At 65.6% G+C, this 115343-nt stretch carries 105 protein-coding genes, 1 pseudogene and 1 riboswitch (2 of these 107 running past the window's edge); of the genes and pseudogenes, 40 read left to right on the top strand and 66 right to left on the bottom strand.

Annotation, left to right across the window (positions count from 1 at the left end; genetic code table 11):
• Both ACQPZ2_RS26045 and ACQPZ2_RS26040 read left to right on the top strand, forming a co-directional pair.
• Positions 1 to 214, top strand: partial view of an SDR family oxidoreductase gene (locus ACQPZ2_RS26045; RefSeq protein ID WP_433520843.1) — the end only. The gene continues 581 nt to the left of window position 1, outside the view; only the last 214 of its 795 coding nucleotides appear in the window; its start codon lies off the left edge, out of view; it ends in the stop codon at positions 212 to 214.
• Positions 211 to 1284 (top strand): NAD(P)H-dependent amine dehydrogenase family protein, encoded by a 1074-nt coding sequence (locus tag ACQPZ2_RS26040; protein ID WP_433520842.1) that lies wholly within the window; start codon positions 211 to 213, stop codon positions 1282 to 1284. Before ACQPZ2_RS26045 ends, ACQPZ2_RS26040 begins: the two co-directional genes overlap by 4 nt.
• 74 nt (positions 1285 to 1358) lie before the next feature.
• Here the strand turns inward: ACQPZ2_RS26040 and ACQPZ2_RS26035 are convergent, their stop codons facing one another.
• The 3 genes from ACQPZ2_RS26035 to ACQPZ2_RS26025 form a co-directional block, all read right to left on the bottom strand.
• Complete coding sequence (locus tag ACQPZ2_RS26035; RefSeq protein ID WP_433520841.1) at positions 1359 to 2405, bottom strand: aminotransferase class V-fold PLP-dependent enzyme; 1047 nt, start codon at positions 2403 to 2405, stop codon at positions 1359 to 1361.
• Positions 2406 to 2483: 78 nt separating this feature from the next.
• Positions 2484 to 2960, bottom strand: coding sequence for a nuclear transport factor 2 family protein (locus ACQPZ2_RS26030; RefSeq protein WP_364472488.1), 477 nt, complete (start codon positions 2958 to 2960; stop codon positions 2484 to 2486).
• A gap of 44 nt (positions 2961 to 3004) precedes the next feature.
• Positions 3005 to 3337, bottom strand: a complete 333-nt coding sequence (locus tag ACQPZ2_RS26025) for a hypothetical protein (RefSeq protein ID WP_433520840.1) — start codon at positions 3335 to 3337, stop codon at positions 3005 to 3007.
• A 240-nt stretch (positions 3338 to 3577) separates the two neighbouring features.
• Here ACQPZ2_RS26025 and ACQPZ2_RS26020 point away from each other — a divergent pair, with 240 nt between their 5' ends.
• Positions 3578 to 3829 carry a three-helix bundle dimerization domain-containing protein gene (locus ACQPZ2_RS26020; protein ID WP_433520839.1) on the top strand — a complete coding sequence of 84 codons (252 nt, stop codon included), beginning with the start codon at positions 3578 to 3580 and terminating at the stop codon, positions 3827 to 3829.
• Here ACQPZ2_RS26020 and ACQPZ2_RS26015 read toward each other — a convergent pair.
• From ACQPZ2_RS26015 to ACQPZ2_RS25990, 6 genes are all read right to left on the bottom strand, one after another.
• Entirely contained in the window at positions 3826 to 4788 is a 963-nt protein-coding gene (locus ACQPZ2_RS26015) for an NAD(P)H-dependent flavin oxidoreductase (RefSeq protein ID WP_433520838.1), read from the bottom strand. The genes ACQPZ2_RS26020 and ACQPZ2_RS26015 overlap by 4 nt on opposite strands.
• Positions 4789 to 4860: 72 nt before the next feature.
• On the bottom strand, positions 4861 to 5748 hold the full coding sequence (locus ACQPZ2_RS26010; RefSeq protein WP_433520837.1) for a VOC family protein: 888 nt from the start codon (positions 5746 to 5748) through the stop codon (positions 4861 to 4863).
• A gap of 7 nt (positions 5749 to 5755) precedes the next feature.
• Positions 5756 to 6760 (bottom strand): 2Fe-2S iron-sulfur cluster-binding protein, encoded by a 1005-nt coding sequence (locus ACQPZ2_RS26005; protein WP_433520836.1) that lies wholly within the window; start codon positions 6758 to 6760, stop codon positions 5756 to 5758.
• Positions 6757 to 6984: a hypothetical protein gene (locus ACQPZ2_RS26000; protein WP_433520835.1), complete on the bottom strand. Its 228-nt coding sequence runs from the start codon at positions 6982 to 6984 to the stop codon at positions 6757 to 6759. The genes ACQPZ2_RS26005 and ACQPZ2_RS26000 overlap by 4 nt, the downstream gene beginning before the upstream one ends.
• 11 nt (positions 6985 to 6995) lie before the next feature.
• A complete protein-coding gene (locus tag ACQPZ2_RS25995) occupies positions 6996 to 8129 on the bottom strand; it encodes a Rieske 2Fe-2S domain-containing protein (protein ID WP_433520834.1) in 1134 nt (377 codons plus the stop codon).
• A gap of 89 nt (positions 8130 to 8218) precedes the next feature.
• Positions 8219 to 8695: a flavin reductase family protein gene (locus tag ACQPZ2_RS25990; RefSeq protein WP_433520833.1), complete on the bottom strand. Its 477-nt coding sequence runs from the start codon at positions 8693 to 8695 to the stop codon at positions 8219 to 8221.
• A gap of 241 nt (positions 8696 to 8936) precedes the next feature.
• On the opposite strand from ACQPZ2_RS25990, the gene ACQPZ2_RS25985 reads away from it, so the two are divergent.
• Together ACQPZ2_RS25985 and ACQPZ2_RS25980 are read left to right on the top strand one after the other, a co-directional pair.
• Positions 8937 to 9779: an IclR family transcriptional regulator gene (locus ACQPZ2_RS25985; protein WP_063037530.1), complete on the top strand. Its 843-nt coding sequence runs from the start codon at positions 8937 to 8939 to the stop codon at positions 9777 to 9779.
• Between the two features lie 137 nt (positions 9780 to 9916).
• Positions 9917 to 11062: an acyl-CoA dehydrogenase family protein gene (locus ACQPZ2_RS25980; protein WP_433520832.1), complete on the top strand. Its 1146-nt coding sequence runs from the start codon at positions 9917 to 9919 to the stop codon at positions 11060 to 11062.
• Positions 11063 to 11077: 15 nt separating this feature from the next.
• Here ACQPZ2_RS25980 and hemC read toward each other — a convergent pair whose 3' ends face one another.
• The gene (gene hemC, locus ACQPZ2_RS25975) at positions 11078 to 12007 is read right to left on the bottom strand and encodes a hydroxymethylbilane synthase (RefSeq protein ID WP_433520831.1); all 930 of its coding nucleotides are present in this window, start codon (positions 12005 to 12007) and stop codon (positions 11078 to 11080) included.
• A gap of 100 nt (positions 12008 to 12107) precedes the next feature.
• Here hemC and ACQPZ2_RS25970 point away from each other — a divergent pair, with 100 nt between their 5' ends.
• From ACQPZ2_RS25970 to ACQPZ2_RS25960, 3 genes are all read left to right on the top strand, one after another.
• Entirely contained in the window at positions 12108 to 12740 is a 633-nt protein-coding gene (locus tag ACQPZ2_RS25970) for a PadR family transcriptional regulator (protein WP_433520830.1), read from the top strand.
• 60 nt (positions 12741 to 12800) lie between these two features.
• Positions 12801 to 14054, top strand: coding sequence for a bifunctional 3,4-dihydroxy-2-butanone-4-phosphate synthase/GTP cyclohydrolase II (locus ACQPZ2_RS25965; protein WP_433520829.1), 1254 nt, complete (start codon positions 12801 to 12803; stop codon positions 14052 to 14054).
• Positions 14055 to 14212: 158 nt separating this feature from the next.
• Complete coding sequence (locus ACQPZ2_RS25960; RefSeq protein ID WP_433520828.1) at positions 14213 to 15148, top strand: expansin EXLX1 family cellulose-binding protein; 936 nt, start codon at positions 14213 to 14215, stop codon at positions 15146 to 15148.
• Here the strand turns inward: ACQPZ2_RS25960 and ACQPZ2_RS25955 are convergent.
• The gene (locus tag ACQPZ2_RS25955; RefSeq protein ID WP_433520827.1) at positions 15145 to 16836 is read right to left on the bottom strand and encodes an FAD-binding dehydrogenase; all 1692 of its coding nucleotides are present in this window, start codon (positions 16834 to 16836) and stop codon (positions 15145 to 15147) included. The two genes, ACQPZ2_RS25960 and ACQPZ2_RS25955, sit on opposite strands and share 4 nt — an antisense overlap.
• Positions 16833 to 17444 carry a TetR/AcrR family transcriptional regulator gene (locus tag ACQPZ2_RS25950; protein ID WP_433527527.1) on the bottom strand — a complete coding sequence of 204 codons (612 nt, stop codon included), beginning with the start codon at positions 17442 to 17444 and terminating at the stop codon, positions 16833 to 16835. Before ACQPZ2_RS25950 ends, ACQPZ2_RS25955 begins: the two co-directional genes overlap by 4 nt.
• Positions 17445 to 17638: 194 nt before the next feature.
• Between ACQPZ2_RS25950 and ACQPZ2_RS25945 the strand changes: the two genes are divergently transcribed.
• The 5 genes from ACQPZ2_RS25945 to ACQPZ2_RS25925 all read left to right on the top strand — a co-directional run bounded on the left by ACQPZ2_RS25945 (position 17639) and on the right by ACQPZ2_RS25925 (position 24619).
• Entirely contained in the window at positions 17639 to 18688 is a 1050-nt protein-coding gene (locus ACQPZ2_RS25945) for a zinc-binding alcohol dehydrogenase family protein (protein WP_433520826.1), read from the top strand.
• Positions 18689 to 18871: 183 nt separating this feature from the next.
• Positions 18872 to 19531, top strand: a complete 660-nt coding sequence (locus tag ACQPZ2_RS25940) for a cutinase family protein (protein ID WP_433520825.1) — start codon at positions 18872 to 18874, stop codon at positions 19529 to 19531.
• 123 nt (positions 19532 to 19654) lie between these two features.
• On the top strand, positions 19655 to 21331 hold the full coding sequence (locus ACQPZ2_RS25935) for a bifunctional metallophosphatase/5'-nucleotidase (RefSeq protein ID WP_433520824.1): 1677 nt from the start codon (positions 19655 to 19657) through the stop codon (positions 21329 to 21331).
• A 305-nt stretch (positions 21332 to 21636) separates the two neighbouring features.
• On the top strand, positions 21637 to 23670 hold the full coding sequence (locus tag ACQPZ2_RS25930) for an SDR family oxidoreductase (protein ID WP_433520823.1): 2034 nt from the start codon (positions 21637 to 21639) through the stop codon (positions 23668 to 23670).
• A 307-nt stretch (positions 23671 to 23977) separates the two neighbouring features.
• A complete protein-coding gene (locus ACQPZ2_RS25925) occupies positions 23978 to 24619 on the top strand; it encodes a GAF and ANTAR domain-containing protein (RefSeq protein ID WP_433520822.1) in 642 nt (213 codons plus the stop codon).
• Position 24620: 1 nt separating this feature from the next.
• Here ACQPZ2_RS25925 and ACQPZ2_RS25920 read toward each other — a convergent pair whose 3' ends face one another.
• Positions 24621 to 25382 (bottom strand): ANTAR domain-containing protein, encoded by a 762-nt coding sequence (locus tag ACQPZ2_RS25920; protein WP_433520821.1) that lies wholly within the window; start codon positions 25380 to 25382, stop codon positions 24621 to 24623.
• 329 nt (positions 25383 to 25711) lie between these two features.
• Here ACQPZ2_RS25920 and ACQPZ2_RS25915 point away from each other — a divergent pair, with 329 nt between their 5' ends.
• On the top strand, positions 25712 to 26431 hold the full coding sequence (locus ACQPZ2_RS25915) for a GAF and ANTAR domain-containing protein (protein WP_433520820.1): 720 nt from the start codon (positions 25712 to 25714) through the stop codon (positions 26429 to 26431).
• A 329-nt stretch (positions 26432 to 26760) separates the two neighbouring features.
• Positions 26761 to 27291, top strand: a complete 531-nt coding sequence (locus tag ACQPZ2_RS25910) for a sigma-70 family RNA polymerase sigma factor (protein WP_433520819.1) — start codon at positions 26761 to 26763, stop codon at positions 27289 to 27291.
• 153 nt (positions 27292 to 27444) lie between these two features.
• On the opposite strand, the gene ACQPZ2_RS25905 is transcribed toward ACQPZ2_RS25910, so the two are convergent.
• From ACQPZ2_RS25905 to ACQPZ2_RS25855, 11 genes and pseudogenes are all read right to left on the bottom strand, one after another.
• The gene (locus ACQPZ2_RS25905; protein WP_433520818.1) at positions 27445 to 28581 is read right to left on the bottom strand and encodes a glycosyltransferase; all 1137 of its coding nucleotides are present in this window, start codon (positions 28579 to 28581) and stop codon (positions 27445 to 27447) included.
• The gene (locus ACQPZ2_RS25900) at positions 28578 to 29966 is read right to left on the bottom strand and encodes a glutamate-1-semialdehyde 2,1-aminomutase (RefSeq protein ID WP_433520817.1); all 1389 of its coding nucleotides are present in this window, start codon (positions 29964 to 29966) and stop codon (positions 28578 to 28580) included. The genes ACQPZ2_RS25905 and ACQPZ2_RS25900 overlap by 4 nt, the downstream gene beginning before the upstream one ends.
• A 122-nt stretch (positions 29967 to 30088) precedes the next feature.
• Positions 30089 to 31414: a GNAT family N-acetyltransferase gene (locus tag ACQPZ2_RS25895; protein ID WP_433520816.1), complete on the bottom strand. Its 1326-nt coding sequence runs from the start codon at positions 31412 to 31414 to the stop codon at positions 30089 to 30091.
• A 2-nt stretch (positions 31415 to 31416) separates the two neighbouring features.
• Complete coding sequence (locus ACQPZ2_RS25890) at positions 31417 to 32772, bottom strand: glycosyl hydrolase family 28-related protein (RefSeq protein WP_433520815.1); 1356 nt, start codon at positions 32770 to 32772, stop codon at positions 31417 to 31419.
• Positions 32769 to 34088: a Wzz/FepE/Etk N-terminal domain-containing protein gene (locus ACQPZ2_RS25885; RefSeq protein ID WP_433520814.1), complete on the bottom strand. Its 1320-nt coding sequence runs from the start codon at positions 34086 to 34088 to the stop codon at positions 32769 to 32771. Before ACQPZ2_RS25885 ends, ACQPZ2_RS25890 begins: the two co-directional genes overlap by 4 nt.
• A complete protein-coding gene (locus tag ACQPZ2_RS25880; protein ID WP_433520813.1) occupies positions 34079 to 35461 on the bottom strand; it encodes a hypothetical protein in 1383 nt (460 codons plus the stop codon). The genes ACQPZ2_RS25885 and ACQPZ2_RS25880 overlap by 10 nt, the downstream gene beginning before the upstream one ends.
• Positions 35458 to 36471: a CgeB family protein gene (locus ACQPZ2_RS25875; RefSeq protein WP_433520812.1), complete on the bottom strand. Its 1014-nt coding sequence runs from the start codon at positions 36469 to 36471 to the stop codon at positions 35458 to 35460. Before ACQPZ2_RS25875 ends, ACQPZ2_RS25880 begins: the two co-directional genes overlap by 4 nt.
• The gene (locus ACQPZ2_RS25870) at positions 36468 to 37880 is read right to left on the bottom strand and encodes a lipopolysaccharide biosynthesis protein (protein ID WP_433520811.1); all 1413 of its coding nucleotides are present in this window, start codon (positions 37878 to 37880) and stop codon (positions 36468 to 36470) included. The genes ACQPZ2_RS25875 and ACQPZ2_RS25870 overlap by 4 nt, the downstream gene beginning before the upstream one ends.
• A gap of 106 nt (positions 37881 to 37986) precedes the next feature.
• Positions 37987 to 39147 (bottom strand): annotated as a pseudogene (locus ACQPZ2_RS25865) (glycosyltransferase family 4 protein); the annotation flags it as partial.
• Positions 39144 to 40220: a glycosyltransferase family 4 protein gene (locus tag ACQPZ2_RS25860; RefSeq protein ID WP_433527526.1), complete on the bottom strand. Its 1077-nt coding sequence runs from the start codon at positions 40218 to 40220 to the stop codon at positions 39144 to 39146. The gene ACQPZ2_RS25860 and the pseudogene ACQPZ2_RS25865, both read right to left, overlap by 4 nt.
• 173 nt (positions 40221 to 40393) lie before the next feature.
• A complete protein-coding gene (locus ACQPZ2_RS25855; RefSeq protein ID WP_433520810.1) occupies positions 40394 to 42202 on the bottom strand; it encodes a hydroxysqualene dehydroxylase in 1809 nt (602 codons plus the stop codon).
• 75 nt (positions 42203 to 42277) lie between these two features.
• Between ACQPZ2_RS25855 and ACQPZ2_RS25850 the strand changes: the two genes are divergently transcribed.
• The 5 genes from ACQPZ2_RS25850 to ACQPZ2_RS25830 all read left to right on the top strand — a co-directional run bounded on the left by ACQPZ2_RS25850 (position 42278) and on the right by ACQPZ2_RS25830 (position 47842).
• Positions 42278 to 42937 (top strand): TetR/AcrR family transcriptional regulator, encoded by a 660-nt coding sequence (locus ACQPZ2_RS25850; protein WP_433520809.1) that lies wholly within the window; start codon positions 42278 to 42280, stop codon positions 42935 to 42937.
• A 115-nt stretch (positions 42938 to 43052) separates the two neighbouring features.
• Positions 43053 to 44405 carry a polysaccharide pyruvyl transferase family protein gene (locus ACQPZ2_RS25845; RefSeq protein ID WP_433520808.1) on the top strand — a complete coding sequence of 451 codons (1353 nt, stop codon included), beginning with the start codon at positions 43053 to 43055 and terminating at the stop codon, positions 44403 to 44405.
• Between the two features lie 2 nt (positions 44406 to 44407).
• A complete protein-coding gene (locus ACQPZ2_RS25840) occupies positions 44408 to 45247 on the top strand; it encodes a glycosyltransferase family 2 protein (RefSeq protein WP_433520807.1) in 840 nt (279 codons plus the stop codon).
• 154 nt (positions 45248 to 45401) lie between these two features.
• Positions 45402 to 46637, top strand: coding sequence for a tryptophan synthase subunit beta (gene trpB, locus ACQPZ2_RS25835; protein ID WP_433520806.1), 1236 nt, complete (start codon positions 45402 to 45404; stop codon positions 46635 to 46637).
• 32 nt (positions 46638 to 46669) lie between these two features.
• Positions 46670 to 47842: a hypothetical protein gene (locus ACQPZ2_RS25830; RefSeq protein ID WP_433520805.1), complete on the top strand. Its 1173-nt coding sequence runs from the start codon at positions 46670 to 46672 to the stop codon at positions 47840 to 47842.
• Here ACQPZ2_RS25830 and ACQPZ2_RS25825 read toward each other — a convergent pair.
• The 5 genes from ACQPZ2_RS25825 to ACQPZ2_RS25805 all read right to left on the bottom strand — a co-directional run bounded on the left by ACQPZ2_RS25825 (position 47801) and on the right by ACQPZ2_RS25805 (position 56033).
• Positions 47801 to 52054, bottom strand: coding sequence for a type I polyketide synthase (locus ACQPZ2_RS25825; RefSeq protein WP_433520804.1), 4254 nt, complete (start codon positions 52052 to 52054; stop codon positions 47801 to 47803). The two genes, ACQPZ2_RS25830 and ACQPZ2_RS25825, sit on opposite strands and share 42 nt — an antisense overlap.
• Positions 52051 to 52320: an acyl carrier protein gene (locus tag ACQPZ2_RS25820; protein ID WP_433520803.1), complete on the bottom strand. Its 270-nt coding sequence runs from the start codon at positions 52318 to 52320 to the stop codon at positions 52051 to 52053. Before ACQPZ2_RS25820 ends, ACQPZ2_RS25825 begins: the two co-directional genes overlap by 4 nt.
• Before the next feature lie 14 nt (positions 52321 to 52334).
• Positions 52335 to 54002, bottom strand: coding sequence for a fatty acyl-AMP ligase (locus ACQPZ2_RS25815; RefSeq protein ID WP_433520802.1), 1668 nt, complete (start codon positions 54000 to 54002; stop codon positions 52335 to 52337).
• Between the two features lie 184 nt (positions 54003 to 54186).
• On the bottom strand, positions 54187 to 54822 hold the full coding sequence (locus ACQPZ2_RS25810; protein WP_433520801.1) for an MspA family porin: 636 nt from the start codon (positions 54820 to 54822) through the stop codon (positions 54187 to 54189).
• A gap of 101 nt (positions 54823 to 54923) precedes the next feature.
• Complete coding sequence (locus ACQPZ2_RS25805; RefSeq protein WP_433520800.1) at positions 54924 to 56033, bottom strand: class I SAM-dependent methyltransferase; 1110 nt, start codon at positions 56031 to 56033, stop codon at positions 54924 to 54926.
• Between the two features lie 14 nt (positions 56034 to 56047).
• Between ACQPZ2_RS25805 and rfbC the strand changes: the two genes are divergently transcribed.
• Positions 56048 to 56605, top strand: coding sequence for a dTDP-4-dehydrorhamnose 3,5-epimerase (gene rfbC / locus ACQPZ2_RS25800; RefSeq protein WP_433520799.1), 558 nt, complete (start codon positions 56048 to 56050; stop codon positions 56603 to 56605).
• A gap of 61 nt (positions 56606 to 56666) precedes the next feature.
• Here the strand turns inward: rfbC and ACQPZ2_RS25795 are convergent, their stop codons facing one another.
• Genes ACQPZ2_RS25795 through ACQPZ2_RS25780 form a run of 4 tightly spaced genes read right to left on the bottom strand, consistent with a single transcriptional unit; the run spans position 56667 to position 60431 of the window.
• Positions 56667 to 57704, bottom strand: a complete 1038-nt coding sequence (locus ACQPZ2_RS25795; protein ID WP_433527525.1) for an NAD-dependent epimerase/dehydratase family protein — start codon at positions 57702 to 57704, stop codon at positions 56667 to 56669.
• A gap of 35 nt (positions 57705 to 57739) precedes the next feature.
• The gene (locus ACQPZ2_RS25790) at positions 57740 to 58390 is read right to left on the bottom strand and encodes a PIG-L deacetylase family protein (RefSeq protein WP_433520798.1); all 651 of its coding nucleotides are present in this window, start codon (positions 58388 to 58390) and stop codon (positions 57740 to 57742) included.
• Complete coding sequence (locus tag ACQPZ2_RS25785; protein ID WP_433520797.1) at positions 58387 to 59166, bottom strand: glucose-1-phosphate cytidylyltransferase; 780 nt, start codon at positions 59164 to 59166, stop codon at positions 58387 to 58389. The genes ACQPZ2_RS25790 and ACQPZ2_RS25785 overlap by 4 nt, the downstream gene beginning before the upstream one ends.
• On the bottom strand, positions 59163 to 60431 hold the full coding sequence (locus ACQPZ2_RS25780) for a methyltransferase domain-containing protein (protein ID WP_433520796.1): 1269 nt from the start codon (positions 60429 to 60431) through the stop codon (positions 59163 to 59165). The genes ACQPZ2_RS25785 and ACQPZ2_RS25780 overlap by 4 nt, the downstream gene beginning before the upstream one ends.
• A 490-nt stretch (positions 60432 to 60921) precedes the next feature.
• Between ACQPZ2_RS25780 and ACQPZ2_RS25775 the strand changes: the two genes are divergently transcribed.
• Complete coding sequence (locus ACQPZ2_RS25775; protein ID WP_433520795.1) at positions 60922 to 62436, top strand: sugar transferase; 1515 nt, start codon at positions 60922 to 60924, stop codon at positions 62434 to 62436.
• Positions 62437 to 62438: 2 nt separating this feature from the next.
• Here the strand turns inward: ACQPZ2_RS25775 and ACQPZ2_RS25770 are convergent, their stop codons facing one another.
• Complete coding sequence (locus ACQPZ2_RS25770) at positions 62439 to 63101, bottom strand: heme oxygenase (biliverdin-producing) (protein ID WP_433520794.1); 663 nt, start codon at positions 63099 to 63101, stop codon at positions 62439 to 62441.
• Positions 63102 to 63197: 96 nt separating this feature from the next.
• Positions 63198 to 64742, bottom strand: coding sequence for a threonine/serine ThrE exporter family protein (locus ACQPZ2_RS25765; protein WP_433520793.1), 1545 nt, complete (start codon positions 64740 to 64742; stop codon positions 63198 to 63200).
• A gap of 146 nt (positions 64743 to 64888) precedes the next feature.
• Here ACQPZ2_RS25765 and ACQPZ2_RS25760 point away from each other — a divergent pair, with 146 nt between their 5' ends.
• Positions 64889 to 65743, top strand: coding sequence for a TIGR03619 family F420-dependent LLM class oxidoreductase (locus ACQPZ2_RS25760; protein ID WP_433520792.1), 855 nt, complete (start codon positions 64889 to 64891; stop codon positions 65741 to 65743).
• 27 nt (positions 65744 to 65770) lie between these two features.
• On the opposite strand, the gene ACQPZ2_RS25755 is transcribed toward ACQPZ2_RS25760, so the two are convergent.
• The gene (locus ACQPZ2_RS25755; protein ID WP_433520791.1) at positions 65771 to 67693 is read right to left on the bottom strand and encodes a VWA domain-containing protein; all 1923 of its coding nucleotides are present in this window, start codon (positions 67691 to 67693) and stop codon (positions 65771 to 65773) included.
• Positions 67694 to 67805: 112 nt separating this feature from the next.
• A complete protein-coding gene (locus ACQPZ2_RS25750; protein ID WP_433520790.1) occupies positions 67806 to 68057 on the bottom strand; it encodes a hypothetical protein in 252 nt (83 codons plus the stop codon).
• Between the two features lie 69 nt (positions 68058 to 68126).
• Here ACQPZ2_RS25750 and ACQPZ2_RS25745 point away from each other — a divergent pair, with 69 nt between their 5' ends.
• A complete protein-coding gene (locus ACQPZ2_RS25745; protein ID WP_433520789.1) occupies positions 68127 to 68339 on the top strand; it encodes a helix-turn-helix domain-containing protein in 213 nt (70 codons plus the stop codon).
• A 30-nt stretch (positions 68340 to 68369) separates the two neighbouring features.
• Here the strand turns inward: ACQPZ2_RS25745 and ACQPZ2_RS25740 are convergent, their stop codons facing one another.
• The 3 genes from ACQPZ2_RS25740 to ACQPZ2_RS25730 are packed head-to-tail and all read right to left on the bottom strand — an operon-like array spanning position 68370 to position 71571.
• Positions 68370 to 70007, bottom strand: coding sequence for an ABC transporter permease (locus ACQPZ2_RS25740; protein WP_433520788.1), 1638 nt, complete (start codon positions 70005 to 70007; stop codon positions 68370 to 68372).
• Complete coding sequence (locus ACQPZ2_RS25735) at positions 70004 to 70936, bottom strand: ABC transporter ATP-binding protein (protein WP_387292740.1); 933 nt, start codon at positions 70934 to 70936, stop codon at positions 70004 to 70006. Before ACQPZ2_RS25735 ends, ACQPZ2_RS25740 begins: the two co-directional genes overlap by 4 nt.
• Positions 70936 to 71571: a TetR family transcriptional regulator gene (locus ACQPZ2_RS25730; protein WP_433520787.1), complete on the bottom strand. Its 636-nt coding sequence runs from the start codon at positions 71569 to 71571 to the stop codon at positions 70936 to 70938. Before ACQPZ2_RS25730 ends, ACQPZ2_RS25735 begins: the two co-directional genes overlap by 1 nt.
• A gap of 229 nt (positions 71572 to 71800) precedes the next feature.
• Here ACQPZ2_RS25730 and ACQPZ2_RS25725 point away from each other — a divergent pair, with 229 nt between their 5' ends.
• Complete coding sequence (locus tag ACQPZ2_RS25725; RefSeq protein ID WP_433520786.1) at positions 71801 to 73753, top strand: acyl-CoA dehydrogenase family protein; 1953 nt, start codon at positions 71801 to 71803, stop codon at positions 73751 to 73753.
• A 30-nt stretch (positions 73754 to 73783) separates the two neighbouring features.
• Here ACQPZ2_RS25725 and ACQPZ2_RS25720 read toward each other — a convergent pair whose 3' ends face one another.
• Both ACQPZ2_RS25720 and ACQPZ2_RS25715 read right to left on the bottom strand, forming a co-directional pair.
• Positions 73784 to 74677 (bottom strand): IS982 family transposase, encoded by an 894-nt coding sequence (locus ACQPZ2_RS25720; RefSeq protein ID WP_433520785.1) that lies wholly within the window; start codon positions 74675 to 74677, stop codon positions 73784 to 73786.
• A 62-nt stretch (positions 74678 to 74739) separates the two neighbouring features.
• A complete protein-coding gene (locus ACQPZ2_RS25715) occupies positions 74740 to 75378 on the bottom strand; it encodes a phosphatase PAP2 family protein (protein WP_433520784.1) in 639 nt (212 codons plus the stop codon).
• A gap of 47 nt (positions 75379 to 75425) precedes the next feature.
• Here ACQPZ2_RS25715 and ACQPZ2_RS25710 point away from each other — a divergent pair, with 47 nt between their 5' ends.
• Positions 75426 to 75698 carry a hypothetical protein gene (locus ACQPZ2_RS25710; RefSeq protein WP_433520783.1) on the top strand — a complete coding sequence of 91 codons (273 nt, stop codon included), beginning with the start codon at positions 75426 to 75428 and terminating at the stop codon, positions 75696 to 75698.
• Here the strand turns inward: ACQPZ2_RS25710 and ACQPZ2_RS25705 are convergent.
• From ACQPZ2_RS25705 to ACQPZ2_RS25695, 3 genes are all read right to left on the bottom strand, one after another.
• The gene (locus tag ACQPZ2_RS25705; RefSeq protein WP_433520782.1) at positions 75667 to 76569 is read right to left on the bottom strand and encodes a nuclease-related domain-containing protein; all 903 of its coding nucleotides are present in this window, start codon (positions 76567 to 76569) and stop codon (positions 75667 to 75669) included. The two genes, ACQPZ2_RS25710 and ACQPZ2_RS25705, sit on opposite strands and share 32 nt — an antisense overlap.
• A gap of 90 nt (positions 76570 to 76659) precedes the next feature.
• Entirely contained in the window at positions 76660 to 78060 is a 1401-nt protein-coding gene (locus tag ACQPZ2_RS25700; protein WP_433520781.1) for a DUF2252 domain-containing protein, read from the bottom strand.
• 149 nt (positions 78061 to 78209) lie between these two features.
• A complete protein-coding gene (locus ACQPZ2_RS25695) occupies positions 78210 to 79904 on the bottom strand; it encodes a GMC oxidoreductase (protein WP_433520780.1) in 1695 nt (564 codons plus the stop codon).
• Positions 79905 to 80174: 270 nt separating this feature from the next.
• Between ACQPZ2_RS25695 and ACQPZ2_RS25690 the strand changes: the two genes are divergently transcribed.
• From ACQPZ2_RS25690 to gcvP, 7 genes are all read left to right on the top strand, one after another.
• Positions 80175 to 80744, top strand: a complete 570-nt coding sequence (locus ACQPZ2_RS25690; RefSeq protein ID WP_063037448.1) for a CDP-alcohol phosphatidyltransferase family protein — start codon at positions 80175 to 80177, stop codon at positions 80742 to 80744.
• A 77-nt stretch (positions 80745 to 80821) separates the two neighbouring features.
• On the top strand, positions 80822 to 81220 hold the full coding sequence (gene gcvH / locus ACQPZ2_RS25685; RefSeq protein ID WP_433520779.1) for a glycine cleavage system protein GcvH: 399 nt from the start codon (positions 80822 to 80824) through the stop codon (positions 81218 to 81220).
• A gap of 170 nt (positions 81221 to 81390) precedes the next feature.
• Positions 81391 to 81876 (top strand): glycogen accumulation regulator GarA, encoded by a 486-nt coding sequence (gene garA, locus ACQPZ2_RS25680; RefSeq protein WP_040689879.1) that lies wholly within the window; start codon positions 81391 to 81393, stop codon positions 81874 to 81876.
• Positions 81877 to 81949: 73 nt separating this feature from the next.
• Positions 81950 to 82786, top strand: coding sequence for a transcriptional regulator FtsR (gene ftsR, locus ACQPZ2_RS25675; protein ID WP_433520778.1), 837 nt, complete (start codon positions 81950 to 81952; stop codon positions 82784 to 82786).
• Positions 82787 to 82952: 166 nt separating this feature from the next.
• Entirely contained in the window at positions 82953 to 83426 is a 474-nt protein-coding gene (locus ACQPZ2_RS25670) for a bifunctional nuclease family protein (protein ID WP_063037414.1), read from the top strand.
• A gap of 195 nt (positions 83427 to 83621) precedes the next feature.
• Positions 83622 to 84221: a MerR family transcriptional regulator gene (locus ACQPZ2_RS25665; protein WP_040689886.1), complete on the top strand. Its 600-nt coding sequence runs from the start codon at positions 83622 to 83624 to the stop codon at positions 84219 to 84221.
• A gap of 130 nt (positions 84222 to 84351) precedes the next feature.
• A riboswitch (glycine riboswitch) is annotated at positions 84352 to 84451 on the top strand.
• 188 nt (positions 84452 to 84639) lie between these two features.
• Complete coding sequence (gene gcvP / locus ACQPZ2_RS25660; protein ID WP_433520777.1) at positions 84640 to 87459, top strand: aminomethyl-transferring glycine dehydrogenase; 2820 nt, start codon at positions 84640 to 84642, stop codon at positions 87457 to 87459.
• Positions 87460 to 87534: 75 nt separating this feature from the next.
• On the opposite strand, the gene ACQPZ2_RS25655 is transcribed toward gcvP, so the two are convergent.
• From ACQPZ2_RS25655 to tnpB, 7 genes are all read right to left on the bottom strand, one after another.
• Entirely contained in the window at positions 87535 to 88215 is a 681-nt protein-coding gene (locus ACQPZ2_RS25655; RefSeq protein WP_433520776.1) for a hypothetical protein, read from the bottom strand.
• Between the two features lie 186 nt (positions 88216 to 88401).
• Positions 88402 to 90006: a VWA domain-containing protein gene (locus ACQPZ2_RS25650; protein ID WP_433520775.1), complete on the bottom strand. Its 1605-nt coding sequence runs from the start codon at positions 90004 to 90006 to the stop codon at positions 88402 to 88404.
• Positions 90007 to 90150: 144 nt separating this feature from the next.
• On the bottom strand, positions 90151 to 90420 hold the full coding sequence (locus ACQPZ2_RS25645; RefSeq protein ID WP_063037408.1) for a WhiB family transcriptional regulator: 270 nt from the start codon (positions 90418 to 90420) through the stop codon (positions 90151 to 90153).
• 27 nt (positions 90421 to 90447) lie between these two features.
• Positions 90448 to 90990: an HNH endonuclease gene (locus ACQPZ2_RS25640; protein ID WP_433527524.1), complete on the bottom strand. Its 543-nt coding sequence runs from the start codon at positions 90988 to 90990 to the stop codon at positions 90448 to 90450.
• Between the two features lie 54 nt (positions 90991 to 91044).
• On the bottom strand, positions 91045 to 91191 hold the full coding sequence (locus ACQPZ2_RS25635) for a hypothetical protein (protein ID WP_387292773.1): 147 nt from the start codon (positions 91189 to 91191) through the stop codon (positions 91045 to 91047).
• A 36-nt stretch (positions 91192 to 91227) separates the two neighbouring features.
• Positions 91228 to 92127: a cutinase family protein gene (locus ACQPZ2_RS25630; protein WP_433527523.1), complete on the bottom strand. Its 900-nt coding sequence runs from the start codon at positions 92125 to 92127 to the stop codon at positions 91228 to 91230.
• Positions 92128 to 92506: 379 nt separating this feature from the next.
• Positions 92507 to 93886, bottom strand: a complete 1380-nt coding sequence (gene tnpB / locus ACQPZ2_RS25625; RefSeq protein ID WP_433520774.1) for an IS607 family element RNA-guided endonuclease TnpB — start codon at positions 93884 to 93886, stop codon at positions 92507 to 92509.
• Here tnpB and ACQPZ2_RS25620 point away from each other — a divergent pair.
• Positions 93793 to 94473: a winged helix-turn-helix transcriptional regulator gene (locus ACQPZ2_RS25620; RefSeq protein ID WP_433520773.1), complete on the top strand. Its 681-nt coding sequence runs from the start codon at positions 93793 to 93795 to the stop codon at positions 94471 to 94473. The two genes, tnpB and ACQPZ2_RS25620, sit on opposite strands and share 94 nt — an antisense overlap.
• Positions 94474 to 94476: 3 nt before the next feature.
• On the opposite strand, the gene ACQPZ2_RS25615 is transcribed toward ACQPZ2_RS25620, so the two are convergent.
• On the bottom strand, positions 94477 to 94707 hold the full coding sequence (locus ACQPZ2_RS25615) for a hypothetical protein (protein WP_433520772.1): 231 nt from the start codon (positions 94705 to 94707) through the stop codon (positions 94477 to 94479).
• Between the two features lie 198 nt (positions 94708 to 94905).
• Between ACQPZ2_RS25615 and ACQPZ2_RS25610 the strand changes: the two genes are divergently transcribed.
• Entirely contained in the window at positions 94906 to 95535 is a 630-nt protein-coding gene (locus tag ACQPZ2_RS25610; protein WP_433520771.1) for a DUF4232 domain-containing protein, read from the top strand.
• 5 nt (positions 95536 to 95540) lie between these two features.
• Here ACQPZ2_RS25610 and ACQPZ2_RS25605 read toward each other — a convergent pair whose 3' ends face one another.
• From ACQPZ2_RS25605 to ACQPZ2_RS25590, 4 genes are read right to left on the bottom strand one after another with little or no spacing between them, the layout of a single operon-like run.
• Entirely contained in the window at positions 95541 to 96830 is a 1290-nt protein-coding gene (locus ACQPZ2_RS25605) for an acyl-CoA dehydrogenase family protein (protein WP_433520770.1), read from the bottom strand.
• A gap of 2 nt (positions 96831 to 96832) precedes the next feature.
• On the bottom strand, positions 96833 to 97516 hold the full coding sequence (locus tag ACQPZ2_RS25600; RefSeq protein WP_433520769.1) for a TetR/AcrR family transcriptional regulator: 684 nt from the start codon (positions 97514 to 97516) through the stop codon (positions 96833 to 96835).
• Positions 97513 to 98562 carry an alcohol dehydrogenase catalytic domain-containing protein gene (locus tag ACQPZ2_RS25595; RefSeq protein WP_433520768.1) on the bottom strand — a complete coding sequence of 350 codons (1050 nt, stop codon included), beginning with the start codon at positions 98560 to 98562 and terminating at the stop codon, positions 97513 to 97515. The genes ACQPZ2_RS25600 and ACQPZ2_RS25595 overlap by 4 nt, the downstream gene beginning before the upstream one ends.
• Complete coding sequence (locus ACQPZ2_RS25590) at positions 98559 to 99308, bottom strand: SDR family NAD(P)-dependent oxidoreductase (RefSeq protein WP_433520767.1); 750 nt, start codon at positions 99306 to 99308, stop codon at positions 98559 to 98561. Before ACQPZ2_RS25590 ends, ACQPZ2_RS25595 begins: the two co-directional genes overlap by 4 nt.
• Positions 99309 to 99464: 156 nt before the next feature.
• Between ACQPZ2_RS25590 and ACQPZ2_RS25585 the strand changes: the two genes are divergently transcribed.
• Both ACQPZ2_RS25585 and ACQPZ2_RS25580 read left to right on the top strand, forming a co-directional pair.
• Complete coding sequence (locus ACQPZ2_RS25585) at positions 99465 to 101648, top strand: malate synthase G (RefSeq protein WP_433520766.1); 2184 nt, start codon at positions 99465 to 99467, stop codon at positions 101646 to 101648.
• A gap of 422 nt (positions 101649 to 102070) precedes the next feature.
• Entirely contained in the window at positions 102071 to 102628 is a 558-nt protein-coding gene (locus tag ACQPZ2_RS25580; RefSeq protein ID WP_433520765.1) for a hypothetical protein, read from the top strand.
• A 34-nt stretch (positions 102629 to 102662) separates the two neighbouring features.
• On the opposite strand, the gene ACQPZ2_RS25575 is transcribed toward ACQPZ2_RS25580, so the two are convergent.
• Complete coding sequence (locus ACQPZ2_RS25575; RefSeq protein ID WP_433520764.1) at positions 102663 to 103148, bottom strand: hypothetical protein; 486 nt, start codon at positions 103146 to 103148, stop codon at positions 102663 to 102665.
• 43 nt (positions 103149 to 103191) lie between these two features.
• Complete coding sequence (locus ACQPZ2_RS25570) at positions 103192 to 103860, bottom strand: hypothetical protein (RefSeq protein ID WP_433520763.1); 669 nt, start codon at positions 103858 to 103860, stop codon at positions 103192 to 103194.
• 209 nt (positions 103861 to 104069) lie between these two features.
• Here ACQPZ2_RS25570 and ACQPZ2_RS25565 point away from each other — a divergent pair, with 209 nt between their 5' ends.
• The 3 genes from ACQPZ2_RS25565 to ACQPZ2_RS25555 are packed head-to-tail and all read left to right on the top strand — an operon-like array spanning position 104070 to position 106989.
• Positions 104070 to 104630 carry a hypothetical protein gene (locus tag ACQPZ2_RS25565; protein ID WP_433520762.1) on the top strand — a complete coding sequence of 187 codons (561 nt, stop codon included), beginning with the start codon at positions 104070 to 104072 and terminating at the stop codon, positions 104628 to 104630.
• A gap of 11 nt (positions 104631 to 104641) precedes the next feature.
• On the top strand, positions 104642 to 105976 hold the full coding sequence (locus tag ACQPZ2_RS25560; protein WP_433520761.1) for a Dyp-type peroxidase: 1335 nt from the start codon (positions 104642 to 104644) through the stop codon (positions 105974 to 105976).
• Positions 105973 to 106989 (top strand): hypothetical protein, encoded by a 1017-nt coding sequence (locus tag ACQPZ2_RS25555; RefSeq protein ID WP_433520760.1) that lies wholly within the window; start codon positions 105973 to 105975, stop codon positions 106987 to 106989. The genes ACQPZ2_RS25560 and ACQPZ2_RS25555 overlap by 4 nt, the downstream gene beginning before the upstream one ends.
• Positions 106990 to 106997: 8 nt before the next feature.
• On the opposite strand, the gene ACQPZ2_RS25550 is transcribed toward ACQPZ2_RS25555, so the two are convergent.
• The 7 genes from ACQPZ2_RS25550 to ACQPZ2_RS25520 all read right to left on the bottom strand — a co-directional run.
• Positions 106998 to 107714 carry a hypothetical protein gene (locus ACQPZ2_RS25550; RefSeq protein WP_433520759.1) on the bottom strand — a complete coding sequence of 239 codons (717 nt, stop codon included), beginning with the start codon at positions 107712 to 107714 and terminating at the stop codon, positions 106998 to 107000.
• A 135-nt stretch (positions 107715 to 107849) separates the two neighbouring features.
• The gene (locus tag ACQPZ2_RS25545; RefSeq protein ID WP_433520758.1) at positions 107850 to 108491 is read right to left on the bottom strand and encodes a DUF305 domain-containing protein; all 642 of its coding nucleotides are present in this window, start codon (positions 108489 to 108491) and stop codon (positions 107850 to 107852) included.
• Between the two features lie 2 nt (positions 108492 to 108493).
• Positions 108494 to 110068, bottom strand: coding sequence for an LVIVD repeat-containing protein (locus ACQPZ2_RS25540; RefSeq protein WP_433527522.1), 1575 nt, complete (start codon positions 110066 to 110068; stop codon positions 108494 to 108496).
• A 145-nt stretch (positions 110069 to 110213) separates the two neighbouring features.
• Positions 110214 to 111104, bottom strand: a complete 891-nt coding sequence (locus tag ACQPZ2_RS25535; RefSeq protein WP_433520757.1) for a 3-methyladenine DNA glycosylase — start codon at positions 111102 to 111104, stop codon at positions 110214 to 110216.
• Complete coding sequence (locus ACQPZ2_RS25530; RefSeq protein WP_433520756.1) at positions 111101 to 112165, bottom strand: hemolysin family protein; 1065 nt, start codon at positions 112163 to 112165, stop codon at positions 111101 to 111103. The genes ACQPZ2_RS25535 and ACQPZ2_RS25530 overlap by 4 nt, the downstream gene beginning before the upstream one ends.
• Positions 112158 to 113531, bottom strand: coding sequence for a hemolysin family protein (locus ACQPZ2_RS25525; protein ID WP_433520755.1), 1374 nt, complete (start codon positions 113529 to 113531; stop codon positions 112158 to 112160). The genes ACQPZ2_RS25530 and ACQPZ2_RS25525 overlap by 8 nt, the downstream gene beginning before the upstream one ends.
• A gap of 425 nt (positions 113532 to 113956) precedes the next feature.
• On the bottom strand, positions 113957 to 115343 hold the 3' portion of the coding sequence (locus ACQPZ2_RS25520) for a GuaB1 family IMP dehydrogenase-related protein (protein ID WP_433520754.1). The gene runs 50 nt beyond the window's last position; 1387 of the gene's 1437 nt are visible here — the last part of the coding sequence; the start codon falls outside the window, past its right edge; the stop codon is at positions 113957 to 113959.

The following is a 115343-nucleotide window of genomic DNA, read 5'->3' as shown; positions in this document are numbered from 1 at the left end:
CTCGGCGCTGGAGATCGTGGCGGGCAATGATGCGATGCGCACCGAGCTGGAGGCCAAGACGCCGCTGCACCGCATCGGCGAGCCCGAGGATATCGCCGCCGCCGCACTGTATCTGGTGTCGCCCGCCGGAAAGTACGTCACGGGCAAGGTGCTCGAACCCGACGGCGGCCTGATCGCACCGAATCTCGACCTCCCGCTTCCGGATGTGTCATGAGCTACCGCGTAGTCCAATGGGGCACCGGGAATGTCGGTGCGCATGCGCTGGCGGGTGTGATCGCGAATCCGGATCTCGAGCTGGTCGGGGTATGGGTGTCGGGTCCGAAGAAGGACGGGCTCGATGCGGGAACCATTGCCGGACTCGATGATCCGGTCGGTGTGACCGCGACGACGGATACCGAGGCGATCCTGGCCGCGAAACCCGACTGTGTCGTCTACTGCTCGATGACCGACAATCGGCTGCTGGAGGCCGTCGAGGATCTGCGCAGATTGCTCAGCGCGGGCATCAATGTGGTGGCGTGCGCGCCGGTGTTCTTCCAGTATCCGTACGGCGTGCTCCCCGACGAATTACTGAAGCCGATCCAAGAGGCTGCGGCACAGGGCAATTCGTCGCTGTGGGTGAACGGCATCGATCCCGGGTTCGCCAATGATCTGCTGCCGCTCGCGCTCGCGGGCACCTGCCTGCGCATCGACCAACTGCGGTGTCTGGAGATCGTCGATTACGCCAGTTACGACAATCGCGAGGTCATGTTCGACATCATGGGGTTCGGCAAACCGCTGGACGAGATCCCGATGTTGTTGCAGCCCGGGGTGTTATCGCTCGCGTGGGGCGGCACCGTGCGCCAGCTGGCGGCGGGCATCGGTGTCACCCTCGACGCGGTTACCCAGACCTACGAGCGCATCCCCGCTCCCGAATCCTTCGATATCGCCACCGGCCATATCGCCGAAGGTACGGCCGCGGCACTGCGTTTCGAGGTTCGCGGGATGGTCGGAGACGAGCCCGTGACGGTTCTGGAGCACGTCACGCGCCTGCGTCCCGATCTGTGCCCCGATTGGCCGCAGCCCGCTCACCGCGAGGGCTCCTATCGCGTCGAGATCACCGGCGAGCCGAGTTACGCCATGGATCTGGTCACCTCGAGCCGCAATGGCGACCACAACCACGCCACCCTGCTGGCGACTGCCATGCGCATCGTCAACGCCGTCCCGGCCGTGGTGCAGGCACCCCCGGGCATCCTGACGGCCCTCGACCTTCCACTCATCACCGCACCCGCTACTCGCCCGGCGTAGCTACCCGGGAATCGCGTCGCCTTACCTCCGCACAGTCGCCCCGGGAGGGGGCGAAACTCGACAGGGTGCCGTCGCTACTGGGCAAGGGCTGCGAGCGCTCGGTCCACGTCGGCGGCGCTGTTGTAGAGGTGGAACGAGAATCGAAGGCCGCCGCCCCGGGCGGAGGTGAGCACGCCTGCCTCCTCCAAACGGGGTGCCGCATCGCCCGCGCCCGACACGGCGACGATCGCCGAATCCGCTGGCACCGACTGGAACCCCAACTCCACCAACCCGTTTCGGAATCGGGTGGCGAGTTCGCGGTTGTGCGCGCCGATCTTGTCGACGGTCAGCTCTTCGATCAAGGTCAGTGCGGACAGTGCGGCGATGACGCCGAGCCAGTCCGGTGTCGAATCGAAACGCCGGGCGGTGGTCGGCAGCGCGATCGGTTCGTACAGCTCGGCCCAGCGATCGGCCGCCGCATACCAGCCGGGGCTGATCGGGCGCAGCTGTGCGGCCGCTTCCGGCGGCGCGGCGAAGAAGGCCACGCTGCGGGCACCGATCAGCCACTTGAAGGTCGCGCACACCCAGTAATCGGCATCGACGAAACGCAGCGGCACCCAACCGGCGGCCTGGGTGGCATCGGCGAGCAGTCGAGCGTTGTGCGCCAGAGTTGCCGCGCGCAGTGTCGGCAGATCGACGGTTCGACCGTCCTTCGACTGGACGACGCTGACCGCGACCAACGCGGTCTCGGGCCGGACCTCGTCGGCGATGCGCTCCAACGGCACGAACCGGACATTCAGGTCGCCGCGGTGTACGAAAGGCATGGAGACGGAGGAGAATTCGCCTTCCGCGAGCAGTACCTCCGCCCCCGGCGGCAGCGCGGCGACCACCGGCGCCATCAACCCGGCGACGGTGGCGCCCAGCGCGATATCGTCGGCCGAAGCGCCCGCCAGCAGTCGCGCGAATCCGGCCCGCAATTCGGGTACCAGATGATCCCGCGTCGTCGGTGCGGCACGGCCCGCCGCCCAGAGCGCGTTGAACTCCTGCAGTGCCGCCAATGTTCGCGCGGCGGGCAACCCGTGCGAAGCGGTGTTCAGGTAGGCGGTCTCGGTCGTGAATTCAGCGGGCGCAAGGGAGGACATGTTCCCACCCTCCGCCGCCACTGTGGCTCCGGTCGAGTGCCACCGGGAAGATAGTGGCCTCAAATCCGGCGCGCTGTCCTACTTCTGTGTCGCCCACATGTTCGTCAGCAGTTGGTAGCTGGGGGTGTCGGCGAGGGCCTGCATCGATTCGTAGATGCGCTGGTAACTGGTCGAGGTGATGCGCCAGTGGCCGTCCGGATCGAGTCGGTAGGTGTCGGAGTAGTAGCCCGCGCCGCGGATGAGGACGCCGTATTCGGTGGCGATCACGGTGTCTTCGAAAGCCCATGAGCCCGTCGCCGTTTCGCCGTCCACGGTGATCTCCGGATGGTTCGCGATATGGGTGGTGACCACGGAAGGGCCGAGGTTCTCGCGCATGAATGCGGTGACGGCGTCGCGACCGTCCAGGGTCAGCGGTTCACCGAGGGCGTGGGTGCCGTAGCGACCGGCGACGTCGACGGCGAGGGTATCCCCGAAGTCGTCCCATTGTTTGAGATCGAGGGTCCGGAAGTAGCGGTACTTGAGCTGGCGGACGGCTTCGATGGCGGCAAGATCCATCCGTTCAGCTTGGCATTTGCCGGGGCCTCAGACAAGAACCTGTTCTACTTTCTTCGGGCGGCCGTCGCGTGGTTCGCCAACGCATCGAGTACGTCGACCCGGCTCGCTGGCACGTCGATGTCCATCGCGATGGCATCCGGGCCCGCCGTGGCGAAATCGAAGTCGAAGAATCCGCAGCAGGAGCTCTCGCGGGCGGCGAGGTCGCGGGCCGTGCCTTCGTGCGTTGCCGCCAGTTCCAGCCGTAGACGGGTAGGCGCGATGCGTTCGACCCTACGCAGCGCGGCCGCAAAGAGATCGGTGAATTCGGCCACGCGCAGTGGCTGCTCCGCCGTCGGCAATGTGCAGGCATCGGGCACCCAGATCAGGTTCGCGCTCATGCCTACGCCTCGCTGGCGCTCGGCTCCGGCACGAGCGAGTGCTCGGCTGTGTTTATTGTTCGCTCGCTCATTCCGGTCACCTCCGTGAGGCTATTGGCATATGTCGAAAGGGTAGTGCGAAATTGTGGGTGCGTCCATGACGTATCCGGGGTGTCGCCGTCGACCCATCGGGTACTCGATCGAGTGGACACGGTTTCGACCGCATCCTTTGCGCTGAAAGTTCCCGACCAGGAGTCCGCAATGACCGAAGGTCCTGTTACGCACCCGCCTATTCACGAACCATCCCTCGACCAGCGGTGCGCGCTGAAGGCCGCCGCGCGCCGTCTGGAGCGCGAATTCGACAGCACCCGCGACGAAGCGATCGAACGGTGGCTGTACTCCGCTTACGACTACCTCGCGGATCACGCCACCATCGACAACTTCCTGCCGCTACTCGCCGAGCGCTACACCCGTGAACTGCTCCGTGCCCTGACCGAGGAACACGCCGACTAGTCGCATCGCGCCGCGGCTCGCCGCAAGACCTGTTCGGCGTCGGCGCTGATGCGCCGCACCAGGTCCGCGGCGGATTCGAGGCTGCCGATGAGATCGACGTTCTCGCCCGCCCAAATCGGCGCACAGTCGAGATCACCTTGCTCGGCAGCAGCCCGATAACGTTGCCGGGCAAGGGGATCGGCCGCGAGTTCGGTTTCCCGTCCGGCCCATTCGTCGAGGAATCGGTTGCGCAGGGTGCGGGCGGTGTACTCGGCGGGCCACGGTGATTCGCGGGCGATATCGATGATGCGGTTGCGTTCGGTATCGCCGCCGCGTGCGTCGATGATGGCCTTGGCCCCCTCGGCCGAGAGCAACGATTCGTGTGTCGCTTCGAAGCGAGTACCGATCAACGCGCCCGCCGCACCGAGTACGAGTGCGGCGGCGAGGCCGCGTCCATCGGCTATGCCACCCGCGGCGAGCACTGGCGTACCCGCCGCCAGATCGACGACCGCGGGCACGAAGGGCAGCGTCGCCCGCCCGCCGCCGTGCCCGCCCGCCTCCGCACCCTGTGCGATGAGCACATCGGCTCCGGCCTCCAGGGCACGGGCCGCCTCGTCCGTGGTGGTGACCTGGACCAGCAGCGGAATCCCGGAATCCCGGACCACGGCGGCAAACGGGGAGGGGTCGCCGAAGGACAGCAGGATCGCGTGCGGTCGGCGCGCCACCGTCCTGCGCACAGTATCGAGATCGATGGCCCAGCTCAACAGGCCGATGCCCCAGGGCTTTTCGGTGCGGGCAGCGAGCAACGCACATTCCTGATCGAGTAACCGCTCGTCACCGCCGCCGCCACCGATCAGGCCGAGTCCACCAGCCTCGGAGACCGCCGCGGCCAGCGCGCCGCCCGCGACGCCACCCATCGGTGCGAGCACTATGGGATGTTCGATGTCGAACAGGCCGGTGAACTCGGTGCGCAGTGCCATCGGAAAACCCCTTCCGTCGCTATCGACGATAGTCAAGGGGTATCAGGCCGCCGGTCGCCGCCCGTGATCTTGTCAGCCCCGATCCCAGTCGTGACCCCAATAGCTATCGGCGGTCATTTCCTCCGCGGTGTAGGTGTTCTCGTCCACCAGCATGCCCTCGGTGCCGAATTCGAGATCCCAGCCGCCCGGAGTACGGACATAGAAGGAGATCATTTTGTCGTTGGTATGGCGGCCCAACGTCGAGGACAAGTGATATCCGGCCTTGTTCACCCGGTCGAGCGCACGGCCGACATCGTCGAGACTGTCGACCTCGACCATGACGTGCACCAGCCCCGACCCCTCCTTACCGCCGGAGGGGATCAGCGCCAAGCTGTGGTGGCGCTGATTCACACCGAGGAAGCGGATGCGCACCGGACCGTATTCGGGCGGTGCGGGCAGCCGGAACGCGCCGCGCGGCAGGAACCCGAGGACGTCGGTATAGAAGTGGAAGGCGCCGTCGAGATCGGGCACCGGCAGCACCGCGTGGCCGAGGCCGAGTCCCGGAGTGACGAAACGGTTTCCGTACTTGCCGACGACCGGACTGTGGTCCAGGACGGGTCCATGGAAGATTTCGACGGTGGTGCCCGCGGGATCGTGAAAGGTGATCGCCTCTTCCACACCGCGGGCATCCGCCTCGGCCACGGTGAGCGCGGTGACTTCGATTCCGGCCTTCGCCACGGCTTCTCGTGCCGCGGCGAGTGCGCGATGGTCGCGGACCTCCCAGCCGATAGCGAGCACCTTGTCGGTTTCGCCTGGTACCAGGACCAATCGTGCGACGTGCTCATCCATGCGCAGATAGATGGCGTCCGGATCCGGCCCGGTACCCTCGGCGAAACCGATCACATCGAAGGCGAAGGTGCGCCAGGCATCGGGATCGCTGACCGCGACCCGCACATAGCCGAGCGAGCTGATAATTGCCATATTCTCCTCATTCATAGGTGACCCGGACCGCATCGGTAACCGGAACCGCCTGGCAGGCGAGCACATAGCCGTCGGCCAGATCTGCACGTTCCAGAACTTCGTTACGCAGCAACTTCACTTCGCCGTCGACGACACGACAGACACAGGCGCTGCAGGCGCCTTCGCGGCAGGAGTACGGAGCCGCTATACCACGCGCGAGCAGCACATCGAGCAGTACGGTATCGCGGGGCCAGGCGAATTCGTTGGTGGCGCCGTCGAGTTCGACCTCGACGATGGCAGCGTCGTCGGTGTCTTCGACCTCGGTTTCGGCGAAGGGATCGCCGGAGATCGAGACGAATTTCTCGACGTGCACCCGGTCCATGCCCAGGTTGTCGGCGGCTGTGACGACAGCATCCATGAAAGGTGCTGGGCCACAGACGAATAGCTCGCGACTGGTCCACGGTGTGATCAAGGTGGTCAGTGTGGGCGCCGATGGTAAGCCCTGAACAGCTTCCAGCCAATGCAGCACAACGAGCCGGTTCGGGTGCTCGGCGGTCAATGACCTCAGTTCATCGGCGAAGATCACCGATTCCTCGTCGCGGTTGGCGTAGATGAGCGTGCACCGTCCAGTGCCCTGCGCCAGTACCGATTTCAGGATGGACAGCATCGGCGTTATCCCGCTGCCCGCAGCCGATAAGAGCAGATCGGAGTCGAGTGAATCGGGTGTGAAGATGCCCGCGGGCGGCAAGCTGTCGATTGTCATGCCGGGAACAGCGTTGTCGCACAGCCAGTTCGAAGCGTATCCGCCCGCTGTCCGCTTCACGGTGACCGTGAGTCGGCCCTCGTGCGGCGCACTGGACAGCGAGTACGAGCGCGCGACCGAACCGGTTCGTTCGCTGGGTATCCGCAGTGTCAGAAACTGGCCGGGCCGATAGGAAAGGTGACCCTCCGGTTCGGCGACCAGCTCCAGGGAGACCGCATCCTGGGTTTCGGCAGTTACTCGAACAACTCGAAACGTTACCGCCGCACTCACAGCAGATCCCCATCACGGGTGCTCAGCCCGACTTCGCCCGCGCTGACAGCCTTTTCGATGCTGTCGCGCAATGCCGCACACCCGCGCACGGGCCCGCCGTCGTTCCGAGCGAACTCGGCGCAGTGCGCGCGAGCGATGGAACTCCACTGCACACTGGTGTGCGCGGGGCTGAATTTGACCACCGACACCTGATTCCGGCAGGTATGGCAGGTGATGCAATCCATTACCGATCCGTTCAGGCGTCCGCGCGTTGCGCGGCCAGATTCTCGGCGACCTCGGCCTCCCACGCCGTGACGGCACGGGTGGTGTCGACCTCGAATTCGAAGCGGTCGGTCATCTTCGTCTCCACCTCGGCGATATCGGTGTAGAACTGCTCGTACCAGCGCCGGAGCTGGTAGACCGGCCCGTCCTCCTCGCACAGCAGCGGATTGTCGATGCGGGTCTTGCGTTCCCAGATCGCCACATCCTGCTCGAAACCGCGCCCGAGTCCATTGGCGAAACGCACCGCCATCGCATCGGCATCTTCCGGCGACAAACCGGGCAACTTCTTGACGATCGCGCCGTACTGCAGCACGAATTTGGTGGGCGAAACCGGGTAGTGGCAGTTGATGAGGACGGATTCGACCCGCTGCCCGCTGGATTCGTTGACCAGGTAATCGATCATGTAGGAGGGCCCGTAATAGTGCGCCTCCGAATGCAGCGTGTTCTCCGCGCCCGCCTCCTTGGCCAACTCGCCCTGCACATCCGCGCGTCCGATCGAGGTCATGTACTGACTGGCGATGTGGCCCTCGAAGACGTTCTTGAAGTAGGTCGGAAAGGCGAAGTGCACGTAGAAGAAATGCGCCATATCCACCACGTTGTCGATGACTTCGCGGCAGTTCGCGCCCTCGATGGTGATCTGGTTCCAGGTCCAGTCGCTCCACTCGTCACTGAACGCGCCCTCGATGCGGGGGATCGTGATATCCGCGGGCGGCGGATTGTCTTCGGGATCGTTCCAGACGAACAGCTGCCGGTTCTGCTCCAAGGTGATCCACGATTTGGTGCGGGCCAGCGGTGGTACGCGGCGCGCGTAAGGGATTGCGGCACAACGGCCATTGCCGCGCCAGCGCCAATCGTGGAACGGGCAGGCGATGGTGTCGCCCTTGATAATGCCGTCGCCGAGGTTGCCGCCCATATGTCGGCAATAGGCGTCGAGCACATTGAGGGTGCCGTCCGCGCTCGCGAAAACCACCAGTTCGGTGCCGAAGATTTCGATGGTGTGCGGTTTGCCGTCGCGGAAGCTGTCGGCGAGGCCGACGCAGTGCCAACCCCGGGCATATCGGGTGGGCGGGGTGCCGGTGTCGATCACGCGCACCTGATCGTCGGTCATGGTTCCTCCACGTTCGTCGGGCTGTCGTTTCGATGGTTCGGCGCGCCGATGGACGCGCAAAGGTGTGGTCTCACTGGCCGGGAGACGGCTCAGGCAGTGGTAAGGCGCTCGAATCCGGAGCGGTAGAACAGCAGCGGATCGGCCTCGCGGCCCGCGCCCAGTGCGGTGACATGGCCGATGACGATGGTGTGATCGCCGCCGTCCAGCTCGCCGCCGAGCTCGCAATCGATCCACGCGATGGATCCGTCGAGCAGCGGCGAACCGTTGGGGGAGCGGGTCCAGTCGAGTCCGTCGAATTTGTCGGGTCCACTGCGGCCGAGCTGTCTGCACACCTGCTCCTGATCGGCGGCGAGCACGTTCACGCAGAACCTGCTCGCCGTGCGGATCCGCGGCCAGGTGGTGGAGGTCCGGGCCGGGAACAGGGCCACGGCAGGCGGATCCAGCGATAGTGCGGAGAAGGACTGGCAGGCGAACCCGACGGGTTGCGCGCCGTCCAGGGCGGTGATCGCGGTGACTCCGGTGGCGAACCGGCCGAGGACGGCCTTGAAGTCGAGCACGACGGCCATAGCGCTCCTAGTTTCGACTAGAAATATTCCGTTTCGCCATGAAGGTAAGCGGCGCGCGCGGTGGGCTGTCAATGGTCGGTTCCGGCTACCGAGAAGATCCGTAGCGATCTCCGTAGTTTTCGGGATTCGACGTCGTCCGCGTGACGGCACTGTGATTGGGGACACAAGCAGGTGTGCCGAAAACGGACATGCCTAATCGAAATACTTCTAAGCTGTATGAGCTACACAATGGAGGTGCGCCATGACGGTCGAGGTGCTGACCGGTCCGGGATCCGACGAGCTGTTATCGGGTCCGGGTCGTCCGACCACCCGGCCCGCGCAGCCGCCGGTTTCCATGATCGAGCGAATGACGCTGATCCTAGACGCTTTCGACGGTTCGACACCGACTCTGACGCTGCTCGGATTGGCCGAGCGAACCGGCCTGCCGCGGTCCACAGTGCACCGCATCCTGGACCAGATGATCCGGCTGCGCTGGTTGGCGCACGCGCCCGGCGGCTACCGCCTCGGCTTGCGTCCGCTGGAACTCGGCGGACTCGCCGCCGATCACAATGAGATTCGCGATGTGGTGAGTCCGCTGCTGCACGAGCTGTGTCAGCGGACCGGCATGGTGGGCCACCTCGGCGTGCTCGACGGACGCGAGGTGCTGTATCTGGACAAGGCCGGTGGCCGCTACACCGCGAGCATCCCGACCCGCCTGGGCGGCCGGATGCCCGCGCACAGCACGGCCCTTGGCAAGGCGATACTGGCCTCGCTGGAGCCGAGCATTATCGAGACCTCCTTCCGGGACCGGTTGCCGCAATTGACGCCGCGCACCATTTGCGACCGGGCGGAACTGCACCGCGAGTTGACCCGGATCCGGCATCGGCAGGGAATTGCCGTGGACAACGAGGAGTCGGTGACCGGGATCTCCTGCGTCGCGGTGCCGATTCGCGGTCGCGGAGCAGCCACCGGCGCACTCTCGCTGTCCGGTCAAATCGGTGGGGATCGAACGGCGTTGGACACCGCGCGTTTGGCGCGGGTGCTGGTCGAGGTTGCGCACGAGGCGGGGCGGGCGCTGTTTCCGCGCCACGCTCGGTGGCGGTGATTCGGGTCTGTTACATGGCGTTGTGGTCGGGGCGAGAGGTCTCGGCCGTGGTTGCGTCGAATTGTGAGCGGGACCTGCCTGCGGGCGGTGTGACGCTCGGCTAGCGTCGGGGGTGGGACCTCATTGAGGAGGGCGATGTGATCTACAGCGATGAGCATCAGGAGTTCCGGGCGCTGGTTCGGCGGTATGTCGAGCAGAAGATCAATCCGCGGGTCGACGAGTGGGAACGGGCGGAGTGGATGCCGCTGCACGAGGTCTTCGCCGATATGGCGAAGCTCGGGATGCTGGGGCTGGAATACGATCCGGCCTACGGCGGCCAGGGCGCGGACCATCTGTTCACGGTGGTGCTGTGCCAGGAACTCGGGCGGGTCGCCCACGGCTCGTTCCCGATGGCGCTCGGGGTGCAGGTCGCGATGGCGACGCCGTCGCTGCACGCGCACGGCAGCGAAGAACTCAAACAGGAGTTTCTCGCGCCCGCCATGCGCGGCGAAATGGTCTGTGGTGTAGCGGTTACCGAACCGGAGGCGGGTTCGGATGTGGCGGGGATTCGCACGCACGCCCGGCGCGACGGTGACGACTGGGTGATCAGCGGCTCGAAGATGTTCATCACCAATGCCGTTCAGGCCGACTGGCTCTGCACCCTGGTGCGCACCTCCGACGAGGGCGGCTACCGCGGCATGAGCCAGATCGTCGTCCCCACCGGCACCGCGGGCTTCCGGGTCGACCGCAAGCTCGACAAGCTCGGTATGCGCGCCTCCGACACCGGCCTGCTCACCTTCGACAATGTCCGAGTTCCGGTGCGCAACACCATCGGTGAAATCGGTCGCGGCTTCCAACAGCAGATGTCGCAGTTCGTGATGGAGCGCATGTTCGCCTCTTACAGCGTCCCCATCACCTGCGCCATCGAACTCGAGGCCACCCGCGACTACGCCCGCGCCCGAAAGCTGTTCGGCCACCCGCTCACCGCGAACCAATACCTGCAATACACCTACGCCGAACTCGCCGCGCGCGTCGACATGCTCCGCGTCTACACCGAGTCCACCGCCCAGTCCTATATGGCAGGCACCGATGTCACCCGGATGGCCACGATCTCCAAACTGGAGGCCGCACGCCTCGGCCGACAGGTCGCCGACTGGTGCCTACAGGTGCACGGTGGCATGGGCTACATGGAAGAAACCTGGACCTCGCGCGCCTACCGCGACAGCCGCCTGCTCAGCATCGGCGGCGGCGCCGACGAAGTCATGCTCCGCGTGCTGTCCATGATGGACGGCTTCACCGACTGAACGCCCCGAACCAGTTCAGTGCGGGATCGAGTCGATGATCGCGCGTGCGCCCTGGCGCAGCAGGTCCGCGCCGACGAAGAAGCCGAGGGCGCTCGGGTCGTCCGGGACGCCCCAGTGTTTGGCGTCGAGCCACTGGCTGCCGTCGAGGTTGAAGACCTTGCCGTGCAAGGTGAGTCGTCCGGTGGGGTCGGTCGTGGCGTGTCCGGCGATCGGGGAGTTGCAGTGGCCCTGCAGTGCGTGCAGCATCGCGCGTTCGGCATCCGCGTGCCGGTGGGTGGCCGGATCGTCCAGGCGCGCACCGAGATCGAGGAGTTGGGCGTCGTCGTCGCGGCACTGCAGTGCGATCACGCCGGCCCCGATCGGCGGGCACATGGTGTCCAGGTCGAGGGTTTCGGTGATCCGGTGCGCCTGCTCGACGCGGTGCAGCCCCGATACAGCCGCGATCAGCACATCGACATGGCCCTCTTCGAGGCGCGCCAATCGGGTATTGACGTTGCCGCGCAACGGCTTCACCGCAAGATGCGGATAGTGCAGCCGCAGCTGTGCGGTCCGGCGCACGGAACTGGTGCCGACGACCGTGCCCTCGGGGAGTTCGGCCAGCGGCGCGCCGGTTCGGGTGATCACCGCATCGTGCACGTCCTCGCGCGGCAGATGACCCGCGAAGGCGAGCCCTTCCGGCACCGGAATATCACCGGGAATGTCCTTGAGGCAGTGCACCGCCAGATCTGCCTCGTCATCGAGCAGGGCTCGATCGATCTCCTTGACGAAGGCGCCCTTACCCCCGAGCTTCGACAGATCGCCCATCCACCGATCGCCCGCCGTGGTTACCTTGACCAGCTCGCTCTCGACCCCGAGCCCGGCCAGCAATCCGGCGACCTGCTCGGCCTGAGCCAGGGCCATCGGGCTGGATCGGGTGCCGATCCGAATAATGCGCGTACGCGACATGCGGCGAGACTACTCCCGGCGCTCGCGCCCCGATCACCGGGGCGTGTCCCACTCAGCGGGACTTTGCACCCGAAATATGCCTAAGCGGTATAGTCCTATCGTGACCGAAGCGAAGTCTGTGGCGAGCGCCGAAGTTCCCGACCTGCCGACGACGAGTTGGGCCGTGCTCGGCATGCTCTCGCACGCCGACGAACTCTCCGGCTACGACCTGAAGAAATGGGCCGACTGGAGCCTGCAATTCTTCTATTGGAGCCCGTCGTTCAGTCAGATCTACGCCGAGCTCAAACGCCTCGAGAAACACGGTTACGCCACCTCGCGCACGGTGCTGCAGGACGACGGCGTGCGCGGTAAGCGCATGTACGCCATCACCGAGAGCGGCCGCGCCGCGGCGGCGCAGTGGGTGAACCACGCACCGGTGGAGGCGCCGGTGCTCAAGCACAGCGTCATGTTGCGCGCCTGGCTGGGGCATCTCGCCGAACCGGACCGGTTGCGCGAAATTCTCTCCGAGCACATCGGATACGCGGAGCGGATGCGCAAACTCGCCGAGGTCGATGCCGAGGGCGCCGACGAGAATCCGGATTGGGCCTACCCCGGCGCGGTGTTGCGCTGGTGCATACGGCATTACGAGGCCGAGCGGGATTTCGCCGAGGCGCTGCTCGCCGACGTGGATAAACTCGCGACAAAGACCGCTCCGAAGAAGTCCGCGAAGGGGAAGGGGCGCCGCGCTTCCTGATCCCGCTCACTGAGTGGGATGGCGCTTGATATGACTAATAGAAATACTTCTACTAGTCATATGCGCATCGAATTCGCACAGCAGCGTTCGCTGGACACGATCGAGACCGCGCTCGCCGCTCTGGCCGCGGGCGGCATGGTTGTGGTCGTCGACGACGAAGATCGGGAGAACGAGGGCGATCTGGTCCTCGCCGCCGCACTGGCCACGCCCGAGGCCATCGCCTTCATGGTCCGCCACACCAGCGGCGTGCTGTGCGCACCGTTGCCCGGCGGGGATGTGGATCGGCTCCAGCTGCCGCCGATGACACCGATCAACGAGGATCCCAAGGGAACCGCGTACACGGTGTCGGTGGATGCGGCTTCCGGTGTGACGACCGGGATTTCGGCCGCCGACCGCGCCCGCACGGTGCGCACCCTGGCGGATCCGCGCACCACGCCGGACCAGCTGACCAGGCCCGGCCACGTCTTCCCGTTGCGCGCGCATCCCAGCGGTGTGCTCGGCCGCGCTGGGCATACCGAGGCCGCCGTCGACCTGACCCGGCTGGCCGGACTGCGACCCGCAGGTGTGATTGCCGAAGTCGTGAACGACGACGGCTCGATGGCCCGTCTGCCGCAACTGCTCGATTTCGCCGAAACCCATGCACTGCCGATTATTTCGATCGCCGATCTGATCGCCTACCGCCACCGGGCCGAACCCACCCTGACCAGGGTCGTGGAGACCCGCTTGCCGACTCGATACGGCGAATTCCGCCTCATCGGCTACTGCGACGAGATCTCCGGAACCGAAACCCTCGCACTGGTTTTCGGTGAACCGAGTCGCGAATCCGTATTGGCGCGGTTGCATTCGGAATGCCTCACCGGTGACGCTCTCGGCTCGCTGCGCTGCGACTGTGGCGACCAACTCGACGCCGCGTTGCGTGCGGTCGCCGAGGAGGGCAGTGGCGTGGTGGTCTACCTACGCGGACAGGAGGGGCGGGGCATCGGATTGTTGAACAAACTGCGGGCGTACGAATTACAGGATCGCGGCGCCGATACCGTCGAAGCGAATCTCGCACTCGGGTTGCCGGTCGATGCCCGAGGGTATGCGGCAGGTGCGCACGTGCTCGCCGATCTCGGCATCCGGTCGGTTCGGCTGCTCAGTAACAACCCGGCCAAAGAGGCGGGCCTGGAACAGCACGGGGTCACGGTCGTGCGGCGGCTGCCGCTGCAGGCGACGCCGACCGAACACAACATCCGCTATCTGCGCGCCAAGCGCGATCGGATGGACCATCAACTCTCGGGTGTGGACGCCGAACAGGCAAGGGCCACCTCGTAGCAACGAAATCTTTTCCGATCTTCGTCGCCGAATGCTAGCTATTTGCCGTGAGATTGCCGACATGTGCATGTTTCACTACGGAGATTTTTCGTTCGAGTCATGCGTCGCGGGTCGGCCTGCTTTCCTGATGGAGTCAGGATGGAGAGTCCGCGAGTTGGGTGAGCCGGAAGTCGGGGACAGCGGTGCACCGAATACCGATCCAACAGCAGCATTTCCGCTCCCGGTGGTTGTGGTCGTCCGCTGGCGTGCTACTGACCGCGGTCGCGGTCACGATCTGGGCCGCCGGACCCGAGCCGCAGTCGTCGTGCGAGGCGACACATCGGGTGCCGGACACCGGGACCGATACCTCGCGAATGATGGTGGCGGGCAGTAGCACCGGAGTCGCCAACTGGCATACGGTGGACGCGTCGCCGTCCACACGCCCGGGCGAGGCACGGTACTACGTCTTCGGCCCCGGAATCGCGTGTTCGTTCACCGGACTGCCGACGAGCGGCTTCTATGTGGGCGTCTCCACTCGGGAGTACGGGCACGCCGATCTGTGCGGTGCGTATCTCGATGTGCACGGCCCGCGCGGTGACGTCCGAGTGCTGATCGCCGACCGGTGCCCAGGATGTGCTCCGGGACAACTGGATTTGAGCACCGCGGCCTTCGAACAGATCGCGGATCGCTCCGACGGCGTCGCGCAGATTCGATATTCCGTGGTCCGCGATCCGCTTCCCGCGCCCGAGCTGATCTACGAGCTGAAGCCGGACTCCTCGGCCTCCTGGCTGGCAATGCTGGTCACCGGATCGGGAAACCCCATCCAGCGGGTGGCATTACGGTCCGCGATGGGCGGGCCGTGGCAGGAGCTCAATCGCGGCATGGACAACTACTGGACGATCAGCGGCGCCGGGTCGGGACCGTTCTCGGCACAGGTGACCGATGTCCACGGGCATCAGGCAGAAGTCACCGGGATCTCCCTGGAGCAGGGCCAGCGGTACACCGGCATGAGCCTCTATACCGAGCCCGCCCCCGAACCAGTGCCGACACCGGAGATCCCGGCCACGACACCGCAGCCGCCGTCTCACGTCGTCGCGACAGGCTGTGACGCCTAGCTCGGTTTCGCGGCCAAGGCCCGTCCGGCGGCACGGCCGGAGAAAATGCAGCCACCGAGGAAGGTGCCCTCCAGTGCGTTGTAGCCGTGTACACCGCCGCCGCCGAATCCGGCGACCTCGCCCGCGGCATACAGTCCCGGCAGCGGTGTGCCGTCCGGACGCATCACCTGCGAATCCAGATTGGTCTGCAGTCCGCCGAGGGTCTTGCGGGTCAAGATATTGAGCCGCACCGCGATCAGCGGCCCGCTGGCCGGATCGAGGATGCGATGCGGTTTGGCCACGCGGCCCGCCTTGTCGCCGAAGTACTGGCGCGCATTGTTGATCGCCATCAGTTGCGCGTCCTTGGAGTACTTATTGGCGACATCACGATCGCGGGCGACGATCTGCTGTTCCAGCTCGTCGAAGTCCAACTGCGGGCCGCGCGCGATCTTGTTCATGCCATCGACCAACTCGCGCAAGGTATTCGCGACCACGAAGTCGACCCCGTGCTGTTTGAACGCCTCGACCGGACCGGGCGCACCCTTGGCCACCCGGCTCTTGAGAGTGAGTTTGAGATCCTTACCGGTGATATCCGGATTCTGCTCCGAGCCCGATAGCGCGAACTCTTTCTCGATGATCGCCTGGGTGAGCACGAACCAGGAGTAGTCGTAACCGGTGGCCAGGATCTCCTTCATCGTCGAATTGGTGTCGAAGCCCGGGAAACACGGTGCGGGCAAACGCTTTCCATTGGCGTCGAACCACAGCGAGGACGGACCGGGGATGATCCGGATGGCGTGATCGGGCCAGATCGGATTCCAGTTGTTGATGCCCTCGGTGTAGTGCCACATGCGATCGCGATTGACGATGGCGCCGCCCGCGGTCTCTGAGATGCCGAGCATCCGCCCGTCCACGTGTGCGGGCACACCGGAGATCATGGTCTCCGGCGCCGGACCGAGCCGTTCGGTGGGCCAGTTGCGGCGGATCAGCTCGTGATTGTGGCCGATACCGCCGGAGGTCACGATCACCGCCTTGGCGCGGAATTCGAAGTCGTCGACCACATTTCGTGACGAAGCCCGCCCGCGTTCCAGATCGGTCTGCTCGAGCACGCTGCCGCGCACGCCGACCACCGCACCGTCCTCGACGATCAACTCGTCGACCTGATGCCGGAAACTGAAGCCGACCAGTCCGCGGCGCTCACCTTCGAGCACCGGCTCCTGGAATACCCGCACCACCTCGGGGCCGGTACCCCAGGTGAGGTGGAAGCGCGGCACCGAATTGCCGTGCCCATCGGCGAAGGCGCCACCGCGCTCGGCCCAACCGACCAGCGGCGTCACCCGCAAACCCAACTCGTGCAGATAGTCCCGCTTCTCGGTAGCCGCGAAGCGCACATAGGCCCGCGCCCACTGGCGGGCCCAGTAGTCCTGGTCCTCGCGATCGAAACCCGCCGAACCGAACCAATCCTGCAGTGCCAGTTCGTAGGAGTCCTTGATGCCGAGGCGGCGCTGCTCCGGACTGTCCACGAAGAACAATCCGCCGAGCGACCAGAAGGCCTGGCCGCCGAGGTTATTGCGATTCTCCTGGTCCAGCACATGCACCTTGCGGCCGGCCTTGACCAGTTCGTGGGTCGCCACGAGCCCGGCCAGGCCCGCACCGACGACGATGACATCTGCCTCTTGCGTGAATTCGGGACTCGGGTCGCTCATGGTCATCCTTCGGTTTCGGTGCTGTAGACCAGCACGATGTGGCAGAAAAGGTCGGTGCGTCGCATGCGCACTGTGCGGCTGCGGGGTTCCATCAGCACCTGAACGGCGGTGCCGTCGTGCACCGCGACCAAGGCCTGTCCGAGCGCGACGGGATCGGGCACGGTCCGGCCGACACGGGCCAGTGCGGCGACGACCGTCGGCATCAGCGCCGCGACGATCGCCTCCTCGCGTCCGGCCATCACCTGCCGCAGGCCGGGTGTGCGCAGCGCGTGCGAGGTGAATTCAGCGGTGATGCGGAACCAGTCCTCGTCGATCGGTACGGCGCGGTCCAAGCGTTCGACCGCGGCGCGGATATCGGCGACGCCGTCGATCGAGAAGCCGTCGAGGGTCGCGCGGATACCGGCGATCATGGCGGCCGATCGCTGCTCCCACATGGTCAGGAACAACTCGTCGAGCGAGGTGAAGTTGGAGTAGAAGGCGCCACGGGTGAACCCGGCCCGTTCACAGACGCGCTCCACCGAGGCCCGGCCGAAGCCCTCCTCGGCGAAGACCTGATACGCGGCGGTGAGCAGGCGTTTACGTGTTTCGGTGCGCCGTCGGGTCACCCGGCGCATCGGGGTCTCCGCATCGGTGGTCGAGGCCAAGGTGCACCTCCTCGGGCATCCGGTCCATTCGATACAGGAATGTATTCAATACAGAAATGTATCAGAAGGCCGACTCGCCTTCGGCGGAACGGGTGAACCAGCGCGGTCGGCAGGGATAATCCGAAGAGACCGTTCTCCCTGTCGGTGAGGAGTGATCGATCGGTATGAATGCGAGCGCGGCGACCACGGGGATGACCGGCTGGCGGGTGCGATGGCCGGGACCGATCGATGGCGGACCGCTCGACTTCGTTCGTGAAGCGGTGCCCGAGCCCGCGGCCGGTGAACTCCTGGTGCGGGTACTGGCCTGCGGGGTCTGTCGCACCGACCTGCATGTCGCCGAGGGGGATCTGCCGGTGCATCGGCCCGGTGTGGTGCCCGGGCACGAGGTGGTGGGGGAGGTGGTGGCGCAGGGACCGGGATCCGCTGGGGCACTCGGCTCCTCGGCTCCCGGATTCGCGGTGGGTGATCGCGTCGGCATTGCCTGGTTGCGCCACACCTGCGGCAGCTGCCGGTACTGTCTGCGCGGCGCGGAGAATCTCTGCCCGAATTCGGAGTACACGGGCTGGGACGCGGACGGCGGTTACGCCGAATATGCCACTGTCCCAGCGGCTTACGCCCACCGGCTGCCCGGCGGATACAGTGATATGGAAACCGCGCCGCTGCTGTGTGCCGGGATAATCGGCTATCGTGCGCTGCAGCGCGCCGACCTGCCGAGGGGTGGACGGCTCGGTATCTATGGCTTCGGCGGCAGCGCGCATATCGCCGCACAGGTCGCGCTGGCGCGCGGTGCCGAGGTGCATGTGATGACCAGGGATCCGGCCGCGCGCGAGCTGGCCGCCGATCTCGGCGCGGCCTCGGTGCAGGGTGCGGCGGATCGGCCTCCGGTGCAATTGGATTCGGCGATCTTGTTCGCGCCGATCGGCGAGCTGGTGCTGCCCGCAATGGAAGCGCTCGATCGCGGCGGCATCCTCGCCGTCGCGGGCATCCATCTCAGCGATATCCCGGCGCTGAACTATCAGCGGCATCTGTTCCAGGAGCGCGAGATTCGCTCGGTGACTGCCAATACCCGCGCCGACGCGCGCGAATTCCTCGCGCTGGCGGGCGAACACCGTATACATGTGACCACAACGGGGTACTCCCTCGGTACGGCGGATCGAGCCCTCGCGGATCTCGCATACGGACGTTTCACCGGCGCAGCGGTTCTCATCCCATAGGCGCCCGAATCATCGTGTGCGGGAACGGATTCCAGGACACGATTCAGCGCTGAACCGGTCTCGCTTCAGCTGGGTTGCTTGACGCAACTTTCTATCGTTCTTACCTTCACGGATATAGCCGGGTGACAGTTGTCGCTGACAATGGTCACTCAGCTTCTCACAACGGCGTGAGAGGTGATCACGATGGAAATCCGGAAGATAAGAATCCTCGAGAAGTGGCGGCTGGCACGGGTATTCGCTGTGCTATTGCTCGTCGCGACGGCGGGGGTGGTGACCAGCATCGGCGCGCAGGCACGGGCGGACTGTGCCGCGGTCGATGTGGTCGTCGCCAGAGGCACGGGGGAACCCGGGTGGCTCGGCTCCGTCGTCGGCGACCCGCTGTATAACACGCTGCTTCAAGCACTTCCGGTGAGCAGCAGCGCTTACCGGGTGGACTATCCCGCGGACCTGCTCGACCCCACGTCGCTGAGCCGCGGTACCCAGGACATGACCGACCATGTCATTCGGCAGTCGCAAATGTGCCCGGATCAGCAGTTCATCCTGGTCGGCTACTCGCAGGGCGCGGCCGTCGTGCACGGTGTCGTCGGCACCGGCATCGTGACCGCGTTGCCCGGGATCTACGTGCTCCCCGGCGATCTCGAATGGAAGGTCTCCGCGGTTCTGCTCTTCGGTGATCCCCTCCGGCTGATCGGCTGGGGCGTCCCCGGCAACTACGCCTGGAAGACCGCCGACTACTGCACCGGTGGTGATCCGATCTGCGGTGGCGGCTTCGACCCGAGCCAGCACACGAACTACGGCTGGGCGTTCTGGCCGGCCGCGGACTTCGCGGCGGGCCGGGTATAACCGGGAAATCCGCGCGGCGGGGCCGAGCATCGACCCCGCCGTCGGTGTGTTCGCACGAGATTCATGCCGATGGCACCCGGGCGTGGGACAGTCAGAAGTATGAGAGCGCACCGTCGCATTGGCATGATCATTGCGGGACTCGTGAGCATCGCCCTGGTGGCGGGATGCGGTACCGCATCCGACAGCGGTCACCCGACCACCTCGACGGCACCGGGGGTGATCCCGCTCATCTCGACCGACGATCTGCGCGGCGCGCAGTCGGACGAGGTACATCTGTTCGGGCTCAACGATTTCCACGGCAATCTGCAACCGCCCACGGGTTCCACCGGCAAGATCGCCGGACACGACGCGGGCGGTGCCGCCTACCTCGCGACCCATCTGGCTCGGTTGAAGAAGGCGTATCCGGCCAGTGCCGTGGTGTCGGCGGGGGACAATATCGGCGCGAGCCCGCTGGTCTCCGGACTTTTCCACGACGAGCCGACCATCACCTTCCTGAATTCCGTCGGACTGGCCGCCTCCTCGGTGGGCAATCACGAATTCGACAGCGGCGTCGTCGAATTGGCGCGACTGCAGCAGGGCGGGTGCGCGCTCGCCGGATGCTCGCCCGGCGCGCCGTTCACCGGAGCGAAGTTTCCCTTTCTGGCCGCCAATGTCACCGGTGCGGACGGCAAGCTACCGCCCACGCTGCGGCCGTGGACGATGCTCGAGGTCGGCGGACACAAGATCGGTGTCATCGGCACGGTGACGCCCGAGACGGCGAGTATCGTGCTGCCGGAAGGCATTCGGGGCTACACCTTCGGTGACGAGGTCGCGGCGATCAATCGCTATGTCCCCGAGGTGAAGTCGGCCGGTGCGCAAACGGTGGTCGCCCTGGTGCACGACGGTGGTGTGCAGAAGACAGCTCAGAATACGGCGGTCGACTACAACGGTTGTGCGAATATCTCCCCCGAGGTCACCGCATTGGCAACCGGTGTCGATCCCGCGGTGCGGGTGCTGTTCACCGGACACTCGCATCAGCCGTATGTCTGCACCATCGACGGCAAGGTGGTCACCCAGGCTGCCTCCTACGGTCGGCTGATCACCGATGTCACCCTGCGCTTCGGCGCTGACGGTGTGCAGGCATCGGCGGTCAACCGGGTGGTGACCCGGGAGGTCACTCCGGACGCGGCCACCACCTCGCTGATCGACTTCTATGCCGAGCAGGCCAAGCCGCGCGCGGAGCGGCCGGTCGGCATCGCGGCGGCGTCGCTGCCACACGAACCGGCGGGCTCCGGCGAATCGCCGCTCGGCGATGTCATCGCCGACTCGATGCTCTCGGTCACCGCGGCCGCACCAGCGGCGGCGGTCGCGGCCTTCATGAATCCGGGCGGGGTACGCACCGATCTGAAGTCCGGTCAGATCAGCTACGGCGATATCTACAGCGTGCAGCCGTTCGGCAATCAGGTCGTCACCGTCACCATGACGGGCAGTCAGATCCTGCGTCTGCTCGAGCAGCAATGGAGCAACGGCAAGGCAACCGTGCTCTCGCCCGCCGGGCTCACCTACACCTATGTCGAGTCGAGTCCGAAGGGCAGCAAGGTCGTCGCAGACAGCGTGCGCATCGGCGGCCAACCCCTCAACCCGGTCGCCACCTACCGCATCACCACCAACAGCTTCCTGGCTTCGGGCGGCGACGGTTTCACGGTCTTCACCGAGAGCGCCGACAAGACCGTCGGACCGATCGATCTTGATGCTTTCGAGACCTATCTGAATGGCCGCCCCCCGCTGGAATCGCCGCCCGCCCGCGCCGGGAAGCGCTGAGCGGGTGGGCAAACGCGGTGTCCCGATTAAGGTTTCGCGTTCGGGCATTATCTGAAAACTGTTGTAACACACAATATTAGCGACGCCTATTGGTGACCATTCACACATCGCCCTTGGGCGTCGTTCGCTTGCTCGAGGCTAGCTGCGCCGATTAAAGTTACCCACCAGTAGGGCAACGGTGTTCCTGCATTGGCTCAGCAAACTGTTGGCTGGCAGCCGAAATCAATGATGTCCGCATTCACTGCTGCATGCCGGGCGCGCATGTGTGACAACTCAATTCGAGTGCGACAGCAGGAGGAAATGCGATGACGACTTTCATCGTGACGGGCGGAACCGGATTCTTGGGCCGGCGGGTGGTTCAAGAACTGCTGGCGGCCGATTCCGAAGCCATTGTGCATGTGCTGGTTCGCACCGCGTCGGTGGCGAAATTCGGTGAACTCACCGCGGGCTGGGCGGGTGGCGAACGCGCATTTCCGATGCTCGGCGATCTGACCGCCGAAGGTCTCGGTTTGATCGAGGACGCGCCCAAGGCCGACCATGTGATCCACCTCGGTGCGGTCTACGACATGACCGCCGACGAGGAGACCGCACACGCGGCCAATGTCGCGGGCACGCGCTCGGTGTTGGAGCTGGCCCGCGAATTGGGCGCGGTGCTGCATCACGTCTCCTCGGTCGCCGTGGCCGGTGACCACAAGGGCAAGTTCTTCGAGGAGGATTTCGACCTCGGCCAGCGGCTGACCTCGCCGTACCACCGGACCAAATTCGCCGCGGAGAAGCTGGTCCGCGAATCGGAGGGGGTGCGCTGGCGGGTGTATCGCCCGGCGATCGTGGTCGGCGATTCGCGCACCGGTGAGATGGACAAGATCGACGGTCCGTACTACTTCTTCCCGGCCATCTCGCGCCTCGGCGCACTACCTGCCGAACTGCCGATGCTGCTGCCGGATCTGGGTGCGACCAATATCGTGCCGGTCGACTACGTGGCGGGCGCGATGGTCGAGCTGGTGCGCCGCAAGGGGCTCGACGGACGTACATTCCACCTGGTCAACCCCGAGCCGCAGCCGTTCGGCGATATCTACGGTGCGCTCGCGGCCGCGGCGGGTGCGCCGACCGGAATCGGTACAGTGCCCGGCAGCGGACTCGCGCTGAACGGGCTCGCCCACATCCCGGGAGTCGCGACGGTTCGCGATTTCCTGTTGGAGCAGTTGGGAATTCCGGCCGAGGTCGCACCGCACGCCTCCTTCGCGGCGGAATTCGTCTCCGACTCCACGCGGGCACAGTTGCGCGGGACCGGGTTGGCGGTGCCGTCGTTCGACAGCTACGCCGAGCGGCTGTGGCAGTACTGGGCCGAGAACCTGGACCCGAACCGGGGCCGGCCCGGCGACAGCGGTGATCCGCTGGACGGTCGCGTCGTCCTGATCACCGGGGCGTCCTCCGGTATCGGACTGGCCACCGCCCATGCCGTCGCGCAGCGCGGTGCGACCGTGCTGATGGTGGCCCGCGGTGTCGACGATCTGCACGCCGCGGCGGAGTCGGTGCGGGCCGAAGGTGGTGTCGCCCATGCCTATCCGTGCGACATCACCGATTCCGACGGTGTGGACGACCTGGTCGCCGCGGTGCTCGCCGATCATGGTCATGTCGATTATCTGGTGAACAATGCGGGACGGTCGATCCGTCGCTCGGTGGTCAATTCCACCGATCGCATGCACGATTTCGAGCGGACCATGGCGGTCAATTACTTCGGTGCGGTGCGACTCATTCTCGCGCTGCTGCCGTCGATGCGGGCGCGGCGCTTCGGACATATCGTGAACATCTCCTCGATCGCCGTGCAGACCAAGGTGCCGCGCTTCGCCGCGTATGTGGCGAGCAAATCCGCGCTGGACAACTTCAGCGAGATTGCTGCCGTCGAAAATCGGGATGCGGGAATCACTTTCACCTCCGTGCGCATGCCATTGGTGCGTACGCCGATGATCGCGCCGACCGATATCTATCGCTCGCTGCCGGTGCCGGATCCCGACCGCGCCGCCGAAATCGTGGTGCGCGCCATCGAGGATCGCCCGCACCGCATCGATACCCCGGTCGGCACCTTCGCCCAGGCGGTCGAGCTGCTGATGCCGTCGGTCAAGCGGACGATCATGCACCAGGGGTTCCGCTGGTTCGGTGAATCGCATGCGGCGCAGGGGAAGCAGCAGAAGACGGTGGCGCCCGCCGCAACCGACGAGGCGGATCAGGACTCCGGTCGCAATGCGCTGTCCTACCTCGCGCCGGTGGTACTGCCACTGATGGCACTGCCGAGCCCGGCCGCGCGGGTCACCCGGGTAATCCCCGGCCTACATTGGTGATAGATCCCATCATGGGCTGATTGTCCCGACGCGAACCGCCTCCAGCGGCGAGCGTGGGACGTTCGGCCCTGGTGTGGACGATCGGTGTTTCGTATTCTTGCGGTGCCGACCTGCCGTATTTCCTGCGCGTAGTTGCGGTCTAGTGCCGGGGTGGTGACGAATCCTGGGACAAGGGACCGTCGAACTCGTCGCAGGGATAACGGTCGTGAAATTTCGTAGGAATGGTGTGGGGCAGTTCGATCAGTTGACCGATGAATTTTTATCGGCCCTCGAGTTTCTGAAAAAACTGTCGGCCGAAGGCGGTGGGATGACCGCCTTGTGCGGCGCCTGTGTGCGGGTGCTGCCGGTGCAGCGTGCCGCGATCCTGATCCAGGAGCGCGATGCCGGGCTGCAGCCGTGGGCCACAAGTGATTCGGTGGCGGCGCGGGTGGAGGCGGTGCAGGCCACCGCGGGGCAGGGGCCGGCCGTGGACGCTGCCGTCGCCGGTGTGCCGGTGCTGGTGGCGGATCTGGCCGAAACCGATGTGCGGTGGCCGGGTTTCGCCGATGAATTGAACCGCGTCGAGGTGGCCGGGGCGGTGGTCGCGGGGTCGATGGTCGCGGTGCCGTTACAGCTGGGAGTGGTGCGTTTCGGTGTGCTCGATCTGTATCGGGCCCAACCGGGCAAACCGGAACCGTACGTGATTTCGGCGGGGCTGCACATCGCCGATCTGGTCATCGCGCAACTGGTGGCCGGATCGGCGAAATCCGCGCACGCCGCCGCGCAATGGTGGGATCAGCCGCTGACCAGTCGCACGATCCACCAGGCAGCCGGAATCGTGCTCGCACAATTGGACATTCGCGCACCCGACGCTTATGCGCGGCTGCGCGCCTATGCCTTCGCGCACGGGCTGTCGCTGGCCGAGGTCGCGGCGTTGGTCGTGGCGGACCGGCTGCGCTTCGATACCTGACTCAGTCCGCCGCGTCCGCACGCAGATCGATGTGCCCCTCGACAATGTCACCGGCGATATCGGAGAGCCGTCGTCCGGTGGCGCGAGCATGTCCGCGCATGATTTGGAACGCACGATCCATATCGCGGTCGCCGCGTTCGGCGAGCACACCCTTGGCCTGCTCGATGGCGACGCGCGTGTTCAGCGCGGTCGGCAACTGCGCCTGGATCGTCGCGCCCTGTGCGAGCATCACGTGTTGCGCGATGCCGACGGCCGCGATATCGGCGAGGATCTGCCCGATGCGCAGATCCAACTGTCCGAGCGCGGCGGCCGAGGTGGCAAGGATCGTGAGCGCGCCGATGCTGTCGCGGTGCAGCCGCAGTGGCACGGCATAGGCGGAGCGATATCCCGCGGCCGATGCCGCGGGTGCGAACTCCGGCCACAGATCCGCGTCGGCACGCAGATCGGGGACCGATGTCGCGGTCTTGTTCCGGTAGGCATGCAGGCTCGGTCCCTCGTGCTGTAACAAACCGAGCAGTCGGGCCGACTCGTTGGTAGAGGCAAGTACTTGTAGCTCACCGCGTTGGTCGGCTAGCAACAATCCGGCATCGCTTGCGCCGGTGACTTCGGTACACGCTTCCAGTAGCTGCTGACATAGTTCGACAACGTCGAAATCGCTCGCCAGCGAGTCGACCGCGCGCACAAGTGACCGTAATAACTGGATCGAATCCGGCAGCGGCTCGGATGATCGGTCGTGCTGCCGATCGTCGAATGGGGGCGCCATTGCAGTCTCCCGGTCGCGGTGATTGCTACTCGCCGCAATGCGGCACATTTAAACGGAGGGAATTCAGCGAAAATAAGCCTCACTCGGCACATCGTTGTGGCACGGTCAGATCGAGCCTGTCGTTCATCGTGGCATTCGGATAGTAGCCATGTCGACCACTATCCGATGACCGGTCAACGGAATCCGATGAGTAGCTGGATAATTCAAAGGAGCGTGGTGGTGTCGAAATTGTGGTGTGTTACTTCGCTCGGCCATACCATGGAAACGTCAGCAAGTGCGGCGCGGGACTTGAGGGGACGACCGACTTTCGCACGTGTGGGGTGATTCGGGTGTCTGACAACAAGGTGCTGGTTGCCGCTGCAGCGCGACTAGCCGAACTGCTACCTGCGATCGATGACACGGCGGAGATGGTGCGCCAGCTGATGAACAGCGCGATCGTCGCGCTCGATCTGGCGGGCTGCACCGTCATGCTGATGCCGGACGAGACGCTCACGCCCGACGAGCGCTCCCGGATGGCCGCCGCGGCTCCGGACGAACTGGTGGCCATGGAACTCTGTCAGCATCGCAGCGAACGCGGTCCGAGCGTGGACGCGTACCGGTCCGGCAAACCCATCGCGATCGACGATATCGGTCGACACGGCGAGCGCTGGCCGGAGTTCGCGGCCGAGGCGGTCCGGCACGGGTTGTCGTCGCTGGCCGAGATCCCGATGCGGGTCGGCGGGACCACGGTCGGTGCGCTCGGCCTGTACGGCCCGAGCCCACGGACCTGGACCGACCAGGATCTCTCGGTGGGCGGACTGTTGGCGAGTATGGCGACCGGCCACATCAAAAATTCCAACGTGCTACGCCGTCAGCAGCGTCTGACCGCGCAGTTGCAGCACGCGCTGGATTCGCGGATCGTCATCGAACAGGCCAAGGGTGTGATCGCCAATGCCAGGCGGACCACGCCGGAGGTCGCGTTCGAACTGATCCGCACACATGCTCGCAAGAATCGGGTCGCCGTACACGCGGTGGCGAAAGGGATCGTCGAACTCGGCCTGCGCGTCTGAGTAAATCCGTTACTGCGCGAAAGTGCATGATCATTTGCGCGCGGCGCGGTAATGTGAAAGTTGGACTATCGGCCCCAGTCCCCGGCCGATTCCGTTCTCCGCCAGTGCCGTCCATGCCCTCGACGGTCTGCTTCGACGCAGCTTCATACGTCGAAATCAACCTGCATGTCGCATCACTTGTTTGTCTGGGGGCAATCGTGATCCTGCTCGTTTCATCTCGGTCCGAACACAATTCACATCGGTCCGAACGACTTCCAACTACGCTGCGGTCCGTCGCTCGGCCGGTTCGTAATCGGATTGATATCGAATCCGATGGTGTCGATGCGGAATTGGTACATCGCATCGGCGACGGCGATCAAGAGGCCTTCGCCCAGTTCTACCGCCGCACTCGCGGTCTGGTCTATCGCCGGGTGCTGGCAATCGTCCGTGACCGCGGGTATGCCGAAGAGACCTGTCACGACGTCTACCTCGAGGTATGGCGCTGTGCGATCGGGTTCGACGAGCGCCGCGGTTCCGTGCTCACCTGGTTGCGTATGCTGGCCCATCGCCAGGCCGTGGACCGGGTCCGGCACGAACGCGCCACCATGGACCACAATCACTCCTGGGGCAGTCGCGATTATCAGCCCCCGGCCGATGTGGTGGCCGAGGCGGCGGTGCGGCACGACGAAAGGGACGCCCTGCGCCGCAGCCTCACCCATCTGACCGCACTCCAGCACGAATCCATCGCGCTCGCGTACTACTCCGGACTCAGCTATCCCGAGGTTGCGGCCCATCTCGGGGTCGGTCTCCCCACGGTCAAATCCCGGATCCGGGCGGGGCTCGAGCACCTGAAGACCGACCTGTCCGAACCGCTCAACTAGCGCCGGGTGGGACTGCCCGTGCCGATGGTCAACGGCGCCAGCAGCGTCGAGCTGCAGCCGTCCTCGGTGCGGGCGCCGACCGGCGAATTCCCGGCCTCGCTCGAGACGCCTTCGAGGCGGAAGTGGAGCGTCCTCGCGCGACCGATCGAGTGGTTATCCGGATCCGATCGTGTTGCTGACGATGTCGGCGATGCCAGCGCGGAATGACTTGGGGGAGAAGGTCATTGCGTGGGCCCGGATTACCGTCGGATCGTAGACGGTGGAATCGAAGTCGCGCATGGCCTGCGCCAGGCCTGCGATGACGTGCTCGTCGCTGCCGTGTTCGACGAATTCGCCGGTGATTCCGGGGCGCACGGTATCGCGGGACCCGCCCTGACCGACCGCGAGAACCGGTGTGCCACAGGCCATTGCCTCGACAGGGACGATGCCGAAATCCTCGATGCCCGGCATGAGCAGTGCGCGACAGCGGCGGTACATGTCGAGCAGGGTCTGGAAAGGTGTGGCACCGAGGAAGGTGGTTTCGGAGCCCGCGATCGCGTCGAGTTGGGGGCGGAAGCGTCCGTCGCCGAGGACGACCAGGCGCACACCCGCGCGCTGGGCGGCGCGAATGGCCAGGTCGGGGCGCTTATAGGGGACCAGGCGCCCAGCGGCGAGGAAGAAGTCCCCGCGGGGTACGGCCGGGTCGGGGGTGAAATCGTCGACCTGCACCGGGGGATTGACCACGGTCGAGGGCAACCGCCACCAGTCGCGGATGCGATCGGCCACCGCGTGCGAGTTGGCGATTACGTGCGTGAGATGTGGGGCTGCGCGCAGTTCGCCGCGACGGGCCAGTTGGCCGAGAGCGGTGAGTGCGAGCTGTCCGGCCCGGCCGCCCGCCTCCTGTGCGCGGAATTCCGGATCCCAGGCCCAGCGCGCCGGACTGTGCACGTACACGATGGTCGGTGCGTCCGTGGCGAATGCGGCCTGCGTGGCGAAGGCGTGATGACTGATGAGCACCGCGTCGAACCGTCCGCGCAAGGGCAGCTCTCGAAGGGCGCGTGGCACGAACGGCAATAGCGGGGCGTGCGAGCGACGACCGATGGTTGCGTGTGCGCGGCTGAGCCAGGTGCTCCGCACCGCGGTCAGCGGCGGTCGGATGCCTGCCGGATCGACAATCGGCGCGAATACCTGTGCGTCGGGCCAGGTTTCGACGAATTCGCCGACCACCGCCTCGGATCCGCCGAATTCGGTGAACCGCTCGTGCACGATCGCGATTCGCGGCGATCCGGTCCCCTTGTGCGACAGGTTCATTCGGCCACCGAGCCGATGCGTCGGGGCTCGGCCTTGCGTCGAATGGCCGGAGCCACCGGGCGGCCATCCAACAACCCGTCGACCGTGCCCTGCTCAATTGCCTTGCGGTACACGCTCGCCGCCTCACGGCACGCCGTGATCGTCCGGTCGATATCGGATTCGGTATGCGCGGCCGAGGTGACGAAGGATTGACCGAGCACACCTCGATCCAGCAGTTCCTGCAGGAATAGCGTGCGGAACTCCTGGGATGGCCGGCCATCGGGATCGCGGGTCACGAAGATCAGACAGGAGGGACGGCCCAGCACCTGCAGGTAGTCCGCGATACCTAGATCGGCGGCGATCGCGTTGACACCGTCGGCGAGCAACCGACCGGCGTATTCCATCCGTGCGATCGGATCGCCGGTGGTGTATTCGTGCGCGACCGCGCGAAACGCCGCCAGCGAAGCCGATTCCGGTCCGTGCGTGGTGGACAGCAGGAACACCCGATCGCGGTCGGTACGCAACCCGCCGAGCTCCATGAACTCGCGCTTACCCGCCAGCGCCGAAATCGGAAATCCATTGCCCATCGCCTTGCCCCAGCACGACAGATCGGGTGTCACCTCGTAGATGGCCTGCGCCCCGCCCACCGACCACCGGAACCCGGTGATCATCTCGTCGAAGATGAGCAGGGTGCGATGCCGATCGCAGAGTTCGCGCACACCTTCGAGAAAGCCGGGTGCTGGTTCGTTCAGTGCGGTCGCCGCCTCCATGACCACGGCCGCGACCGCGCCGGTATTCAGCACGGCGGCCAGCGACGGCAGGTCGTTGTACTGGAATTTCATCGTGCCTGCGACGGCCTCGGTGGGTATGCCGCTGTCCATCGGGGTGGTCCCGATGAACCAGTCGTCCACCGAGAAGAACGGTTGATCGCAGACCGCGATGACGGTGCGTCCGGTCGCGGCCCTGGCCAGCCGCACCGCGGCTGTGGTGGCGTCGGAGCCGTTCTTGGCGAATTTGACCATATCGGCGCCCGGCACCAATGACAGGAAATCCTGTGCCGCAAGCAATTCCAGCTCGGTGGGTCGACTGAAGCTGACACCGTCGGCAATCGCCCTGGTCACGGCCTCGAGCACCGGGCGATACGCGTGGCCGAGGGTGACCGAACGCAAGCCCATGCCGTATTCGACGTAGCAATTGCCGTCGGCATCCCAGACCCGACAGCCCTCGCCGCGCACCAGAATCGGCGCCATGAACTCCGGATACTGATCCGGCCCGCGGGCATAGGTGTGCGCACCGCCGGGTACCAGATCGTGCAGCCGCGCCTGGAGCTCGTTGCTGCGCGCGAAACGGTTGCGACGGGCCGCGGGGTTGTCGGGGTTGGTATGGCCGCGGTCGACGTGGTCCATGCTGAACTCCTGGGCAGAGATGATGCACGCGCACACAGGGCCCCCGGCACGAATCGGCTTGCGCGCGATAGGTTCTCCGGTTCACTGTACGTCCGGTGCGACGCCGTGTCCGCGCAACTTCGTCACCCCTGGGCGATAGGGGTGGTAACCGCCCACAGGTCGTGATCGGCCCGCCGACCGGTGGCGCCGACGAAGCAGCGCATGCGTCCCTCGCGGACCATGCCGACACGCGCGGCGATTTCGGCCGCATGCACATCGCCGGGTTCGATGGCGGTCGCCACCCGGCACAGGCCGAGTGTGGTGAAGGCGTGGTCGAGCAGCAGCCGGGTGGCCGCTGTCCGGACCTGCTCACCGCCGACGGCCGGATCGGTCCACACGAACATGCGCGCATTGCGATCGAACATATCCAGATCGAACAATCGGCATTCGCCCGCGTAATCGCCGTTCACCTCGACCGCCAGGACCAGACCCCGTTCGGATCGCAATCCCGCACGAGCACAGAAGAATTCGCGTAGCCAGGCGATTCGTCCGTGCCGGCGCTCCCATGCGGTGGCCGGTGCGTTCGGCTCCGGATCGAGTGCGGCGCGGTTACGGATTCGCGCGGCCCGCCACCTTGTCCGGTCCAGCAGGTGCCGACTGCGCAGCACCACCCTCGGATCGTCCTGATCGGTGAGGCGGGTTGTGGGCGGTGAGCGCAGCGGATCGAATCGGTGCAGTGCCCGGCCCGCGCAGTAGCGGGCAATGGCGGCCAGCACGGTGGTCCGGTTCAGCGGCGTATCGGTGTCGGCGTCCGGTCGGGCGGGCTGCGGCGTTTGCGGATGTTGGGTCGAGTGGCTCTCGATCCAGTGCCGCGCGAAGCCGTTCGGTGGGATCGCGGCTTTGGTGATCGCCCACAATTCGTGGTCGCGCCGAGCCCCGCCGACATCGAAATACCTGGTCATCATCGCTTCGCGCTGGAAACCGATGAGGGCGGCGCCGCGCGCGGTGGCGAGATTCGCCGGGGAGATCGGGGCGGTAATGCGTTGCAGACCTGCCGGTCCGAAACCGAAATCCAGCACCATGGACGAGGCCAGGCCACCGATGCCGTGCCGTGCCACCTCCGCATCCACCCAGAGCCCCATTTCGGCGGAGCCGGTCGCGGACTCGATGGAAACCAGTTCGATCTGGCCCGCGAGTCTGCCGTCGACCTCGATCACCAAGGACAGTCGGCGACCCGCCCGCGCCTCCGCACGCACGCTGAGACATTCACGGACCCAGAGCTTTCCGGTATGTCGCGCATCCCAGTCCAGCGGCGAACTCGACCAGAAGGGTTCGATATTGCGTTGATCGCGGAGCCGGATCCGCCGCCATTGCGCGTAGTCGTCGATCCGCGGCGGGCGCAGCACGACCGTCGCACCGTGCAATGTCATGGGTCCGAGCCGGATTCCGGACAACGAACTGCTGGACATGCTCACTCCCGGGGTCGTTGGCGGCCGAGCGAGGTTGTTTTCACGGCACCATCGGTGCCGACCGATAGGCGCCAGTAGCCGCCCGCCGCGTCCTTGAGCACGATCCCGCTCTCCGCGCGGTCGGAAAGCCAAGCACCGCTGGACAATACGGCCGATCGCACGGTGCCGTCGGGGGCCTGCGCCTGGTAGATATCCGCATTGACCTGCCCGGCCCGGCCGACCATGGTGCCGCTGTACTGCGGCGCATGCATACCGTCGCGCCCCATGACGTGCCACTTCTCCGGAAACATGCCGGGCGCGAGATCATCGGAGGCACTGGAGATCAGGTTGACCGCGGTGCCCTCCGGACAGCCCGTCGCGTCGATGCGCAACTCGATCGGCGGCCGATCGGAGTCCTTGTCGAATTGCACATTGGCCAGATACGGCTGCCGGCAGTAGACGAGATCGAGCCCGACCGTGCGCGCGGCGACCTTGCAGTTGATCATGCCGAACTGGGCGGGTCCGCCGCGATCGCGCTGGCCCACCGACAGCGCGGTATCGGCGCCTTCGAACCAGACATTGGTCAGCCACCAGTCATTGGCCGCACCGTCGATGCTGATATGCCGATCGGTGGTGCGCGGATCCTCGTCGGAGACGAATTCCACATTGGTGAGCGATAGCCCCGCGTTGTGGTCGTTGCCGGTGCCGAGCACCCCGATGTAGTTGCTGGTGAGTTTGGAGGAGGTCACGTAGTTCTGGATGCAGGAGGTGACGATGCCGAAGCCGAAGTTATTGATATCGCAGTTGACGAATGCCGTTCCACCGGTGTTGTTTTCGAGGACCACACCGCGCTGCTGCAGGAAGCGCGGATGGTTGTCGCTGAGGTGATTGCCGCGGATCACCACTCCGTCGAAGGAGCAGCGGAACGATTCGGACAGCACCACCGCCGTCGAGCGCGGTCCGGTCAGGAAGAAGCCGATGCGGGAGAACCGCACCCGGTTGCGTTTTCGCAGTGTGATGAGCGTGATGTCGGCATCGCAAGTGACCAGCGTGACATCGCCGCCGTCGCCGAGAACCGTTGCGTAGTCGGGCAGATCGGGCCAGGAGGTCACTTTGTAATGGCCTGCGGGCAGATACAGCACGAGCGGCGCGTCTCCGACGGCTGCCGCCGACCGGATCGCCGCGGTGTCATCGGCGACGCCGTCCCCGACCGCACCGAAGTCGCGGACATTGCGCGCCGCCGGTGCGTCGGTGACATGCGGCGACCGGAATTCGACACCCGGGGAATCGGAGGAGGAGCAGGCGGCCAGGGGTACCGCGGCGGCGGCGCCGAGGGATGCGGCCAGCAGTCGTCGTCGATGGACAGCCTCGAAACTCAAAGGCGCAGCCTCCCCACCAGCCGCTGTATACCCGTGCCGAGCTTGCTGTACGCTACCGCGCCGGAGAGCAGGTTGTCCCCGAATGTGGCCAGCGCGCCGCGGATTCGCGGTGCGGTGCTGGTGCCGAGTTCGACCACCGCGACGGTTTGCTCACACAGCGGGGCAAGGGCGATAGCATCAGCGGCGTGGGCGACCGGCGCGGCCTGGATCACCACATGGTCGTAATCGGTGCGCAGTTTGGCGACCACGGCCGCGAACCGGTCGGAGGCGAGCAGGTCCGAGGTGTGCCCATCCAGCTCGCCCAGCGGCAGCACCGTCACCCCCGCCTGCGGCCAGCCGGTCAGTGCGTCGGTAACGGGCAAGGATCCGTGCAGGACACCGGCCAGTCCGGGCACCGCCCCGAGGACGATCTGCTGTGATCCGCCGTGACCGGAGGTGTCGGCGTCGATATAGACCACATGCCGACCGGTATCGGCGAACGACTTGGCCAGCGCCATCGCGATTTCCGGCTCCGACCGTGCCGACAGACTCGACAGCAGCACCGTCGTCGCCTCACCGTTGCGCTGCAAACGCGTTCGCAGCCTTCGGGTTTCCTCGACCGCACCCGGACGACCGAGATCGATGATGCCGAGGATCGGTACCGGCGCGCTGGTGCGCGTCGATCCGGGAATCGGGCCCGCCAGCACCGCCGCCAGATCATTGGAGGTGCGCAGCTTGCGGTCGGTGCGATCGCGGACGAAGGCGGCCAGCCCGCCCAGCGCGAGTCCGGCCAGCACACCGAGCGCGAGCAGCCGGGGCGATTGCGGACCGCTCGCTCCGGATGGCAGTTCGGCTCGGTCCACGACCTCGGCGCGGGCGGCGGGTGCGGCGTCCTTCTCGATGGATTCGAGTTCGCCGATCAGCTGACGGAACTGTGCGACAACGGTATTGGCGATATCGCGGGCGCGTTCGGGTGAGCTGTCCTTGATCGAGAAGACGATCAAAGTGGTGGCGGGCGGCGAGGCCGCGGTGATCTTGGCACGCAGTTCGTCGACCGACATCTTCAGGCTGAGATCGTCGATGGTGCGCTTGGCGACATTGGCGCTGGTGGCCAAGTCGAGGTACGACCGCACGCGCTGCTGGGCGGCCAGTCCGCCCTGATATGAATCGTTCACCGAGGTTCCGGTCGCCATCGAGACGTAGACGCTGCTCGTGGCCACATAGTTCGTCGGTTGGCTGCGTGCGTAACCCACCGCCGCGAGTAGGCACAGCACCAGCACACCGAGAATCAGCATCCAGCGACGACGCGCGATATGCCAGTAATCGATCAACCCCATTGTTCGGAACCTCTTTTCCCGATGACGAGCAAAGGCTGTTGCGGTGGCGGCGATAGGACCCGCGGTTTCGCGCGGCGGCGATATTCCTGGACCGCCAGATAGATCAGCGTCGCGAGCACCGCGGCCTGCAGGAATTTGCCGAGCGCCTCCATGCTGCCGAGGATGCCGCGCTCGAACAGCGAGGAGGCTCCGGTCAGCGCGAGCGCGAGCACCACCATCGGGAAGTACTGGGAATACAGCGCTTTGGCCCAGGCGAGCAGCAGCACGAAGGTGAAGCCGACGCTCACCACGATGCCGGTATAGCCGCCGATCACATAGCCCTCGTTGATATTTCCCTCGGCGAGTGACACCGAGACCCGTGTCATATCCACCGAGGCGCCGCGAACGTCGTCGGCCCATGCGGTACCCGACTGGAATTTCGGGGCACCGAGCAGTTGGGTCGGAATCAGGCTCAGCGCGGCGTGGCGGAACTCCTCGGCGGGCGTCAGCCAATATCCGGTGCCGTGATAGTAGGCGTCGGTCGCGGCCTCCAGCAGATCGAAGCGCCGCAGGATACTCAGGAACGGTCGCACCGAAGGCGGATATGCCGAACTGGTCATCGCTGCTTCGGCCTTGCCTGCCTCGGTGGTCTTGAACGACTGCAACCACCCGAAACCGCCGATGCCGAGCACCGCGATGGCCAGCACACCGACGACCTTGGCCTTGGTCCAGCCGAGTATCGCGAACCGGACCGCCACGGCCAGCGCGGCACCGAGGATCGGGGTCTTCGATTCGACGACCACGGTCCACATCAGTTCCCCGGCCAACATCGCACCGATCAACACCGCGGTGGTGCGCGGCTGGGCCGGTCGGATGAAAATGATCAATCCGAGCGCCGCGACGGTCGCGAGAATGCTGACGAAGGCGAGAATCGGATTGGCGCTGTCGACATCACCGGCGTGCCCGGTGGATCCGGAGGCGTAGGAGGCGCCCCTACCGAACAGCCCGATGACGTAGATGGTGGCCAGGGCGGGCACGAAATCCGGATTGCCGGTCATCGCGGGCGCGCGGGGTACCGGATGGCGTCGCGACCAGATCGCATATCCGACAACGAGTATCGCGTATACCCACAAGCCGAAGACGACATGATGCAGCACCAGTGCGATGCCGCGGTCGTAGCCGAGTACGGCCAGTCGCGGATCGGGCACATTGTCGCCGTAGTGCGGTTCGGGTTGCACTGCGAGTAGTACCAGCGGCCGGGCGAGGTAGGACAGCGACCAGAATGCGGCCTGCGCGATGATGAAAACCCGTGCGACGCTGGGCACCCATGCCGAGGCGACCACCAAAGTGGCCAGGGCGCAAGCGATTGCGATGATCTCGGTATAGGCGGTCATGTTCTTGCCTCGAGTGCGTCCATGATCTCGCGTGCCCGATCGACATACCGGTGTCCGCCGTCGGCGATCCGCCGGTATCCGGCTTCGGCGATCGCATCCGCCTTTTCCGGATGCCGTGCGCACCAATCGAGGATTTCGCGCAGCTCCGCCTGATCGGCGAACAGGAAGCATTCGACGGTGTCGCGCAAGAGTTCCGCATGTTCGTCGGTGCGTTCGCCGACGAAAAGCCCACCCGCGGCGGGCACTTCGAAGGTGCGACAGGTGTGGGTGTCACGGTTGTCGGAGTTGAGCAGCACCAGATTCGCGGTGACATCGGCGACCACGGCCGAATAGCGCGAACCGTAGACCGGGCCGCCCACCGTGGCGCGGGTGGTACGCAATTCTGGAACCCGCCGCCAGCCCGGACCGCGCACGAGCATCCGGTCACCGTGTTCGCGGGCCAGCGCGACCAGATCGGCCCGGCGATCGGGGCGGCAGACGCCGATGAACCCGACCAGGTAGCGCGGTGTCCGTCCGCGCGCGGCCGGATAGTGCCACGCCGGGTCATAGGCGCTGCGGACGAAACCGACCGCCTTCGCGCCCCGATCGAGGAGTTCGGGCACATTGTGCTGCTTGGTGGTGACGATCAGGTCCCAATCGGACTCGTGCGCAAGGTATTCCGGACTGATGTTTTCCGGATTGGCGACATCGTCGGGGCTGTAGTGCACATGCAGCCGCGCCGGGATGTCCAGCAACCTGTGCTGGTCGAGGTGCACGGCTTTGAACGCGAAGACCAGGTCCGGCTGGAACTGCGCTGCGGCACGGTCGATTTCGCCGTGCAGGTCGGTGACGGTCCACGGCGCGCGCCGCCGCGCGAACTTGGCATAGACCCACGGCGGTGACAGTCGTATCGGCAGGGTGACCGGGGTGGAGTCGACGACCACCACCTCGTGGCCCGCCTGCCGGAAGCCGTCCGCGAGCGAGCGCGCATTGCTGCCGACCCAGTCGTCCCCGATGAACAAGATCTTCACGCGGTGCCCTCCTCGCGCATCAGCACCACGGCGGGACTCGAGGCTACGGACGCCGTGCGTTCGCGCACGATCAGTGTGCGGACCCGCGCGAGGTACCAGATAGCCGTGCTGAATTCGACGAGCACACTGCCGTAGACGAGTGTCCAGACCGAATGAGTCCGAAAAGCAATGAATAGTGCGACGCCTGCGACACAGGTGCCGAGCACCGCACCGATGAGCACACCGGTGGTGTCCTGTCGCACCGGCAGCAGCGCCGTGGTGACGAACGAGGTGATCGTGGTAGCGGGCAGCATGAAGATCTCGACCCGCAACAGCCCGACGGCTCCGGTGAATTCGTCACCGAAGACCAGGCGGATCAACAGCGGCGCGGCCAGCCAGACGGCCACGGCCGCGACGGTGGCGACACAGATGCAGGCCGCCAGCGCCAGCAGCGCGTGCCGCCAGAATCGGTGATCGGTGCTGCGCCTCGCCATGCGGGGCAGTAGCGCGAATCCGATGGGATCCAGGGTGGATTGGATCGCGCGCACGAGCCGATCGCCCGCCGAGTACAGACCGAGCGAAACCGTGTCCAGCACAGCGGAATACACTGCGGCCGCGCCCTGACCATAGGACGTCACCAGCACCCGCGACGTGAGAACCGGTGCGCCCGTTCGCAATACGCTCTTGAATTGCCGAGGCGGCGTGGGCGGGCCGAAGGTGCGCAGCGAATCCCACCAGGTCAGCGCCACGGTGGGCACGGACGATATCAGCAGGCATAGCAGTGCGAGCTGCGCGCTCGGCATCCGGGGAAGTAGCCCGACGAGCAGGATCAGATAGCCGACCCGGCCGACCGCCTGATAGGCGGTAGACGCTCCGAACCGGCCCTGCCCGATCAGCAGCCAATCCTCCGAGACCGACCAGAATCCGCCCGCGAACAGGCCCAACAGGATCATGTCCACCTGCACCGACGCACTCGCCGCCAGACAAAGCAGCAGGGCGATCCCGATGACGCCGAGGGTGCTCGCGCGGATCGCCAGATAATCGCCGCGCAACTGATTGATCATCTGCAGCCGCGCGCTCTCGCCCTCGCGTTCGCGCGAATCGTGCACCCGCGCGGCCAGGAACGAGGTGATGCCGAGATCAACCAGCAGCGAGCCGATGAAATACGACGACATACCGATTGCCAGCAGGCCAAGGCCGTGTGCGCCGAGCACCCGCGCGATCAGCGGAACCGTGACGATCGTGATGACGTACTGTCCGTACTTGCCGAAGGTGACGTAGCCGATATCGCGCAGCACCCCGCCGAGGCCGTGTGATCGGTGCAGGCCGCCGCCGGGCGCGCCGCGTTCGTCCTTGCGATGGGCCCCGCCGGTGGCGGTCGGTGTCGGTGGTTCGGTGGGCTGGCCTGCGGCATGTTTGTGCTCAGACATGCGGAGTCCGTTCTCGCGGATTCTGGTGGCCCCCCGCGGCGGGAGCGACGGGCCCGGAGGCGGCAGCGGAGGGTAACCACGTACGGCCCCGCGAGCGCCGCCGATTGGGTACAGCGCCGTTGCGTTGGGTTATGGAATTCAGGAAGGTGGCGACGGTGTGCGCCGAAGCTTCGATGTCGAAATCCTTGGCGCGGGTGCGGGCCGCCGTGGCCAGGCGGGTGCGCAGCGCCGGATCGGCGATGAGGGTGTCGAGCGCGGTGGTGAGTTGTCGCTGATCGCCGCCGTCCACGAGCAGTCCGTTGACACCGGGTTCGACGATCTCGGCAGGACCGCCCGGTCCGGAAGCGATCACCGCGCAGCCCGCGTGCATACCCTCGACCACGACCTGTCCGAACGGTTCGGGAAGTACCGAGGAGTGCACAAGGATATCGGCGTCGCGCAGATAGCCTCCGGGATCGTCGACGTGTCCGGTGAAGGTGACCGGCAGCCCGAATTCCTTTGCCATGCACGCCAATTCGGCTTGGTAGGGCTCCTCGTCGAAGAAGGTGCCGCCGATCAGAAAGATCTGTCGCGGTTGCACTTTCATCGCCGCGATGGCGCGCAGCAGCACGTCCTGGCCCTTCCACGGCGTCAGCCTGCCGACGGCGACGAGGACCGTTTCGGTGGGCGCACGCTGCGCGGCGCGCTCGATATCCTCGCCGAGTTCCACACCCGGATAGGCCACCACCGCCGGACAACGGCCGATCCGCAAGGTGCGCAAGGTGGTTCGGCTATTGGCAAGATAACCATGCGCCGTGAGTCGGCCGAGCAGTTGAATGACGACCGTCGGCAGTCGGCCGAAATAATCGACCGAGATCCGATCGTGCACCTGCCACACCAGCGGAATTCGCGCTCGTCGCGTCGCGATCGCACCCATCACCAAAGCCTTGGTGCTCTCGGCGATCAACACATCGGCACCCAGTTCGCGCGCGGTCGCACCGAGTGCCCAGCCCAATCGCAGGAGGGCGATGAATCCGGCGATCAGCCGCACCGGCCCGGACCCGATGGTCATGGCACGGCTGTCGAAAGCGCCACGCACGACGCGCGTCTCGACTCCGCGCGCCCGCATGCGTTCGACCATCGGGCCGTCCTCCGTATAGATCTGCGCGACATGGATGAGCCCCGACTCACGCAGCGCGGCAAGTAACCGCAGCGTCGCCAGTTCCGCGCCCGACGGCGCCGCGGTATGCGCGAGAAAGAGGGCCTTGGTCGTCCTCGATGGGGTCATCGCCTTAATTCCTGATACATCGTGAGATGACGCTCCGCTGTGACATCCCACGAGAAAGTTTCCGCGTGGGCGCGACATTGTTCGGGCGTCGGCAGTGCACCGTTCAGCGCGGCCACGATCCGCGCGCCCAGTGTCTCGGCCTCCCCGGCGGGCACGATCAGCGAAGAATCCAGTCCGCGTACCGAATCCGGTAATCCGCCACAGTCGGTGACGATCGGGGCACGACCCGCGGCGAGGGATTCCAGGGCGATCAGACCGAATCCCTCCAGCGCGGTGGTCGGGACAACGGTGAGCGCGGCCCGTTCATAGAGTTCGGTGAGTTGTCGGTCGTCGACACTGCCCGCGAAGGTGATCGCACTGTCCAGCCCGGCATCGGCGGCCGTGGCACGCAATTCGCCTTCGGCGGTACCGGTTCCGACGAGGACGAGTCGAGCGTCCGGATGTTCGGCGAGCACGCCCGGCCAGCAGCGCAGTAGCGTGTCGATGCCCATCCGGCGTTCGAGTCTGCGCACACACAGCACGGTTCGGTGGGTACCGGTCGGTATCGGTGCGGCTCGGAATCGGGTCAGATCTACACCGGGCGGGATGACCCGGATCCGGTCGGCCGGGACCCGATAGTCGTTGCTGAGTACTTCACGAAAGTGATTGGACAGCACCACGAATCGGTCCGCACCCGCATAGCGGATCCGCTCGAGCAGATACTTCGCCCGTGCACCGATTTCGCTCTGTCCGGTGAGGCGGCTCTCGGCTGCCCACGGTCCATGGAAGTGCACGACCAGCGGCACCCGCCCGCGTCGCCCGAAGGCCGCCGGGCCATACAGCGCGAAGTGCCGGTCGAGGATATCCGCGCGGCCCAGTTCGGCCCGCTCCAGAAACGCGGAGCGGGCCCGGGTGATGGTCGAACCGCCGGTTCGTCCCCACGACCGAGCGCCGGGCGGATCATCGGCACCGGTCGTGCCGAATGCCGACGCCGAAACCTGTACGCCCGGTTGCCGTGCGAGTGCGTGGAATAGTTCGGTGAAATAACGATTGAGTCCGCCCGGTGCTGCCGAGAACCATTCGGAACCCGTCATATGCACGCGCAATGCCCCGGTCGCTGCCGTCATCGCGGCCCCCTACTTCTGGCGATGATGGGACGAGCCCGCTATCTGAACTCGCTTCCCGCGCAACAGTCTAGGGGAGTTCGCTCGTTCCGGCGGGGGTGAGATCAACTGCCGACCAGGGCGAATGACCAGTCCGCTGTAGGTCAGCCCAGATCGAACAGATTGGGCTGACCGGCCTTATAACGAGCGGCATCCATTTGACGGAATGGTTCGAAAGCGGGAATCGAATCGCGAGTGAATAGTTGGGCGCGGGGGGCGGGGGAGCCGGATGCGTCCAGGAGTGCGTTCACGGCGGTGCGGCCCGCCTCGTTCGCGCCCTCCATGGTCGCCAGATCGAAGTTGGTCCGCACATAGTCGGCGGCCAGGAACAGGTTCGGGATCTGTGTGTGCGCGGTCGGTCGATCGGCCCACGAACCGATCGTATTCACAAGCAGCGGTTCGTCATTCGTATTCTGTCCGCCCGCCCAGTCGATGCCCGGATCGAGCATCCACTCGCGGACGATGCCGTCCTTCAGTTGGATTCGGCCGTCGTCGTTGAGCGCGGCGGTCATTTGCGCCCAGGTCTCCTGGTAGATCTCGTCGCGGGTGCATTCTTTCGCGGTCTTGCCGAACAGGATGCCCGGGGTATCCCAGTCGGCGATATCGATGGTGAGGCCGTCGACGATCGATCCGTCACCGTATTTCGCGGCGTAGTCGACGTTCCAGAAAGCGCGCTGGGTATAGGAGGTCAGCCGCCAGGGGGCGTCGAGGTAGATGTTGTATCCCTTACCGAGGTCCAGCTTTTCGGTGACGAACATCTGCATGCCGTTCATCCAGTCGACGGTCAGCGCGTCCATTCGGCCGAGCGCCGGATCCAATTGGCGGATTTCCGGTGACCACAGCCGACGGGCCCGATCTGTCGGCACCGCGCAGACATACCAATCCGCGTCGACCACCTCGGTGCCGCCATTCGGGCGCCGAACGCGCGCACCGCCGATGCGGCCGTCGGTCACCACGAATTCCTCGAGCGCGTGGCCGGGCCGGAATTGCACTCCCATGCCCTCCAACAGCGAAATCCACGGATCGAGCCAGGCCTCGTTGGTGGGTCCGTTGAGCACCTCGTAGACCTTCGGGCCGCCGGTCAGTTCCTGCAGCAGTGCGATGAAGAAGCCCTCCATCATGTTGCCCATGGTCCTGGTGCTGGCCACATATTCCTTGGCGGCCACCAGCGCTCGGGTCAGACCGGTGGCGGCGAGTGCCTGGAACTGTGCGGATCTGCCTGCCGCGCCGACATAATCCCACCAGCTGACATGTTCCCACTGGCCGAAGCGACGCTCCTCGCTCGAGGTCAGATAGGTGACGACCCGCCCTGCCATATACATGGCCTCCGGTAGCGGAACGAGATTGTTTTTCATGAACACCTCGACCAGGATGCGTTGCAGCCCTTCGGGTGTGAGCGCCTGTGCGGGATCGAAATAGAACCCGAACATGAGCGGGAAGCCGTCGGGCAGATTGCCCGCGCGCGGATAGCGCGGATCGCTCACCGAGAACGGAATCAGATTGTCGTACACCGACTTTCGGGTGTCTGGCAGCGGAATGCGGCGCATCGTGTCGTGCACGTGGTGGTAGAACGAGGTGAAACCCCGCGCGCCGTGTTCGCCGGGTAGCGGCGCGCGGCCGCCGACCCCGGTGCCCGGCAGCGGAATCGTGCGGGATTTGCCGCCGAGTTCCTTGCGATCGAAAACCGTTACCGCAAAACCGCGTTCGGCCAGTTCATGCGCCGCGGTCAGACCACCGATGCCCGCGCCGAGCACCGCGACGGTATTGCGTGCCGGGCCGTTTCGGCGTCGCGGCGTCGGCTGGGCCGTTGCGATTCCGGTCGACGTCGCCAATCCCGCGGTACCCGCCACCGCCGCCGCGCGGCGCAGCAGCGAGCGTCTGCTCATCTGGTTGTCCCGATGCTGAATTGTCACTGCAGACCCCTAAATCTGACTATATCGATCGTCATATTTATCAGATCGCGGTTCTGCGTGGGAGACAATGCGAAGATGACGATGCAGCGACGCCCGGTGCGGACCTATGGCGGTATCGGCGCGGAGGACCGAGTCGCGGCGCGGCGCGGCAAACTTCTGGAAGCCGGGCTGGAGCTGTTCGGCACGCGCGGATATTCGGCGACCGGCGTCAAGGACCTGTGTCGTGCGGCCGGATTGACCGACCGTTACTTCTACGAATCCTTCACCGGCACAAAAGAACTGTTCGCCGCGGTCTTCGACCATGTCATCGACGAGTTGTTCGCGGCCGTGGCCACGGCGGTCGAGGCGACCAAGCCGCGCGGGACGCGCAAGCTGCGGGCCGGGATCGGCACGTATCTCACCGCATTGGCCGAGGATCCGCGCAAACTGCGCATCGTTTTCGTCGAACCCACCGCGGCCGGTGCCGAATGTCGGATGCGCGAAGCGCTGTGGCGCTTCGCTCGATTGGTCGCGGCAACGGCCACCGAGGCGCGGCCGGATGTGCGGCCGCCCGCGGAGATCATCGATATCTTCGCGCTGTCGGTGGTCGGGATGCTGGAGCGGGTGATCGTGGAGAAGCAGGGCGGTCGGTTGGACGTGCCGATGGACCATCTCATCGACTATTGCGCGGCCTTCGCCGGTGCCTCCTTGCGTGCGGTCTATAGCGGCCAGATCGCCGAGCGGACAACGGATTAGCCAGCTGGCCCACATCGATCGAGTGGGGTAGATTTCACATCGAGTTCGTGCCGGGCGCGGACCGACCCGCGGGGGACCAGCGGGAGGGACTAGGACAGTGGGGACCAAGGGGTCTGTGGCTGAGCACATCGATATCGCCGAACGTGAGATCCGGGTGCTCGTCGAGAACGGCGAGTACTGGCTGCGCAATCGCGGCGATATCGCGATGATGGTGGTCACCGTCGAGCGGATCCGCGCGCATTGGCCGCGGGCGCGCATCGGTGTGTTGACCCACCAACCCGGCGTACTACAGGGGCTGATGCCGGAGGCCGAGCCGATCTGCGGGCCCGATTGGCGCTGGGGATCCGACGGCTGGCAAGGAGTGCTATCGCGCACCGCGGGCACGAAAGTGGTTGGCCCGGCGGCATTGTGGTGGCGGGCGACCACGGATGGACCGAAGGATCGGCTGCGCGCCATCCGCACCCGGGGTCGCGGCGAGTCCGATGATGCCGCGACGAATCCGGTAGCACCGGAACTCGAATTCCCGGTGGAGATTCCGGCGGCGGTCGAACAGGCCTCGCTGGTACTCGCGATCGGCGGCGGCTATATGACCGATGTCGACCGCTATCAGGCGCACCGCACCCTCAACCTGCTCGAATACGCCTCCGCACGCGGCATCCCGTCGGCGCTGATCGGTCAGGGCATGGGACCGATGCGTGACTCATATCTGGTCCGCCGAGCCGAGGAGGTGCTGCCGAAGGTCGATTTCGTCGCGCTGCGCGAAGGGCGGCGCGGCCCGGAGTTGCTCGGCAAATTCGGCGTCGAGTCGGGTCGGGTGCTGGTCACCGGTGACGATGCGGTCGAATTCGCCTATCGCAGTCGCGATGCCAGGATCGGCACCGAGATCGGCGTCTGTCTGCGTGTCGCGGATTATGCGCAGGTCAGCCTCGAAGCCCAGGGGATCGTCGGGCAGGTGGTGCGCACTCGCGCCGCGGAGTTGGATGCCGGGCTGGTGCCGCTGATCATCTCCGAATACGCCTCCGAGGACCGGCTTTCGACGTTGCCGCTGCTGGCTGGGGCGGACAAGGCGCTGCCACCGGTCGGTCGCGGTGGCACCCCGGCGGATGTGGCCCGGCAGGTCGGGCGGTGTCGCGTATTGGTGACCAGTGCCTATCATCTGGCGGTCTTCGCGTTGTCCCAGGGGATTCCGGCGGTCGGTATCACCGCCTCGGAGTATTACGACGACAAATTCCATGGGCTGGCGCAGATGTTCGGGACCGGACTGCGCGTGGTGCATCTGAACGATCCCGAACTGGAACAGGAATTGACCATGGCGCTGGATGAGCTGTGGGACGATGCACCTGCGCTCCGGGATCCTCTGCAACAGCGGGCCGTCGAACAGATCGATGCGGGCCGGAGTGGTTTGGCGCGAGTATTCGGATTGGTGGAAAACGGACCGGTTCGGCCGGTCCCACGATCAGGGGGATAGCTGTGGTGACGACGCTGTCGGTCTGCGTTCCGGCCTACAACTCCGGCCGGACGCTAGCCACAACCCTGCGATCGATCCTCGATCAGGATGCGGAATTCGAACTGGTCGTCCTGGACAATGCGAGTACCGATGATACGTCGGAGGTCGCGAAATCGTTCGACGATCCACGAATCCGGTTGCTGCGCAACGACACCGTGCTGACCATCGGCGACAACTGGGACAAGGTGATCCGAGCCTGCGCCGGGAAACTCGTCAAGGTCGTCTGCGCCGACGATGTACTGCGTCCCGGTGCGATCACCACCCAACTCGAGGTGATGACCGATCCGTCGATCGCCATCTCCTCCAGCCGTTTCGAGGTGATCGATGAGGCGGGGGAGGTGCTGGAGACCGAACTCGGATTGGCCGGGCTGCTCGGCAGACAGACCCCGCGTGCCTTGGCGCGCACCATCGTGCGCCGCGGCCCCGCCGACTTCGGACCGACAGCGGCGGCCATGTTCTACCGCGAGCACTACGACCGCGTCGGCGGTTTGCGCGGTGACCTGGTCTTTCCCATGGACGTCGACCTGTTCGCGCGGGTCTCGTCCTTCGGCGCCTTCTTCGGCATGACCGAAATCCTGGCTGCCTGGCGCAATTCGTCGTTCAACCTGTGCAGTCAGACCTCCACCGTCAGCAAACTGACCGATATGTATCGCTTCCATCACCGCATCGCTAACGATTACCCGAATCTGGTCCACCGTGGCGATGTGCTCGCCGGGGATGCCCGCTTGGCCAAGGCCGCATTGCACCGCCTGCGCGTGCGTACCGTAGCCACCGTCCGCAACCGCCCGGATTTGCTGGTCTGACACATGAACTGGCAGTTTCACCGGACTGCCGATGTGGTGAATCCCGATTCGGCAAACTAAAGAGACTGTTAACTAATCCGTTGCGGGCGCGCGCCCTGCGGCGAGTCGAAGTAGACAGGTTGCTGGGGACTCGCGGCAGGAAGCGTTGGTGTGGATGGTTATTGATCATGTGTCGCGGGGCGCGTTGCTATCCAGCACACTTCCGGACGAGCGCGGGCGGTTCGGTGAGTTCGGCGGCAGGTACGTTCCCGAAGGTCTGATGGCCGCGCTGTTGGAATTGGAACAGACGTATGCGCTGGCGCGGGCCGACGCCGGATTCCGCGACGAACTCCGCGAATTGCTGCGCACCCGGGTCGGCCGTCCCACACTGTTGCATCAGGTGCCGCGTTTCGCGGAGTTGCTCGCGGTGCCGGGCGTGCGGGTCTATCTGAAACGCGAAGATATGACCCATACCGGGGCGCACAAAATCAATAACGCACTGGGTCAGGGATTGCTGGCCAAGCGGATGGGCAAGACCCGGATCATCGCCGAGACCGGCGCCGGTCAGCACGGAGTCGCGGTGGCGACCGTCTGCGCGATGCTCGGCATGACGTGTGTCATCTATATGGGCGCACACGATATGCATCGCCAGGCCTCCAATGTCATGCGGATGACGTTGCTCGGCGCGGAGGTACGTCCGGTGGAGACCGGTAGCCGCAGACTCAAGGAGGCCATCAGCGAATCGGTGCGCGATTGGGTGTCGAACCTCGACACCACGCACTACCTGTTCGGCACCTCGGCCGGGCCCGCACCGTATCCGATGATCGTGCGCGATCTGCAAACCGTCATCGGCCGCGAGACCCGGCTGCAGATCTTGAAATCCGAAGGCCGACTACCGGATTACCTCGTGGCGTGTGTCGGTGGCGGCAGCAATGCCATCGGCCTGTTCCACCCCTTCGTCGATGAACCGGACGTTCGGTTGATCGGTGTCGAGGCCGCGGGCCTCGGTGTCGAAACCGGGGTTCACGCCGCCACCCTCAGCGCGGGCAGTCCCGGCGAAATGGACGGCGCCTACAGCTATCTGCTGCAGGACGACGACGGACAGGTCACGCCGACTCACAGCATCGCCGCGGGCCTCGACTATCCGGGCGTCGGCCCGGAACTCAGCTACCTCAAGGACATCGGTCGCGTCACCTACCGTACCGCCACCGACGCCGTGGCTCTGCGCGGTCTACACGCGCTGACGCGCACCGAAGGCATCATTCCCGCCCTCGAATCCGCCCACGCCGTCGGGTATGTCCTCGAACTGGCCGAACGCGGTGACCTACCCGCCGACTCGATCGTGGTACTGGGCCTCTCCGGGCGCGGCGATAAGGATCTCGCCATCGCGGCGGAGCGACTGCCGGGATAACCTATTCGCCCGACGGATGCCAGGATGGCCGAATGACAAACGGGGCGAATCGAATTGCCGAGCACACCGTCGAGCTGATGATGGACTACGGTCAGTTCTGCATAGACGGCGGTCTCGGCGATCCGGATACCGAACCCGACCTGCTCGATCGGGCATTGGCGCAGCGGCCGTGCGCGGGCGACGGTACCGCACTGCTCGTGCTGAGCCCGCATCAGAACAATTTCGAGATGTCGATCGCGGTGCAGGTGTGGGATGGCAGGCCGCCGAACGATCGCGACGACTGGCAGCAGGTGTGCGAAGGTCGACTGCGGGTGGATTCCGGTGGTGCACTGAGCATTTCGTCGATCGATATGTGGGCAGACCCGTGTCCGATACCGTCCGGCGACTATCTGATCGAAGTCAGCGGTCGCGGATTCGTGAACTACGGATGGCCGGGGACCACGACGCCGGGTGATATCTGGCGGATTCGGTTGTGGCCCGACGATGGTGGCGATCTGCTGCCGCACCGACAGTGGGATATGCCGGGATACGGCATCCCGGAAAACGTGCCGATACCCGAGCGGATCGCGGCGGAGGAATCCACGGAGCCGCAGTGGATTGTCGTCATGGACTCCACCGGTGCCCGACGCGTCGAGGTCGCTGACCTCGAGGCGGAGGCCGCGGCGGCCCAGCGCGTGGCATGGGGCGGCGATCCGATACCGGAATTGCGCGAATACTTTTCGGCGGAGGAGCTGGCTCGCTTCGACCGTCCGCTCGCCGAGTCGATCGCCGCCATGGATGAGCCGAGCTTGCGACGGCTGGCTCGACGGTGCGCGGTCAAGGCGTGCGAGTTGGCCGGTATCGCCGAAAAACCCTGGGTGGCAGAGGCGTTGACCGCATTGGGCGATGGGAAACCGCTACCCGCACCGTTCGATGACATGCCGTCCGCCTTCGAGCGTCTGGACGAGGAGGAGTTCGGACCCGTCGAGAACAATTCGCGGCAACTCGTCGCAACGATCGTCGAGTCGACGCGTTCGCAGGCGAATCCCTTCGATAACGGTCCCGTGCATCGCCCCTACTTCGCATTGAGCGCCATCGAGCACGCGACGAAACCGGACGCTTTGGCCGCAGCGATAGCCGCACTGCATACCGCCGCACTCACCTTCGGTGCCGACGCCCCGGTGCTATTCGCCGAGATCGGCAGCGAGTTCCGCCGAGCGGGCTGACCGAAGCAGGGCCAACTCCTCCGCGAGGATCTTCACTGTGTCGCGAATCTGGTCCTCGGTATGGCATGCGGTGACGAAGAAGCGCAGGCGGGCAAGGTTTTCCGGGACTGCCGGATACAGAATCGGGTTGACGTTGATGCCGCGGCGCAGCAGCGCGTTCGACAGTGTCAGCGTCTGCATCGAGTCGCCGATGATGCACGGGATGATCGGTGTGTCCGCGCTGTCACCGGTGTCGATACCGGCATCGCGAGCCAGGTGCAGGAACAGTTGTGCCTTGTGCCGCAGGCGATCCAGCGGTGTGCGGTCGGCGCGCAGCTGACGGATCGCCGCCGCCGATGCGGCCGCGTTCATCGGGGTCATGCCGACGCTGTAGACGAATCCGGGTGTGGTGTATTTGAGGAAGCGGATCAGCTCGGCGCTGCCCGCCACGTAACCACCGCAGCCGGCCAGCGCCTTGGACATGGTGCCCGACCACAATTCGACATCGCCGCGATCGACGCCGAAGTATTCGCCGATCCCGCCGCCGTGTTCGCCGAGCACACCGATGCTGTGCGCCTCGTCGATCATCAACAGCGCCTGGTGCTTCCGCTTGACCTCGATGATCGCGGGCAGATCGGGAATATCGCCGTCCTGGCTGTATACGCCCTCGATCAGGATCAGCACACGGCGATACTGGTGCCGGATTTCGGTGAGCAGCTGGTCGAGTGCCGCATGGTCGTTGTGCGGGAACGGCCGCCGCGTCGCACCGGAGAGTTTGCAGCCCTGCAGGATGCTGTCGTGCGCGAGGCTGTCGTGGATCACCAGATCCTCCGGCCCGACAATGTGCCCGATGATCGTGACGTTCGTCGAATGGCCGCCGACGAGTGCGATCGCATCCTCGGTGCCGAGCAGTCCGGCGAGTTCGGCCTCCAGTTCGCGGTGCACCGGCTTCTCGCCGGAGAGCACGCGGCTGGCCGAACACGAACTGCCGTAGCGCGCGACCGAATCCTGAACTGCCGTCACAACCGCCGGATGACCGGACAGGCCCAGGTAGTTGTAGCTGGAGAAGTTGAGCACCGGCGCGCCGTCGATCACCGATGTGTCCCGGGTGACGCCGTCGTTGATCAGGAAGTACGGATTCGACAGCCCGAGCGCCTCACCGCCGGAGAGCCGATCGGCGATCGCCCGCACCTCGGCGAAGTCGGAGATCCGATACTCCGGCGCGACGGTCACGCGCTCGGGTTCCGGCGCGGCGGGCGCGGGCGCACCGGTGACCTGATCCGCGACATAACCGATGACATCACCCAGGGTCGTCGTCGCCGTGAACCAGCTCGGATCGATGGTCAGTCCGGGAAGTTTGCGGACGAGTCCGCCGAACAGGTCGGTGAGCATGATCGAATCGAGTCCGAGGCCGTCGGTAATCGTCCGGTCGTCCCGCAACAGGTCGGCGGGGAAGCCGCTGACCCGGGCCACCTCCGCGCGCACGATGCCGGCGATCGCCTCCGGGCTGACCGACGACCGCTCGGTGTCCGGCTGCGGTGTCCGGATGTCGGTGGATCCCGTCGCGACACTGGCCAATACGGCGGCCTGCTCGCGGAAGAGTGCGATCAATTGATCCATAGTGGTTGTTGCCTCAGGTGTTGTGGAAGTCGTTGTGTGGGTGGGGGGTTCGACCCAGAATCGGTGTTCGGTCGAGAACTCGTAGGTCGGCAGGCGGCGACGGACTCGTTGCGCCGATGCGTAGAGTCGATCCCAATCGGGGGCGAACCCGTCGCGGTACAGCGCGGCAAGGGTCTGCGCGAATTCGGCGCCGGTCGCACCCGGTCCGGGGCTGGGCGCGAGGCAGCGCGCCGCCAGCTCGGGCCGAATCCGGCCGACCAGCGCCGCCAGCACCTTTCGCGGGCCGACCTCGATGATATGGCTGGGCTCGGTGCCTAGTGCCGCCGCCACGGTGTCGGCGAATCTGACGGTGGCACAGACGTGTTCGGTCCAGTAAGCGGCGTCCATGAGCTCGGAAGCATCGAGCAGGCGGCCGCGCACGGTCGAATAGACGGGGATATTCGGTGCACGATAGACGCAGTCCCGGGCGATGGCCTCGAACTCCGCCAGCATCGGCTCCATCAGCGGGCTGTGGAACGCATGGGAAACATTGAGCGCCTTCGTGATCACCGCACGTGCGTCGAGTGCCGCGCGGATCCGCTCGATTGCCACGGCCGGACCCGAGAGCACGAGATCTGCCGCACCATTGACGGCGGCGACCGCAACCAAGGGTTCCTCGGCGAGGAGATCGGCCACTCCGTCCTCGGCCGCGCGTACCGCGAGCATCGCGCCGTCCGTGGGCAACTGCTGCATCAGCCGTCCGCGCGCGACCACGAGCCGACACGCGTCGTCGAGGTCGAAAACTCCCGCGACGGCCGCGGCCGCGAATTCGCCGATGCTGTGCCCGATGAGCCACGCGGGCCGCACGCCCGCGTCGGCGAGTGTCCGAGCGAGTGCGTATTCCATCGCGAAGATGGCGGGTTGTGCGAGGTCGGTGCGGTCGATATCGGTGTTCTCATCGAGCAGCAGGTCGCGCACCGAGCGACCAAGGTGGTCGATCATGCAATCGTCGACCGCCCACAGGGCGTGCTGGAACGACGGGTTCGCCGCGTCCAATGCCCGTGCCATACCGGCGAATTGCGAGCCCTGACCGGTGAACATCCAACCGGTGCCGACGGCTTGTGCCACACCGATTTCGGGTTCGCCCCGCAGGCGTGCGATGGCGTCGCCACGATCGGTCGTGACAATCGCCATTCGAGTGCGCCCGGAAGATTTGATCTGGTTACTGGTCCAGCACAGTTGCGCGAACCAATCCTCCGGTACCGTCGCCAGTGCGTCGGCGAGTCGAAGTGCGTTGCGCCGCAGTCCTTCCTGATCATTCGACGACAGCGTGAGCACGCCACCACCGGCCGCCGTCGGAGCGTGCTTCGCGGGTGCGCTCGCCAGCACGATGTGCGCATTCGTGCCGCCGATCCCGAAGCTGCTGACCCCGGCGAGCGCCGGTCGGTGCAGCGGCATCGGTTCCGCGACCAGGCGCAGACCATGGTGACTCATCCGCAGCCGAGGGTTTTCCTGTTCGGCGAATCTCGTCGGCGCGACCACACCGTGGTGCAGACCGAGCGCGACCTTGATCAGTCCGGCGACGCCCGCAGCGCCCTCGGTATGGCCGAGATTGCCCTTGATGGAACCGATGCCGCAAGGTTCGGCCCGGTTCGCCCCGTGCAGTGCGCCGAGCGCCTTGACCTCGATCATGTCGCCGAGAATCGTTCCGGTGCCGTGTGCTTCGATGAAGTCCACGTCCTCGGGCTGGACCTCGGCTCGCTGATACGCCTCGGTGATCACCTGCTGTTGTGCCCATCGGTTCGGCGCGGTGATGCCGTTGCTGCGGCCGTCGGAGTTGACCGCACTGCCTTTGATCACCGCGTAGACCGGCAGCCCCTCGGCCACCGCATCGGCCAGACGCCGCAGCACGAGCACGGCGACGCCCTCACCGCGCACGATCCCATCGGCGTTGCCGCTGAAAGGCTTACAGCGGGCATCGGGTGCGGACAGGCCCGCCTGGGTGTAGAACACGCCGACGGCCGGGGTGAGAACAAGGTTCACGCCACCGGCGACCGCCTGATCGCATTCGCCGGAAGCCAGTGCACCACAGGCGAGATGGATCGCGACCAGCGATGACGAACAGGCGGTATCGACCGCGATACTCGGACCGCGGAGATCGAGTTGATAGGACAGCCGGTTCGCGGTCATGAAATACCCGTTGCCCGAACCGTGCTGCGGCGTGATCGCGGAGTAATCGCTCATTTGCAGGTTCGCCCACTCGTTGGCCATCACGCCGACGAAAACCCCTGTGCGCGAACCGGACTGGGACCGCGGATCGAGTGTGGCGTCCTCGAAGGCGCGCCAGGTGGTCTGCAGCAGGAGGCGCTGTTGCGGATCCATCGCCTCGGCCTCGCGCGGCGCGATACCGAAGAATTCGTGGTCGAATGCGTCCGCGTCTTCGATGAATCCGCCGCTGCGGGTGTTGATGGTGCCGGGTGCACCGGCGGGGTCGTGGAAGTCGTCGGCATGCCAGCGGTTCGCGGGCACCTCTGAGATGGCCTCGCGTCCGTCGAGCAGCATCTGCCACAGCGCATGGGGATCCGGTGCCTGCGGAAATCGGCAATCCAGGCCGACGATGGCGATATCCGTCATGCGACTTCGGCGAGTTCGATGGTCAGGAATTCGGCGATATCGGTGATGGTGGGGTAGTCGAAAACCATGGTCGGGTCGAGATCGAGCTCCCAGCGGTCCTCGATCTCGCCGCACAGACTCACCGCGGAAACGGAGTCGAGGCCGAGTTCGGCGAGCGGGACCGCCGGATCCACCTGGTGCGGGGCGCGGTTGGTGTAGTCGGCGATGCGCGTCACGAGCCAGCCCTCGATCGTGGTCGAGCGGGCAAAGGTGTTGGTGGTGAACAAGTTCGACTCCTTATTCAGACGGTCAGTGCTCGGTTGAGTGCCGGTTCGAGATCCTCGTGCAGTACGCCCTCGATGCGGTGCTGGAGGAAGGCATCGCGCATCGAGCCGCGCTGTACCTTGCCGCTGGTGGTGCGATGTACCGCTCGGCGCTCTACCAGAACGACATTCGGCGCGGGCACATCGAAACTGCGGGCCACGGCGACCTTGATCGAGGAGGTCAGCTCGGCCAGCGTCGAGCCACCGAGCCGTGCGGGCTGCACGCCCTGCACCACGACCATTCGCTCCCGTCCGCCCGCGTCCACGGCGACGGCTACACCGGTACTGTCGGCGAGCGCGGGATGCAGCTCTCGCACCACTTCTTCGACATCCTGGGGATAGACATTGCGGCCGTTGATGATCAGCAGGTCCTTGCGGCGACCCGTGACGAACAACTCGTTATCGCGCAGCAAACCGAGGTCACCGGTGCGCAGGAATGGTCCCTCGGTGCCGATATGGGCGTCGAAGGTGTCCACGGTTTCGGCGGGACGGTTCCAATAGCCTGCGGCGACACTGTCACCACGGATCCAGATTTCACCGACCGTGTTGTCCGGCAACTGCTCTCGCGTGTCCGGGTCGACGATGCGGATATCGAGACCGCGGGCGGGCGAACCGCAGCCGACGAGCCGTGCGCCGTTTTCGGAGTCCAAGTAGACCGGTGCCCTGTCGACCACTCCGGCGCTGGCCAGCAACGTCACTTCGGCAAGGCCGTACGCGGGCAGCAATGCCGTGGGCCGCAGACCGGCTGGCGCGAACCGCTCGACCATCGCCGTCATGGTCCGTTCACGGATCGGCTCCGCCCCGCACAAGGCTATCTTCAGGGTGCTGAGATCGAGGTTTGCCAATTGCTCGTCGGTCACCCGCCGGACGATCAGTTCGTATGCGAAATTCGGTGCGGCAGTGGCCTTTGCGCGATATTTGTCGATGGTCTGCAGCCATCGGACCGGACGCTTGAGGAACGTCGTCGGCGCCATGAATACGAGATTCCCGCCGCCGTAGAGCACCGCGAGCAGCATGCCGATCAGCCCCATATCGTGGAACTGGGGGATCCAGCAGACGGCGGTCGTCGAATCATCCAGTCCGATCGCGATAATGGCGGCCTCGTTGTGCATGAGGTTGCCGTGCGTCACGATGACACCTTTCGGTGTGCCCGTCGAACCCGATGTGTATTGCAGGAAGGCGATCGTTCCGGAATCGATCTCGGGCATCCGCCAGGCGTCCGGGTCGCCGAGTGGATCGTCGGTGGCGACGACGGTCGCGGCGGTGGCCGCCGCGACCAGCGGTCGCACATCGGCGCTGGTGAGCACCAGCTGGGCACCGGAGTCCGCGATTATGCCGCGAACCCGCTGCGCGCTGCTCTCGTAGTGCGGCAGCGGTGCGGGCACGGCCACGACACCGGCGTACAAACAACCGAGAAACGCCCGCAGAAAGGCCATGCCGTCCTGATAGAGCAGCAGGACCGGATGCGCGGCTTCCGGCCGGGTCGTCAACCAAGCGGCCACGGCCCTGGCATCGCGATCGAGTTCGCGGTAGGTGGCGATCTCCTCGACGAGCTCGCGTCCGACCTCACGCAGATAGGTATACGATCTCGTATCCCCGTATTCGCATACCTGCTGACGGACGTGGTGAACGTAGCTCGGCTGCATTGAGGGGATTCCTCCGGGAGATCGGGAACGGGACCACGGATAACTTTCCGGTGTCCGCGCCCCGTGGGACAGAGACCTCAGGGATCGCCCAGCAAACCCGAGGGTGGGCAATTCTCACCCCAGGGTGCCCGCTCAGCAGTGTGGACTCAGATGACCGGACGCCACACTGCTGAGCACTGCGGACTCAGATGGTCCAGAGCCTGCCGTAGGTGTACACCGCATCACCGTTGGCGCTGATCACCCGCACGAACGGGCGAATGGTCGTCTGACCGAGCACGCCGGTGACGGTGCCGTGGAAGCCGGACATCCGGATGAAGCCCTCCGCGCCGGAGACGTCGCCGCCCGTGCATTCGAAGGTTTGGATGCCGGGCCCGAAACCCACCTCGAGCTCGACGCCTGCGCGTGGGATGAGTCCGTTGAGCTTGAGCACCGAGCCGTCGGCGCCACCGAGATCGAGACCGAGGTCCGGCGTGTACCACTGGAACCGGATCCGGCCGTTTACCGTGGCCGGATATCCGACCTGATATCCGACCGTGATGTGGCCCGACCAGTCCTGGGCGTTCGGTCCGGAGATGCGGTAGGAGGCCTCCCCGTTGTGGAACCACTCGCGGGTCAGCGGATTGCCGTCCAGCGGTGGAACGAAATCGATCCGGGTATCGGATTGAATCGCCTCGACCGTCCGATCCTGCCGATCGACGATCTGACTGGTGCTATCGATCGCCGCGGATGCGGCGCAGGTGGTAAAGGCCAGACCCGAAGCCGTAACCGAGGCCAGTATGAACGCGCGCAGGCTCCGGCTACGGAGTGTGTTCTCCCTCATCAGTATTTCCCCTCAGGTTCCCCGATAACAGATGTCTCTACAGCAAAACGCGCAACGCCGACGCCGATCCCGCTACGACGCAGCGAACTCACGGCATATGTTCACCGCCCTTCCGAGGGGCCGGCCGGGTCGTCGACGACCCAGCGGCCGTCGAGTTCGGGAAACCTGGCACGGACCTCCGCGAGCAGATCGCGCAATGTCAGCAGCACGAAATCCGGTCGGGCGGAGACGAGTTCGGCAGGGGAGATGATCGGGATGTCGGTGCCCGGCATCCGGCGGCCCTGTTTGGCTGGTGCGGCATCGGCGACCGCGGCGATCAGTCCGCGGTGCACTCCGGCAATGCTGAAGAGCGCGACCGCGCGCGACGCCGCCCCATAGGCGTACACCCGTCTGCGGCGCGCCGTCATCGCCTCGAGCCAGCGGCGCAGGAGTCGGGCATGCTCGTCGGTTGTGCGCTGAAGGCCCTGTAGCGCAACGAGATCGGTGTATTCGGCTTCGGCGGCGCGAATCGCGCGCACGGAACCGTCCGGTTCGACCGTGCCGTGCACCGCGCCGATCAGGACGGTGCCGCCGTACAGATCGAATTCCCACGCCGTCGCCACACTCATCCCGGCGGCCTCGAGCAATCGGTGCAGTGCGCCGAGCGAGTAGTACGCGAAATGCCCGTGCCGCAATGCATTCCACTGACCACCGGCGACTATGGTGGCCAGCGAGTGGTACTGGAGCAGCAGCAGACCCGTCGGTGCGGTCGCCGCGGCCCGCTGCGCGAAGGCGGCCCGCTGATCCGGCTCGTGCATGATGCCGAAGCAGTCGAGCACAACATCGGCGACCTCGTCGGCGGATTCGAACCCGCGCCCCGCGAGCAATGGCAGCCAGGTACCGCCGTGCGGACTGCCGAATTCGCGTACGGTCCGCCCGCGCAACAGACCGGCGCGTGCCACCCGTGCCACTGCGTCGGCGGCCTGATCGCGCAGCGCTTGCGGCTCGATACCGCGCGGCTCCGCGGTGCGGGTGTCGTCATCGGCCAATTGCGCCAGCCCGCAGGCACCGCAGACATCCATGCGCAGCGGATGCGCGATCTCGGTGGTTTCGATCGCACTGCCCGCGAGCGGAAAGTGGTCGGCGGCAGGAACTTTGCCGAGATCGAGCACCGGGGTGAGTTCGGAACTCGAGCAGCCGCGGCAACCGCGACCCGGGACCGCGCCGTTCATGACACGATGGCCTGGTGCGCATCGAACACACCGATCTCGCCGATGTCCTGGTGCTGGTGCCCGAACCCTTCCAGGACGACCGCGGCCTGTTCACCCGCACCTTCGACGCCACCGAGTTCGACGCCCACCTCGGCGCACCCGGTACGGCGGCCGCATTCGTGCAGGATTCGCAATCCCGTTCGGCACGCGGAGTCATCCGGGGCATGCACGGACGATCCAGGCGCGGTGAGGCGAAGCTGGTGCGCTGCGCGCACGGCGCGGTGTACGACGTGCTGGTCGATATCCGGCCGGATTCGCCGAGTTTCGGGCGGCAGCAGGCATTTCGACTCGACGACACCGAATTCCGGCAACTCTACGTGCCGCCGGGCTTCCTGCACGGCTTCCAGGCGCTCACCGCGTCCGCCGATGTCTGCTACCGGATCGACCGGCCACACGATCCGACCGAGGACATCGGCGTCGCCTACGACGATCCGGAACTGGCCATCGCCTGGCCGCTGCCGGTCACCGTGGTCTCGGCCCGTGACCGAGCCGCCGGTAGTTGGTGCCAGTTGCTCACGACTCTGCCTCGCTGACGCTCGGCTCCGTCGTGCGCAGCATGCGCGCTGTGCCCATGGTTCGCTCGCTGACGCTCGCTCACGAAACTTGCCGAGCCGCGGTGATCCGGCGCATCGATGCGTCCAGCACCCCGGTATCCCGCAATCTCTCCAGATGTGGCAACCGGGTGAACCGGCGGAAGAAATCGTCACTGGTCAGTCCCCTGGCGGTGTATTCGCGATACAGCTGCTCGGCCCCGGCGGCCACCGTCCAGGTGGCGCGGTAGCCGAGAACCGAACGGGCGGCGGAGAAGTCGACGCGGTAGGACCTCGGGTCCGCGCCACTCGCTCCGGTGATGGACAGCCGGGCGCCCGGCACCGCGTTCACCACGGCCTCGGCGATTTCGGCCACCGTGAGGTTGTTCGCCTCGGTGCCGATATTGAATGCCCGGCAGTCGATCGCCGCGCGCGGCGCGGTCAGGCAGGTAGCGAAGGCCTTGGCGATATCGTCGGCATGCACCAGCGGCCGCCACGGTGTCCCGTCCGAGAGCACCTTGACCTCGCCGGTGAGCACCGCGTACCCGACCAGATTGTTGAGCACGATATCCGCGCGCAGGCGCGGCGAGAAGCCGAATGCGGTTGCATTGCGCAGGAATACCGGCGTGAAGCCGGCATCCGCCAGTGCGGCGACATCGTCCTCGACTCGCACCTTGCTCTCGGCATAGGGCGTGATCGGACGCAGCGGTGCGTCCTCGGTGACCAGATCCTCGCCCGCCGCGCCGTACACCGAACAGGTTGATGCGTATAGAAACCGCCGCACCCCAGCCTCTTTCGCGAGCCGGGCCAGCCGCACCGACGCGTGATGATTGATCGCGTAGGTGATTTCGGGATCGAGTGCGCCGAGCGGATCGTTGGACAACGCCGCGAGATGGATCACCGCATCGAATCCGGTGAGCTGATCGATGGTCACATCGCGCAGGTCGACCGCGAGACCGGGCGGATCGCCGGGCAGGCGGCCGAGGACGCAATCGGCGAAGAATCCGGCATCGAGCCCGACCACCTCGTGGCCCGCGGCGCGCAGCACCGGCGCCATGATCGTGCCGAGATAACCCTGATGTCCGGTCAGCAGTACACGCATGCCCGTGTCTTCGGCAGTCAATTGAGCTCCAGTAGTCATGACAGACCCAAATCGACGACGACCTTGTCGACAACGAATGCTTCGGCATGCCGATTCCGGCATTGCACCCCGCGCAGCCGGGACAGACCGGTGAACGACTGATCATCGAACCAGTCCCGCCCCGCTTGAGAAGGGTAGTGCTTCTGCAGCAGCCGCGCCTTTTCGTCGGCGAATTCCGTTGATATCGGCACGAATACGGTCGGGGTCGGCGTATCGGTCTCCCACTTCAGAATTTCGTAGCCGAGCACCAGATGGTCCCGGAATTCAGTGGGTACCAGTTCGGCGAGGAGCCGATGGTCCTGATGCGCGTCGCCGCGCTGCGGTGCGAAGACCAGATCAGGTTCGGCGCTCGCGCGGAAGGTGGCCAGCGCCTGCTTGATCCGGTCCCAGTGCGCGGGTGCTCGGCCGTCGGGCAGGTCGAGCACCGTCACGCGCAGATCCGCGTTCGGGCAGAACGCGGCCAGCGCGGCCCGCTCCTCGTCCTCGCGCACCGTGCCCGCACCGGTGAGCACCAGTGCGCGCACCCGCAGCCCGGAGTGCTTGTGCGCCAACGTGAGCAGCGTCGCGCCCATCCCGATAGCGATGTCATCGCAGTGCGCGCCGAGCACCGCGATCTCGGTCAGTGACCCGGTGGTCAGCGCGATCATGCGAACTGTTTCTCCCAGACCATCCACGGGCGGATGCCGGATCGGTATGCCGCGTCGAGTTCGGCGCGTTCCTTGAAGGTGTCGGCGGGCTTCCAGAAGCCCAGATGCTGATAGCCGTAGAGCCGGCCCTGTCCGGCCAGCCTGCCGCAGGCGTCGGCCACCAGATCACCGCCGGGCGGCAGCAGATCCAGTACCTCGTGGCCGAGTACGAAGTATCCGCCGTTCTCCCACAGCGGCATCGACGAAACCGGCCTGATCTCCTTGACCTCGCCGTTGGGCTTGATATCGACGCAGTGGAACGACTGCTGCGGCGGCACCACCATCATCGAGGCCGCCGCGCCGGAGGCGTCGAAGCGCTCGATCATCTCGTCGAGCGGTGCGTCGGTGAGCACGTCGGCGTAGTTGGCCAGGAAGGTCTGCTCACCCTCGAGATATGGGCGCACCCGGCGCAGCCGCTCGCCGATGGCCGAGTCGAGACCGGTGTCGACGAAGGTGATCGACCAGTCGCTGATATCGGTGCGCAGCAACTCCACCGAACCGTCGCGGATGACGAAGTCGTTGGAGACCGACTCCTGGTAGGTGAGGAAGAAGTTCTTGATGTGCTCGGCCCCGTAGCCGAGGCACAGAATGAAATCCTTGTGGCCGAAGTGCGCGTAATAGCGCATCACATGCCACAGCAGCGGCCGTGGACCGACCAGTTGCATCGGCTTGGGCAGCATGTCGGAGCCGTCGCGCATCCGCATCCCGTACCCGCCGCAGAACAGCACAACCTTCATCGCGCGTGCCTTCCCCTCGATTCAGCATTCTTCGTTTCCCCGAGCACGGCGCTGTGCAAAGTCGGTAGTGGATAGACCAGTTCGCCGCCCCACTCGGCGATATGGCTCAGTTGTGCGGTGATCTCGGCCTCGAGATTCCACGGCAGTACCAGCACCACATCGGGTCGATCGAGATCGATGCGTGCGGTCGGGTATATCGGGATCCGGGTGCCCGGGGTGAATCGCCAGTGCTTATAGGGATTTCGGTCGACCGTGTAGCTCAGCAGGTCGGGTCGGATCCCGCAATAGTTGAGCAGAGTGTTGCCCTTGCCGGGCGCGCCGTAGCCGACCACCCGCCTGCCCTGTGCACGCGCGTCGAGCAGGAACCGCAGCAGCTCCTGACGGACCTGCCGCGCGCTGGTCTCCAGGTGCCGGTAGCCCTCGGGCCGGTGCAGGCCCGCGGTCTGCTCACGGTGCAGCACCTCGCGCACCCGGCTGCTCGGTGCGTCCGCAACCGCCTCCGGCCGCGCCCACAGCCGGATCGAACCACCGTGGGTGGCGAGCAGTTCGACATCCACCACGGCCAATCCGGCAGTGGCCAGGGCGCGCTGGGCCGAGAGCACCGTGTAGTACTGGAAATGTTCGTGATAGATGGTGTCGAACTGGCCGAGCTCCATCAGATTCAGCGCGTGATGCACCTCGATCGAGAGCCAGCCGTCATCGGCGAGCAGTTCGCGCAGTGCGCGGGTGAATCCGCGCAGGTCGGGCACGTGAGCGTAGACGTTGTTGGCGACGACCAGGTCCGCGGGCCCGTGCTTGGCGCGGATCCGCTTGGCGAATTCCTCGTCGAGGAAGGCGGTTTCGGTCGGCACGCCGAGTTTGCGCGCGGCCGCACCGACATTCACCGAGGGTTCGATGCCCAGGCACGGGATGCCCGCGGCGACCACATGCCGCAGCAGGTACCCGTCGTTGCTGGCGGCCTCGACCACGAATGAATCGGTCGCGAGGTCAAGCTTTTCGACAGCTTCGGAAACGAAGACTTCGGCATGCCGTACCCAACTATCGGAATACGAGGCGAAATACGCGTATTCGGTAAAGGTTTCCTCCGGCGTGATCAATGCGGGGATCTGCAACAGTAGGCAGTCCTCGCAGATACGCAGATGTAGGGGATAGGTCGGCTCGGGAAGGTCGAGTTCGTCCACCGCGAGAAATTTCTCGCACGGCGGTGTGGCGCCGAGGTCGAGCACACTCGACAAACGCTCGGAATCACAAAGTCGACAACGCATCCTGGCCCCCTGCCTCCTGCCGCGTGGATCGGCCCCGGCGAATTACCGGCATGCCCATGACGTCGGCGCGATCAAGTGAGACGTTACAGCGAATCGCTTGCATATGGCTCGTGAAATCGATTGTGCGGTAGCGGGTTTCGGACGATATTCGAAGTGCTCCGACCAGTGGCATCTGGTGGGCAAACAGCTCTCTTGGTGGCGGAGCCCCCATCGTCACTTCCATCTGGTGTGGGCGCGGGTGCGCCACCTGCCGACTTTTCCGGGCGACGCATTTGTGTCAAGGTTCGAAAAAACCGACCGTCCGAATGTTGGCTACTCCGTGGAATACTTTGCGGCGCTTTCTGTTCAGCGTGTGGAGTGGATTGTGTTCTGTAACAATCACCTTCGGACCGCCGACTGAAGGAACACCCCGGGCGGCGGATTGCGTCCAGGGGACCGGTCGACGGGGATCGGGGGCAACGAAAAACTCCCAGGGGGAGGTGTTTGTTCAATGAGCTACGAGCTCACCGACGATGACGACCTGGATCTCGCAGGCCCGTCACCGACCCTGCCGCGCTCCGAGCACGAACGTTGGCAGGCAGAGTATGTACGGCGTCTGGCCACAACGGATTTCGCGGTAATCGCCGCGGCCGTCGGCCTTGCACAACTGATCCGATTCGGCGGCCCCGCCGCGCCGCCGCTGGCGTGGCCGATGCCCTACGAGGTCGGCTACACCGTTGTCTCGGTGTTGCTCGCGCTCACCTGGCTCGCTTTCCTCGCGGCATGCAATTCCCGTTCGCCACAGGTGGTAGGGTCCGGGTCCGAAGAGTACCGGCGCTTGGTTTCGGCCACATTGCGACTGTTCGGGGTCTTGGCGATCATGTCGCTGATCTTCCAGATCGAGTTCGCACGAGGCTATCTCGCGATCGCGCTGCCGCTGGGTCTGGTCGGACTGATGGTCAGCCGGTTGCTCTGGCGGTTGCGCACCAGACAGCGACGCAGGCGCCAGGGCGAATATCGCACCTCGGTACTAGTGGTCGGCTGGCCCGAGGCGGCGCAGGCGATGGCGACCGCCTTCTCCCGCGATCCGGATTCCGGATATCAGGTTGTCGGCGTATGCATTCCGGATGGCGGCACCGACGTGACCGACTACGCGATCCGGGCATCCGGAAAGTCGTTCTCGGTGGTCGGTGACGATCGCACTGTGCTCGACGCGGTGCGCCGCAGCGGGGCGGATACGGTCGCGGTGACCACCACCGATCACCTCGGACCCGTCGAATTGCGCCGGATGGCATGGGATCTCGATCCGCTCGGCGTCGAGTTGATCGTCGCACCCGGGGTCGTCGATATCGCGGGCACCCGGCTGACCAACCGGCAGGTCGCGGGTATGCCGATGCTGCACATCGCCAAACCGCAGTACGACCGCGCGAAGTCGACCGGTAAGGCGGTCTTCGATGTGTGCTTCGCCGGTGCGGTGCTGTTCGCGATCCTGCCCGCGATGCTCGGCATCGCGATGCTGGTCAAGCTGACGAGTCCCGGCCCGGTCTTCTATCGCTCGGAACGAATCGGGCGTGGTGGCAAGCCTTTCCAGATGATCAAGTTCCGCAGCATGTACGCCGACGCGGATCGCAATGCCGCGGCGCTCATCGAGGCCAACGGCGGCAATCCGGTGTTCTTCAAGATGAAGGACGATCCGCGAATCACCCCGATCGGCAAGATCATTCGCAAATTCAGCCTCGACGAGCTACCCCAGTTCCTCAATGTGCTGCGCGGCGAGATGAGCGTGGTCGGCCCGCGTCCGCAGGTGCAGCGTGAGGTCGACACCTACGACGGCAATATGCGGCGCAGGCTGCTGGTGAAGCCGGGCGTCACCGGTCTGTGGCAGGTGAGCGGACGCTCGGATCTGTCGCTCGAGGATGCGGTGCGCCTTGACCTGTCCTATGTCGAGAACTGGTCGATGATCCTGGATCTGCTGTTGATCGCCAAGACGATCGGAGCGGTCGCGCGCGGGGAGGGGGCGTACTGAGTTCAGCTGGGGCGGCGGGCCGGGAATTCGGCGGCGAGTTCGGCGAATACCGCGGTATTCAGCGCGAAGGCCCGCTGTCCCTCGTCGAGCACCCGGCGGCGTTCTAGATCATCGAGCGGCGATTGGTCGAGCAGACCGCGGTATTCGCGTTTGAAGGCCGCCGGATTGCCGAGCGCGTCGAAGACGTAGAAGCGCACGCCGTCGCCGCGATGCGGGAGATTCCACAACTTCTCGGCGGTCCCCCGGATGACCTGGCCGCCCGAGAGGTCGCCGAGATAGCGGGTGTAGTGGTGCGCGATGTACCCGGCGGGCCACTCGCGGGCGCATTCGTCGATGCGGGCGGCGTAGGCGGCCGTGGCCGGCAGCGCTTCGAGGGCGTCGCGCCAGTCGGGGCCGATGAGGTGCGCGAGGTCGCGTTCGAGCTCCGCGGTCCTGGCCAGTTCGGTACGGATGAACGGACCCGCGATCGGATCGTCGGCCAAGGCGTCCCAGCGGTCTTCCAAGGCGTGGTAGATGAACCAGAGTTGGGCGGTGTAGCGGTGGTAGGAATCGATGCCGAGTTCGCCGCCGAGCATGTCACTGATGAACGAGGAGTTCTCCGCCTCTTCGTGCTGCTGTGCGGTGGCGGTGCGGATCGCCGTGGAGAACGGGACCGTATCCGACATTTCTGAACCACCTCACTGGATCCGACGAGCGAGGGCTTTGGGCACCCTAACTAATTCGAATAACCATACCGGCTGACCCTGGCAGCCAACTGTGCATCATGATCGACGGCCGGATTCCCGACGCCCCGGGTGGCGCGGGAGTCGGCGTATGCGCACGATGACCGGTCGGCGGATCGAGCCGAATCGGCTCAGGATGCGCGGCCTGCGCACGGTGCGGTCGAACCACTCGCCGAGGGTGACGCCCGCGGCCAGCGCGCAACCGACGCCGACCGCCGCGAGCACCTGATTGGCTCCGATCAGCAGCTCGTCGTTGAGCAGGGCATAGAGCCCGCGATACACCTTCAGGCCCGGCAGCAGCGGGGTGATGCCCGCGAGCGCGACGACCAGCGGGGGAGTCAGGGCCCGGCGCGCCATCAGGCCACCGGCCAGACCGACCAGCGTCGCGGCGACCGCGGAGGAGATCACCGGACCGAAGCCGAGATGCTGTACGAGCAGAAAACAGATGGTGCCCGCGGCACCGCCGAATGCGGCGGCGGCGAGCGCACGACGCTCGGCGTAGCAGGCGAGCGCGAACGCCAGCGCGGCCACCGCACCGGCCGCGATCTTGATCGGCAGATCGGTGATATCGCGGCTGGAGGTCAGATAGACCGGCGGAATCGTGGCGCCGAGGATATCGCCCACCCGCAGTGCCATCGCGATGCCCGCGATAATGCCGCCGGTCATCATCATGACCTCGAGCATGCGGGCGGTCGCGGTGATCGGTGCGCCGGTTATCGCGTCCTGCACCGCGCCGACCAGCTGCAACCCACTGAGCAGCACGGTGATTCCGGCGGCGATGACCAATGTCGGGTCGACATCGATATGCAGGGTTGCCGCCAGGGTGGCCAGCAGCAGCGCCGGTGTCGCCGCGACGGCGCCGCCCACCACATGCTGGAAGAAGAACGGCAGACCGTAACGGTTCAGGACGCGATTGACGCGGTCGATGGCCAGGGTGGTGCCGAAGCTGACCGCGGCGACGAGCCAGCCGCCGCCGAGCAGCGCCGCGATCGATGCGGCGAGCAGCGACCAGCCGAAGGTGGCGACCCAGCGGTGGTATGGATGCGGCGCGGAGGTGATCGCGTCCAGGCGGGCACGCGCGTCGGCGGGTGGGACGACCTCATTGCGGATGCGGCGGGTGAGCCGGTCGACCGCGGCGAGGCGGGTGAGGTCCAGTGAGCGGTATTTGACCACCCGCATGGTGCTGGCGGGCGGCAGCAGGGGACCGCGGTCGGCCCAGATCCTGATCGCGTCATAGGTGACGTCGATATCGCAGCGGGCCAGTCCGTAGGTGGCGGCGATGAAGCGCACCTGGGTCATCGTGTCGTTGACGCCCGTACCCGAGGCGAGCACCACCTCGCCGACCCGCACCGCCAGATCGAGCACCTCGGCGACGCGCGCATCGTCGGTGAGGTCGATCGGCTGCAGCGGCGTCGGCGCGGCGACGATGTGGTCGGCGGTGGCCGGACGGTCGGCGACCAGCAGATCGACCGCCTGCTTGACGACCGGAACGCGGGGTGCGCGGAGGAAGCGCAATCGCGGCCGCCTGGCCGCCTGATCGCCCGGGGCGGTGTCGTCTCCTCCTGGAAATGTGTCCGGACCCATGAGCGCGACCGTAGTCAACCGAGGCAGTGGTTCGCATCCGTGGTGGTCCGAGGGACCATTCGGTGGCTAGACGGATGTCCGGACACTTGGTCGGAGCCGGGAAAAGTGATAGAACTTGTTCTAATTTGCAGATGGGAGCGTGCACGGTGCGGTACGGAATTGTGTTGTTCACCAGTGACCGGGGCATTACGCCCGCCGATGCGGCCGTGGCCGCCGAACAAGCCGGATTCGACGCCTTCTACGTGCCCGAACACACCCATATCCCGGTGGTTCGGGCGGCGGCGCACCCGCGCACCGGGGATGCGAGCCTGCCCGACGACCGGTATCTGCGCACGCTGGACCCGTGGGTCGCGCTGGCCACCGCGGCGGCGGTCACCAGCCGGATCACGCTCTCCACCGCAGTCGCCCTGCCTGCCGAACACCATCCGATCACCCTGGCCAAAACGCTCGCCTCGCTGGATCATCTGTCCGGCGGCCGGGTCAGCCTCGGCGTCGGTTTCGGTTGGAATACCGACGAAATGGCGCATCACGGGGTGCCCGCGAACAAGCGCAGGACGGTACTGCGTGAACATCTGGATGCCATGCGCGCATTGTGGTCGGAGGAGGAGGCCAGCTTCGCGGGACAGTTCGTGAATTTCGGGCCGAGCTGGTCCTGGCCCAAGCCGGTGCAGAAGCGGATCCCGGTGATTCTCGGCGCGGCCGGGACCGAGCAGTCGTTCACCTGGCTGGCCAAGAACGCGGACGCCTGGCTGACCACGCCCACCGAGGACGGCCTCGGGGAGAAAATCGAACTGCTGCACCGAGTTTGGCGCGAACACGAGCGCGAGGGCAGCCCGGAGATCATCGCGCTGGCCGGACGTCACGATGCGGCGCAGCTCGCGCAGTGGGCCGAATTGGGTATCACCGAAGCGGTCTTCGGCCTGCCGGACCGCGATGCCGATGACGTACGCGCATACCTGACCCGCCTCGCCGGAAAGCTCGGTCTAGAAGGAGCCCGCTGACACCCGTAGGGGCCAGCGGGCCTTCCACTAACGGCGTCGCCTGCGTGCCACGAGCAATCCGATCAGCACACCGGCCACGCCGATGATCGCAACGCCGATCACGCCGATCGCTATCAAGGCGGTCGACGAATTCGATTCGGACGCTCTCGATTCCGCGACCGCGGGGGCCGCACCGGGTGTGCGGCTCGTCGGTGTCTTCACGCCGGTCGAATTCTCACCGAAAACGCCCTCGCCGATGGTGCTCGCGTACGTCGGACCGTTCTCCTTGGTATCGGTAACGGTGAGATCCAATTGCACCGGCACCGCGCGGTTTTCGCCCTGTTCGAAGGTCGAGCCGAGTTTGACGGCAATGTAATACCAACCGGCCACCGCCTCCCGCCGTGACTCCAACTGGTCGGCCTTGCGGTTGTTGTACCGAATCGGCACCGTGGCTATCGCCTTGTTCGTCGGCAGTACCCCCTCGGTGCCGGTATAGGACGAGAAGTCCGAATCGATCTCCTCGCGGATCGGGCTGTAGAGGCTGGTCCGAATATTGGAGAGGTTGTCGAGTCCGCGACCGCCGTTGGCTCCGAACCGAACTCGATACGCCAGGCCCTGACCCCAGTCCAATCTGACACGATAGAACACGAATTCACCCGGCTGGAGCGTATCGGTGTAGCGACCGCCGCCCGGCAGCGTTGCGGCCACGGTGAACGACGAGCCGCCGGATACCGGCGTACCCGCACCGCTGGGGTCGACGAAGCTCGTCGGCGGTGCGACCGCCACCGGACCGGTGTCGCTCACCGCGGGCTCGATACCGACGATCAGTTCGATCGGAAGTCGTTCCGGCACACCGGCGGATACCTTCTCCCAGGTCAATTGGAAGTAGTAGCGGCCGCCGCCCTTGCATTTGTCGGAGCCGCTATTGCCCTTGCGTTCCTTGGTCGCACCGTCGAAGGCCTTGGCCACGGTGAGCGCGGCGCCGTCGCTGGATTTGGTGGAAAGTTCGGATTCGAAGACATTGCAATCCTCGCCGTCCGCACCGTAGACCCGCATTTGCAGGGTGTTCAGATCGTCGGTCGGGGAGATATCGCGCAATCGCGGAAAGGAAAGGGTGCCACTGAAATACGCGGTCGCACCCGCCGGGACATCGACTGCCCAGTAGCGCTTTTCCTGCTGACCGATGGTGTCCAGATATTGGCCCGGGGTCGCGACCGGTGCCGCGCCGTAGGTCGGTGCGCCGGTGATCGGTATGCCGACGGCCTGGTAATTGCGCAGGGCGGCCGAAGAGACGCGCGGCAGTGTCCGTTCGAGCGCGGGACCGTCGGCGGCATCGCTGTAGGTACCGCCGGTGGCCTGCGCCATGCAGGTCAGTTGCGCGCGGGCCTTGGCGTCGACGGCGAATCCGATGGTGTGCACGATGAGATCGAGCCCCTGCTTTTTCAATTCGCGCGCGACCTCACAGGGTTCGGGCGGGGAGCAGGTGTCGTCGCCGTCGGAGACCAGGACGATCGAGCGCGGTCCCGATTTGGGCAGTGTCTCGGCGGCCTGGCGCAGTGCAGTGCCCATCGGCGTCCAGCCACTGGCCTTGATCCCGTCGACCGCGCTGATCAATGCGGACCGGTCCAGGGTTTCGGGTTTGTGCAGGACCCGGACGTCACGGCACCCGGATGCCTTCTCCGCCTCGGCATTTCCGGTGTTCGTGCCGTAAACGGTCAGTCCGACTCGGGAATCCGCGGGTGCGGAGCCGACGAAGTTGCGCACGGCATTTTTGGCGGCATCCATCATCGTGCCCGCCGGATCGGGGCGCTGCATGGAGCCGGACGCGTCCAGAATGAGCATGGTCGGCGCGTACTGCGGGTTGTCCGGACTCTGCTGTGCCTGCGCGGGCAGTGCCGCGACGGCGAGTCCGATCAAACCCGCGGCAGTGGCCGCGGTCAGTCGGGTAAAGCGCTGGGTAATTCTCGACATATGCCTCGTCTGCTTATTTCGCTTTGGTAACGAAGCAGACGTTACCCATAGCGGGGCGGTGTTCCCATTGGTGAAACGGGTACTGGCGTAACCGATTGTCGGTATCGGCTGGTCAAGCTGTCACGGCGACATTCCAGGACTCGGCGTAGCGGCCAGCGCGGTGCAGGAGTTCATCGTGGGTGCCCTGTTCGGCGATCCGGTCGCCGTCCAGGAAGACGATGCGATCGGCGCGTTGAACCGTCCGGGCCGATGCGCGACCAGTGCCACCGTCCGGTCCGCCATCAGGCGCTCGCGCGATCGCCACCGCGCGTGCCCCGATCGTCCACCACGACGAACTGGGCGCGTTGGCCTTGCTCGCGCACATACCCTGGAACGCTATGCGCGACAACGCCGATGTGATCGCGATCACACGAATGGCAGGCACCCGGAGGATTTGGAGACGCTGGAGGTCTACTGCGCCACCGGCTCACGGAGCCGGGCCGCGAAATTGCTGCATCTGCATCACAGCAGCGTCTCGCGTCGAATCGGCCAGATCGGAAAGATGCTGGGCATCGACCTCACCGACCCCACCGGCCTGACCCGGGCCGGACTCGCCCTCACCGGGTGGCGGCTCCTCGACGACTCAGTGCCCCGCAACGAGCGATGAAACTCGTTGCGGGGCACTGCTATCCGAATCTCAGCGCAGATCGCGGCGGCGGAAGCCCGCGATCCCGATCCCGAGCAGAACGACCACGATCCCGAGCAGCCACAGGATCGGTGTGGCCTCGAACGATGAGCCGGGCAGCTTCGGCGGGTGCACGAAGGGGACGAGATCGCGGACCCACTGCGGTAGTCCGTCGAGTGCGCCGATGACGAAGATGATGATCATCGTGCTCAGCACGCCCCAGGCGACCGGCGTGTAGCGGGGTGCGAGCCCGTAGATCGCCGCCGTGATCGCGGTGAGCACCCACACCGCGGGCAGTTGCACTGCCGCTGCGCCGAGGCAGTCACCGAGCTTGCCCGCCAGATCGCCGTCGGAGATGCCGTAGATGACTCCGACCGCCGCACCCGCGAGGAACAGCAGCACCACCGGTCCGAGCAGCGCGATGCCGATATGGCTGAGCGCGTAGCGTTCCCGGCTCACCGAACCGGCCAGCGTTGCCTCGGCGCGCTGGCTCGACTCCTCCTCGTGCAGCCGCAGCACCGCCGAGATGGAGTAGGCCGATGCCGCGATGGCCAGCATGCTGAGGGCGAAGGTGATGAACGAATTCTGCAGCACATCCGTGCCGCCCATCCGGTTGATCACATCGCGGACCTGCTTGCTGTTGTCGAGCATGTCGCCAACGCTGTTGATAGCGCCACCCATCAGCGATCCGTAGAGCAGGAAGCCGATGGACCAAGCCAGCAGAGAGCCGCGCTGTAGCCGCCACGCGAGCCCCGATGGACCAGACAGCGTGGGGGCCGCGACCGGTTCGCCGGGCCGCTCGGCGAGCAGGCCTGATCCGGTATCACGTTGCCGCAGTAGCATATACGCGGCGATCGTGGTCACGATGGCGACGGTGAGCAGCGGAATCAACACCCACCAGCGCTCATCCGCGTACGGCCGCATATTGATACACCAGCCGAGCGGCGAAAACCACGACAGCACACCGTTTCCGGCGTCGCCGACCGCGCGCAGCGCGAAGGCCGTGCCGAGTGCGCCGAACGCCACCCCGCGCGCGACCCGCGCACCCACGCTCACCTGTGCCGCGATGGCGGCGACCCCGGCCCAGACCAGGCCGGAACTGCCGAGGGTCGCGCCGTAGGCCAGCGAACCGGCGGCGGGCAGGTCACTGCCGAAGAGCGCGAGAGCGCTCAGGATGGCGACGATCAGACAGCCGGTCGCCGTCATGATCATGGCGGCGGTCAACCCCGCATAGCGGCCGATACTCGTGGCGCCGACCAATTCCGCGCGACCGGTCTCCTCCTCGACCCGGGTGTGCCGGATGACGGTGAGGATCGTCGCGATCGCCATCATCGCGTAGAACGGACCGGCCTTCCACAGCCCGACCGAGCCCAGATCGGTGCTGAAGACCGGCCCGTACATGGCAATGAGCGCCGGGCTTTCCATGACCGACCGCGCCGCATGATCGAGGTCGGCCTGCGTGGTGTAAACGGCCTTGGCGCTGCTGACATAGGCAGCAGGCAGCAGGCCGAAAGCAAATACCCACAGCGGCAAAACAATTCGGTCGCGACGCAGGAACAGTCGCAGCAGTTGGGCGGTACCGGCGAAGTCGGCCGACCCGCGCACGGCGGGCGTGGCGTAATGCCTGCCGCCCACGGTTGCGGTTGTCATGATCCCACCTTCTCCATTGTCGCCCGCGCCTGCTCGGACGTCGCACCGTCGACGTGGTAATGCCGCATGAACAGCTCCTCCAGCGTCGGCGGCGCACTGGTGAGGCTGCGCACTCCGGCATCGCCGAGGATCCGGATCAATTCGCCGAGATGTTCCCCGTCCACCTGGCAGCGCAGCGTCGAACCGTCGCGTTCGATGTCCTCGACACCCGGAACGCGGCTGAGATCGCCTGGGTCGCCGAGCAATTCGGCGGTGATGGAGGTGCGCGACAGATGGCGCATATCCGCGAGCGATCCGCTTTCCACGGTGCGCCCGGCCCGGATGATGGTCACCCGGTCGCAGAGCACCTCCACCTCGGAGAGGATATGGCTGGAGAGCAGGACCGTGGTGCCGCGCTGTTTGGCCTCTTCGACGCATTCGCGAAAGACCTGCTCCATCAATGGATCCAGGCCCGAGGTCGGTTCGTCGAGTAGCAGCAGGCGCACATCGGAGGCAAGCGCGGAGATCAGCGCGACCTTCTGCCGGTTGCCCTTGGAGTAGGTGCGTGCCTTCTTGCGCGGATCCAGGTCGAATCGCTCGATGAGTTCGGTGCGACGCTGCGGGTTGATTTCACCGCGCATTCTGGCCAATAGGTCGATGGTCTCCCCGCCGGATAAAGATGGCCATAGTGTGACATCGCCTGGTACATAGGCGATTTCGCGGTGCAGCTCGACCGCATCGGTCCAGGGGTCGCGCCCGAGCAGCCGGGCCTCGCCGGAGCTGGCGCGCAGGATCCCCAGCAGGATACGGATGGTGGTCGACTTACCCGCGCCGTTCGGGCCGAGGAAGCCGTGGATTTCGCCCTCGCGGACCGCGAGATCCAGCCCGGTCAGGGCGGCGAAGTGGCCGAAGTTCTTGTGCAGATCGCGAACTTCGATGATGTCGGACATCAGGTCTCCTTGGTAAGGGTGTCCAAAATCGTTGGGTCGGTCAGGAATCCCTGGGCGTAGAGCTCCGCGGCGGGCAGCATGAACTCCTCGGTCAAGGTGCGAACGAGCTTGCGGTAGTCCAGCTTTTCGCCGCGTTGCTGCAGCAGGGTGAAATACAGAACGGTCGCGCCGACATTGACCATCGTCAGATATTTGGCTCGCGCGGCCGGATCACGGCTCGGCTTGAGGGTGCCCGCCTCGACGCCTGCCTGGATGTAGTCCTCGGCATCCGAGATCATGTGTTCGAGCAATGATTCGGCCAAGGGTCCGCCCGCCTGCAGGCTGCGCACCATGTAGGCGACCAGCGGGCCGTAAGCCTCGATCTCGGACATCGCGTCGAGCATGCTTTTCGCGACGTTCGTCTCGGTGGCGGTCTTCCACTTCTGGTCCCGGATCAACTCCAGCACCCGGTCGTCGCAGGCGGCCCGCAGGCCGTCCTTGGAGCCGAAGTGATGGTTGACCAGTCCGGGGGAGACACCGGCCGCTGCGGCGATCGCCCGCACTCCGACCTGGAATCCGCTGTCACCGAACACCTCGATCGCGATATCGCGAATGCGGGCGGCAGTGGTGAGATCCGAATTCGGGGTCGACGTCACGCGGCGCCTCCTAGATCGGCGGGTCCTTGCGATACGGCTCTCTGGTTGAACACATGTTTAGTATATTAAACACGCGTTCAATGGTAAGCAAGTGTTCGGCGAAGATGTCGTGTCACGATATTTTTGACGGCAGAACGTGCTGGTCAGCGCCTTGGACACGGAGGTGGAGGTCGGCATCTCATCGGCGCTTGCCGGCCGCTGGACGTCAGCGAAACGCTACTGTCGGGGTATGCCTGACACCGAGAACGTCTCCACATCGGACCACCTCCGCGACGCACTCGACGGTCCATGGCGCGCGGTTCGCGCCGAGGCCAGGGTGCAACTGGCCGGAGACCAGTTCACCGGCGATCCGTATCTCGACTACCGTGCGGCACGGGCAAGGGTGCTCGAGCAGATGCGGGCGATCGCATCGATGGGCTACGCGGAGCGCGGGTTCCGACGCGAGAACGGAGGCACGGGGGAGCCGGGGGAGGCGGTGACAGGGCTGGAGATGCTCGCGTACGCCGACCTGTCGCTGTGGGTGAAATCGGGTGTGCAGTGGGGCTTGTTCGGCGGGGCCGTGGAGAACCTCGGGACCGAACGGCATCGCGATGTGGTCAAGCGGCTGATATCGCTGGATCTGCTCGGCTGTTTCGCGATGACCGAATCCGGGCACGGCAGCGATGTCGCGAATCTGGAGACGACCGCGACCTACGATCCGCAGACTCAGGAGTTCGTCGTCCATTCACCGACACCGTCGGCTCGTAAGGATTACATCGGCGGCGCGGCCGAACATGCCGGGATGGCAGCGGTTTTCGCGCAGTTGATCACCGAGGGGACGAGCCAGGGCGTGCACTGCTTCCTGGTGCCGATCCGGGATGAGCACGGCGCCGATCTGCCGGGCGTGACCACCTACGACGACGGTCTCAAGGGCGGCCTGCTCGGTGTCGACAACGGCCGCATCGTCTTCGATCAGGTACGCATCCCCCGGGAGAACCTGCTGAACCGATACGCCGATGTCGCCCCCGACGGCACCTACAGCTCCGATATCGAGAACCCGAGCCGCCGATTCTTCACCACGCTGGGCACTCTCGTGCGCGGGCGGGTCAGCGTCGGCGGTGCGGCCGCGGCCGGTGCGCGGGTCGCATTGAGCATCGCCACGCGATACGCACTGAAGCGCCGCCAATTCTCGGATCCGGACAGCGGCCAGGAGACCTTGCTGCTCGACTACCGCAGTCAACAGCGACGGCTACTGCCCTTGATCGCCCGGTCGTATGCGCTTGCCTTCGCGCAGAACGATCTGGTCCGCCGCATGCACCTCGTGCAGACCGGTCAGGATCTCGATCCCGGCGCACAGCGCGCCCTGGAGAAGCGGGCCGCCGGACTCAAGGTCGCACAGACCGGATTCGCCACCCGTGCCATTCAGGAATGTCGCGAAGCCTGCGGCGGCGCAGGCTATCTCACCGAGAACCGGCTCGTGACACTGAAGGCCGATACCGATGTGTTCACCACCTTCGAGGGCGACAATGTCGTACTCACCCAGTTGGTGGCCAAGGAACTGCTCACCGCCTACTCCGATGAGATCCGTGATCTGGACGCGCTCGGCTGGGTGCGCTTCGCCGCCACCATGGCCGGTGATGTGGTCCGCAAGCGTTCCGGTGTGCGCCAACTGATCCAGACGCTGCGCGACCGCAGTGACGACACGGTCGACGACGGCGATCTGTCCCGCCGCTCGGTGCAGCTGCAGCTGTTCGCCGACCGCGAGGACTATCTGGTGCGCACCGCCGGACACCGGCTGCGTGCCCGCGCGAAGGACACCGCACCGTTCGAGGCATTCAACAATGCGCAGGACCACATTCTCGCCGCGGGCGCCGCGCATATCGATCGACTGATTCTCGAGGCGTTCATCGAAGGTATTGCCGGAATCGCGGATCCGGAGGCGCGCGAACTCGCCGAGACCGTCTGCGATCTGTACGTCTACTCGATGCTCGAGGAGAACCAGGCGTGGTTCATCATGCACCGGTTCATGTCGGTGGAACGGGCGAAGGCCGTGCGTCGCGGTGTCAATGAACTGGTCGACCGGCTGCGCCCGGATGCGCTGACGCTGGTCGAGGGGATGGGGGTGCCGGAGAGCATGCTGCGTGCGGCACTGCTGGATGATGCGAGCGTGTTCGATCGGACCAGTAGTCGTACGACTGTGTAGCGGATCTAGACGAGTAAGTCCGAAGGCCGGTCAGTGATCGTAAGCGATCAGCGACCGGGTGATTGGTGCGCCGATCAGGGTGTTGTGCCAGATCGCGGTGGCCATCGCCAGGATGCGCTGGGCAACGCGGATCGCCACGCCCTGGTAGGAATGTCCGCCGTGGTCTTCCAGGTCGAGCTGGCCTTTGAGAGTGTCGTTGACCGACTCGATCAACTGGCGGACCTTTTTCAGTAACGGCTCACCGTATCGGGTTTTCTCGTCCTTGCGGGACGGGCGAAGCATGGTGATCCCGTACTCGCCCACCAGTGTTTCGAACTCACGGCCCGCGAAGCCCTTATCGCAGATCAACAGGATGCCCTCGTGCTCAGCGGCTACAGCTGAATCGACTTCGAGCATGGCCGAAAGCACCTCGCGTTCACCGATTTTCGGGTCTGCTAGGGCCCACAGGATCGGCATTCCGGCCGGGGTACACACCAGATACAGTTTCAGCCCCCAGTAGAAGCGGGAGTGGGAAGCGCAGTAGCCGTAGCCGGCCCACCCGGCCAGCTCCGACCGCTTCACCGTGGGTCGGGACATGCCACACGGCACCGGAGTCGAGTCCACGATCCAGCAGTCGTCGAGCCAGAAATCGCTGGCGCGAGCCAGCATTCGGATCACCCGCTTGACCAGTCCCAACGCGTTGCGCAGCCGCTTGTTGTACCCGGACTGCTGCGGCAGGTACGGGAACATCCCGGTCAGATGCTTGCGGGCGTAGCGCAGCCAGTGCGATTCGGAGGTGAATCCGAGCAGCGACTGGGCCACCGCCAGGCACACCAGTTCCGAGTCGGTCAGCACCGGTGGCCGCCCCGTCCAGCGTGGACCCGCCAATTCATCGTCGATTTTCACGTACAGTGCGGTCAGGAGGGCGTCAAGGTCGTTCGTCACACAATGGTCTTCGGCGCCCTCCGTCCATGTCCAGGCAACGCCGGGACTTCGGACTTACTCGTCTAGGAGTCGACGCGCGCCTGCTCCGAGAGAAATCGCTCGGTAAGTTTCCAGCAGACGACGACCAGTGCGATCGCCACCGCCGTGCCGCCGAGAATATCGGTGGGCAGGTGGTAGCCGAGGCCGATCATGCCGACCGCGGCGCAGACCAGTGCGGCGGTGGCGATCACGATGGTGCCGACGCGCGCCCGCGTCGAGTCGGTCAACACGACGAACGTGGTGGCGATCGCGACCAGATGCACGGTATGTCCGCTCGGATACGCGAGATAGTCGTGCAACGGTCGATCCCACAGCGGTTTGAGCACCCAACTGTTGATTCCGACCACAACCTCGGGTATCGCCACCATCGCCACAGCTCGCCGCCACTGCCCCCGATGGCCGAGCCAGGCGGCGGCCGCGAGCAATAGCGGTATCAGGATGTAGCCGTTGCTCGGGATCACCATCGCCTCGTAGCCGCCGGGATGTTCGTCCAGCGCCGAGTGGATCGGCTCGGCGAGCTCGCGATCCAGATCGGTGGCCGCGCCGTCGCAGGGAAAGGTGAGCGGCAGCGTTACGGCGATGCCGACGCCGACGAGCACCACGCACAGCGCGACGAGGTTCGCTCGTATCGCGACGAGCAAAGCCTTCCATTCGACGATCACCGCTCGACGATAAGGCACCCGCGAACAGCGCCATCGGTCGCGCGCAAATGACTGCCCCTGCCGCCTCCGTACTCCATTGGGCCTGGATCCAGTGCGCTCGGGCCCACTACGGCGCGGGCGTCTGCGATACCGGAGCCGCGACGCTCACCATCGCCGCCGGGCATCTGCGTGCGGTACATGGCATTCCGCGACCGGCCCGCGACCAGCGCCTGACCGAATACCGGAATGCGCTGGGCGAGTCCGGATTTCGGGATGCGACACAGTCCGCGGAACAGCCGACGTCCGTCCTCACCCCGGCCCGTAGGTCAATACCGCGGTGATCACGAACCAGATCACCCACGCGAAGGCGATGAGCATGCCCGTCGCCAGCGTGATGCGCATGAACGCCCGCCCCATGTCCATATCACCGGCCTGTCGCGGATACAGCTTCCACGGGCTGTACCAGGGCGCCTCGATGACCAGGGCCGATGCGTCGGCATCCTTTTCGGCCCGCGCCAGCTCCTCGGCATAGGCCTCCGCCTGCGCCTGGTTCGGGCCGCCGTGCCACAGCGTGATATCGATCGGGCCGAGGAAGCCCTCGTTGACCAGATCCTGCGGGGCCGGCAGGGCGGGCAGGATGCCCAGGCTGCGGAAGGCCACCGCGACATCGTTGGCCGTCCACAGGTGGATGTTCTTTTCGGCATCGGCCAGCGTCTCGAAATAATGCCGCAGCCGTTCCGGATCGCTGCCGAGGATCACATCGAAACTCGGATCGCTCCACTCCTGTTTGACCGACAGCTCGGCGCCGCGCAGCGGCACGATCAGCGCGACACCGTGCACGGCGCGTTGACCGAGACCGCGCGCGGCCAGCCAATTCTGCAGTGCGAGTGTGTGTTCGCGCGATCTGTCCAGCGGGGTGCGGCGATCGCGGGCCTCGCTGGCGATCGGTGCGCCGGAGATAGTCCACGGACCGCTGAGCGGCACCTCCAGCACGCCGTCCTGACGCGCGACCAGCGCCTCGGCCTCGATCACCACGCAACTGGTCGGGGTCCAGACCACCGCGTCGAACTGATGCAGCCGATCGTTGTGGAACAGACTGCAATTCACCGTAGCGACGCCATGCGGGCTGGCGGGATCCTTCCAGGTGCGCAGCCAGTCGATCAGCGCCCGCTCGGCATTGGTGCCTGCCGGGTTCTGTACTCGCACGAGCATTCGCGACCGCCCTTCACGTCATCACTCGATGGTGGCAAGGATACGGACAACTCTGCCCGGTTCGCCGCGCCTATGACCAGACGCGGCGTGTCACTGCGGTTGTTCCGCGGCGATCTTTCCAGCCCGCACCGCATCGACCAATTCGGCGTGGTCGGCCTCGGTCCGATCGGCATAGCGAACCGCGAAGCGCGCGACGGCATCCTCGAACGCCTCGTCACCGTCGAAATACCCGGCGAGCAGGCGCGGATCGAGGGAACGCGAATGTGCGCGAGCCAGTAGCGCACCGGCCAGCCTGCCGTAATCGTCGAGATCGTCCGAGGACAGCTCGGCCGGATCGATACTGCCCTTCATATTGCGGAACTGGCGCACCGTGAACGGTAGCTCGCCGGTCTCCAAGCGCAGTGTGGTCCAGCCGAGCAGGATATCGGTTTCGGACTGAACCAGCCTGGCGCCCTGCACGATTCGCTCACCCTCGTGCGCGGGCGGCGGCGCGGGCAGGAATGGCGCCAGCGCCGAGGGGTTGGCCTGTTTCAGCTGCAGTACCAGAGCCTCGCCGTCATTGCCGTGCAACAGTGCAACATAGCTGTGCAGTCCGACGCTTCCGGTTCCGACAATGCGGAAGGCAGTGTCGGACACCGCGAATCGGGCCAGCAGATTGCGCCGGGACTCGCGCAGGGTGTCGCCGTAGCGCTCCAGCCCGTCGATGATCTCCTCGGCGACCTTGGCGTCGACCGTCGTGAGAATCGGTGGGGCAATGACAAACCGATGCTTGCGGCTCGTAGTCTGGTGGTCCTCCAGATGTTCGGTCCACTTCTCGACCACCTTGGCGCTGGTGTTCTTGCGCGCCTTCTTCGCAGCCTTCTTGAAGTCGTCGAGCAGATCATCGGCCCTTGCCCTACTGATGATCGACTCGTCCGGCAGCGCGCTCCACGATTCCATGAACGGCTGCTCGGCGAGATGATCGATGGCGAGGCGATAGCTGCGCGCCGCATCCCGCGCGGCCCGCAGGCAATCGTCTTCGGCCGCACCGCCTTCGCGGCCCGCCAGCACCAGACTGGCGGCGAGCCGCTCCAGATCCCACTCCCACGGGCCGACGATCGTCTCGTCGAAATCATTGATGTCCATGACGATTTCGCCGCGTGGCGTGCCGTACAGACCGAAATTCGCGGCGTGCGCGTCACCGCAGATCTGCGCGGGCACGCCGGTGTCCGGACTGCCCGCGAGATCGGCGGCCATCAACCCGGCCGCACCGCGATAGAAGGTGAACGGCGAGGCGAGCATGCGACCGACCCGCAACGGAATCAGATGCGGCAGCCGACCGGCATTGCTCGCGGCGATGAAGTCGAGCACGTCCGGTCGCGTGGACCAGGTGACCGCTCGATCCCGGGCAGCGACCGGAACCCGCTGCCGCAGCGCCCGCCCGCGGGCGCGGACGTCCTCGGCAGGAACATAAGAGCGAAGATCAACACCACCGTCCAACACTGTGCTCATTTTGCCGCGCCTGCGGCGCGGCGTGTTCGCGGCCCCCTGGTGTGCGGTGACCTCGCATTCGCGAGACGGGCCGCGAACGTCGCTCGTAAGACTCGCTCCGCGGTGGTCGAGCGAGATGGGTATCGGGGCGCCTAACGTACCCAGCCTGCTCAGGTGGCGGGCACCACAGGGTCGACCGGTGCGATCGGCAATCGCAATGCGCCGGGGGCGGATGCGGGCACCGTCGGATGGTTCGGGGCGACGGGGGAGATCCGCTGATATGCCGAACCCAGTTCGGGGCGCGGATCGGCCTCGTTTCTATTGGGCCAGAAGGCCATTGCGCGCTCGGCCTGTGCGGTGATCGTCAGCGACGGATTGACACCGAGGTTCGCCGTCACCGCCGAACCGTCCGCGACATGCAGCCCGGGATGTCCGAAGACCCGCTGATACGGGTCGACCACACCGGCCTCCGGACCCTCGCCGATCACACAACCGCCGATGTAATGCGCGGTGGCCGGGATATTCAGCACATCCATGATCAGGCCGTGGGTATCGCCGTTCACCTTGGCACCGAACCGGCGGCCGATATCGTGCGCCAGCGGAATCCAGGTCGGATTCGGTTCGCCGGTGCCCTGTTTGGTCTTCAACTGACCGCGCTTGCGGTAGGAGGTCAGCGAATTGTCCAGTGACTGCATCACCAGCAGGATCACCGATTTCTCCGAGGCATGGCGAGCATTGAGACTGCGCAGGAAAACCAACGGATGCAACACGATTGCCAGCAGGAAGCGCAGGAATCGGAACGCCCCGCCGTCCACGATCGGCACCGACATCGGGAACAGCGCGTTCTGCCCCTTGCCGTAATGGCAGACCTCGATGTGGGTATCGGCCTCCGGATGGATCGAGGAGGTGATCGCGATGCCCTCGGCGAAATCGCGGCGCGAGCGGCTCACCACATTGAGGATCGCCTCGGAATTGCTGCGGGTCAGCTCACCGAGGCGCGGCGACAGATCCGGCAGTATCGCCTCGTCGCGCATCTTGTGCAGCAACTTCTGCGTGCCGAGCGCCGCACCGGCGAATACCACCTGCTCGGCGGTAAATATCTTGCGCTGCTTGCGGATCCAGCGATCGGAGCGCTCGGTCTCGACCGCATATCCGCCGCCGGACAGCGGCCGCACCGCGGTCGCGGTGGTCAGCGGATGTACTTCGGCACCGGCCTTTTCGGCCAGATACAGGTAATTCGTCGTGGTGGTGTTCTTGGCGTTGTTCGGGCAGCCGGTGAAACATTGCGCGCAGTGCACGCAGCCGCGGCGGTGCGGTCCCGCGCCGCCGAAGTAGGGATCTTCGACCTCGGTTCCCGGATCGGTCTCGTTGAAGAAGACACCCACATTGGTCGGGTGGAAGGTATGGCCGACGCCCAGATCGTCGGCGATCTCCTTGATCACCTCGTCGGCGGGTGTCATCCGCGGATTCGGGGCCACGCCGAGCATGCGCTGCGCCTGGTCGTAGTACGGCGCCAGTTCGGCCTTCCAGTCGGTGATATGGGCCCACTGCTTATCGGTGTAGAAGTTCGGCAGCGGCTCGTAGAGGGTGTTGCCGTAGATGAGCGAACCACCGCCGACGCCCGCGCCGGAAAAGACCGCGCATTTACCGAGCACACTGATCCGCTGCGGTCCGGTCAAACCGAGCCGCGGCGCCCAGATCGATTTGCGCACATTCCAATTCGTCTTCGGAATATCCTCGGCGGGCCAGCGCCGTCCGGCCTCGAGCACGCCGACCCGGTAGCCCTTCTCGGTCAGGCGCAGCGCACTGACACTGCCGCCGAATCCGGAGCCGATCACTACCACGTCGTAGTCGAATGCTGGCATGGTTTCCCTCTCTGAACCGTGCGACAACCGTATGAGATGGTTCCACACTCATTCTGTCACCCGGGTCGATGCGGCGTATCGCACAGCGGGTAGGTACCGAAAGTATGCGCGACCGGCGTGCCCGGATGGCGTGAACCGGGGTCGGTGCGGTATGCACGGGCTGTGACAACCGAATCGGGGAAAACGGAACCGGGCGAATGCGCCGGCTCCGGCGCGGGCAACCCGGGAAAAGCGGGCGATCCGGCCGCGGGCGGCGTCTTCGCCGACCGCATCTTCACCGTTCCCAATGTCCTGAGCGTATTGCGACTGGCCGGTGTGCCACTTTTCCTGTGGTTGCTGCTGGTGGTGCGCGCCGACGGCTGGGCGTTTACGCTGCTGGTGCTCAGCGGCGTCACCGACTTCCTGGACGGCAAACTGGCCCGGCTGCTCGACCAGTCGTCGCGACTCGGCGCACTGCTCGATCCGTTCGTGGATCGGCTGTACCTGGTGACCACGCTGGCCGCATTCGTGATCCGCGGGTTGCTGCCCTGGTGGGTCGCGGTGATCCTGATCGGCCGCGATGCCGTCCTGACCTTGACTCTTTCGGTGTACAAACGCCGCCAACTGGATCCACCCGAGGTCATCTACCTGGGTAAAGCCGCGACCTTCGCGCTGATGTCGGCGCTGCCGTGGTTGCTGGCCGGTCAGATGGATTGGGCGCTGGCAGGTTTCGGTCGTGCCTTCGGCGGGGCATTCCTGGTCTGGGGCACGGCGGTGTATGTGTGGACCGGCGTGCTCTACATCTGGAAGGCTTTCGCCGTCGCGCGAGCGATACCGGCTGTGCCACACCGCAGTGAGTAGCGATTAGAGTTGCGTGGAACCCGCTGGCGACTGCTTGCTGGTCGCTCGAAAAGGTCAGCACGATGAAAGGACGGCCTGTGACCCAGACCCCCGAGGATCTGCGCTACACCGAAGAGCACGAATGGGTGCGGCGGATCGGCCCGACCCGGATTCGGGTGGGCATCACCGACTACGCCCAGTCTCAACTCGGTGACGTTGTGTTCGTGCAGTTGCCGGAGGTCGACAAAGATGTGGCGGCCGCGGAGAGTATCGCCGAGGTGGAATCGACCAAGAGCGTGTCCGACATCTACGCTCCGCTGGCCGCGAAAGTCGTTGCGGTGAACAATGTTCTGGACACCGAGCCGGAAACGTTGAACACCGATCCCTACGGCGATGGGTGGATCTTCGAGCTCGAATTGAGCGAGGAGGCCGGCGTGGATGCCGCGCTCGGTGAACTACTGGATGCGGCAGGTTATCAAGGAGTTATCGGGGGCTGACCCAGCCTTCCCAGTTCTACCTGCACGGGTACGCCCTGGCAGGGTACGGTCAATGCCAACAGATGTGCCGGTGCTTGGCAGCCGGTGTTCTAGCGTCAGGATCCCCAGGTCGTGGCGGTGAAGGCAGCACCTGCTTGCATGGATAATCAGGTTCGAGGAGGAGAGAAACGGTGAGCGAGAACAAAGACCCGGGTTACGGGGAGACCGCGGCCGAGACGACGTCGGTCTTCCGCGCGGATTTCCTGAACGAGGTCGACGCGTCGCGCTCCGCTGAGGCGACCGGCGAACAGCCGGTCCAAGGGGTCGAGGGTCTGCCGGTTGGTGCTGCCCTCTTGGTCGTGAAGCGAGGCCCGAATGCGGGCTCGCGGTTCCTGCTCGATCAGCCGACCACGTCGGCGGGCCGCCATCCCGACAGTGACATCTTTCTCGATGACGTCACCGTCAGCCGTCGGCATGCCGAATTCCGGCAGGACGACGATTCCTTCCAGGTGGTCGATGTGGGCAGCCTCAACGGCACCTACGTCAACCGGGAGCCGGTGGACTCCTCGGAGTTGCAGAACGGTGACGAGGTTCAGATCGGCAAGTTCCGTCTCGTCTTCCTCACTGGGCCTCGGGTCCAGCAGAGCGATTCGTCGGCGGGTGCGGGCAGCCTGTGACATCAGCGGCACGGATTTCGCGTGTCGGCAGTGTTGACAGGGAAGAACGCTGTGTCATGAAAGACTCGGTGCTATGACGGGCGCGGCGCAGTGGGCTCGCGGAGGCATGTCGATCGGCTCCGTGCTGGACCTGCTGCGACCGGATTTTCCGGATATCACCATCTCGAAGATCCGTTTCCTCGAGGCAGAGGGGCTGATCCGACCCGAGCGCACACCGTCGGGCTATCGCAGGTTCTCGATCGCGGACTGCGAGCGGCTCAGATTCGTGCTGACCGCACAACGTGATCAGTACCTGCCCTTGAAGGTGATCAAGGAGCAGCTCGAAGCGATCGACAGCGGTGCGGCGACGCTCGGTGTGCGGGAAGCCCGCGCCCGGGCGCACTCCGGCCGCAACGGTGCGCCGGAGTCGGGGCTTGCCACGCCCGACTCCGAGCGCATCGCCACACCGGCGCCGCACCACGGGGCTCGCACTGCGGCGCCGCGCAAACTCGGCGTCGTGCCCGGTGAGATCTCGGCCGATGAGCTGCGATTCGATCACGAAATCCGGCTCACCCGGGCGGATCTGCTTGCCAGGGCCGAGATCGATGAGAAATTCCTCGCCGATCTGATCCGGGCGAATCTGATCACTCCCGGCGCCGCCGGTTTCTTCGACGAGGATGCGGTGACGCTGGCCAAAACCGCCAAGGCGATGGCCGAATTCGGCTTGGAGGCACGGCATTTGCGCGCCTTCAAGCTGGCCGCGGACCGCGAGGCCGCGCTGGTCGCGCAGATCGCCGCCCCGATCGCCAAGAGTCGCGATGCGGGTGCGCGCGCACGTGCGGAGGAGACGGTGCGGGAGTTGGCGGCATTGTCGCTGACATTGCATACCTGCCTGGTGAAAGCATCGGTGCGGTCCTCGCTCGGCGGCTGAGTTCGGCGGGTGTATCCGAAGTTCGCTTGCGTTCCAGACGGACAACACGCCGATTTCGGCTGTGCACAGGGAATGCTGCACGCCTCGAGGTTCGCTTAGACTCGTGGTACGGCGAGCTCTGCAGCGGTCATGCCGGGCGGCCGGCGAGTCATTGGGAGGCAGTGCGATGAGTGAGATGCGCGTAATCGGCATTCGTGTCGAGCAGCCACAGAACCAGCCCGTGCTGTTGCTCCGCGAGGTGTCCGGAGACAGGTATCTGCCGATCTGGATCGGGCAGGCCGAGGCGACCGCGATCGTGCTCGAACAAGAGGGGGTGACCCCGATCCGTCCGCTGACTCACGATCTGATCAAGATCTTGATCGCCGACCTCGGGCACACCCTCAAGGAAGTGCGGATCGTGGATCTGCAGGAGGGCACCTTCTACGCGGATCTGGTCTTCGAGAACGATCTGCGGATCTCGGCGCGGCCGTCGGATTCGGTAGCGATCGCCTTGCGGGTGGGTTGCCCCATCTATGCCGAGGAGCCGGTGCTCGAGGAGGCGGGGCTGGTCATGCCGGACGAACGCGAGGACGAGGTGGAGAAGTTCAAGGAGTTCCTCGAGTCCGTTTCGCCGGACGATTTCAAGGCCACCGATAGCTGAGATGACCTGGCGGACTGGCATTGTCGGTTCCGCGTGCCCATATTTTTGCTGGCCCTAAAGTAGAGGTCGAGACTCTTACCGCGCGTCGCGTTTGGTCGGATGATGCCGCTCCCGGGACAATCAGGGGGAGTAATCTCGATAGTTGGGCCACGTCCGTTATGGCCGGTCGTTGGTCGTTACGGAGCCGGGTCATCGATGAGGCAAGGCGTCGGCGAAGCAAGGGAGTGGTCAGTGGCAGAGCAATCGCAGGATGTGGTACAGCCAGGCCTGTTCCCGGATGATTCGGTGCCCGACGATTTGGTCGGCTACCGCGTACCCAGCGCATGCCAGGTGGCCGGGATCACGTATCGGCAGCTCGACTATTGGGCGCGGACCGGACTGGTCGTGCCGTCCATCCGAGGTGCAGCGGGCTCGGGCAGTCAACGGCTGTATTCGTTCAAGGACATTCTGGTCCTGAAAATCGTGAAGCGACTATTGGACGCGGGCATCTCGCTGCAGAACATCCGCATCGCGGTCGATCATCTGCGCAGCCGCGGCGTGCAGGATCTGGCCGGCATCACGCTGTTCTCCGACGGCACCTCGGTGTACGAATGCACCTCGCCCGAGGAGGTAGTCGATTTACTGCAGGGTGGGCAGGGCGTCTTCGGAATCGCGGTCAGCGGCGCCATGCGGGAACTGACCGGAGCCATCGCCAACTTCCCGGCCGAGCGGGCGGTGAGCGGCAGTGCGAGCGAACGCCCGGAGGACGAACTGTCCTTCCGTCGTAAGGCTCGGATGAACCGGAAGACCGGCTAGAGATCATGTCGAGTGCCCGTCGATGCTGCGGCGGGCACTTCTCATAGGCGCCGGAGTGATGAGCGCTACACGCCCATCCGGGGTCCGGTGGCGTCATTTATTGCGCGCGCGGCATAAACTAGCCATGCGTCGCCGCCGTGCGGGAGAGTTCCGGACTTCACAAGAGTCCGGGCGCCGAAGGAGCAGCACCTCCCCGTCAATCTCTCAGGCAAAAGGACCGTACGGGCTTCGACGTCTCTGGAAAGTGGTGTTTGGCGCACAACGCGGCGATCGCCCGCCCATGGGGAAAGGGGTCTTGAGCCCTGTCCGTTCGAGGCAGGGTGTCGCGGCGTCCGAATCTCTCAGGCTCCACGACAGAGGGGGAGGGCTGGTACCCGTCGACCGCTGTTGGTCGACCCCGCCCGACCTTGGAGCTGCCGTGACTCGATCATTCGCCGACCGCCACATCGGACCCGACCGGGACGAACTCGCCCGGATTCTGGACGTCGTAGGCGTCGGCTCGCTGGACGAGCTCGCCACCGCGGCACTGCCCGCGAGCATTCTGGACGGCTCCGGCCTCGAGGTGCTGCCGCCCGCGGCCACCGAGCACGAGGTGCTCACCGAACTCGCCGAGCTCGCGCACACCAATACCGTCGCCACCTCGATGATCGGGCTCGGCTACTACGACACGTTGACTCCGCCGGTGCTGGTGCGCAGCCTGCTGGAGAATCCGGCCTGGTACACCGCCTACACGCCGTACCAGCCGGAGATCAGCCAGGGGCGGCTCGTGGCACTGCTCAATTTCCAGACCATGGTGTCGGATCTGACCGGGATGGAGGTGGCCAATGCGTCCATGCTGGATGAGGCCACCGCCGCCGCCGAGGCGATGACACTGCTGCGCCGCGCGGGCAAGTCCAAGTCCGCACGCCTGCTCATCGATGACGATCTGTTCCCGCAGACCAAGACCGTGCTGTCCACCCGGGCCGAGCCGCTGGGCATCGAGATCGTCTCGGCGGATCTGTCCGGTGGCGAGTTGCCCGAGGGCGAGTTCTTCGGCGTGCTGGTTCAGGTTCCGGGTGCGTCGGGGCGGATTGTGGACTGGCGGCCGGTGATCGAGACGGCGCACGAGCGTGGTGCATTGGTGGCGGTCGGCGCGGATCTGCTTGCGCTGACATTGATTACGCCGCCGGGGGAGCAGGGTGCGGACGTATGTTTCGGCACCACACAGCGTTTCGGGGTGCCGATGGGCTTCGGCGGGCCGCACGCCGGATATCTGTCGGTGCACACCAAGCATGCGCGGCAACTGCCCGGCCGGTTGGTCGGCGTCTCCGTGGACGCGGACGGCAATAAAGCATACCGGCTCGCGCTGCAGACCCGTGAGCAGCACATTCGCCGGGAGAAGGCGACCTCGAATATCTGTACCGCACAGGTGCTGCTGGCCATTGTGGCCGCGATGTACGCGAGCTACCACGGTGCCGACGGACTGCGGGCGATCGCCCGCCGGGTTCATTCGCGCGCGGCAGCCATCGCGGCCGGGCTCGATGGTGTCGTGGTGCACGAAAACTTCTTCGACACCCTGCTGGTGCGCGTGCCCGGCGGCGCGGAATCCGTTGTCGCGAAGGCGAAGTCGAGCGGGATCAACCTGCGGCTGGTGGATGCCGATCACGTCGGCATCGCCTGTGACGAGGCCACCACCGAGGGGCATGTCACCGCGGTGCTCGAATCCTTCAGCACCGGACTGCCGTCGGGCGTGGGCGATCCGGGCGGTGTGCCGAGCGTGACCGGCGGTTCGATCGAGACCCGCACCTCGGAATTCCTCACCCATCCGGCCTTCACCAGTTACCACACCGAAACCGCGATGCTGCGCTATCTGCGCAGGCTCTCCGATAAGGACATCGCATTGGACCGCAGCATGATTCCGCTCGGCTCCTGCACCATGAAGCTCAATGCCACCGCCGAGATGGAGGCCATCACCTGGCCCGGTTTCGCGCGGGTCCATCCGTACGCGCCGGTCGAGGATGCGCCCGGTCTGCTGCGGGTGATCACCGATCTGGAGGGCTGGCTCTCGGCCATCACCGGGTACGACCAGGTGAGCCTGCAGCCGAATGCGGGTAGCCAGGGTGAGTACGCCGGGTTGCTGGCTATTCGGCGCTATCACCTGGATCGTGGTGACACACATCGGGATACGTGCCTCATTCCGTCCAGTGCGCACGGCACCAATGCGGCCTCGGCCACCATGGTGGGGCTGCGCGTCGAGGTCGTGAAGTGCCGGGAGAACGGCGATGTGGACCTCGACGATCTGCGCGCCAAGATCGCCGACCACGCCGACCGGCTGGCCTGCATCATGATCACCTACCCGTCCACGCACGGCGTGTACGAGCACGAGGTCGCCGAGTTGTGCGCGCTGGTGCACGATGCGGGTGGTCAGGTGTACGTCGACGGCGCGAATCTGAATGCCCTTGTGGGCCTTGCCCGTCCGGGCCGGTTCGGTGGCGATGTCAGCCATCTGAACCTGCACAAGACCTTTTGCATTCCGCACGGGGGCGGCGGTCCGGGCGTCGGCCCGGTGGCGGTGCGCTCGCATCTGGCGCCGTATCTGCCCGGTGACCCGCTCGAGCCGGGTTCGCACGCGGTGTCGGCTGCGAAGTACGGTTCGGCGTCGATCCTGCCGATCACCTGGGCTTATATCCGGATGATGGGTGCGGACGGTCTGCGTAAGGCCACGTTGACCGCGATCGCGTCAGCCAACTACATCGCGCGCCGCTTGAACGAGCACTTCCCGGTGCTGTACACCGGTGAGAACTCGATGGTTGCGCACGAGTGCATTCTGGATCTGCGCGAGATCACCAAGCGGACCGGCGTGACCGTCGACGATGTGGCAAAGCGGTTGGCGGACTACGGATTCCACGCGCCGACCATGAGCTTCCCGGTGGCGGGCACGTTGATGGTGGAGCCCACCGAGAGCGAAAACCTCGCCGAGCTGGACGAATTCATCCTCGCGATGACAGCGATCCGGGGCGAGATCGATCAGGTAGCCGCGGGTGTGTGGCCGGTCGAGGACAACCCGCTGCGCGGCGCGCCACATACCGCGGCCTGCCTGGTCGGGGAATGGGACCACTCGTACAGCCGGGAGGTCGCGGTGTACCCGCAGGGTCTGGATCCGGCGCGGGGCAAGGTGTGGCCCGCGGTGCGGCGCATCGACGGTGCCTACGGTGACCGCAACCTCGTCTGCTCCTGCCCGCCGCTGGACGCGTACTGACGGCAACCGAGCCGCACCTCGACCCCGTTGCGGGTGCGGCTCGGTAGCCATCTGACGTGTTCCGAGGGCGGCGAGTCACGCCGGGTCCGGCGCGGCCTCGGGTTCGATTTCCGGTATCTCGCTGAGGGCTTCGATGCCCAGTTCCGACCGCGTCGCGTCGATGACGGCGCGTTCGTCTTGGACGGTGTTGGCAATTGCCTTGTGCCACAGTGCGCGGATCGCGTTGACGTCGTCCATGGTTGCTTCGTGGTCGAGTTCGACCTTGAGGCGTTGCACGGTGATGCTCTGGGCTGCGGTGAGGGTGCGCAGGAGATCTTCGCAGCGCGCCGGGATCTTGGGGTTCGCCAGGACGCGCAGGCGGGTGATGTAGCCGTTGCATGCGGAGATGCTCTGCTGTACTTCCTTGCCGAAACTGTCCACCTCCTCGACGGATTCGGCCTTCCAATCGAGGGTGTCCCACAGGGTTTGGCGGACGTCGGCGGCGGCGAGCAGTACCGAGGAGATCGCGGTCAGAATCGAGTCGCGTCGCCATTTGTCCTGTTCGCGGCGTTCTGCGGCGGCGTTGGCGTTGTCGATATTGCGTTCTGCGGCGGCGTGGGTTGTCTCGATATTGGCCTGTGCGGCATCAAGTGTGGTCCGGTTGCGCTCGTCGGCCGCGGTGATCGCGTCGCGGTTCGTCCGGTTGTTGATCAGGACGCCGATGAGCGCCGCGGCGGCGACGATGAGCGAGCTGAGAAGCGGAAGCCAGGAAGTCACCGGGTCATCATTGCATTGCGGGCTGCTCCACTGTGCCCCGATCGGCTGTCAGATCGCACCGGCACGCGCCGCGGCTGGTGCGGCACCGGCCGCGCGGAGGCTGTCTTGCGTGGTCAGCGGTTCGTGAGCGATGAACGAGCGGTAGTAGATCGGCGCCATGGCGAGGAGATTGCCGCAGGCGATCATTCACGGCGTCGTCAACGCATGCATAACTGCGGTCCCGAAGCTGACGTCATCCGAGGTCGGCAGTCGCGTGTACGTGCCCCCGGTCCGCTGAGCGGCGGTTTGGAGGGTCTCCGTGCCATTGCCCCCGATGACGATCACATCGATGCGAACCGGGTGGGCCGGATCGGCGGCCGAGGTCAGCTCGGTCAGCAATTTGGCTCCGGTGGTGGTGGAGTCGTCATCCGGGCCGTCGGTGATGAGCAGAACCGAATTGGTAAGCCCCGGAGTGTATCCGCGAACAGTCGACTTGTAGGCCGCGATCAGTGACGGATAAGCCTGGTCGGTACGGGATTCGGTGGGCTTCACCGCCTCCAGCGCCGTATCCAACGCGGTGCGCTGCTGATTGTTCAGTGGCGCGGTGGGCGTTTGGATCTTGTACGGCGTTGTCCCGTCGAGGTTCTTCCCGAACGTCCACACGCCGAGTCCGAAGTCCGGCGGCATCACATTCATCGTGGAGCGCAGCGCGCCGAGTGCATTCGAGAGCCGGGTGACGGATCCGTCGTTGTTGCCCATCGAGGACGAGACGTCGAGCAGCACCGTAGCCTGCACGCCGAGAACAGGATTGGCGAGTGTGGCACGCACCTTGTCCAGTGCGGTCCGCTGTGCGGCGGGTGCGGCGATGGCCGGTGCCGCGGCGAATCCGGCGGCGGTGAAGGCCGAGGACTGTTGGGGTGCGCGCAGGTAGTCGGCGAACAGTGACGCGATCAGATTCTGGGTCTTGTCCACCCACGCCCCGGACATCAGCGCGGCGGGATGATCGGCAACAGGTGCGGTCCCCATTGGCCGAAATTGCGATGTACTACCAACAGCTTTCAGTTGCTGCTCGGTAGCCGCCACTGCGTGAATGGGCGAATTCGTCCCACCGATCGCGGCCAATGCGGCCGTGGTGTCCGCCGCCTGCGGTGCTTTCGCGGCGAGCCCGGAGATCGCCGCGACCACCTGACCGGACCGCGCGACTTGATCGGTGAGCGGATCGGTTCCCGAAACCGCTGAGCCGACCGCTGCTGCTGCCGCTAAGGTCGAGTCCCCGGTGGGCAGCGCCATCCGCAGCCCACCCCACCCGGACAATCCGAGTTCGTCCAGCGAACCCTGTTGCAGCCGTGGCAAATCCGCCCAGGTGATCTTGGCCTGCTCGAGCGCACCCCGCAGATCCTCGGGAACGGCGACCACGATCGGACTCATCGCAACCGGCGCGGGTGTGCCCTCGATCAGACCGGGCACCCGCATGGATTCGATGGACCGCATCGAATCGGCGATCCACAGCCCCGGCTGTGGACCGAGCGCACCGTTCCACGGCGTGCCCGCGGTGAACCCGGCGACGATCGCCGTCGACGGCTGGGCCGTCACCACTACCTTCGCGCAATGATCGCGCACCTTCGGATTGGTCGCGTTGTAGCGCTCCGCCGCGGCCCGCACCGGATCGGCGATATCCGGATCGACCGTCACGAACAGCGTCGACGGCCCCTCCTTACATTCCGCCGCGGCCGACTTGTCCCGGTTCGCGGCGCGATCACTGAGTTGAAAAAACGCGAAGACCGCCGCGACTGACAGCAAAACGGCAACCACTGCGATAACCGGACCTTTGCTGACGCCCCGGGACCTGGTTCCGCTGCGATGTGTGCCCACGATGCTCAGTGTATGTTCACGCGAGATTTGCCGTGCCGGTGTGTCCGGTGCGGCGCACCGGCACGGCGTGGCGTGAACGTCCGACTAGGCGCGGATCATCCGTCCGCGGTCGAACTCGTGTCCGCCCCAAACTCCGGACTGTCCAGTCCGCGCGGCGAATTCACCGCAGGCGTCCCGAATCGGGCAGCCGGCGCAGACCGCACGCGCGTACTCGAAGTCCTGTGACGGGTACGGGAACCACGCCTCGTGATTCGGATCACCGCGGCAGGCCGCCCGATGCCACTCCCGGGAATCCGAGAGCGGGAGCAGGTCGGTCAGATCGACAACCGCGCTGGTCTCCAATTCGACGGTCATTTCGAGCCTTCTCCTTTCTCTCTCGGCTCAGGTGGCGGCCAGTTGCTTCCAGATCCGCTGTTGCCGTTTGGCCAGGTGGTCCGGCGCCTTCGGCTGCCACAGCAACCGCATGCCCGCTTCCTCCGGCGTCCGGTCGGCCTTGCTCGAGTTGCACGACGCGCACGCGGCGATCAGGTTGTCCCAGGTGTTCGGACCACCCCTGCTGCGGGGCCGAATGTGGTCGACGGTGCGTGCCCAGGACGCGCAGTATCCGCACCGGTGGTGGTCTCGGCGCAGCACCCCGGCCAGCGTCGCGCGACTGCCGTCGTGTACTCGCGTCACATGGTCGAGGTATACGTACCGCAGCAGCCGGATCGTCTCCGGCAGCGCGAGCTCGTGGTGCTTGGACCGGATCGGGAGGTGCGGCTCCCGATCCGCGATCGACTCCGCGGCGCCGCCCATGAGCAGCACCACGGCCCGGTCGGCGCTGATCTCGGTGAGCGCCTCGTAGCTGGCGTTCAATACCAGTACCCGGGTGTGTATCCAGTTGTCGACAGTAGCCACCACCGGATCGGTGGCACGGTGGAACATCATGGGAGTCACCATGTTTCGAGAGAGCGAGCGGATTCGGAAGGCGAGGGTCGGTCAGTTACCGGCCGGGAGGCGGCGCAGTTCCTGCTCGACGCGCGCGTCATACCGACGCAAGCTCGATACGACAATGGTCACGGCCGCCGCCTCCTTCCTCATGCTCGTGAGCACCCGCGGAATCGGGTGATCATCATCGAAATCCATGGTGGCACAGCGTGCCCACCGCTGGCGAAGGGTTTTTCAGGCCAGGCCGACCAGCCACTGCCGCAGCCACGAGGTGGCGGTGGCGCCGTTGGAATCCACAACGTAGGTCGGATAGTTCTGGTGTACGAACGAGTTGTAGAACCGTTCGAATTCCCGCTTGCGCTCGTTCATCTCCGGATCGGCGAGCTGGTTCTGGATGAGCGGGGCCACCCCGGTCGCCATCAGGTCGTTGAAGATGGCGAACGCCTCCTGCTGGTAGCGCCACAGCTGAGCCGGGTCGGGATCGGAGGCCTGGGCCAGGAAGCCGGCGACGCGGGTCGCGAAGTCGGTGGGCGGTGCGGCGCAGTAGAGGTCGCCGACGGCGCAGATGGTGCGGGTCTTCGGGGTGAGGAAGCCGAAGCCGCCGATGCGCGGGCCGCCCGCGCCGGCGCCGTCGACCGGCGGGCCGATGAGTGCGTCGGTCGGCGAGCGGCGCGGATCCGAGATGAGCCCGACCGCGGCGATGCGTTCGGGCCGAACGGGACTCGATCCGGTGCCGATTTCGGCGGCGAGATCGCCTGCCGCATCCGCGCCCTGGCTGTAGCCGATCAGCGCAATCTTTGTCTCGGCGCACTGCTGGGCCATGGCCGTGACCAGGCCGCGGGCATTATCGATGGCCTGCCGCTTGGACCGGCCGTAAACATCGGTCTCCCACGGGAAAGCGGTCGCCGCGTAGGTCACGTAGTCGGTCCTGGTATTTCGCGGCAGGTTATCGGTAACGCTCGCGAGCATGCCCTCGCCGGGATTGGCGTCGGAGGTCTCCCAGGTGCCGGGTACCGCCACGACATACAGGTCGGGGCAGCCATCGGGCGCTGCCGTCGCCGCGCCGGCACCGCCGACGGCGCCCGCCGCACCTACCATGACGGTTCCCGCCACTGCACCGATCATCTTGCGCATAAACATGGTCCACACCTCGGTTTTGCTAGGTCCGAAGCGGCCGGGGGCCGTACGCGACTGCCTGCCGTCGCGTCGGAGACAACCGTACGGTCTGACCAGGGGTTGATGCGGGAACAACCCGTGACAAACGCTGAACATTTTTAACACAATGCGCAATGCCGACGATTCGCCCGGCGCGGCGGGATGAAGGAGCCGCGGGCGAGGGGGTGCGCGACTCCTTCATCGTGTCCGAGGGGCAGTCACCGCCTCGTCCACGGTTGTGGTGGTTATCAGGACACCATGACTCCCTCCCGTCGCACAAGAAGCAAGCTGTGCCCATCCATTGAACCGTTGCGAACGAGTGTGCTTGAGTTGCACGCTTGTTCGGAGTCGCGTATTGCTACGCGGCGTTGCCCTCATGGGGCTTCCCGTGGCGGTACCCGCTGCCAACGAGGTTGGTCTTACAGGGGTTTCCATCGAGCGCGTTTTTCGTCGCCCCGGAACTCGGGGAGGACGTGCCGTGGTGGATCCGGGTCGCGAGTGCGGCCAGGTTCCGGGCTGCATTGAGGTCGCGATCCGTGCGATGACCGCACGAATCACAGCAGAACACTCGATCACGAAGGCGCAGTTTGGTTTTCACCACGCCACAAACTGGGTTGGAGCAGGTTTTCGAGGATGGATACCAGCGGTCGGCGACGGTCAGTGTGCCGCCGCGCCAGCCCGACTTATAGTTGAGTTGGCGGCGCAACTCGCCCCATCCGGCATCGGCGATCCGGCGAGCCAGCCTATGGTTGCGGAGCATGCTGGCGACGTTGAGGTCCTCGACCACGACGGTGCCGAACCGGTCGGTCAACGCGGTGGTGAGCTTGTGCAGGCCGTCGGCACGACAGTTCGCTACTTTCGCGCGCAGCTTGGTGATCTTGGAGTTGGATTGCTGCCAGCGTTTTGACGGCTTGGTACCGGTGCGCCTGTCCGGACCTCGGCGACGGGCGGCTTGGCGCTGCAGTCGCTGCAGCCCGCGGTGCGCCTGTTCGAGATGGCGCGGGTTGGCGACCATGCCGTGGCAGTCGGAGACGCCGGGGACCGGTTGTGACAGCACGGCCAGGTGCGTGATACCGAGGTCGACACCGACGACCGTGTCCGGCCGGGTCGGGGCACGGTGGGTGCGCTCGACTTCGACAGAAAATGACACGAACCAGCGACCCCGCGTGAAGCTCACGGTGGCCGACCGGATCCGGGCGGTGCCACGTTCGATATGGCGAGCCAGTTTGCGGGTCGACTCGTGGGTGCGCACCACGCCGATCCGGGGCAGCTGCACATGCCGACGATCGGTGTCGGCCAAGCCGAACGCGCCGGTGGTGAACCGGCACGACTTCGCCGAGCGCTTGGATTTGAACCGCGGGAAACGCACTCGCGCCCCGCTGCGGTCGCCGGATCGAGACTTCGCCCAATTCGACAGCCCCGCAGCTAGATTCGCAAGACCCGACGAGTACGCCTCTTTCGAGTTCTCCCGCCACCACGGCGCAACGACATCTTTTGTCTGATTCCACCTCTTGCGCAGGCCGTAGGCGGACCAGTTAACCGGTGGGGTCAACTCGGCATCGGCGATGCCGTAGGAGCGTTCCGCGGCCCGCTGATCCAGGTTCGCCTTCACCTCGCCCAGACCCCAGTTGAACGCCTTGCGCTGTGCCCCACAGTGCGATCGCAGCATCTGCTTCTGCGCCTCGGTCGGATCCAACGCGAACCGGTACGCCTGCAGCACGGTCGCGTCATCGGTCACGAACCGACAATGACACACACCACCGACATCCACCCAAATGTGCTCAACGTTTACTGTCACGAAGTCTGCTCGCCGAGCGGCTGCGCCAACTCGAGCGGGCGGCGCTGATCGAGAAAATGGGCAGCGAATACCTGCTCACCGCCGCCGGTCGGGAATTGGAGCCGATCCTGTTCGGGCTCGGCGAATGGGGTGCACGCTGGACCTTCGGCGAACCGCGGCCCGAGGAACTGGATGCCGGGCTGCTGGTGTGGTGGATGCACTCCCGGTTGGATACATCCACGTTTCCCGGTAAGCGTCATGTGTTGTGCGTGCGGTTCACCGACGACTTCCGGCGCTATTGGATCGTCGTCGAATCGGGTGTGCTGTCGGTGTGCGATGCCGATCCCGGCTATCCGGTCGACGTCACCATCAGCTCCGATGTCGAATCGCTGTACCAGGTTTGGCTGGGACGCATTCCGCTCTCGCACGCAATGCGAACCGGCCGAGTGGAATTCACCGGGCCGACCGCGCTCACCCGGCGGATGCCGTCGGTACTGCAACTGAGTCCCGTTGCGGGATATGCGGATCCGGTCGTACGCGCCTCGTGACGATTACGCAGTCGGCTCTCGCGCGTAGATGTAGTAGCGGTACACGCCATCCCCGGGATCGGCGCTCAGCGGCCACTCGCCGTCGGCGATGAACCATGTCCATTCGAGAGCGAGGCCCGCGTCGCGTTCGGCGATCGACTTCGCCCGGTCCAACGAGCTGTCGGTGCCCAGGGCCCGGTCGTCGGTACCGCAGAACTCGCAACTGTGCACCCGCCGCACCTCGTATGCGATCACTCGCCTACCTCCGGGCACCCAGATTAGACCTGGTTATCCGGGTGTGCACCGATAACGTTCGACGGGTGCGGCCGATAAACAGCTCGACAGGCTCGTCCGCTCGGGGGGACCGCGTGTCGAACGGGGAGTTCCGGAAGTGGCGTCCGCAACGAATCAGTGGGGCACCAGTTCGAATCGAATACGCAAGGGATGTGTTCCATGTCGACATCGACGGTGAAATATCTGGTGCCGCTGGGCTGCTGCGCGGTTCTCACGTTGGCCGGTTGCGCCGGCGGTGATCACGGCCACGGTGCAGCCGCAGGCACGAGCGCAATCTCGACGACCGCCGGTAGCCGCGTGCCGGGGCCGAGTGCGGCAGCCACAGAGCAGCCAACTGGAGCGACCGGCGAACCGGCTTCGCCGCTGCCGCCGATACCGGCATGCGACGGCAGCCAGCTCATAGTCGGCGTGGAACCGATGTCGCCCGGCGCGGGCCACCGCGGTGTGCGCATGCATTTCTCGGTCGTCGGCGCCAGCGGTGCGTGCACACTGACCGGATACCCTGGCGTCGACACCGGCCCCGGCGGGCCGCTCCTGCACGCCGAGCGCACATTGCGCGGCTATCTGGGCGGTCTCCCGGCCGATATCGATACGCCACCGACCGTCGTCCTGGATCACGACCACAATGCCGAGGCAGTGGTCGAGGGCGGCGCGGTGGATGCGGAAGGCAACCAGTGCCCCACGTATACGAAGCTTTTGGTCACCGCCCCGAACACCACCGATACGCACGCGGTCAGCACCACCATCGACACCTGCACGCTGAGCGTTCACCCCTTGACCGCCCAATAGCGATTTCAGAGGTTGCCGACAATGTGTTCCAGGCGGCGCGCCACCAGTTCACGGGCCTGCTCGCGCAGGGCGGGGCGGTAGCCGCTCGGGTACACCGGATCGCCCGGGGCGTAATCCTTCAGGACTTCCTTGGCGAGGGTGATCTTGTGGACCTCGGTGGGGCCGTCGGCGATTGCCATGACCTCGGCGTAATTCATCATGTCGACGAACGGGAGGTCCTGGCTGACGCCGATGGCGCCGTGCAGATGCAGTGCGCGCTGGGCGATATCGTGCATCACCTTCGGCATCGCCACCTTGATGGCGGCAATGTCCTTGCGGACCTTCAGATAGTCCTGTTCCTTATCGATGCGCCAGGCCGTGCGCAGGACGAGCAGGCGGAACTGCTCCATCTCGATCCAGCTGTCGGCGATGCGTTCCTGGGTCATCTGCAAACCCGCGAGGGCCCCCTTGCGCATCGGCCGGGAGACCGCGCGTTCGGCCATCATGTCGAAGGCCTTGCGCACCAACGCGACTGTGCGCATCGCGTGGTGCACCCGGCCGCCGCCGAGGCGGGTCTGTGCCACGATGAAGCCCATACCCTCCTGGCCGAGCAGGTGGTCGGCGGGCACCCGGACATCGGTGAAGCGCAGATGTCCCTCGTGCTCGCTGAAACCGTGCACGTGGAAGTTCTTGACGATCTCCAGACCGGGGGTGTCGGCGGGCACGATGAACATCGACATGCCCTGGTACGGGCTGACATCCGGATTGGTGACCACCATGACGATATGGAAGCTGGCGAACTGCGCGTTCGAGTTGAACCACTTCTCGCCGTTGATGACCCAGGAGTCGCCGTCGCGCACGGCGCGGGTCTTGAACAGCGTCGGATCCGACCCGCCGGTGGGTTCGGTCATGACATAGCAGGAACCGATCTCACCGGCCAGCAGCGGCTCCAGGTACCTGGCCTTCTGTTCCTCGGTGCCATAGTGCGCGAGGATTTCCGCGTTACCGGAATCCGGTGCCTGGCAACCGAATACGGACGGTGCCCACACCGAAGTGCCGAGCACCTCGTTGAGCAGCCCGAGCTTCAGCTGCCCGTAGCCGGGGCCGCCCAGTTCCGGTCCGAGATGGCAGGCCCACAGCCCGTGTTCCTTCACCTTCTCCTTCAGCGGCCGCATCAGCGCCATCGCCTCGGTATCGGTGCGGTCGTAGGGATTCGGGTAGAGCAGATCGAGGGGCTCCACCTCGGTGCGGACGAACTCCGCCGCCCAGTCCAGCTTCCGCTGGTATTCCGGGTCGGTTTCGAAATCCCAAGCCATGGTCAGCCTTTCGTGTCGGTGATGCCGTCGAGAACGGTGGACGCCACAATGTCGGCGATTTCACCGGGGGAGCGCCCGCCGTATGGGCGGTACCAGAAGGTCACCATGTTCAGCATGCCGAGCACACTGTTGGTGACCACGTGGTCGTCGGTGCGCAGCAGGCCCGCCGCATGACCCGCGTCGATGACGCGCTGCCAGCAGGCCTGTATTTCGTCACGCATTTCCTGTAGTTCTTCGCCGCGCTCACCGGTCAGTGCGGTGACGTCGCGCAATTGGATGGCGACTTCGCGACGGTGCTCGATGATCAGCCCGACGTGGCTGTGGATCAGCTTGCGCAACTTGACGATCGGGTCGTCGATGCCGCGGGAGATCCGCTGGGCATCGGTGAGCATGAGCTGGATGTAATCGCGCAGGATCTGCCAGAGCAGCTCTTCCTTGGAACCGATGTGGTAGTACAGCGCACCCCGCTGAACCCCCGCTCGATCACCGATTTCCGCGACGCCGGTGCCGTGGAAACCCTTTTCCGCGAACAGTTCCACCGCAGCCGTCACGATGCGCGCCCTGGTCGCCTCGGCCGTGGTCTCCGCGGCCGGTGGACGACCACGGCGACGAGGCGAGGCCAACTCGGGCCCACCCGTCACCCGGCCACCACCCCTCATGGAATCGCTGCGCGATACTGCGGTCATTTGCGCGGATCCAGTACGACCTTGGAAACCCCGTCGGCACGGTCGGCGAACATGCGGTAGGCATTCGCACCGTCCGACATCGGGAATCGGTGTGTGACAACGGCTTCGGGCCGGATTCGACCAGCGGCGGTGAGTCGCAGCAGTGCGGGCAGTTCGTATTGGATCGAGCAGAGTCCGATATGGAATTCGAGCTCCTTGACCTGCGCCAATTGCATATGGAACGGGAAGGCGCGATTATGACTGACGCCGACCACGCCGACCCGGCCACGATGCCCGACGGCGCTGATGGCGAGCTTGATGGTCGCATCGGCGCCGACCGCCTCGATCGCGACATCCGCACCACCGCTGAGCATTTCGCGGATGACGGTCTTGGGTTCGTCGGATTCGACTATTTCCGCGCTCAATTCGGCGGCGCGCTTGCGCCGGTCGGCCACCAGATCCACCCCGAGCACCCGCGCCGCGCCCATCGCGAACGCCGACTGCACGGCCATCAGCCCGACCGGTCCCAGCCCGATCACCACCACGGTCTCACCGGGTGCGATGCGGGTGCGGCGTGCGCCGTACCAGGCGGTGGGCGCGTTGTCGGTGAGCACGATCGCGGCCTCATCGCTGACCGAATCGGGCAGCCGTACCAGATTCCCCTCGGCGTGGGGTACCGCGAGATATTCCGCCTGTGCACCGGCGAGCGATCCGCCGAGTCCATAGCAGGCGTCGGCGGGCATCGGGTGGCGTTCACAGGCCGCCACGATGCCTGCCTTGCACTTCGCGCAGCGGTTACAGCCGACGGAAGCGGAGACCAACACCCGGTCACCGACCGTGAATCCCTGTATGTCCGAACCCAATTCGACGATCTCGCCGACGGCCTCGTGGCCGACGCTGTATCCGGTGCCGTCGGTGAAGCCGTGCCCGGCATAGATGTGCAGATCACTGCCGCAGATTCCGGCGGCGGTCACCCGAACGATTGCGCCGTCGCGGCCCGGCAGCATCGGATCGGGCACCTCGGTGTACGAGATCTGTTGCGGTCCTTGGTAAGTCAGTGCCTTCATCGCCAACCGCCGTCCAGTGCCAGAGTTGCGCCGGTGCAATACGCCGAAGCATCCGTCGCGAAGTACAGTGCCGCGCCGACGATTTCATCCGGGCGACCGATCCGCCCGAGCGCCATATGCCGAGTCAGCTCAGTGCGCAACTCATCGGGCCACGCCTTGGAAATATCCGTCTCGAACGGACCGCATTGGATCGTGTTGACCCGCACCGTCGGCGCGAAACTCTGCGCGAGTCCGCCGGTGAGATTGGCCAATCCGGCCTTGGCGGCCGCATAGGGCACCGCGAGCGGTTCCGGTCGTTCGGCCTCGATCGAGGAGATATTGATGATCGAACCGCCACCGGCGGCGGCCATCCGGGTGCCGATCAAGGTCGACAAACGGAACGGGCCCTTGAGATTGACCGCGATCACCTTGTCGAACATGTCCTCGCTCACCTGATCCAGGCTCGGATACAGCAGCGACATCCCGGCATTGTTGACCAGCACGTCGACCTTGCCGAACTCCGCGTAGGCCGCCTCGACCAGCGCATCGCACTGCGCCCAATCGCTGACATTGCACGCCACCGGAAATGCGCGCCGTCCATGGGTGTTCTTCACCTCATCGGCCAGCTCGACACACCCGTCGAGTTTGCGACTTGCGATCACCACATCCGCACCGGCCGCGGCGAAGGCCAGCACCATCTCCCGGCCGAGCCCGCGGCTACCGCCCGTGACCAGCGCGACCTTATCCGCTAACGACTGTCCTGGCATTGCGCTCCATTGCTCCGGCTGCCGGTAATGTTCCAATCAGTACATTAATTCCGCCGGACGATACAATCAAGGCCCCGACACACCGTCACATCACTACCGATGGGTAACATTGGTTGCGATTTTTCCCACCCGGCTTTCTCAAAAGTGAGGCAGTAGATGACAGAGCGGATTCAGGTCGGCGGGCTCCAGGTGGCCAGCGTTCTCCACGAGTTCATCGAGAACGAGGCGCTCCCCGGAACCGGCGTAGATTCCGCCGCGTTCTGGGCCGGAGCCGAGCAGGTCATCAACGACCTCGCTCCGCGCAACCGCGCCCTGCTGGCCGAACGCGACGAGATCCAGGGCAAGCTCGATGCCTGGCACGCCGAGCACCCCGGCGCGAACTACGACAAGGCCGTCTACAAGAGCTTCCTCGGCGATATCGGCTACCTGCGCGCGGAACCGGCCGACTTCGAGATCGCCACCCAGAATGTGGACGACGAGATCGCCACCACCGCGGGCCCGCAGCTGGTGGTGCCGGTGATGAACGCGCGCTTCGCGATCAACGCCGCGAACGCGCGCTGGGGGTCGCTCTACGACGCCCTTTACGGCACCGACGCCATCTCCGAGGCCGACGGCGGGGAGAAGGGCACCGGCTACAACCCGGTCCGCGGCAGCCGCGTGATCGAGTTCGCGCGCAAGTTCCTCGATACCGCCGCCCCGCTGGCCAACGGCTCGCACCGGTCCTCGACGCACTACGCGATCGATGGCGGCAAACTTGCGGTCACGCTGAGCAACGACGAGGTCACCACGCTGGCCGCCGATGGCGCGGAACTGGTCGGGTACCTGGGCGATCCGGCCTCGCCGACCTCGATCCTGCTGAAGCACAACGGTTTGCACATCGACATCCAGGTCGATCCGGCCTCGCCGATCGGCAAGACCGATCCGGCGGGTGTCAAGGATGTGGTGCTGGAGTCCGCGGTCACCACGATTATGGACTTCGAGGATTCGGTCGCCGCGGTGGATGCCGAGGACAAGGTGCTCTGCTACCACAACTGGTTCGGCCTGATGAAGGGCGAGCTGGCGGAGAAGGTGACCAAGGGCGACAAGACCTTCACCCGCACCATGAACCCGGACCGCGTCTACACCGCGCTCGGCGGTGGTGAGCTGGTGCTGCACGGCCGGTCGCTGCTGTTCGTGCGCAATGTCGGTCACCTGATGACCTCCGACGCGATCATCGACGCCGAGGGCAACGAGGTGCCCGAGGGCATCATGGACGGCCTGATCACCTCGCTGATCGCCAAGCACAGCCTGCTCGGCGCAACCGAGCTGAAGAACAGCCGCACCGGTTCTGTCTACATCGTGAAGCCGAAGATGCACGGCCCGGACGAGGTCGCCTTCACCAACGAGCTGTTCGGCCGGATCGAGGACGTCCTCGGCCTGACCCGCAACACCCTCAAGGTCGGCATCATGGACGAGGAGCGCCGCACCACGGTCAATCTGAAGGCCTGTATCCAGGCGGCCGCCGAGCGCGTGGTGTTCATCAACACCGGCTTCCTGGACCGCACCGGCGACGAGATCCACACCTCCATGGAGGCCGGGCCGATGGTCCGCAAGGCCGAGATGAAGACCCAGCAGTGGATCCTGTCCTACGAGGACTGGAACGTCGATACCGGTCTGGCCGCGGGCCTGCCCGGTAAGGCGCAGATCGGCAAGGGCATGTGGGCCATGCCGGATCTGATGCACGACATGCTCGAGCAGAAGATCGGCCACCCGCGCGCGGGCGCCAACACCGCCTGGGTGCCCTCGCCGACCGCGGCCACACTGCATGCGACGCACTACCACCAGGTCGATGTGTTCGAGCGGCAGCAGGAGATCGCCGCCGGTGGCCGTCGCGCCACCGTCGATCAGATCCTGGAGATCCCGCTCGCGGCCGATCCGAACTGGACCGACGAGGAGAAGCGCCAGGAGCTGGACAACAACTCCCAGGGCATCCTCGGCTACGTGGTGCGCTGGATCGACCAGGGCGTCGGCTGCTCCAAGGTGCCCGACATCCGGGATATCGGTCTCATGGAAGACCGTGCGACCCTGCGCATTTCGAGCCAGCTGATGGCGAACTGGCTGCGTCACGGCGTGGTCACCGCCGATGAGGTGGTGGCCAGTCTGGAGCGGATGGCGCCGGTGGTCGACAAGCAGAATGCGGGCGATCCGAACTACCGTCCGATGGCGGCGGACTTCGCGGGCAGCATCGCGTTCCAGGCCGCGAAGGAACTGGTGCTGGACGGCACCAAGCAGCCGAACGGCTACACCGAGCCGATCCTGCACCGCCGTCGCCGGGAGGCCAAGGCGCTGGCTTGCGTCTAAGGCGTTGTGCGTCTGAGTGACTCGAGAATCCCCCCGTCCGGGCGCTTGCCGGGCGGGGGATTCCTGTACCACACGACGGCCGTCGACGGGGCGGATGACCGGTTTCGACCCGCATAACGATCCGTTACCCTGGGCGCTGCACGAGACAGTCGGATGTGAGGAAGTTTTATGGGAAGCGTTGTCCTTGATGTATTCGCGCTGGTTGTGAATCGCGCGGCGATGTTCTGGAACTGGATGGCCACCGGTTCGGCCGGTTTCCCGCCGCTGTAATAGCCGAGCTGAACGTCTGGTACGACGACCCCCGGTCCCGGCCCCTCGATGGGACGCCGAGTCCGGGGGTTTCCTTTGCCCGGTGAGATATCTCCACAGACGGTGAGCCGATTCCCTTCGGGGACAGGGCGGATCGACGTATCTTCTTTGGCATGAGCAGCGGCCGCCCCCGACCGACACCGTTGTGGTTCGAGCTCTGGATGGGCGCCATCACCACCGTCATCGCGTTGCTCTGTGCCGCGCTGTGCTGGGAATTGGCTGCTCAGGGCAGCTTTCCGGCCAAAGTGCTGCTGTGGGTGGGACTTTCGGTGGTCGGGCTGGTCGCGATCGTCTTCGCCATCCTGGGCCTGATCCGCTATCACGCTGTCCTCGTGAGCCTTACCGCACCGCTACTGATCGCCGCGCTCGCCGCGCTGGTGTGGTATGAAGTGCCCGAGACCACCGGTTGGCGCCTGTCCCGGCCCATTCTCGAAGATCAGGCCACCGCCTGCGCCAATCCGGGCCATCGCACCCGCCTTGGTGTCTACACCGTCACCTACATCACCCGCCGCGACGGCGCGTGTCTGTTCTACGTCAGTGGCGGAGCCACCGATTCCGAAGGCTTCGCCTACTTTCCGGACAGCGCCCCGAGCACGGGCCCCGCCGGTCCCGGCGGCATCGGCTACGAACCCTTCCGCGGTCCCTGGTACCGCTTCGTCGAAAACACCTGACCGGATCGGCCGAGGCCCGCCATCGCTGTACAGCTCAGTGCACGACAGCAACCAGTGTTCGGATGATCATGAAGATTGCGGCCACGCCGAAACAGGCCAGTCCGACGACCCATACGGTGAACATCTGCCGCATCGGGATCAGGTTGTCCAGCCAGGGGACGTCGAGATCGACGCTCTGCAGTTGCGTCTCGAAGACGGCGCCATGTGAACCCCAGGTGCTCGTGCCGATCTGCTGCTGTTCGAACCGCTCCAGCCACAGCGCGTCCTTGCGTTCGGCAAGGCGATGGCTGGCCATGAGCATGATCGAAATGACCGACACGATCAGCGCGAGCAGTGACGAGGCTATGCGCGCGATGGAATCGTTGTCGGCTCCCATCGAGATACTGAACAGGAATGCCTGGGCAGTCAGACTGAGGGCGGGAACCTGCCAGAGGAGGTTCTCGTATTGCAGGCGTCGGTCCGCCACGGTCCGGTAGACCATCTCCAGATCGGCCGTACGGCGGGGAGCTGGCTCGTCCACAAAGGGTACTGTCGCACAGTCGCGCAGACCCGGTGGGTATTTGTCACGTTCGGGATGGGGAGCGAACCAGGATGAGGATGCTGACCAGGAGCACCCACGCCGGGAAGGCCAGCGTCATCCATCTGCTCGTTTCGCTGGCCACCAGGAGTGCCAGGGCCGCCAGATAGCTGACACCGGCGAGCCAGCGCGGCATCAGCCCGGTCTTCAGCCAAATCGTCGCGAGCGAGATCATGAACACGGCCGCCATCCGCAGCGCGTAGGTCTGGCATGCCGAAACCACGATCATCTTGCCGAAGTCGACCACCGCGGCGCGGGCGGCCGGGTCGGTGACGTCGGTGTTGCTGGACACCAGACCGGCCGCGACGGCGGTGCCGACGAACATCATCGCCAGGAACAGCAGCCCGCTACCGAGGAATACCGATAGGAAGAACCGGTCTTCGTAGCGCCCGAACCCGTCACGGACGACGCCGATGAACCATAGGAAGCTGATTCCGGCGAACGGCATGAGCACCGTCGCTGTTCTGATCGCGTTCTGCCGACTGTTCAGCCAACGAGTCGAGCCTTCGATGCCGTCAGGCATGTCGATACGGATCAAGATCAGCGTTGTGCCGAACAACACCGCGAAGACCACTCCGGCCAGGGCGGCCGCTCGCGGTGTCGACAACTGGCGCGGCGCCGGCGTCGGCTCGGTGTTTTGCGGCGATGTCGACATGACGTCATCCTGTCAAATCCGAGCGCCTATCGGGCGGGATTCTCGGTCAGGTTGATTCCCGTTGTGCTCTGGGTGCACGTTTAAATGCCCCGACGCCACCGACTTGATTCTGGCCTAATTGCCGGTGCTGTGTGGGGTTTCGGCGAGGTGTACCGAGGCATAGCATATTCAAGGTCCGGCTTATTGCGGCGCGGAAGGTGGGTGAAGATATGACAACGACCGAGCGTGACTGGACTGAACCGGCTGCTATGGCCATACCCCCTGAGGGCTATTTCGAGTTGGAGCGGGGTAGATACGGCCCGGTCTATCCCAGGACGCCGGCCAGCTACGGGTTCTCGATCATCGCCAAGGTGAAACCGGGTCGCGAGGAGGCTATTCGCGCGTACGGCAAGCAGATCGAGGAAGCTGTAGCAGCTGATCCGGATGTGCTGGCGCCGTTGCGGCTGCACTATCTGCGGTGGGTATTGTTCGACGTCGGATCGGGGCTGCACTTCCAATATCAAGGAATTTTCGACACCGATTTCGACAAATACACCGAGGATGCCGTTACCTTGTTCGCCCAGACCGGTATCACCACGGTTTTCACCAATCTCGAGGGATTCCCCGACGACTGGAAGGAAAACCCGGAGGCGTTTGCGAAATTTGCTCGGGAGCACCAGTTTCCGAGCTTTCTCGAATATGGTGAGTACCCCTACGTCACCGCCGACGAGATCAAAAAGGCGCTGCGCCTGAAGGCGGCGTTCTCCGATATGCTCGACCAGATGCAGTAATCCCTTGGCCCATGCTGGAACTCGACGATATTCAGCACATCTTGCTGACCCGGACCCCGGCGGTGACCGGGCGCTACGAATTCTTGTCCTTCGACGATCCCGCCGCGGCCCGGGCTTGGTTGACGCCGTTGGTGGAGCGCGTGCAGTCGGCTGCGGATGTGCGCGCCACGATGGACAGCTCCGACCGCTGGGTCACGCTGGCCTTCACCTGGCACGGGCTGCGGGCGCTCGGCGTAGCGAAGGAAACGCTCGCCGCCTTCCCGGACGAGTTCCGCGAAGGCATGGCTGCCCGCGCAGACATCCTGGGCGACACCGGCGCTTCGCATCCCGACAACTGGATAGGCGGTCTGGCTGGTGACGACCTGCACGCCATCGCGATCCTGTTCGCCCGCACCGATGCTGAGCACCAACGATGCACCACCGAACACGACAAACTGGTGGCCCGCTGTCCCGGGGTGCGCGTGTTGTCGTTCCTGGATCTGAACGCGACGCCGCCGTTCGACTACGCCCACGATCATTTCGGGTACCGAGATCGGTTGTCCCAGCCGGTGATCGACGGATCCGGCGAAACACCGACCCCTGGCTCGGGGGCACCGCTGCAACCCGGTGAATTCATCCTTGGCTACCCCGACGAGGAAGGGCCGGCACAAGCGCTGCCACAGCCGGAGGTGTTGTTCCGCAACGGAAGCTACATGGCCTACCGGCGGCTGCAAGAACACGTCGGCGTGTTTCGGAACTATCTGCGCGAGCACGCGGACACCCCGGACAAGCAGGATTTACTCGCCGCGAAGTTCATGGGGCGCTGGCGCAGCGGCGCACCATTGGTGCTCGCCCCGGATCGGGATGACCCGGCGCTGGGCGCGGATCCCATGCGCAACAACGACTTCAACTACAAGGAGATGGATCCGCACGGCTATGCGATACCGCTCGGCGCGCATGCCCGCCGACTCAACCCCCGCGACACCGCGACGAACATCAACCGCCGCAGGATGATTCGCCGCGGCGCGACCTACGGGCCCGCGCTGCCCGAGGATGCCCCCGACGACGGAGTGGACCGCGGGATCGCCGCGTTCATCATCTGCGGCAGCCTGGTACGCCAGTTCGAGTTCGCCCAGAACGTATGGATCAACGACAAGACCTTCCACGAACTCGGCAACGAACACGACCCCATCTGCGGTACCCAGGACGGCACCCTGGACTTCACCATTCCTAAGCGGCCCATCCGCAAGAAGTTCCTCGGGCTGCCGGCCTTCACCACGCTCAGGGGCGGCGCGTACTTCTTCCTCCCGAGCATCAGCTCTCTCCGATACCTGGCCACGTTCGACAGTCGAGAGGTGACACCATGAGCAGCACCCTGCCGTCGGCACGCACCTACAACCAGAACCACATTCCGCGCAAACACGACGGGCGTCGGCGGATGAGCATCTATTGGACATGGAGCTATCCATGGGAGGCCCAACGCGATCCCGCCGAGATGTACAACCGCTTCTCGACGATGACCGAGGTGCGCAACGTACTGTGGCCGAGCTACGAGACTCCGGAATACGACGCCGCGCACTTCCTGCAGGGCATCGCAGGCACACTGGAGTTGTTCCATCGCTCGACGCTGGCGTTTCAGCAGTTGGCCGAAGAGGCCACCGGTCACCCCGTCGCGGTGTTCCAGCGCATCGACCAGGCCGGCTACACCTTGCCGATCGACGAGCGGATCCTGGCCGACACCGACACCCTGATGGTGTTCGGGCTCGATCACGTTCTTTCCGAGCAGCAAGCCGCCTCGGACGAGATCGATGCGATCCGCGACTGGCTGCAACGCGAAGGCACCTGCCTGCTGCTGGCGCCGCACCACGACGTCGGGTGCACTGACGACTACGCGCAGCGACAAATGGAATACCAGCATCACGGCGATCCATTGGTGCCGCGGCAGCAACGATTCGGCCAGTACACGCGCTCGCTCATGCGGGCCCTCGATGTGCCGGTACACAACAAATGGGGCCTGCGCCCCGCGGTCGTGGACGGCACCAATGAGATCTCGCCCTTGACAGGGTTCCGCGATCTGGACACGCCCCGGCTGCTGGACAACGTGACGACGTTCAACTTCCACCCCCATCTACCGCACTACGAACTCACCGCGCCGGAATCCGACTCACTTCGTGTCCTGGGCCGCCAGCGCGTCGACCCCCAGCGACCCCATCCCTTCACCGCCGCAGGCAATACGGAGTTCAATGCGCTGATCTGGATGCCACCCGCTGGGAGGCGAGCCGGTGACATCGTGCTCATCGACTCCACCAACTTCACCACGCTGTTCGGCGGGACCGACAGCCTCCGCAACCTCTGGCACAACCTTGCCACCATGAAGTGACCACTGGTTCAGGGTTTGGGTTCGATCCAGAGGGCTTCGGCTACGGCGCGGAGATCGCCGGTGGGCGTGGCGAGGGCGATGCCGACCGTGTGTTTGCGGCCTTGGTGGGTGATGGGCCAGGCGTAGGAGATATAGGGGGAGCCGGGGTAGAGGGGGTGGAGTTGGGTGGCGGTGAGGGCCGCGGTTACGCCGCCGAAGCTCATACCTTGTTTTCGCATGGCGGTCCAGCCGCCGGGGCAGTCGAGAGCGGACCAGACGACTTCCGGCGGGAGTCGGCCGGATTCGTCGGCCAGGCCGGGATCCGGAGTCCAGGCGGCGATGACGAGGTCGTGATCCGGTGTGTCCCAGGTGAGTAGGCGCAGGCCGCGGCCGGGTGCGCAGGCGGCGCCGCAGCCATAGCAGTCGGTGACGCGGCGCGACACCATGGCCGCGTCGGTGACGGCCTTCGCCTCGGCCCAGCTCGGGGCGGGCGGTGGATCGATGGTGAGCACCGCCGGAGTGGATTCGGCGAGTAGCGCGCCGTGGGCATCGGTCAGCGTGTATCCACCGGATCTGGTGGGGCGCAATGACATCGGGGTCTCCAGCGGCACCCTGGCACGGAAGTCGACGCGTATCTCGGTGGCCTCGCACGGCCCGGCCAGCAGGCCCGCGACGTAGCCGCCGAACGCGACGTCGGGATATCCGTGCACGTGTTCGGGGACGGTGACTGTCTCGGTCTGGATCACGGGTCGCGCGCGCCTTTCTGTGCCGTCGATCTGGATCGACCGTACCTCCGGATTCGGGCGCATCGGAATCTTCGTGGTGAAACCCCCGGGCTGCCCACCGCGTGGCCGACCCGCATCCGGTGAGGGGCGGATCGGCTATTGCGTGGCCTGACTGCCGAGTTGGGTGAGTAGCACGCTGATCACACCGGCCTCCTGACTCTGGCTCTGGAACATCGAGCGCGCGGTTTCCTTGACCGGGCCTGAGCTCAGAAGCTCGTCGGCGGCACGAGCCATCACCAGTCCGCCTTGATGATGACGAAACATCAATTGCAGGAACAGTATTTCGGCATCGTGACCGCGGGCTGCGGACAGGGCGTCGAGTTCGGCGGTAGTAGCCATACCAGGCATCGCATCGCCGTTCGATTGGACCGTGCCCGGATGATGTTGCGACACAGCCGCATCGGCGTGCATCCACGCCATCGGATGCGACGACAGCGGCGACGCATCGGCCAGCCGCAACCACCCGAGCATGGTCCCGATCTCGATGCGCTGTGCGTCCGAAAGCTGTTGTGCCAGCCGGAGCACAGTTGGGTCCACGTCACGATCCAAGCGCTGCACCATGATCAGCGCCTGCTGATGATGCGCGGTCATATCCTGCGCGAATCCGATCTCGATCGCGTTGAGAACCGGTGCGGTCGTATGCTGTTCGGGCAATACGAGTGGCCGCAGCGCCGCGCCGAGCACAACCAGGACGAACCCAACCGAGGCGAGCGCCGCGACTCGGAACCAACGGGACACAGCTACGACCCGACGGTCGATTGCTGATTCTCGGGCACCGTATATACGCCGTTCTCCAGTTGCAGCACCATGAATCCGTTATCGGAGCAGGCGACATACAGTTGGTCGCCGCGCCACTCCGGCGGCGAGAAACACCAGTCGGTGGAGACATCGCCGAAGGCGAGGTTGCCGGTGCGCGGGGTGAGCGCGTCCAACGGATCGAATTGCCCCTCCAACACCGCGCGTGCGGCCGGTGGTGTGCTCATCAACGGCACACCGATGATCGACGCGAGTGCATGCGGTGAGTTCCACAGGCTCAGGTTCTGGCCGGTTCGTGCGGGTGGATTGAAGTAGGCGATCTCGCGGATATCGTGCGGATCGCGGACATCGAAAATCCTGATGCCGGAGGAGATCCAACCGCACGCGAGGGCGGTGGGGTTGTCCGGGCGGTCGGCGGCACAGTAGTGCGATTCGTACGCGAAGGCCGAACCGCCCATCGAACTACCGATATTGCTGTCGATGTTCTGCAGCAGGTTGATCTCCAGCTTCGCCTTCCCGGCCACCTTCGGTGCGGTGTCGTCGGAGATGTCGATGAGTTTCACGCCGCCGGAACCGCCTTCGTCGACGGTGTAGAGGTAGGGCTTGCCGTCATAGGTCACCGGGATGCTGTGCTGGGTGGCCCAGCCGTCGGTCCAGAAGGTACGGCCGATATGGGTGACCTGCGGGTTGGGGTCGCGGCGCTGAACCGCGCTGATATCGAGCACGGTGAATCCGCCGAGCGCGGAAAGGTACATGCGGTTGCCGTCCGGACTGATGCCGAAGCCGTGCGCCTCGATGCCGGTCAGCCCCTGCCAGATGACGTGCGGATCGGTCGGATCGGTGAGATCGACCGCGCTGACGAAACCGGGCGCGACGCCCGAGGCCCAGTAGGTGCGGCCGTCGGGCGACCAGCCGCCCTCGTGTGTGGTGATCGGCAGCGGCATCAGCAGATTCGTGGCCGGCCCCGGATTGAGCAGCTTCGGATACGCGCAATCGGAGACGTCGTAGACCGACAGATAGCCGACGCCCTCGCCGACCGGCACGCCGGTCCCGACCAGCAGTTTGCGTTCGGTGTTGACCTTGAGACTCTCCCAGGTACCCGCGAGCATCGCGGGTTCGGTCAGGGTGACCGTCGGGCGCGGATGCGCCGGATCAGAGACGTCGAGTACCTGGACGCCGCGGCCCTCGCTGATCAGGTCGCCGGGGAAGAACGAACCCATATAGGCGCAGTGGTCGAAGCTGGTGGAGGTGATGCCCGCGCCGCGTCCGGCGTAATTGCCGACCATCGACATATTGCAGGTGTAACCCTGGGTGCTGCGCCGACTGTCGCGGTCGGCGGCCGAAACATCGCCCTGCAGCCCGGTTTCCGGCATCGATCCCGGTCCACAGTCCGCCCGGGGTACCGAGGTTCGGCCGACATCGAGGAATTCCTGGACCGCGGTGGCGATATCGGATTGCAGATCGGCCGATGCGCTGCTGGGCAACATCATTGCGGCCACGATCGTGGTGGCGAACAAGGCCAACGCGCGGGCACCACGCAGTCTCAGCTTCGGGTGCATCATTGCATCCCTACTTTCCTCATCATGGGCACAGACCGTGCCGACTCAGACGGAGCATGAACTGACTGAATGGTAGTAACAGGCAGTAACTTACAGCTGGGTTTTGGCGAAAATGCCAGGTAATTGACATGTCTCGCCGCGACCCTCAGCTGGCGGTGAGTGCCTCGGTCTCATCGGTCAGCAGCGATGTGCAGACGTCGAGCAGAGACTGTCTGAGTCCCATCGACCGCTCGGCCAATGCCGACTGCGCCCGGACGTATTCGGCACGCCCCGTCGGTGTTTCGATACGGATCGGCTCGTAGCCGTAGTCGGTGAGGTCGTAGGGGCTGGCGCGCATATCGAGTTCGCGTGCGGCGCAGGCGAATTCGAAATAGTCGAGCAGCAGGCCGGAGGAGATGAGCGGGGTCAGTTTGAAACCCCATTTGTAGAGGTCCATATTGGCGTGCAGGCAGCCGGGCTGTTCGCGGACGACCTGATCGGCGCGGGTCAACGGTTCCGCGTTGCGACCGACCGCGTCCGGGGTGAAGAAGCGGAATGCGTCGAAGTGGGTGCAGCGCAAGGACATCGATTCGACGACCGCATCGGTGCCGGTGCTGCCCAAGCGCAGCGGCACCTGTTGGTGGCGGACCTCGTCGGTCTTGTACACCATTGCCCACTCGTGCAGGCCGAAGCAGGACAGCTGCGCCGGGCGGGAGGCCGTGGCGCGCAGCAGTTCTGCGATGAACTCGACGGTGTCGCGGCGCCGCCCGATGAACGCGGGGTCGGCGGTATAGACACCCGCGCCGGAACGTATGTCGCGCCGGTGATACCCACGAGCCCCGTCGTACTCCAGCGCGCCCGCCAATGCGACACCGAATCCCGGGTGCCAGCGCCGCAATTGGGCGGGCTTGTGTCCGTAGTACGTGAACAGGAAGTCGATCACCGGATGTGACGAACCCGCCGCGCGCCGCTCGAGATACGGTCCGACGAGCTCGTCCAGCCGAGCCCGGTGCGCGGCGGCACTGGTCCGCCACTCGGACTCGGCCAGCACGATCATTCGATCACCCGGTGCGTCCCGTCGCGCACGGTGCCGACGAACTCTTCCACCAGATCCTCCAGCGCCACGATGCCCACCGTATTTCCACGGGTGTCCACGACACGGCCGAGGTGGGAGTTGGTGCGGCGCAAGCGGGCCAGCGCCTCGTAGAGGGGCGTACCGGCGCTCACCGTCGGCAGTGGACGGATATCTGTGCGCGGGATGGGCGTATTCGGTCCGGCGCTTTCGTCGGCGACCTTGTCGAGCACGTCCTTCACATGCAGATACCCGACCAGCGAGCCGTCGCTCGCGCGCACCGGATACCGGGAGAAACCGGTTTCGGCGACCGCGGTTTCGATATCGCCGAGCGTGGTGCCATTGCCGCGCAACGGAACCGAGCGGGTCGTCGCCAGCTGCACCATCACATCGCCCACCACCCGATCGGAGGTGCCGAGCGCCTGGGTGAGGCGGCGGTGCTCTTCCTCGTCGAGCAGTCCCTCCGAACGGGATTCACCGATCATCTCGGCGAGCTCGACACTCGAGACCGTCGCCTCGAGCTCATCCTTCGGCTCGATCCGCAACATGCGCAGCGACAGATTCGCCGCCAGGTTGTAGAGGGCGATGAGCGGACGCGCCAAGCGCAACCACATCAGATGCACCGGAACCAGCAGCAGGGCACTGCGTTCCGGTCCGGCCAGCGCGATATTCTTCGGAATCATCTCGCCGAACAGAATGTGCAGGATCACCACGATCGCCAGCGCGATGGCGAAGGCCACCGGATGCAGCAGCTGTTCGGGCAGGCCGACCAGCTCGAACGGCCCCTCCAGCAAATGCGCCACCGCGGGTTCGCCGACCCGGCCGAGCAGGATCGAGCAGATAGTGATGCCGAGCTGCGCGGCGGCCAACATCATGGACAGGTTCTCACCGGCCCGGATCACCGTGTGCGCCTTGCGCTTCCCCTGTGCGGCGAGCGCTTCGAGCCGGTCACGGCGGGCCGAGATGAGCGCGAATTCGGCGGCGACGAAGAAGGCATTGCAAGCCAGCAGCACCACCGTCAACAGAACACCGAGGAGATCACCCATGGCTGTTCTCCTTCAGTGCGGCGGCCGCGACCGGAACCAGCCGGATCCGATCGATACGCCGCCCATCCATCCGCTCGACCTTGGCGATCCAGCCGCCGTCATCGTCGTTCGGATAGCGATGCGAGGACCGTGGATTCGGCAGGATCACCTCATCACCGGTAACCGGGATACGGCCGAGCCGGGTGAGCACCAGACCGCCGAGGGTTTCGTATTCGCCCTCCGGCGCGTCGTAGCCGGTGGCCCGGGAGACCTCGTCGATGCGAAGCAGCCCCGAGCAGTCCCAGCCGTCGGCCACCCGGCGGACATCGCGTTCTTCCTCATCGTGCTCGTCGCGGACATCGCCGAGGATTTCCTCGATGAGATCCTCCATGGTCACGATGCCCGCGGTGCCGCCGTATTCGTCGACCACCAGCGCGACCTGCATGCCGTCGGCGCGCACCCGCTCGAGCACCTCGTCGCCGTCGAGACTGGCGGGCACGATCGGGACCGGCCGGGCGAGCAGATGCAGCGGGATGGTGTTGCGGACATTCGCCGCGTGGGTGAACGCCTGTTTGACGTGCACCACGCCGAGGGTGTTGTCCAGATCGCCGTCGATGATCGGGAAGCGGGAGTAACCGGTGCGACTGGCGGCGGCGATCAGATCGGCGATGGTGTCGGACTTGTCCAGGGATTCGATCTTGACCCGCGGTGTCATCAGCTCCTCGGCGCTGCGCTCACCGAATTGCAGCGAGCGATCGACCAGCTGCGCGGTGCGGTGGTCCAGTGCGCCGCGCAGTGCGGAGGTGCGCACCAGCGAGCCGAGTTCCTGCGGGGAGCGTGCCGAACGCAGCTCCTCGGCCGGTTCCACGCCGAGGCGGCGGACCACCCAGTTCGCGGTGCCGTTGAGGAAGTGGATCATCCACTTGAACACCACCGAGAACGCGATCATGGGGCCAGCGGTCACCCGGGCGGTGCCGAGCGGCTTCGATATCGCGATGTTCTTCGGGACGAGCTCGCCGTAGATCATCGACAGCGAGGTGGCGAGCACCAACGCCAGCGTGAGTGAGATGCCATGCGCCGCACGCTCGCTCAGACCGAGCGCGGTGAACGGCGGCGACAGCAGCCGGGCCAGGACGGGTTCGGCGATATAGCCCGTGATCAGCGTGGTGATGGTGATACCGAGCTGGGCTCCGGAGAGCTGGAACGACAAGGTGGTGTGCGCCTGCCGCACCATGCGCGAGCGGGCATCCCCGACCGTACGCACATGCGATTCGACGGTGCTGCGTTCCAGAGCGGTGAGCGAGAATTCGGCGGCAACGAACAACGCGGTGCCGACGGTGAGGGCGATGAACCCGATCAGGCTGAGCACGGTGAGCACGACGGACATCGTCAGCACCACCTGCGAGACATGCGATGAGCTGAATCGGATCGGGCGGCTGTGGGAAGGAGGGCGCCGGGTTTGTCACCCGGCTCGGTAGAGGAGCCCTCCTGTGTGGCGCCCTCGGACGCGGGTGACAACTTGTTCCTCTCGGCAAATGGGTTTGGGTAACCGGAAACCGGCAACCACTATGCTACCGGCCCACGCGCGTGCCCGCGTGGGCCGGTATTGCTGTGTTCAATTTGCCGCGCCTGCGGCGCGGCGTGTTCGCGGCCCCCTGGTGTCTCGCATCCGAGGGGCCGAGACTCGCGCCTTCGGCGCATGCGCTTCGGCCCCTCGGATGCGAGACGGGCCGCGAACGGTCGCTCGTAAGACTCGCTCCGTTGGGGCCGGCTGAGGGCAGGATAGCTCAGCTTCTATCCACGCTGAGCGGTCTACCAGCCACTCGGCAGCGGGCGGCCTTCGGCAAACCCTGCCGCCGATTGGACACCGAGCACGGCCTTGTCGTGGAACTCGGCAAGGCTACGGGCACCCGCGTAGGTGCAGGCGCTGCGGACGCCGGAGCAGATGTGGTCGATGAGGTCCTCGACACCGGGGCGTTCCGGATCCAGGCGCATACGCGAGCTGGAGATACCTTCCTCGAACAGTGCTTTGCGGGCGCGGTCGAAGCCGCTGTCGGTGGCGGTGCGGGCGGCGACAGCGCGCTTGGAGGCCATGCCGAAGCTTTCCTTGTAGGCATTGCCGTCGCGGTCGACGCGCAGGTCACCGGGGGATTCGTAGGTGCCGGCGAACCAGGAGCCGATCATCACATTCGACGCGCCCGCGGCCAGTGCGAGAGCGACGTCGCGCGGGTGCCGGACCCCGCCGTCGGCCCAGATGTGCACACCGAGTTCCTTTGCGGCGGTGGCGCATTCGGCCACCGCGGAGAACTGCGGACGGCCGACGCCGGTCATCATGCGGGTGGTGCACATGGCGCCGGGGCCGACACCGACCTTGATGATGTCCGCGCCCGCCGCAGCCAGATCGCGGGTGCCCTGCGCGGAGACCACATTGCCCGCTACCAGCGGCACGCCGAGGCCGAGATCGCGGATGGCGCTGAGGGTTTCGAGCATTTTGGCCTGGTGGCCGTGGGCGGTATCGATGATGAGCAGGTCCGCGCCCGCGTCCACGAGCGCCTTGGCCTTTGCCGCCACGTCGCCGTTGATGCCGACCGCGGTGGCCACGCGCAACTGGTTGTTGGCGTCCACATTGGGCTGGTAGATCCCGGCGCGGATGGCGCCGGTGCGAGTCATCACGCCCGCGAGGCCGCCGTCCTCGGCGATGAGCACGGCGAGTTGCGCGTGCTCGGCCTCGAGCAGGTCGAACAGATCGCGGGGCGAGGTGCTGGCCGGTGCCTGCACGAAGTCGGTGACCGCGACATCGCGCAGCCGGGCGAACCGGTCGACATCGGTGCAGGACGCCTCGGTGACCACACCGACCGGCTTACCGCCGTCGACGACGACCACGGCACCATGGGCGCGCTTGTGCATCAGGGCGACGGCTTCGGAGACCGAACGCTCCGGATCCAGCGTGACCGGGGTATCGGCGGTGAGCGAACGGCTCTTGACGAAGGCGATGGTTTCCGATGCCGCGGCGATCGGAAGATCCTGCGGTAGGACGACGACGCCGCCGCGACGGGCGACCGTCTCGGCCATCCGGCGTCCGGCGACCGCGGTCATATTCGCGACGACAATGGGAATGGTGGTGCCGGACCCGTCTGCGGTCGAAAGATCCACGTCGAACCGTGATGCGACATCCGTCCGATTCGGGACGAGGAAGAGG

The organism is Nocardia pseudovaccinii, assembly GCF_050942345.1.
Taxonomy (GTDB): Bacteria; Actinomycetota; Actinomycetes; order Mycobacteriales; family Mycobacteriaceae; genus Nocardia; species Nocardia pseudovaccinii.
The sequence above is the reverse complement of the archived record's forward strand: the minus strand, read 5'-3'. Positions and strand labels throughout refer to the sequence as shown.

Bases quoted from the DNA above. Each gene is read 5' to 3' on its own strand.
- ACQPZ2_RS25630 (WP_433527523.1), bottom strand. From the start codon at position 92,127: ATGCGCAAGATGATCGGTGCAGTGGCGGGAACCGTCATGGTAGGTGCG.
- ACQPZ2_RS25565 (WP_433520762.1), top strand. From the start codon at position 104,070: ATGACAACGACCGAGCGTGACTGGACTGAACCGGCTGCTATGGCCATA.
- ACQPZ2_RS26020 (WP_433520839.1), top strand. From the start codon at position 3,578: ATGACCGAAGGTCCTGTTACGCACCCGCCTATTCACGAACCATCCCTC.
- ACQPZ2_RS26015 (WP_433520838.1), bottom strand. From the start codon at position 4,788: ATGGCACTGCGCACCGAGTTCACCGGCCTGTTCGACATCGAACATCCC.
- ACQPZ2_RS25870 (WP_433520811.1), bottom strand. From the start codon at position 37,880: ATGTCTGAGCACAAACATGCCGCAGGCCAGCCCACCGAACCACCGACA.
- ACQPZ2_RS25940 (WP_433520825.1), top strand. From the start codon at position 18,872: ATGGAAATCCGGAAGATAAGAATCCTCGAGAAGTGGCGGCTGGCACGG.
- ACQPZ2_RS25990 (WP_433520833.1), bottom strand. From the start codon at position 8,695: ATGGCCGTCGTGCTCGACTTCAAGGCCGTCCTCGGCCGGTTCGCCACC.
- ACQPZ2_RS25535 (WP_433520757.1), bottom strand. From the start codon at position 111,104: ATGATCGTGCTGGCCGAGTCCGAGTGGCGGACCAGTGCCGCCGCGCAC.
- ACQPZ2_RS25570 (WP_433520763.1), bottom strand. From the start codon at position 103,860: ATGTCGACATCGCCGCAAAACACCGAGCCGACGCCGGCGCCGCGCCAG.
- ACQPZ2_RS25585 (WP_433520766.1), top strand. From the start codon at position 99,465: ATGACAGAGCGGATTCAGGTCGGCGGGCTCCAGGTGGCCAGCGTTCTC.
- ACQPZ2_RS25805 (WP_433520800.1), bottom strand. From the start codon at position 56,033: ATGAACGGCGCGGTCCCGGGTCGCGGTTGCCGCGGCTGCTCGAGTTCC.
- ACQPZ2_RS25530 (WP_433520756.1), bottom strand. From the start codon at position 112,165: ATGGGTGATCTCCTCGGTGTTCTGTTGACGGTGGTGCTGCTGGCTTGC.
- ACQPZ2_RS25700 (WP_433520781.1), bottom strand. From the start codon at position 78,060: ATGAGCACAGTGTTGGACGGTGGTGTTGATCTTCGCTCTTATGTTCCT.
- ACQPZ2_RS25795 (WP_433527525.1), bottom strand. From the start codon at position 57,704: ATGCGTGTACTGCTGACCGGACATCAGGGTTATCTCGGCACGATCATG.
- ACQPZ2_RS25885 (WP_433520814.1), bottom strand. From the start codon at position 34,088: ATGGGGTTGATCGATTACTGGCATATCGCGCGTCGTCGCTGGATGCTG.
- ACQPZ2_RS25755 (WP_433520791.1), bottom strand. From the start codon at position 67,693: ATGTCGAGAATTACCCAGCGCTTTACCCGACTGACCGCGGCCACTGCC.
- ACQPZ2_RS25560 (WP_433520761.1), top strand. From the start codon at position 104,642: ATGCTGGAACTCGACGATATTCAGCACATCTTGCTGACCCGGACCCCG.
- ACQPZ2_RS25740 (WP_433520788.1), bottom strand. From the start codon at position 70,007: ATGACAACCGCAACCGTGGGCGGCAGGCATTACGCCACGCCCGCCGTG.
- ACQPZ2_RS25830 (WP_433520805.1), top strand. From the start codon at position 46,670: ATGACAAACGGGGCGAATCGAATTGCCGAGCACACCGTCGAGCTGATG.
- ACQPZ2_RS25705 (WP_433520782.1), bottom strand. From the start codon at position 76,569: ATGCTCGTGCGAGTACAGAACCCGGCAGGCACCAATGCCGAGCGGGCG.
- ACQPZ2_RS25895 (WP_433520816.1), bottom strand. From the start codon at position 31,414: ATGTCCAGCAGTTCGTTGTCCGGAATCCGGCTCGGACCCATGACATTG.
- ACQPZ2_RS25725 (WP_433520786.1), top strand. From the start codon at position 71,801: ATGCCTGACACCGAGAACGTCTCCACATCGGACCACCTCCGCGACGCA.
- ACQPZ2_RS25810 (WP_433520801.1), bottom strand. From the start codon at position 54,822: ATGAGGGAGAACACACTCCGTAGCCGGAGCCTGCGCGCGTTCATACTG.
- ACQPZ2_RS25880 (WP_433520813.1), bottom strand. From the start codon at position 35,461: ATGACCGCCTATACCGAGATCATCGCAATCGCTTGCGCCCTGGCCACT.
- ftsR (WP_433520778.1), top strand. From the start codon at position 81,950: ATGACGGGCGCGGCGCAGTGGGCTCGCGGAGGCATGTCGATCGGCTCC.
- ACQPZ2_RS25950 (WP_433527527.1), bottom strand. From the start codon at position 17,444: ATGCGCCGGGTGACCCGACGGCGCACCGAAACACGTAAACGCCTGCTC.
- ACQPZ2_RS25985 (WP_063037530.1), top strand. From the start codon at position 8,937: ATGACGGTCGAGGTGCTGACCGGTCCGGGATCCGACGAGCTGTTATCG.
- hemC (WP_433520831.1), bottom strand. From the start codon at position 12,007: ATGTCGCGTACGCGCATTATTCGGATCGGCACCCGATCCAGCCCGATG.
- ACQPZ2_RS25635 (WP_387292773.1), bottom strand. From the start codon at position 91,191: ATGGATTTCGATGATGATCACCCGATTCCGCGGGTGCTCACGAGCATG.
- ACQPZ2_RS25995 (WP_433520834.1), bottom strand. From the start codon at position 8,129: ATGACCGACGATCAGGTGCGCGTGATCGACACCGGCACCCCGCCCACC.
- ACQPZ2_RS25600 (WP_433520769.1), bottom strand. From the start codon at position 97,516: ATGACCGCAGTATCGCGCAGCGATTCCATGAGGGGTGGTGGCCGGGTG.
- ACQPZ2_RS25775 (WP_433520795.1), top strand. From the start codon at position 60,922: ATGAGCTACGAGCTCACCGACGATGACGACCTGGATCTCGCAGGCCCG.
- ACQPZ2_RS25640 (WP_433527524.1), bottom strand. From the start codon at position 90,990: ATGTTCCACCGTGCCACCGATCCGGTGGTGGCTACTGTCGACAACTGG.
- ACQPZ2_RS25920 (WP_433520821.1), bottom strand. From the start codon at position 25,382: ATGGCGCCCCCATTCGACGATCGGCAGCACGACCGATCATCCGAGCCG.
- ACQPZ2_RS25695 (WP_433520780.1), bottom strand. From the start codon at position 79,904: ATGCCAGCATTCGACTACGACGTGGTAGTGATCGGCTCCGGATTCGGC.
- ACQPZ2_RS25595 (WP_433520768.1), bottom strand. From the start codon at position 98,562: ATGAAGGCACTGACTTACCAAGGACCGCAACAGATCTCGTACACCGAG.
- ACQPZ2_RS25850 (WP_433520809.1), top strand. From the start codon at position 42,278: ATGACGATGCAGCGACGCCCGGTGCGGACCTATGGCGGTATCGGCGCG.
- ACQPZ2_RS26000 (WP_433520835.1), bottom strand. From the start codon at position 6,984: ATGGATTGCATCACCTGCCATACCTGCCGGAATCAGGTGTCGGTGGTC.
- ACQPZ2_RS25710 (WP_433520783.1), top strand. From the start codon at position 75,426: ATGACTGCCCCTGCCGCCTCCGTACTCCATTGGGCCTGGATCCAGTGC.
- ACQPZ2_RS25540 (WP_433527522.1), bottom strand. From the start codon at position 110,068: ATGCACCCGAAGCTGAGACTGCGTGGTGCCCGCGCGTTGGCCTTGTTC.
- ACQPZ2_RS25790 (WP_433520798.1), bottom strand. From the start codon at position 58,390: ATGATCGCGCTGACCACCGGGTCACTGACCGAGATCGCGGTGCTCGGC.
- ACQPZ2_RS25930 (WP_433520823.1), top strand. From the start codon at position 21,637: ATGACGACTTTCATCGTGACGGGCGGAACCGGATTCTTGGGCCGGCGG.
- ACQPZ2_RS26025 (WP_433520840.1), bottom strand. From the start codon at position 3,337: ATGAGCGCGAACCTGATCTGGGTGCCCGATGCCTGCACATTGCCGACG.
- ACQPZ2_RS25665 (WP_040689886.1), top strand. From the start codon at position 83,622: ATGAGGCAAGGCGTCGGCGAAGCAAGGGAGTGGTCAGTGGCAGAGCAA.
- ACQPZ2_RS25905 (WP_433520818.1), bottom strand. From the start codon at position 28,581: ATGAACCTGTCGCACAAGGGGACCGGATCGCCGCGAATCGCGATCGTG.
- ACQPZ2_RS25780 (WP_433520796.1), bottom strand. From the start codon at position 60,431: ATGCGTTGTCGACTTTGTGATTCCGAGCGTTTGTCGAGTGTGCTCGAC.
- ACQPZ2_RS25935 (WP_433520824.1), top strand. From the start codon at position 19,655: ATGATCATTGCGGGACTCGTGAGCATCGCCCTGGTGGCGGGATGCGGT.
- ACQPZ2_RS25555 (WP_433520760.1), top strand. From the start codon at position 105,973: ATGAGCAGCACCCTGCCGTCGGCACGCACCTACAACCAGAACCACATT.
- ACQPZ2_RS25735 (WP_387292740.1), bottom strand. From the start codon at position 70,936: ATGTCCGACATCATCGAAGTTCGCGATCTGCACAAGAACTTCGGCCAC.
- ACQPZ2_RS25605 (WP_433520770.1), bottom strand. From the start codon at position 96,830: ATGGCTTGGGATTTCGAAACCGACCCGGAATACCAGCGGAAGCTGGAC.
- ACQPZ2_RS25770 (WP_433520794.1), bottom strand. From the start codon at position 63,101: ATGTCGGATACGGTCCCGTTCTCCACGGCGATCCGCACCGCCACCGCA.
- ACQPZ2_RS25670 (WP_063037414.1), top strand. From the start codon at position 82,953: ATGAGTGAGATGCGCGTAATCGGCATTCGTGTCGAGCAGCCACAGAAC.
- ACQPZ2_RS25965 (WP_433520829.1), top strand. From the start codon at position 12,801: ATGCGCATCGAATTCGCACAGCAGCGTTCGCTGGACACGATCGAGACC.
- ACQPZ2_RS25750 (WP_433520790.1), bottom strand. From the start codon at position 68,057: ATGTGCGCGAGCAAGGCCAACGCGCCCAGTTCGTCGTGGTGGACGATC.
- ACQPZ2_RS25785 (WP_433520797.1), bottom strand. From the start codon at position 59,166: ATGAAGGTTGTGCTGTTCTGCGGCGGGTACGGGATGCGGATGCGCGAC.
- ACQPZ2_RS25825 (WP_433520804.1), bottom strand. From the start codon at position 52,054: ATGACGGATATCGCCATCGTCGGCCTGGATTGCCGATTTCCGCAGGCA.
- ACQPZ2_RS25590 (WP_433520767.1), bottom strand. From the start codon at position 99,308: ATGCCAGGACAGTCGTTAGCGGATAAGGTCGCGCTGGTCACGGGCGGT.
- ACQPZ2_RS25900 (WP_433520817.1), bottom strand. From the start codon at position 29,966: ATGGACCACGTCGACCGCGGCCATACCAACCCCGACAACCCCGCGGCC.
- ACQPZ2_RS25580 (WP_433520765.1), top strand. From the start codon at position 102,071: ATGAGCAGCGGCCGCCCCCGACCGACACCGTTGTGGTTCGAGCTCTGG.
- ACQPZ2_RS25815 (WP_433520802.1), bottom strand. From the start codon at position 54,002: ATGCAGCCGAGCTACGTTCACCACGTCCGTCAGCAGGTATGCGAATAC.
- ACQPZ2_RS26035 (WP_433520841.1), bottom strand. From the start codon at position 2,405: ATGTCCTCCCTTGCGCCCGCTGAATTCACGACCGAGACCGCCTACCTG.
- ACQPZ2_RS25525 (WP_433520755.1), bottom strand. From the start codon at position 113,531: ATGTCCGTCGTGCTCACCGTGCTCAGCCTGATCGGGTTCATCGCCCTC.
- trpB (WP_433520806.1), top strand. From the start codon at position 45,402: ATGGTTATTGATCATGTGTCGCGGGGCGCGTTGCTATCCAGCACACTT.
- ACQPZ2_RS25860 (WP_433527526.1), bottom strand. From the start codon at position 40,220: ATGACGGGTTCCGAATGGTTCTCGGCAGCACCGGGCGGACTCAATCGT.
- ACQPZ2_RS25610 (WP_433520771.1), top strand. From the start codon at position 94,906: ATGTCGACATCGACGGTGAAATATCTGGTGCCGCTGGGCTGCTGCGCG.
- ACQPZ2_RS25645 (WP_063037408.1), bottom strand. From the start codon at position 90,420: ATGACCGTCGAATTGGAGACCAGCGCGGTTGTCGATCTGACCGACCTG.
- ACQPZ2_RS25925 (WP_433520822.1), top strand. From the start codon at position 23,978: ATGACCGCCTTGTGCGGCGCCTGTGTGCGGGTGCTGCCGGTGCAGCGT.
- ACQPZ2_RS25765 (WP_433520793.1), bottom strand. From the start codon at position 64,742: ATGGGTCCGGACACATTTCCAGGAGGAGACGACACCGCCCCGGGCGAT.
- ACQPZ2_RS26040 (WP_433520842.1), top strand. From the start codon at position 211: ATGAGCTACCGCGTAGTCCAATGGGGCACCGGGAATGTCGGTGCGCAT.
- ACQPZ2_RS25945 (WP_433520826.1), top strand. From the start codon at position 17,639: ATGAATGCGAGCGCGGCGACCACGGGGATGACCGGCTGGCGGGTGCGA.
- ACQPZ2_RS26030 (WP_364472488.1), bottom strand. From the start codon at position 2,960: ATGGATCTTGCCGCCATCGAAGCCGTCCGCCAGCTCAAGTACCGCTAC.
- ACQPZ2_RS26010 (WP_433520837.1), bottom strand. From the start codon at position 5,748: ATGGCAATTATCAGCTCGCTCGGCTATGTGCGGGTCGCGGTCAGCGAT.
- ACQPZ2_RS25955 (WP_433520827.1), bottom strand. From the start codon at position 16,836: ATGACCATGAGCGACCCGAGTCCCGAATTCACGCAAGAGGCAGATGTC.